Source organism: Lysobacter sp. Soil_C_59, from assembly GCF_057656415.1.
Genome location: NZ_JBDGKK010000001.1, coordinates 632030 through 741302 on the forward strand (window position 1 = coordinate 632030; position 109273 = coordinate 741302).

The window sequence follows — 109273 nt, forward strand, 5'->3', positions numbered from 1 at the left end:
GGACCGGCCCCGCCGGAGCTGCCGTTGCCGCGGCAACCTGCGTCGCCGCGCCGTCACCGACCGCAGGTGCTGCATCGTTGGAGAACGGACGGCTCACGAAGAGCGCAGCAACCGCCACCGAGGCCGCGAGCGCTCCACCGATCCAGCCGCGGCGGCTTGCGATCGGGCGACGGGCTCGCGACTGCGTCGCTGTAGTGGCCACCGCAGCCAGTGTCGGCTCCTGCGCGATTGCCTGGGCAACCCGATCGGCGAAGCTGCTGCCGGCGATCGCCGTGGCCTGGCCACGCAGTACATCGCCATAAAGCTGCCAGCGGCCGCAGGCCTGGCGCCATTCCGCGTCGTGGCCCAGCCGCTTCAATGCGAAGCGGGCGGCGTCGCCCTGCAGTTCGCCGTCGAACAGCGCGCAGAGGTTCTCGCGTTCGTCAGAGCCGCGTCCGTCAGTGCCTGGAGTATTCATCGCTTCGAAGCTTCCGCAGAGTCGTTGTCGAGCAGTGGCCGAAGTTCGGCATCGATCGCTTCGCGCGCACGGAAGATGCGCGAGCGGACGGTGCCGATGGGACAGCCCATCTTCTGCGCGATTTCCTCATAGCTCAGGCCGTCCATCTCGCGCATGGTGATGGCGGTCCGCAGTTCTTCCGGCAGGGCTTCGACCACGCGCATGAGCGTGCGTTCAATTTCCTGCCGCAACAGTTCATGTTCCGGTGTGTCGGTGTCGCGCAGGCGCGTGCCGGTGTCGAACTGCTCGGCATCGCCGGCGTCGATGTCGTCGGTCGGAGGCCTGCGGTTCTGTGCAACCAGGTAATTCTTTGCAGTGTTCACGGCGATCCGGTGCAACCACGTATAGAACTGGGCATCACCGCGGAAGTTCGGCAGCGCCCGGTAGGCGCGTATGAAGGTTTCCTGGGCAACGTCCTGGCATTCGCTCCAGTCGGGGATGTAGCGCCCGATCAGTGCGGTGATCCGATGCTGGTACTTGCGCACCAGCGCATCGAAGGCCGCACTGTCGCCGCGCTGGACACGCTCGACCAGCTCCTGGTCCAACTCCACGTCTTTGGGCAACACTAATTCGGCCATACCGCGCCGGCACTCCTGTGGGCTCGGCCATGGCCGAACAATGGGACAACCCTGTCGGGGGAAAGTTCAATCACGATCATTAATGGGGTCGGGCCCTTCAGGCCGCAAGCGCCATGGGTCAGGGGCCTGGCGGAAGCCGCGGTCACCGCCAAACAGTCACCTCACGCCATTGAAGCGCACGAGCGGCGACACTCCCGCTGACGCCGACATTTGACGCCGGGGAAACATCCTCGGGATGATAGCGGTCTCTCCATACCTGAACGAATGGTGCCGAATGATTGCTGGCCTTGACGGTCTTCGCTTCCAGCACTGGCAGACCGAGCTGCGTGCCGATGGTGTGCTGGTGCTGTCGTTCGACCGCGCCGGCGCGCCGGTCAACACCTTTGGCCAGGACGTCCTGATCGAACTGGACACGCTGATCGAGCGCCTGGCGCTGGATCCGCCCAAGGGCCTGGTACTGCGCTCGGCCAAGGCCTCGGGCTTCATCGCCGGCGCCGACATCAAGGAATTCCAGACCTTCGACGCCAAGGGCACGGTCGGCGATGCGATCCGTCGCGGCCAGCAGACCTTCCAGCGCCTGGCCGAACTGCCCTGCCCGACCGTCGCTGCGATCCACGGCTTCTGCATGGGCGGCGGCACCGAGATCGCCCTGGCCTGCCGCTACCGCGTCGCCAGCAACGACCCCTCCACGCGCATCGGCCTGCCGGAAGTGAAGCTGGGCATCTACCCCGGCTGGGGCGGCAGCGTTCGCCTGCCGCGCCTGATCGGTGCGCCCGCCGCGTTCGACATGATGCTGACCGGCCGCACGCTGTCGGCTTCGGCCGCGCGCGCCAACGGCCTGGTCGACAAGGTGACCGATGCATCCAGCCTGATCGACGTTGCCGCCGCTTATGCACTGCGCGGCAGCCAGCGCCCGTTCAAGCAGCGCGCGCTGGCGTGGGCGACCAACACCCTGCCCGCGCGCAAGCTGCTCGCACCGATGCTGACCAAGCAGGTCGCACGCAAGGCGCGCAAGGAGCATTACCCGGCACCGTATGCGTTGATCAACACCTGGGCCAACAGCGGCGGCGGCATCCAGAACCTGTTGTCGGCCGAACGCAAATCGGTGGTCAAGCTGGCTTCGACACCGACCGCACGCAACCTGATCCGCGTGTTCTTCCTGCAGGAGCGACTCAAGGGCCAGGGCGGCAAGGAACATGGCATCAGCAATGTCCATGTCGTCGGCGCCGGCGTGATGGGAGGCGACATCGCCGCGTGGTCGGCCTACAAGGGATTCAACGTCACCCTGCAGGATCGCGAGCAGCGCTTCATCGATGGCGCGTTGACGCGTGCGCAGACGCTGTTCGAGAAGAAGGTCAAGGACGAAGCCAAGCGCATGGACGTGGCCGCGCGCCTGAAGGGCGACCTTGCCGGCGACGGCGTCGGCAATGCCGACCTGGTGATCGAGGCGATCATCGAGAAGGCCGAGGCCAAGCGTGAGCTCTACGCCGAACTCGAGCCGCGCATGAAGTTCGACGCGCTGCTGACCACCAACACCTCGTCGATTCCGCTGACCGAACTGCGCGAGCACATCGGTCGCCCCGCGCACTTCGCCGGCCTGCACTACTTCAACCCGGTGGCGTTGATGCCGCTGGTGGAAATCATCCATCACGACCGTGTCGCACCGCAGACGCAGCAGCGCTTGGCGGCGTTCTGCAAGGCGATCGACAAGCTGCCGGTACCGGTGGCGGGAACGCCGGGCTTCCTGGTCAACCGCGTGCTGTTCCCGTACATGCTCGAGGCCGCGACCGCCTATGCCGAAGGCATCCCCGGTGCGGCGATCGACAAGGCCGCGGTGAAGTTCGGCATGCCGATGGGTCCGATCGAACTGATCGACACCGTCGGCCTCGACGTCGCTTCCGGCGTCGGCGGCGAACTGGCGCCGTTCCTCGGCCTGCCGATCCCCTCTTCGCTGGCGACGCCGCCGCAGCAGGGCAAGCGTGGCAAGAAGGACGGGCAAGGCCTGTACAAGTGGGAGAACGGCAAGGCGATCAAGCCGGCACTGCCCAAGGACTACCAGACCCCGTCGGACCTGGAGGACCGCCTGATCCTGCCGCTGCTCAACGAAGCGGTCGCGTGCCTGCACGACGGCGTGGTCAGCGATGCCGACCTGCTCGATGCCGGCGTGATCTTCGGTACCGGATTTGCACCGTTCCGCGGCGGCCCGATCCAGTACATCCGCGAAACCGGCGCCGATGCGCTGCTGACGCGACTGCAGCAGTTGCATGCGCGGTATGGCGATCGGTTCGCACCGCGCCCGGGCTGGGACAGTGGGGCGCTGCGTAGCTGATTGACGCGCAGGGCGACGTCCATGCATCCCCGCCTTCGCGGGGATGACGTGACAATGCTGATGAGCTGTGTGCCTGGGTCCCGGCGTTCGCCGGGACGACGGACGTCACATCGTGTGCGTCGCCCGCTCCGCGCTGAGCGACCCGGCCAGCAGCGCCTCGATCTTGCCCCTGACCGTCTCGCCCTCGGCCGTTTCGGCGAACTGCACGCCGATGCCGGCCGGACGATTGCCCTGCGCACCGACCGGCGTCACCCAGACCACCTTGCCGGCGACCGGCAGGCGCTCGTTGGACTCCGGCAGCGTCAGCAACAGGAACACCTCGTCGCCGAGGAAGTAGCGCTTGGGCGTGGCCACGAAGACACCGCCGCCCTTGAGGAACGGCATGTACGCGCTGTACAGCTGCGCCTTGTCCTTGATCGCGCAGGACAGGATGCCCTGGCGCGCGCCACCTGCTGAATTCATGCCGCTCATTACCTGCTCCCCCCTTCTGCCCGTCGCCCGTGGAGGGCGTGCCAGGCCAACAACAATTCGGTGACCGCCAGGTCCGCCCGCACCGTCGTGCGCAGCAGATCGCGGGTCCGGTTCGCCTGATCGAACCACGCAGCCAGACTGCGCGTTCGACCCGGGTCGGTCAAGCCGGCGGCGTCGGCCACGGCCAGGTCCGCGGCATGGCGCAACCGCACCGCCGCGTCGTCATCGCCAACCCAGCGCTGCGCGGTCTCGACCGCGCCCACGTCGCCGCGGGCGAGCTTGGCCAAGTCGCTGGCGACCTCCCTGCGCAGCTTCAGTCCGTCGTTGCCCAGCCACTCGTTGGCCAGGCCGGGGTGGCCGCGGGCGGCCTCCAGCGCTTCACGCGCGCTGGCGTCGGAATGTCCCTGCTGCTTCAGCCATGCCAGCGATTCGGCGGCCTGCGGCAGGCGGAACTCGTAGCGCTGGCAGCGGCTGCGGATGGTCGCCGGCAGGCGTGCCGGGTGCGCGCTCAGCAGCCACAGGTAGCGCCCGGGTACGGGCTCTTCCAGGGTCTTGAGCAAGGCATTGCAGGCGGCATGGTTTACCGCCTCGGCCGGGTCGATGATCACCACCTGCGCGCCGCCGTACTGCGGCGTCAGCGACAGCTTCTCCGACACCTGGCGGATCTGCTCGATGACGATCTCGGTGCGCAGTCGCGTGCCTTCCTTGTTCGGAACGAACGACACGAACTGGTAGTCGGGGTGCGTGCCCGCGGCGAGCAGGTGGCAACTGCGACAGTTGCCGCACGGCTCGCCGGCAGCAGCCGGCTGCTGGCACAGAAGGCGCTGGGCCAGGCGCTCGGCGACGGCGCGCTTGCCCAGCTGCGCCGGCCCGCAGAACAGCAGGCCATGGGCCAGTCGTCCGCTCGCCTGCGCCGCCAAGGCCTGGTCGTACACGCGCTGCTGCCACGGTGCGAAGGCACTCATGCCGAACCCTCGATGAAAGCGCGCAGGTGCGCGACGGCCTCGGCCGCGACCGCTTCGGCCGGCTGGGTGGCGTCGATCACGCGGAAACGCTCCGGCTGCGCCGACGCGCGGTCGAGATAGCCACTGCGAACGCGCTCGAAGAATTCTTCGCGCTCACCCTCGATGCGATCGCTGGCACCGCGCCCGCGTGCACGCTGCAGGCCAATCGACACCGGCACATCCAGCAGAAGCGTCAGCGCCGGCGCGATGCCAACGACGCGCCGCTCGAGTTCGGCGATGAACTGCACGTCGCCGCCGCGTGCGGAGCCCTGGTAGGCGTAGCTGGCATCGGTGAAGCGATCGCTGATGACCCAGGCGCCACGCTGCAACGCCGGGATGATGGTTTCGCGCACGTGCTGCGCACGCGCGGCGAACACCAGCAACAACTCGGTATCGGTGGTCGGCGGTTCGTGATGCGTGTCCAGCAGCAGGCCGCGGATCTGTTCGGCCAGTGGCGTACCACCGGGCTCGCGCGTGCTCACGACCTCCTCGCCGGTGGCGGCCAGCACTTCGCGCAGCGCCGCCAGCACGGTCGATTTGCCGGCGCCTTCGCCGCCTTCGAGCGTGATGAAACGCGACTGGCGCTGCAGGGGCGTGCCGTGGTTAGTCATTGCGCTTTCCCGGATTGCGCGGCGCGGTAATTCTTGAGGTAGGCACGTACGTTAGCCTGGTGCTCGGCGTAGGTGCGTGCAAACAGATGACGCCCGCTGCCGTCACCGACGGCCACGAAGAACAGCGCATCGCCGTCGGCCGGTCTGGCGACCGCCTCGAGTGCACCGATGCCCGGCATTGCGATCGGCGTCGGCGGCAGGCCGGCGATCAGGTAGGTGTTGTACGGATTGTCCGCGCGCAGATCGCTCTTGCGGATATTGCCGTCGTAGGTGCTGCCGATGCCGTAGATCACCGTCGGGTCGGTTTCCAGGCGCATGCCGAGCTTGAGCCGGCGCGCGAACAGCCCGGCGATCTGCGGCCGCTCCGAGGCAATGCCGGTTTCCTTCTCGACGATCGAGGCCAGCACCAGCATTTCGTCAGGCGTCTTGAGCACGTTGTCGGCACTGCGCTGTTGCCAGGCGGCATCGAGCGCCTTGTCCATGGCCGCATGCGCGCGCTTGAGCACGTCCAGGTCGCTGTCGCCACGCGTGTACAGATAGGTCTCGGGCAGGAAGCGGCCCTCGGGATGCTGGCCCGGCGCGCCCACGGCCTTCATCAGCGCGGCATTGTCGAGCTTGCCGGTTTCCAGCTTGAGCGGCTTGGCCTTGGCCAGCGCCGCGCGCAGTTCGCGGATGTTCCAGCCTTCGACGATCGTGAAGCGGTGGCGGATCACCCGGCCCTCGCGCATCGCCACCAGCAACGCGCGTGGAGACGTGCCCGGCTCGATCGCGTACTCGCCCACCTGCAGCTTGCCGGCGGCGCCGAGCTGCTTGGCCAGCGCCCGCCACTCCAGCAGGTCGCCTTCGCGCACGCCGGCTTCGCGCAGCTTGCGCACGACGGTCGGCAACGAATCGCCGCGTTCGACCATCACCGTCTCGCCCGGCTCCAGGCCTGACAACGGCGCGTCGGCGAAACCGGTGTAGCGCTGCCACGCCCAGAAACCGGCAGCGGCGGCGATCAGCAACAACAACAGCAGGAAGCCGGCGGAAATACGCCCAAAAGACCGACGCACATGTCTACGACTCACGAAACCTCCGTGGCGAAAGCGGGATGCTCGGCGGCCAGGCGGTGCTGCAGCGCGACCACCTGCGGATGCGGTTGCCAAGTGCGGGCGCCGAGCCGCGCCACCGGCAGGATACCGCGCACGCCATTGCACAGGAAAACCGCGTCGGCGGCTTCGACATCGGTCACAGCCAGGCGCGCCTCGCGCGCCGGCAGCGTCTCGAGCGCCCAGGCCCGGCATACCCCGGCGACGCCGCAGCGATCGACCTGCGGGGTCAGCCAGGCGCCCTGGCGGAGGATGAAGACATTGGCCGCCGTGGCGCAGACCACGTCGCCATCGCTGCTGCACACCAGGCCTTCGTGGATCGCCGTATCGTCCCACTCGCCGCGCGCGAGCACCTGCTCGAGGCGGTTGCAGTGCTTGATCCCCGCCAGCGCCGGCTGCAGCGCCAGGCGCGTATCGCACCAGCGCAGGTGCAGGCCGTCGGCCGGCGAAGACGGCAACGGATGGATCGAGAGCGTCCAATTGGGTACGCCGGCATGGGCCGGCGAATAACCGCGTCCGCCGCTGCCCCGCGTGACCACCAGCTTCAGCACCGCATCGCCGCCGTCGAGCAGTCGCGTTGCTTCGGCCAGCACGATGCGCTCGTCGGGAAGGGTGATGCGCAACATCGCCGCTCCGCGCTGCAGTCGCTGCCAGTGCGCAGGCCACCAGTGCATCTGGCCGTGGTGCGCGCGCACCGTCTCGAACAGGCCATCGCCATAGGCCAGGCCACGGTCGAGATCCGGCAGCGCCGGCACCGCATGGTCGCCGACGAAATAGCGCACCGTCGCCACGCTCATCCGGCCACTCCCAGGGCACGCAGCATGCCGCGCGCCTTGGCCCGGGTCTCGTCTAGTTCCCGCTGCGGATCGGAGTCGGCGACGATGCCGGCACCGGTGCGGAAGCGCAGCGTCGCCCCGCCCTCGGCGTCTGGCTCGAGTTCCGCGCTGCGGATCAGGATGTTGAGGTCGAGATCGCCGTCGCGATTGAGCCAGCCCATGGCGCCGGTGTAGGCACCGCGGCCGACGCCTTCGAGCTCGGCGATGATCTGCATGCAGCGCACTTTCGGACAACCGGTGATCGTGCCGCCGGGAAACACCGCGCGGATCACCTGCCCGGGCGTCGCATCCTGGCGCAGTCGTCCGCGCACGTTGCTGACGATGTGGTGGACGTGGGCATAGCTCTCCACCGTCATCAGCTCGTCGACCTCGACGCTGCCGGGCGTGCAGACCCGACCGAGGTCGTTGCGCTCCAGGTCGATCAGCATCACGTGCTCGGCGCGTTCCTTGGGATGGCCGACGAGTTCCTGGATGCGCGCGGCGTCGTCATCGCCGGCAAAGCGCGGACGCGTGCCGGCGATCGGACGCGTTTCGACGACGTCGCCGCGCACCGATACCAGCCGCTCCGGCGAGGCGCTGACCACGGCCCAGTCGGCCCCGGCGAAAACGCCGGCGAAAGGCGCGGGGTTGTTCTGTCGCAATCGCTCGAACAGCGCCGCAGGTTGCAGGGGTTGATCGAAACGCGCGACCCAGCCGCGAGAGAGATTGGCCTGGAACACATCGCCTGCAGCGAGATAGTCGAGCACGCGACGCACGCCGTCAGTGAAGCGCTCGGGCGCGTCTTCCTCGAGCGTGCCAGGCGTCTGCCACGGCGTGATGGCCGGGAGCTTCGCGGTCGCGTCGATGTCGGACAGCACTGCTGCGACCAGCTCGTCGTGTCCCACTTCCGTCACCAGCACGCATTCGCCGCTGGTGTGGTCGCGCAGCACCGCGGCCGGACAGCGCAGCGCCAGTGCCACCGGCAACTGGCCTTCGGCGCGTGGCAGCTTGAGCACCGGTTCGACCTGGGCGGCGGCCTCGTATCCGAAGAACAACGCCCAGCCGCCGCGGAACGGCCAGCGGGGCTCGTCGCGGGCAACGCGCAAAGATTGCCATTGCGTGTCGAGCGCGGCGAAGAAGTCGCCTTCGACTGGGGCGCCGGCGGAATCACGCGTGGTGCCGTCGGGCTCCAGTCGCAATGAGTCACCGCTGGCCACCAGCAGCAGGTCCCAGCGGCCCTGGGCAGTGCCGTGGGCGCTGGATTCCAGCAGCAGGGGGTAACGGTCGGGTGCCAGACGCTGCAGCGAAAGCAGGTCGAAGGAGGCAGGCAGGGAGCGGGTCAGCAGCATCCGCGTATTAGACCGCGTTTGGACCTCGTTTTTCGGCGGCCGGGCCTACCGTCATCCCCGCGCAGGCGGGGACCCAGCGACTTTCGCCCTTGCGGCGTTCGGGGAAACACAGTCACTGGGTTCCCGCCTGCGCGGGAATGACGACCAACGGGCGCGCTGAAACAACGATCCCCGCCGGAGCGGGGATCGTCAGGCAAGCGGTTGTCGAGGACACTCAGATCCGCTTGAACACCAGCGTGCCGTTGGTGCCGCCGAAACCGAAGCCGTTGGAAACCGCGACGTCGATCTGTGCCTGGCGGGCCACGTTGGGCACGTAGTCCAGGTCGCAGCCCTCGCCCGCTTCGTCCAGGTTGATGGTCGGCGGGATGATGCCGTGGTGCAGCGCCAGCACCGAGAAGATCGCCTCGACGCCACCGGCCGCGCCGAGCAGGTGGCCGGTCATCGACTTGGTCGAGCTGACCATCGTCTTGTAGGCGTGCTCGCCCAGCGCGCGCTTGATCGCCAGCGTCTCGGCGAGGTCACCCAGCGGCGTCGACGTGCCGTGCGCGTTGAGGTAACCGACTTCGTCCGCGTTGACGCCGGCGTCCTTCAGTGCGGCGACCATGCAGCGGGCCGGGCCTTCACCGTTCTCGCTGGGAGCGGTCATGTGGAAGGCGTCGGAGCTGGCGCCGAAACCGGACAGCTCGCAGTAGATGCGCGCACCGCGTGCCTTGGCGCGCTCGTACTCTTCCAGGATCAGGATGCCGGCGCCGTCACCGAGGACGAATCCGTCGCGGTCCTTGTCCCACGGACGCGAGGCGCGAGTCGGGTCGTCGTTGCGCGTCGACATCGCCTTCATCGAGCAGAAGCCGGCGACCGAGGTCGGCGAGGAGCCGCGCTCGGCGCCACCGGCGACCATCACGTCGGCGTCGCCGTACTGGATCATCCGCATCGCCATGCCGATCGAATGGTTGGCGGTGGCGCAGGCCGAAACGGCCGAGAAATTGGGGCCCTTGATGCCGGTCAACAGCGAGACCTGGCCGGGCAGCATGTTGATGATCGTGCTGGGCACGTAGAACGGCGAGACCTTGCGCGGGCCGCCTTCGTGGTACTTGATCGTCTGCTCTTCGATGCCGAGCAGGCCGCCGATGCCCGAGCCGATCAGCGCGCCGATGCGCTCGGCGTTGGACTCGTCGACGGTGATGCCGGCGTCCTGGATCGCCATCATCGAAGCGGCGACACCGTAATGGATGAACTCCTCCATCTTCTTCGCGTCCTTCGGGCTCACCCACTGGGTGACGTCGAAGTTGCGCACTTCACCGGCAATGCGGGTGGTGAAGGCCGAAGCGTCGAAATTCGTGATCGGGCCGATGCCGGAGCGACCGTTGACGATGCCGTCCCAGCTGCTGGCCAGGTCGTTGCCTAGCGGCGAAACGATGCCGAGGCCGGTGACCACGACGCGTCGGTTGAAGGCGCGATTGGACATGAAACACTCCGTCTACGAACACTACGCCGGCGCATGGACCGGCTCATAAGACACGGGGCCGCAATGCGGCCCCGGTCTGGTTTTGCAGGAAGCGGCGAGCCGAGGCCCCGCTCCCATCGGGCACAGTTACGACTTGACGTGAGCCTTCACGTAGTCGATGGCCTGCTGCACCGAGGTGATCTTCTCGGCCTCTTCGTCCGGAATCTCGCACTCGAACTCTTCTTCGAGCGCCATCACCAGCTCGACGGTGTCGAGCGAGTCCGCGCCGAGGTCGTCGACGAACGAAGCGTTGTTGGTGACTTCTTCTTCCTTGACGCCCAGCTGTTCGACCACGATTTTCTTGACGCGCTCTTCGATGCTGCTCATGGGTACTCACTCCTCCCGGACGGGATATTCGACGGAATAGTCTAAAGGAACATTGGTGGAATCGCAGGCGCTCGCGAGGATACGCGAAAGCCCTTTTGCTTCAAATGGTTACAAACGCAAGCAATGCCTCAGCGGCAAAGCTTCACGGCATGTACATGCCACCGTTGACGTGCAGGGTCTCGCCGGTGATGTAGGCCGCCGACGGGCCGGCCAGGAACGCCACCGCGCGGGCGATGTCGGCCGGCTCGCCGAAGCGCCCGAGGGCGATCTGCCCCAGCATCGCGCTCTTGGCGTCTTCGGGCAATGCCTTGGTCATGTCGGTGTCGATGAACCCGGGGGCCACGACATTGACGGTGATGCCGCGGCTGCCGATTTCCCGGGCCATCGACTTGCTGAAGGCGATGATGCCGGCCTTGGCCGCGGCGTAGTTGGCCTGGCCGGCATTGCCGGTCACGCCGATCACCGAGGCGATGTTGATGATGCGGCCCTTGCGCGCCTTCATCATCGCGCGCATCACCGCCTTGCTGGTGCGGAAGACGCTGGTGAGGTTGGTGTCGAGGATGGCCTGCCAGTCCTCGTCCTTCATCCGCATCAGCAGGTTGTCGCGGGTGATGCCGGCGTTGTTGACCAGGATCGAGATCGCGCCGAACTCCTTGGCGATGCCGTCGATCAGGGTGTCGATCGAGGCGGCGTCACTGACGTCGAGCACGCGGCCGTGGCCGCCGTGCGCCGCCAGGCGCTCGCCGATCGCCTTGGCGCCGGCCTCGGAGGTGGCGGTGCCGATGACGGTCGCGCCCTGCGCGGCCAGTTCGTCGGCGATGGCAGCACCGATGCCGCGGCTTGCGCCGGTGACCAGTGCGATCTCTCCGCTCAGCAGTTTCTCGCTCATGCCTTGTTCCATTCTTCGATTGCGGTTTCGAACTCGCCGGGCGTGCCGAGCGCGCGTCCGTCGAGCGTCTTGTCGATGCGCTTGACCAGGCCGGCCAGGACCTTGCCCGGGCCGCATTCGGCGACACGGGTGACGCCCTTCGCCGCCAGCGCCTGCACGCAGCCGGTCCACTGTACCGGCAGGTACAGCTGGCGCACGAGCGCGTCGCGGATGGCATCCACGCTCGCGTGGATACCGGCGTCGACGTTCTGCACCACCGGCAGCTTCGGCGCATGCCATGCCATGCCCGCCATGGCCTCGGCCAGGCGGTTGGCGGCTTCGCGCATCAGCGGCGTGTGCGAAGGCACGCTGACCGCAAGCTTCACCATCTTGCGCACGCCACGTTCGCCGAGCACGGCCATGGCCTTGTCGACGGCGTCGGCGTGGCCGCCGATGACGATCTGGCCGGGCGAGTTGTAGTTGGCCGGAACCACGACGCTGGTGCCCGACACGCTCGCGCAGACTTCCTGCACCAGCGCGTCGTCGGCGCCGAGCACGGCAGCCATCGCGCCGGTGCCGGCCGGGGCCGCTTCCTGCATCAGCTGGCCGCGCAGGCGCACCAGGTGGGCGGCATCCTTCAGCGACAGCGAACCGGCCGCGACCAGCGCGGTGTATTCACCCAGGCTGTGACCCGACAGCAACGCCGGCATGGCGCCGCCACGCTGCCGCCACAGACGCCACACCGCCGCGCCAGCGGCAAGAAGTGCCGGCTGCGTGTACTCGGTGCGGTTGAGCATTTCTTCCGGACCGCCCTGGCTGAGCGCCCAGAGGTCGACGCCAGCGCCATCGCTGGCTTCGGCGAACGCCTCGCGGATGATCGGGTGCAGTTCGCCCAGTTCGGCCAGCATGCCGAGCGACTGCGAACCCTGGCCCGGGAACACGAACGCCAGGGTCGAATCGGTGTGGGGGGTTGCGGTCACGCGTGAAGGCCTTGCGACAAAGAACGCGCATGATACGAGTGTTTGCTCTAGTACGTCTGTACGGGCCTGTATGTACTGAAGCATCCACCGGGCCTCGCACACCACAAACGAAAACGCCCCCGCTGGCTGCCAGCGGAGGCGTCGCGGATGCGCGAACGGCATCCGGTCGTGAAGCGCGTAACGATTCAGTAACGCAGCAGTGCCGAGCCCCAGGTAAAGCCGCCACCGAAGGCCTCGAGCAGCACCAGCTGGCCACGCTGGACGCGACCGGAGCGCACCGCCTCGTCCAGCGCCAGCGGCACCGAACCCGACGACGTGTTGCCGTGCTTGTCGACGGTGACGATCACGCGGTCCATCGGCATGTCCAGGCGCTTGGCCGTGGCTTCGATGATGCGCAGGTTGGCCTGGTGCGGAATCAGCCAGTCGATGTCATGGCGGTCCAGGCCATTGGCTTCGAGCGTTTCCTCGACCACCGAGTCCAGCGCCTTGACCGCGTGCTTGAAGACCTCGTTGCCGGTCATCAGCACCTTGACGCCGGCATTGGGCTCGTCCGGTTTGAAGCCGACCGAGACGCCCACCGGATTCCACAGCAGTTCCTTCTTGCCGCCGTCGGCGTGCATGTGGGTGCTGAGGATGCCCGTTTCGGTGTCGGCCTTGAGCACGACCGCACCGGCACCGTCGCCGAACAGCACGCAGGTGGAGCGATCGCTCCAGTCGAGCATGCGGGTCAGGGTTTCGGCACCGACGACGAGGACGTTCTTCGCCGCGCCGGAGCGGATGAACTTGTCGGCCACCGTCAGCGCGTAGATGAAGCCCGAGCAGGCGGCATTGACGTCGAACGCCGCGCAGCCGCCGGCACCGATGCGGTGCTGGAGCAGGCAGGCGGTCGAGGGGAAAATCAGGTCCGGCGTGGTCGTGCCGACCACGATCAGGTCGAGATCCTTCGCATCGACGCCGGCCGCTTCCAGTGCACGCACGGAGGCGTGGTAGGCCAGGTCGCTGGTGAATTCGCCTTCGGCGGCGACGTGACGCTCACGGATGCCCGTGCGCGCGGCAATCCATTCATCGCTCGTGTCGATGAACTTGGCCAGGTCGTCGTTGGTCAGCACCTTCTCGGGAAGGTAGCTGCCGGTTCCCGCGATGCGGGAATAAATCTGTTGCGTCATCGCCACTCCGCTGCACAGCCGTTGTCTGGGCTCCGACGGCCATGCCGACGGAGAGGCACCGCCGCGATGGCCGCTGAGCGCGCTGAACCCTTACGGTTCCGACAGTCCAGGCTGTGCGGCGGCCGCGCGAGCCAGGGGCTGCACGCGGCGCGACGGTGAGCGAAGAGCTTACTCTTCGTCAGCAACCTTGGACTTGGTGTCGATCACCTTCTTGCCGCGGTAGTAACCGTCAGCGGTGACGTGGTGACGCAGGTGGGTCTCGCCGGTGGTCGGGTCGGTCGCCAGCTGCTTTGCGGACAGCGCATCGTGCGAACGGCGCATGCCACGCTTGGACGGGGAAACGCGGGACTTCTGAACAGCCATGGTCTTGCTCCAAAAAAACTCAGTTCGATTGTTTCTTCAATGCCGACAGCGCAGCGAACGGGTTCACGCGCTCCGGCTCTTCGGCCTGCTCGGTCGCCGGCCAGTCGCGCTCCACCGCCTCCGTGCCGGGCATTATCGGCACGACCGGAACGGCGAGGATCAACTCGTCCTCGACCAGCTCGACGGTCCGCAGCTGGCCATCTTCCGGCACCAGCAACGGCTCGTATCCTTCCGGCAGCGCCGCCTCGTCCGCTTCATCACGGATCAGGCCAAGGCGCTGCACGATGTTCACCGGGTACAGGAACCGCTGCAGGCTGCGCTGACAGGTCAGCGGCAGCTCGGCATCGATTCGCAGTTCGACATAAGGCACCCGCAGCGCATCGGTGTCGAACTCGAGCGCAAAGCGAACCTCACCTTCGGTGTCGACCAGACTGTTCCGCAGCCGCGTCAGCGATGACAACGGCACACGGCCTTCCAGGCCGCGCCGTGTCGCCACCATGCGCCATGCATCAAGAATCCCGGGCAGGTCGGCTGACATAAGCTGCGGAATGTTAGAGGTCGCGACTACCTCTGTCAAACCTGAACTGGCCATCCGGCGAGCAGCGCCGCCCCGCTCGTCGGCGGCGATTGCGGGCGCCGCCGCCACGGCCTCAAACTGAGGCCCAATTCCGTTCAGTCGACCGCGCCCGTGACCATCGTCCTGCTCCTGCTGCTGTCCACCCTGGCGATCGCGGCCCTGTTCGCCTGGGGTCGCCCGGGGCGTCGCGAACGCGCGGTCCGCGAGGTCCTGGACGCCGCCGACGCCCTCGAGGAGCGCCTGCGCCTGGCCCGGGCCGAGATCGAGGCGGTGGCCGGCAACGGGGGCCACGACCCGGTCGGCGACGCCATGCGCGAGATGCTTCGCCAGCGGCTGTGGCTGCGGGACCATGGCCGCGATGCGAGCATCAGCCAGTTGGCCGAAGTTCGCAGCTCGATAGATGCAGCTCGCGACCGGATCGACCAGCAATTATCCCTGATCGAACGCGCCCGGTCGCCCTTGGCCTGAAGGTTTCTGCCGTGCCTGCCCTGCTGATCCTGGCGTCGACCTCGGTCTACCGCCGCGAACTGCTGTCGCGCCTGCGCCTGCCGTTCGACACCGCCCGACCCGACAGCGACGAGACCCCGCTGCCCGGGGAAGCGCCGGCTGCCCTCGCCCGCCGGCTGGCGCAGGCCAAGGCCGCCGCCGTTGCCGCGCTCCACCCCGACGCCTGGGTGATCGGCTCCGACCAGGTCGCCGAGTTCGACGGCCGGCCGCTGGGCAAGCCCGGCGGTCGCCAGGCGGCCATCGACCAGCTGACCGGCATGTCGGGCCGCAGCGTCCAGTTCCACACCGGCGTATGCGTGATGAAGGCGGGACAGGCGCCCTTGCAGGCGCTGGACCATACGGTCGTGAAGTTCCGCGACCTGGACGTCGCCCGGATCGCGCGCTACGTCGACGCCGAGCAACCCTTCGACTGCGCCGGGAGCTTCAAGTCCGAGGGCCTGGGCATCAGCCTGTTCGACGCCATCGACAACCGCGACCCGACCGCATTGATCGGCTTGCCACTGATCGCGACAGCACGGCTGCTGCGCGAAGCCGGATTCGAACTGCCCTGAGCGGTCGCCCCGCTCACTCGAGCGTGCTCACTCGAGCGCGCTCACTTGAGCTCGATCGGCCGCTCGGCCCAGGTCTCCTCACTGCCGTCGCGACCATGCAGGCGCAATCCGAGCCAGTGCCGGCCCGGCGCGAACGTGCCCGGCTTCAACGCCACGTCTGCGCTGAAGCCCACATTCGGATGCTGCGGGTCGCTTGATTGCGGCCACACGTTCCGCAGCCCCTGGAACACGCGCCCGTACTGCGCCTGGGCGACGACCTGGCCATCGAGGGTGACCTCGATGCCGGCCAGGCCGACTCCGTCCTTGAAGGCCCAGCCAGCGACGTTGAAGCGCTGGCCAACGCGGGCGTCGGCTACTGGCGCATCGACCCACGCCATCGCGGGCGTCGTGCAGTCACCGTGCAGCGGTCGGCCATCCATGGCGAAGAGGATGAAGCGCTGGCGACCGTGGTCGATATTCAACACTTCAGGCGGCGGCAACGGGCCAGCCATCGTGCACAGGTCGTGGTAACGCTGGAGCAGGTCGCGGTACTTGATCTCGGTCGCGCCCACCACGAGCAGCACCGGCTGCTCGCCCCAGTCGGCGCGGCCCGCGCTTTGCAGCCCCCAAAGCCGCAGCTGCGGAGCGCGGCCATGCTTGTGGTTGATCGGATGATCGAGCACGGCGATGCGCGCATCGCCCATGGCGAAGCCCAGTTCGGCACCGATCTTGAAGTTGTCGGCGACAACGCGCGTACCGGCCGGCATCGTCGCCAGGCGAGCACGTACCGCCTGCGCCAGCGGCTGCCAGCCGGAGAAGTTGCTCGGATACCACTTCTCCGCCGCATTGCGTTCGCGCAGGCCTGGATGCGACACGGCCAGGTAGTAGCCCAGATTGGCCACCAGACCCAGTCCGGCCAGCCACACCGTGGCCAATCGCCAGCCACGCGGCCACCGCCACAGCACCATCGGCAACAGCGGCAGCAGGGCCAGGTAACCGGGCAGCGGCCAGTGGAAACTGACACGCTCGGTATCGGCGAAAAAACCCAGGGCGAAAAAACCGAGTACGACGCCTGAGCCCAGCAAGGCGAAGTAACGCTCCGGCGCCGCCGCGCTCGACACCCCCCTGCGCGCAGCCACGGCCAGCGCGGCGAACAGCAATGGCGTCACCAGCAAGGCCTGGATCGCGATGAACCAGACCGCGTCGGCGTGGAAGGCCCACGGATGTCGATCGACCAGCTGGAAGCGCAAACCGGCATCGGCATTGTCGAGGTTCCAGGCCACCAGCGGCGCCCACGCCGATGCGCCGAATGCGATCGCCACCAGCACGCGTACGTCGCGCAACGCGCGTCGACCTTCCTTGAGCATCGCCAGGGCGACGAATCCCACGCCGATTACGGCGATGAAGCGGTAATGGCACAACGCACCCAAGGCCAGGCCGACGGCGAGTTCGAGCGCGACCTCGGGACTGACCTGGCGCAGCAGGCGCGCGCCGGCATCGACGCACAACAGCGTCGCCAGTGCCATCGCCGCATCCGGCAACGCCATCACGCCCAGGGTTCCGGCCAGTGGCAACAGCAACGTGAAACAACCGGCCAGCCAGCCGGCACGCGCACCGAACTCGCGCGCGGCTATGCGCACCATCAGGCATGGCACCAGCGCGGCGATCAGAACGAACGGCAGGCGCACCGCGAAGGTGTGGTTGCCGCCGACGAGGGTACCCAGGCGGGTCAACCATGCGGTCAGCCCGGGCAGGTCCGAATAGGCCGCGGCCAGGTGCTGGCCTTCCTGCCAGTAGAAGGCTTCATCGACGAACAGCGGCAGACGCGCGGCTACGACCAGCTTGATCGCCAGGACCGTGACCCACAGCACCCAGAACGTGCGCCGTGCCTGCTCTTCATCCCGCATCCGTTCGTGACCTCGCTACACTCTGGGAGAACATGTCGTCATGGAGCATGTCTTTGTGGACCATGTCGCGACCGGCCTGACCAGGACGGCCGACGAGCGAAGTGCCGGCGAACACCGCAGGCTGCAATATCCAACAGGAGCACACGCGCGATGGCGGTATCCCTTTCGACGGCGACCATGCTAACCGATGGCCTGCGAGGCTCCCTTGAACGCGCCCAGACGCAGGTCAATTCGCTGGTATTGGGCAAGCCGCACGAAGTCCGTCTGGCGTTCGTGGCACTGCTGGCCGGTGGCCACCTGCTGATCGAGGATCTGCCCGGCCTGGGCAAGACCACGCTCGCCCATGCACTGGCGGCGACGCTCGGCCTGGATTTCCAGCGCGTGCAGTTCACTTCCGACCTGTTGCCTGCAGACGTGGTTGGCGTGTCGGTGTTCGATCCGCAGGCGCGCCAGTTCCAGTTCCATCCCGGCCCGGTGTTCGCGCAGGTGCTGCTGGCCGACGAGATCAACCGCGCGCCACCGCGCACGCAGAGTGCGCTGCTGGAAGCGATGGCCGAATACCAGGTCACCGTCGACGGCACGACCCATGCGCTGCCGGAGCCGTTCTTCGTCATCGCCACCCAGAATCCGGTCGACCTGTCCGGTACGTATCCGTTGCCGGATTCGCAACTGGATCGCTTCCTCCTGCGCCTGAGCCTGGGCTATCCGGATGCGGATGCCGAGCGCCACCTGCTCGCCGGTGACGACCGCCGTGACCTGATCGCACGCGTGTTGCCGCTGCTCGGCAGCGAGGATGTCCTGGCCGCCCGACGTTCGGTGCAGCAGGTTCACGCCAGCGAGGCACTGGTCGCCTACGTGCAGGCACTGATGGCGCGAAGCCGACGACATCCTGGCGTGCGCGTGGGGCTGTCGCCACGCGCCGGCCTGGCACTGCTGCGCGCGGCCCGAGCCTACGCATTGCTGCTGGGACGCGCGCACGTGTTGCCCGAGGACGTGCAGGCGCTGTTTCCGGCCGTGGCCGCGCATCGCCTCGTCGCCGAAGTCGATGCCGGCAAGGACGCCGCGCTGGCAAAGGCGATCCTGCACGCGGTGCCGGTGGACTGAGGGATGGCGCGGCCGGACCGCCAGACGCCGGCGCGCCTGCGCTCGCGGCTGCATGCCTGGGCCATGGTCTGGACGCGTCCGCGCGATCCGGAAACGCTGCCGTGCGTGCTGCACCGTCGTCGCATCTATGTGCTGCCGACGCGTTTCGGACTGTTCTACGCAGTGTTGCTGTTCGTGATGCTGCTGGGCTCGCTCAACTACAACAACAACCCCGCGCTGCTGCTGGGACTGATGCTGGGCGGAGCCGGCCTGGCCAGTCTGGTGGCGGCGCAGATGCAACTGTCCGGCCTTGAACTGGTCGCGGCCGACGCCGAACCCGTGGCCGCCGGAACGCCGCTGACCGTTCGCCTGTATGCGCGCGCCGCGCCCGGTCGCGTGCGCCGCGGGCTGCGGCTGGACGACGACGGCTCGTTCGATGCCGCGCCGGGCATCCTCAATCTCGATCGCGGCAGCGGTGAGTCGCAACTGCTGCTGCCGACGCAACAGCGCGGATGGTTCGACCTGCCCAAGTTGCGCCTGTCGACGACGCGCCCTCTGGGACTGGCGCGCGCGTGGGCCTATGTCTGGCCAGAGTCGCCGCTGCTGGTTTATCCCACACCCGAAGCAAACGGCCCGCCTCTGCCGGCAGGACACGGCGACCGCGTCCAGGCACGCGTGCATCCGACCGGCGACGACGTCCATCACCTGCGCGGCTATCGCACTGGCGACGCACGACGAGCCATCGCCTGGAAGCCCTCGGCACGGCGCGACACGCTGCTGGTGCGCGAGTTCGAGCAACCCATCGGCGCCGAAGTCGTGCTCGACTGGCGCGAGATCGCCGGCATTGGCTACGAGGCGCGGATTGCCCGGCTGGCGCGCTGGATCGACGAAGCCGAGCGCGAAGGCCGGCGCTACCAGTTGCGCCTGCCCGGCCACGCTGCACTGGGGCCCGATCGCGGACCGCAACACCGGCACGCCTGCCTGCGCGCACTGGCGCTGATGCCCCATGGCTGATCCGGCAACGCCAGCGCTCGATCCGCGCAGTCGTCGCTGGGTGCTGCTCAGCGCCGGCGCCTGCCTGTTGCCGTTGCTGCTGCAGTTGCCGCTGCTGATCGCGGTGACCATCGCCCTCAGTGCCGTGGCCGTGGTCGCCATGTCCTGGCGCCAACCCCTGCACGGACTGGTCCGCCTGTTCCTGTCGGTGGCACTGATCGCGACCGTGCTGGCGATGAGCGATTTCTCGATCGGTCGAGATACCGGCTGCGCACTGCTGGCGGCGATGCTTGCAATCAAGCCGTCGGAGACGTTCGGCCTGCGCGATGCACGCAGCCTGCTCGGCTTCGCATTGTTCGCGCCGTTTGCGACCTTCCTGCTCGACCAGGGGCCGCTGTCGCTCGCCCTGGGCCTGGCCGCGACCGTGCTGGCGCTGGCGGCGCTGCAACTGTTGGCGGACGTCGAGTCGGGCGATGTTCGTCGCGACGTTTCACCGAGACAGCGCATGGCCGGCACCGCTCGCCTGCTCGCGCTAGGTCTGCCGCTCGCATTGGCGGCCTTCTGGCTGTTCCCGCGACTGGGCGCGCCGCTGTGGGGCATCCCCGAGCGTGCGATGGCAAGCACCGGCCTGTCGGACCAGATGAGCCCGGGCGACTGGATCGACCTCATGGGCGACGACCGCCCCGCCCTGCGCGCACGCTTCTTCGGACCGGTGCCTGCGCCATCGCAGATGTACTGGCGCGGGCCGGTGATGTGGGATTTCGACGGCCGCACCTGGAGGCAGCCGCGATGGATGCCTGGCTGGAGCGAAACCGCGGTCGAACCGGGCCCGCAGCGCTGGGACTACGAGATCGAGATGGAGCCGACCGATCGCCGGCAGCTCGTGGCCCTCGACCTGCTGATCTCGGCGCCCGGCGGCAGCGAGCTCGACCCCGACCACAACCTGCAGTCGCTGACCCAGCTGACGGGCGTGAGTCGATGGCGCATGCAGTCGGCACCGCCACGGCGCTACGAAGCGAACCTGTCGCCAGAGACGCGCAAGTACGCGCTGCAGCTGCCGCCAAACTTCAATCCGCGCACACTTGCACTGGCGCGGCAGTGGCGCCTGGAAGCCGGGCCGTCCGCCGATGGCGCGATCGTGACCCGCGCGCTCGACTGGATCCGGCGCGACTTCGCCTACACCCTGGAAACACCGCTGGCCGGACGCAACAGCGTCGATGAATTCCTGTTCGACCAGCGCGCCGGCTTCTGCCAGCACTTCAGCTCGTCGTTCGTCGTGCTGATGCGCGGCGCCGGCATTCCGGCGCGCGTGGTCACCGGCTACGCCGGCGGTTACCGCAACTCGGTCGGCGGCTATTGGCTGGTGCGGCGCTCCGATGCGCACGCCTGGGCCGAGGTCTGGTTGCGCGGTCGCGGCTGGGTGCGCGTGGATCCAACCGCCGCCGTCGCGCCCGAGCGCATCTACGACACGATCGACGACCGCCGCGCGGTTGCCGGCGGCCTGTTCGGCGGCCTCGCCGATGGACGCTCGCTGATCGATGTCGGCGACTGGATGCGCCGCGGCTGGAACGACTTCGTGCTCGGCTTCGACGCCAATCGCCAGCAACGCCTGCTGCGTCCATTCGGCATCGACCGCCTGGACGACCGCACCCTGGTGTTGCTGCTGATGCTGGCCGTGGCGGTGGGCCTGCTGTGGATGGTGTGGTTCAGTCGCCGCAACGAGCGCGAGCCCGACCCGGTGCTGCGCGCCTGGCACGCGCTGGCCCGTCGCTATCGCCACTTCGGCCTGGAACGTGCTGCGGACGAACCGGCCGGTCGCTGGGTCGAACGCGTTGCCGCTGCGCGGCCCGAACTGGCCGGCGAGTTGCGGATACTCAGCGACCGTTTCAGCGATTGGCGGTACGCTGACGGCGAGCCGGGGGGACGCTCGACCCGCGCCCTGACCCAGGCGCTGCGTGCGCATCGCCCGTCGCCCCGCAATGGCAACAATGGCTAATCTGAAGGACTCCTGGAGAACTTTGATGTGGAGCACGCCGATGAACCTTCGTATCGCCCTACTGGCCCTGGGCACGATGATGCTGGCCGCCTGCGTCACCGCACCGCAACCACTGCAGGGTGAGTTCAATCCGGTCACGCCGCGCGATGCGGCGGCGAGTGACATGACCGGCGCCCCGGTGCGCTGGGGCGGTCGCATCGTCAGCGTCGAACCGCAGCCCAATCGCACCTGCTTCGAGATGATCTCGACCTACCTGGGCGACAACGCCCGTCCGTACTGGGGCAGCGACGACACCGGCGGCCGCTTCATTGCCTGCCGCACCGGCTTCTACGACCCGGCGGTATTCGAGAAGAATCGCGAAGTCACCTTCATCGGCCGCGTCAGCGGCTACCAGAACCGCCAGATCGGCGGATACGACTACCGCTTCCCGCAGGTCGAGGCCGACGTGGTCTACCTGTGGCCGGTGCGCGAGACGGTCGACGTCGTCGGCTATCCGGCGGCACCGTGGCCGTGGTGGGGATGGTGGTAAGTCGGCAACCGCCGCGCGCTCAGCGCGAGGTTCCGAAGCGCCCCAGCGGCGCGCCGGCCAGCAGGTGCAGATGGATCTGGAACACCGTCTGCCCGCCATGGCCGTTGCAGTTCATCACGATCCGGTAGCCATCCTCGGCAAAGCCCTCGCGCTTGGCGTAGTCGGCCGCGGCCACCGCCAGGCGTCCGACGATGGCGGCCTGGTCGGGCTGCAGGTCGTTGAGCGTGGCGACATCGGTCTTGGGCACGAACAGCACGTGCACCGGCGCCTGCGGCGCGATGTCCCGGAACGCGATCAGGTGCTCGTCCTCGAAGACGATGTCGGCCGGGATTTCGCGCTTGATGATCTTGTGGAAGATGGTTTCGGACATGGCGGTCGGGCTGCTGTGGGTTGAGGGCGACTTTACCCCCGGCAAGTACCCGCTGGCATCAGTCCCGGTCCGTCATCTCGCTGCGGCTGCCGAACGCATGCGACAGCGTGCCACGGTCGACGTACTCCAGTTCGCCACCCAGCGGCACGCCATGGGCGAGCCGGCTCGGCCGGACCTTGTGCTGGCGCGCCAGCTGCGCGAGGTAGTGCGCGGTGGCTTCGCCTTCGACCGTCGGATTGGTGGCGATGATCAGCTCCTGCACCTCGCCCTCGGCCAGGCGCGCGGCGAGCGTGTCCAGGCCCAGTTCGCGCGGGCCGATGCCATCCAGCGGCGACAGGCGACCTTGCAGGACGAAGTACAGGCCGCGGTATCCGGTGGCCTGTTCGATCGCGAGGCGATCGGCGGGTGACTCAACCGCGCACAACTGGTGCGCATCGCGCGAAGCACTGGCGCAGGTCGCGCAGACCTCGCCCTCGGTGAAGTCGCGACAGCGCGCGCAATGACCGATGTGCTCGACGGCGGCGGAAAGCGCATCGGCCAGGCGCTGGCCGCCGGCGCGCTCGCGTTCGAGCACGTGGTAGGCCATGCGCTGCGCCGACTTCTGGCCGACGCCGGGCAACACGCGAAAGGCTTCGATGAGTTGTTCGAGAAGCGAGCTCAAGTCAGAACGGCATCTTCATGCCCGGCGGGATCGGCATGCCGGCGGTCGCGGCGGACATCTTCGACTGCGATTCGGCATTGACCTTGTTCACGGCGTCGTTGAACGCGGCGGCGATCAGGTCCTCGACCATCTCCTGGTCGCTCAGCACGCTCGGATCGATGCGGACCTTGCGGCACTCCATGCGGCCGGTGATGGTGACGCTGACCATGCCGCCGCCGGCGTTGCCGGTGACTTCCAGCTTGGCCAGTTCTTCCTGGGCGCGCTGCACGTTTTCCTGCATCTTCTGCGCCTGCTGCATCAGTTGGGCAATGTTTCCACGCATGGTTCTTTACTCATCTATTGGCAATGGAACCCCTGCATCAGGGGCAACGGCCATCGGCACGTGGCGATGGCGGTGGGGATCAGATCATTTTTCGTCGTAGGGCCGGATTGAATCGGGCACTACCTTGGCGCCGTGCTGGGAGATCAGGCGCTGCACGTCCGGATCGCCCATGAAGGTCGCTTCGGCGGCCGCCTGGCGTTCGTCGCGGCTGCGCTCGTTGCGCTGGTGCAGCGACTCGGCCGAACGGGCCTCGACGAAACGCACCTGCGGCGCTGCGCCAAGCGCCGGCGCCAGCGCTTCGGCCATCAGCTCGACCAGCGCATTGCTGCGCAGATGATCGTCGACAGGCGCCAGCGACAGGCTCAACACGCCTTCGGACCAGGAAACAAAACCGGCGTGCTCGGCAAGCATCCTGGCCGGTCCGCGCAGGCTGGTGGCGGCCACCATCGCGTGCCAGGCATCGGCGTCGGCGATGCCGGCGCCGTGGACGAAGGCGGGCTCGGCCGGCGGCGAAACCACCGCCGGCGCAGGCGCGGCAACGGGTGCCGGGCTGGCAATGGCAATCTGGGCCGGCGCAATGGCTGCCTCGACCGGTGCAGGTGCAGGTGCAGGTGCAGGTGCAGGACGCGCCGGCGCGGCAAATGCCGCTGGCTTCGGCTGCTCGGCGGCAAACGGGTTCGGAGGAGGCGTCCGTTCGCGCGGTGCCGCGGCGGCCGGCGCCGCGGTCGCGGCACTGCGAGGGGCCGCACTACGGGAAGCCTGCGCCGGTTGCGCCGACGGCGCCCGTGCGCCATCGCCGTCATCCGGACGGAAGGCCAGCATGCGCAGCACGCTCATTTCGAAACCGGCGCGCGGACTCGGCGCCAATGCCAGGTCGCGGCGGCCGTTGAGCGCCATCTGGTACCACAGCTGCACCACTTCAGGACGCAGCTGCGCGGCCAGCGTGTCAACATCGACGCCATCGGCCTCGACCTGCGCCTCGGGCACCAGCTGTCGAACCTGGATCCTGTGCAGCGCATCGCTGAAGGCTTCCAGCACGCTGCCCCAGTCCGGCGAGAATTCGGCCAGCACGGCCACTTCGGCCAGCAGCCGCTCGCCATCGCCTTCGGCGAGGGACGACAGCAGCGCGCCAACCCGGGTGCGGTCGACGGTACCGAGCATGGTCGCCACGCCGGCATCGCCCAGGGTGCTGCCGCCGGCGCTGGCGCCGGTATAGGCGATGGCCTGATCGAGCAGCGACAGACCATCGCGCAGGCTGCCATCGGCGGCCTTGGAGAGCTGGCGGATCGCGCCGGCCTCGGCGGCGATGCCCTCGGCCTCGAGGATCCGGGTCATCTGCCCGTTGATCTGCTGCTCGTCCAGGCGCTTGAGGTTGAACTGCAGGCAGCGCGACAGCACCGTCACCGGCAGTTTCTGCGGGTCGGTGGTGGCAAGCAGGAACTTCACGTGCCCCGGCGGCTCTTCCAGCGTCTTGAGCAGCGCGTTGAAGGCCGACTTGGACAGCATGTGCACTTCGTCGATCAGGTAGACCTTCACCCGACCGCGGCTGGGCATGTACTGGGCGTTGTCGATGACCTCGCGGACGTCGTCAACACCGGTGTTGCTGGCGGCGTCGATCTCGAGCAGGTCGATGAAACGGCCCGAATCGATATCGCGGCACGAGCCACACTCGCCGCAGGGCTCGGCAGAGGTCCCGCGCTCGCAGTTCAGCGACTTGGCGAAGATTCGCGCGATCGTCGTCTTGCCGACGCCGCGGGTGCCGGTGAACAGGAAGGCGTGATGGACGCGGCCGGAATCGAGCGCATTGGTCAGCGCACGGACCACGTGCTCCTGTCCGACCAGTTCGGCGAAGCGCTTCGGACGCCACTTACGGGCGAGGACGAGGTAGGACATGGCCACATTCTGCCATGCCCAGTCGCGCGCACCGCGACTGGCGCGGCGCCGGACCGTCGCGCTTGTCCCGGGGACCGGCGACGGCTAGAATCTGCGACCCCTGCAAAACGGCTGGATGCCGCGTTCAGGGGTTGGGAAGCCAAGGTGCGGAGAGGTGTCCGAGTGGTTGAAGGAGCACGCCTGGAAAGTGTGTAAGCGTCTAAACCGCGCTTCGGGGGTTCGAATCCCCCTCTCTCCGCCAGCTTCAACAGTGTGGGAAAAGCCCCGCCGCCAACGCGGGGCTTTTGATGAAAGTCTCTATGGTGGCCCCGTCGGCCCCTCGCGACGCTAGGTCGAAAACTCCGCCAGGGCCGGAAGGCAGCAACGGTATTGACTGATGCGGGTGCCGAGGTCAGCCGGCGGGGCCATCGCCTTTGCAGGCGCAGCCCCTGCCCTGTGCAACTTCAGGGCACCAGGCCCAGCGCGTCCGGTTCGCGCCCCGTCTTCCAGTGCCCGACGACCTGCCAGCGCGCGCTATCGAGCACCGCGATCTCGTCGCCGCCGCTGATCGCCACGTACACGCGCTTACCCGACGGATCGGCGATCACGCCGATCGGCAACGCCGCGCGGCCCAGCATCGTCTCGCTGTACTGCGCGCCTTTGCGCGACAGATCGACCGTATGGATGACACGCTTGTTCTCGACGTCGATCACCGACAGCGTCGCCGCGCGGGCATTGGTCGCCAGCGCATGGTGGCCGTCGGCGGTGAACACCACCCGGATCGGGTAGCCCGGGCTGGGCACGGTGGCGCGCACCGCCAGTGTCGCCGGGTCGTGCACGGTGACCGTCCCTGCCTCGCGGTTGCTGACCCAGACCTGGCCGCTGCGCGGATGCACGGCAACGCCTTCGGCGCCGGCGCCTGCTGCAACTTCATGAGTCTTGCGTCCGGCCTTGAGATCGACGCGACTGACGGTGCCCGCGTCGATCTTGGTGACGTAGGCGTTCGCGCCATCGGCGGACAGGGCCACCATGTGCCCCCTGCCCTCGCCCAGGTCGATCGCCGAGTCCACCACGGCCTTTTCGATATCGACTACGAGCAGCTTGCGCGAGCCTTCGGTGGTGACGACGGCCCGCTTGTTGCCCGGCACCAGGCGCATGCCATGGGGACGGGTGTTGTCGCCCAGATCGACGCTGCGCGCGGCGCCACCACCTGCCAGATCGAGCACGCTGAGACTGTTGCCCGGCGACTGCGAACCGTAGTTGCTGACCAGTGCGGTACGGCCATCGCTGCTGACGACGATCTCGTGCGGGCCCTGCCCGGTCGCGAACTCGCCGAGCTTGCGTCCGTCATCGGTGGACAGGCGCCAGACCGTGTCGGCCGATTTGTTGCCCACGAGCAGTTCGGCTGCAGCCGCCGCGGGGATCATCAACGCCAGGGACAACGAAATCACTACGGATCGAATCATTGCGATGGCTCCGTGACGTCTTGCAAAACGGCTACGACTGGTGCGGGTGCAGCCAGCCGGCGTCGCCGTCGACATAGCGCTCATGCTTCCAGATCGGCACGCGCGACTTGACCTCGTCGATCACGTACCGGCAGGCGGCGAAGGCCGCGTCGCGATGCGCGGCGCTGACGCCCACCCACACCGCCAGTTCACCGATCGCCAGGTCACCGACGCGGTGCACGCAGCGCGCATCGAGGATGTCGAACTTCGACAGTGCCTCGGTCAGCACGCGCTCGCCTTCGGCTTCGGCCAGTGCGGCGTAGGCCTCGTAACGCAGCCCGTTCACGGGCCGGCCGTCGTTGTGGTCGCGCACCCAGCCTTCGAAGCTGGCGAAGCCACCGACGCGGTCGTCGAGCAGTTTCGCGCGCTCGCTGGCGGTGTCGAATGGGGTATCGGAAAGGCTGAAATGCTTCGTCATGTCGTTACTGCAGTAGGGGCTCAGCCGCCGCTGACCGGCGGGATGAAGGCGATCTCGCTGCCGGCGCGGACCGGCTGGTCCCAGCGCGCGAACTCGCCATCGACGGCGACGCGCAGGCGCTCGCGCGGCAAGGCGAACCCGTGGCGAGCGCGCAACAGCTCGTAGAGCCCGCCCAGGTCGCCATCGGCGTCGACCGGTTCGCTGGCGACGCCGGCGGCGTCACGCAGGCTGGCGAAATACAGGACGGTGGCCAGGGCCATCAGGTTGCTCCAAAGTCGTGGCGGCCACCGCGCTTGCCCAGCACCCGTGCCGGGCCCAGCACGATCGCATGCGACAACGCCTTGCACATGTCGTACACCGTCAGCGCCGCCACGGTCGCGCCAGTCAGCGCTTCCATCTCCACGCCGGTGCGGTGGGTCGTGCGCACGGCGCATTCGATGCGCAGTGTCGTCGCGCCGTCCCAGTCGATGGCGATGCGGCAGCCGTCGATCGGCAACGGGTGGCAGAACGGGATCAGCTCATGCGTGCGCTTGACCGCCATCGTACCGGCGATGATCGCCGTGTCGACGATGCCACCCTTGGCGCTCTTCAGGCCCGAGGCGCGCAGCTGCGTCGCCACAGGTGCCGGAAAGCGCACCTTGCATTCGGCCCGCGCCTCGCGCGCGGTGACCGCCTTGGCGGAGACGTCGACCATGGCCGGACGGCCGTCCGGGTCTATGTGGGTGAGCTGCCTGGGACTGGATTTGCTGCTGGCTTTCATTCAACCGCCAATGAGATACATCTCGACATGCCGGCGCGAGGCACCACTGGCGCCACGCAGCTCGCTGTAACGATCGCCGCGGTTGGACCACAGCTCCGCCACGCGATCGCGCAGCGCCGACTCGCCCTGGGCCAGCGCCGGGCGCAGGTCGTGGCCGTCGCCGGCGAACAGGCAGGTGTAAAGCTTGCCGTCCGCCGAGACGCGGGCGCGATGGCAGTCGCCGCAGAACGGCTCGCTGACCGAACTGACGAATCCGACCTCGCCCTGGCCATCGGCGAACGCGTAACGCGAAGCCACCTCGCCACGGTAGTTCGCCTCCAGCGCGCGCAATGGCCAGCGCGCCGCGATGCGATCGCGCAACTCGGCCGAGGGCACCACGCGATCGCGCACCCAGCCGTTGCAGGTGCCCACGTCCATGTACTCGATGAAGCGCAGCACATGGCCACTGCCACGGAAGCGTTCGAGCAGCGGCAACACCTGGTCGTCGTTGATGCCACGCTCGACGACGCAGTTGAGCTTGATCGACGCAAACCCTGCCGCCTGCGCCGCCTCGATGCCCGCCAGCACGTCGGCGATGTCGCCGCGGCCACCGCTCATCTGGCTGAAACGCTGCGAGTCGATCGCATCCAGGCTGACGGTGATCCGGCCCAGTCCGGCATCGCGCAATGCCCGGGCCTGCGCGGCCAGCAGCGAACCGTTGGTGGTCAGCGCGATGTCTTCCAGGCCGTTGATGGCCGCGAGCCGCTCCACCAGCTGCGGCAACCGCTTGCGCAGCAGCGGTTCGCCACCGGTCAGGCGCAGCTTGTTGACGCCCAGCGCGACGCATCCGCGCACCAGCGTCTCGATCTCGTCGAAGGACAGGCGCGATGCCGAGTCGAAGCCGTAATCGTCCGGCACGCGATCGGCCGGCATGCAGTACGGACAACGGAAGTTGCAGGCCTCGATCACCGACAGTCGCAGGTCGTGCAGCGGTCGAGCGCGCAGATCCAGCGGCAGCGGCGAGGTGGCCGGCACGGCGCTCATCATGCCTCCACCTGCATGGCGGTCGGCTCGGCCAGTGCCACCACCTGGCCGGGATGGGCGACGCGGTAACCGCGCGCGGCGAGCACCTCGCCTTCCTCGCGATTGCCGTAGTGGTACAGCAGGCAGCGATCGAGCAATCCCGGCGGGTACTCGCGCTCGAGATCCTCGATGCCGCTGTGCGAGGGATTCCCCTGCAGCGCGCAATCGTGCGCGATCAGTTCGCCGGCGTCGGCGTAGCGCGCCAGCATCTCCGGGATCGGCCGGGTGTCGCCGGTCCACACCACGCTGCCGTGCAGGCGCAGGCCGTAGGCGGTCTCGGGCCAGTGATGGCGCGTGGGGAATACTTCCAGCCGCACGCCGTCGTGCCAGAACGAGCCACCGACGGGAATGACCTGGAAGGCATCCCAGAAATTCACCCCGCCCTCGGCCAGCGCATTGGGGTAGTCGCCGACGCGCTGGTGCAGCAGAGGCAGCACCGTTGCCGGCACGTACAGGCGGATCCGGCCGCGGCGATCCGGGTCGAAGTAACTCGACACGAACAGACGCTCGAAACCGGCGACATGGTCGAGGTGGGTATGGGTGATGTACAGCGCCTGCGGCGCATCGCCGTAGTAGGCCTGGTAAGCGGTCAGGCCTTCGCCGCCGCAGTCGATGGTCAGCCACGGCGCGCCATTGCGCTCGATGGTGGCCATGGCCGAGCCGAGCTCGACCGCCGACGCATTGCCGACTCCGTGCAGACGCAGCTGCCAGCTTGTGTTCGCCAGGGCCATGCTCAGTAGCCTCGGTCCCAGGCGCGATCGTAAGCCTCGCGCAGACGGCCAAAATCGCGCTCAACCTCTTCGGCGCTGCGGTTGCCGCGCAGCTTCAGCAGCGACCTCTTGAGGCGGGCGAGGTTGCGTTCGCGCCAGCCGGTGGCGGGAATGCGCATGCGGCCGCGGTCGAGGTCGATGATCCAGCCTCTACCGGTAGTGGTGAACAACAGGTTGTGGGCGTTGAGGTCGGCATGGTCGAGGCCGGCGCGGTGGGCGCGCGCGATCAACCGGCCGGCTTCTTCCCAGGGAGCGCCGTCGCCGGCGACCGCGGCCCGGTCAGCCAGGCTGCGCACGTCGTCCAGGCGCTCGAGCAGGATCGCGGCGCGGTAGAACATGCCGTCGCGGCGATAGCAGGCGGCGATCGGACGCGGTACCGGCACGCCCTTCTCGGCCATGGTGCGGGTCAGGCGGAACTCGGCGAAGCTGCGGGTACTGCCGGCGCCCTGCCACCAGTAGCGGTCGCGGCTCACGCGCGCGGCCATGCCGCCGCGCAGGTAGCGCCGCAACAACGCCGGGCCGAATGGCGCGTCGATGAACCAGGCGCCGCCGCGTCCACCGCTCTCGACCGGGCGCGCGCGCTGCTCCCAGAACGACGGCACGAACCACTCCGGGCTCGCTTGCCGCACCCGGTTGCGGTCGAACAGAATGGCTCCGAATCCGCTGTCGTCGCGGAACGGCGTCAACTCTTCGGTAGCATCGAACCCCGTCATTCCCCGGAGTCTAGCAATTCACGTGGCCAGCAATCTGCCTTCACGCACCGCATGCAGTTCGTCCCTGGCCTCTGTCGACGCGACAGTGAAGCACGAATCTGCCCGCGGCCCGAACCGGCCCGGCCTGCGGTTTGCCGCTTCGGCTGGGACGTCCGGCGCATGAAGGCCACCGCCCCCGCGTCGGTCTGCCTGCTGCGTCTGTCGGCATTGGGTGACGTAACCCATGTGGTGGCGCTGGTGCGCACCTTGCAGGCTGCCTGGCCGCAGGTGCGGCTGACCTGGGTCATCGGCAAGGGCGAACACCGCCTGCTGGCCGGCCTGCCCGGCGTCGACTTCGTCGAGTACGACAAGAAATCCGGCCTGGCCGGCATGCGCGCGCTGCACCGCGAACTGCGCCAGCGCCTGGGCGCGCAGCGCCGCTTCGACGTGTTGCTGCAGATGCAGGTCGCCGCACGCGCCAACCTGCTGTCGGCCTTCATCCCGGCGCGGCGAAGGATCGGTTACGACCGCTCGCGTTCGAAAGACCTGCACGGTTTGTTCGTCAACGAACGCATCCCCGATCGACCGGGCATCCATGTGCTCGACGCGATCGGCAGTTTCTGCGAACCGCTCGGCCTGCATCAGGACCGCGTGCGCTGGGACCTGCCGGTGCCAGACGAGGCGCGGCAATGGGCGCGCGAGCAATGGCCGCAGGACGGCAAGCCGACGATGCTGGTCTCACCCTGCTCCAGCCATGCCCTGCGCAACTGGCGCCCGGAGCGGCACGCCGCGCTGGCCGACCACGCCGTCGCGCGCGGCTGGCGGGTAGTCCTGTGCGGCGGACGCAGCGAACTGGAAAGACAGACCACCGATGCGATCCTGGCGGCGATGCAACAACCGGCGCTCGACCTCGTCGGCAAGGACACACTCAAGCAACTGCCTGCCTTGCTCGAACGCGGCCAGTTGCTGGTGACGCCCGACTCGGGCCCCATGCACATCGCCAACGCGATGGGCACCAAGGTGCTGGGCCTGCACGCGGCCAGCAACCCGGCGCGCAGCGGGCCCTACAGCGATCGCAGCTACTGTGCCGACCGCTACGACGATGCCGCGCGCAAGTACCTTGGCAAGCCGGCAGCGGAGTTGCGCTGGGGCACCAAGATCGAGCACGACGGCGTCATGGACCTGGTCACGGTCGACGATGCGATCGCCGCGTTCGAACGCTACTGCGCCGACCACCTGCCGCCGCACGCGGCCCATGCAAGCACGGAGACATCGTGATGGCCGCTGGTTCACCGTGGTCGCACCGCTGCTGCCGGAACTGATCCGCGCGGCCAGGCCGATGTTCACCCGCGGCAAGGAGCCGACCCAGATCCCGCAGCAGATCCGCGAACTGCAGGACGCGGTCGACCAGAACCATCAGGCGATCAAGACCCTCGCCGCCGAAATGGAAATGACCCTCACCGCGCTCAAGCAGGCGTCACTGGAACTGGAGCGCACCATCGTCGAACTGCGCCAGCGGCAGGCGCTGCAGGATCAACGCCTCATGCGCGTGCAGATCGCGGCGGCCGTGGCCGCCACGGTGGCGGCACTGTCGTTCGCGGTGGCCGCGTACGCGCTGGCCACCTGACTCGAGCAACCGGATTCGCGCAGGGACCGGTTTAGGGTGCAGCGCCGGTCTTGTAGTCCTCGTACGACTTCTCTTCGATGTACGACGAGCCCAGGGCGAGGTTGATGTCCTTCTTGATCCGCGCGCGCTCGTCGTTCTCGAAATAGACGCTGCGGGCCAGGCGCACGAACTCGTCGTCGAAGGCCTGCGCCTTCTCCTTGATGCGGATGTCGTCCTCGATCACCCACAGGCGTTCGTTGACCGCCTTCAGCTCGGCGCGCAGGCGGGCGATGTCCTTGCCGGCGGCCGGATGCGCCATCCAGGTCTTCTCGAGAGCCGACAGCTCGTTGCGGACGTTGGCCACCTTGGCGGGGTCGCTCATGCGCTCGGACTTGATCTGCAGGATCGAGATCTTGTCGAGCAGTTCGCCAAAGGACACCGGGACCAGGATTTCGGACATGACATCGCCGTTCGTTCAGGGGAGCAATAGTGTAGCCGGCCGCTCGCCGCACTCAGTGGTGCTTGCCGCCGGCGCGCAAGCCCCGTAGAATTCCCGGCTCGCTGCACCACCCGGAGAGGTGGCAGAGTGGTTGAATGTACCTGACTCGAAATCAGGCGTACGTTTATAGCGTACCGGGGGTTCGAATCCCCCCCTCTCCGCCAGTTTCACGCAAACGCCCCCTCGTGGGGCGTTTTGCGTTTTGGGGCGGTTGACTGGCAAATCCGGACCTTTGCGTCGCCGCCGCGCCAACCTGAAGGTTTCCTCCTTGCCTCGCGGCCGCTCCGCCACGATCATTCCGTTAACCGCCATCAAGCACCGAGACAGCGACCGGCATGATCGACGCATGATCGAATTCGGACACCTCACTCACGTCGGCCTGCGCCGCGAGCTCAACGAAGACACCTATTACGGTGACGGCGAGCTGGGACTGTGGCTGGTCGCCGACGGAATGGGCGGTCACGAATACGGCGAGGTCGCCAGCGCACTGGCACGCGAGACCATCGTCCGCGAGATCCGCGACGGCACGCCGCTGGCGCAGGCGATCCGCATCGCCGACGAAGAGATCATCCGAACCTCCAAGCGCCGCAACGACGCGTTGCCGATGGGCACGACCGTGGTCGCCGCGCGCATCGCCGGCAGCCGCTTCGAAGTGGCCTGGGTCGGTGACAGCCGCGTGTACCTGTGGCGCGAAGGACACCTGGCGCAGTTGTCGCAGGACCACAGCTACGTCCAGGAGCTGATCGCCACCGGTGCGATCACCCATGAACAGGCGCGCAGCCATCCCCACCGCAACGTCGTGACCCAGGCACTGGGCGTGACCGACCCGCGCAACCTGAATGTCGAAACCATGACCGGCGAGCTCAAGCCCGGCATGCAGCTGCTGCTGTGCAGCGACGGCCTGACAGAGGAAGTCGACGACCGCGGCATCGCACGCGTGCTGGCGCAGGACGACTGCAGTGCGCAGGAGTGCGTGGATTCCCTGGTGGCCGCCGCGCTCGATGGCGGCGGTTCCGACAACGTCACGGTGATCCTGGTCCGCCACCACTGAACTCGACCGGCATGACGCCGGGCGAGTGGGCGGACTCAGACGATCAGGCCGGTTCCAGCTCCGCTTCGGCCTCGGCGACCACGATGAACTGGTCCCAGACGCACTTGCCGGCCTTCTTGCGCAGCTTGTCCAGCCGGGCTTCGTGTGCCGCCAGTTCGTCCGCGGCCACCTGCACGCGCGGACGTGCCGCCGCCGGGTCGGTGCGGAAATTGACCACTTCGACCTGGGTGCCGGCGGCGTCGCTGGCAAAACCAATCTCCTCCTGGCCGGAGGTCAGCGCGAGGTAAACCTCGGCGAGGATCTGCGCGTCGAGCAGCGCGCCGTGCAACTGGCGGTGGGAGTTGTCCACGCCCAGCCGCTTGCACAATGCATCGAGCGAGTTGCGCTGGCCGGGGAACCGCTGCCGCGCCATCAGCAGGGTGTCCTCGACGTTGCAGCGTTCGCGCAGGCCGCCGTACTGCGAGCCCACCAGGCGCAGCTCGTTGTCGAGGAAGCCGACGTCGAAGGCGGCGTTGTGGATGATCAGCTCGGCGCCGTCGATGAAGGCGATGAACTCTTCGACCACGTCGGCGAACACCGGCTTGTCGGCGAGGAAGTCCAGGGTCAGCCCGGTGACTTCCTGCGCGCCCTGCTCGAAATCGCAGTCCGGCTTCAGGTAGACATGGAAGGTGCGGCCGCTGGGTCGGCGCTCGATGTATTCCACGCAGCCGATTTCGACCACGCGGTTGCCGCGCTCCCAGCTCAGGCCGGTGGTTTCGGTATCTAGGATGATCTGCCGCATCGGCGCCATTCTCACACGATCGCCGCTCGCCGGGACAGGCGACGCGACGCAATCCGCGCCGCCGGCGCGGGCACGGTCGGCATCGGCGGGGACGCCATCAGCGAGCCACGGCCGAACTGCCGCGCAGGCGCTGTGCCTGCAGGCGTGCGAGCACGTCGACTCGCTCGTTGTCGGGGTCGCCGGAATGGCCCTTCACCCACTTCCACTGGATCGTGTGGCGCTGCGCCGCCGCATGCAGGCGCTCCCACAGATCACGGTTCTTGACCGGGTCGCCGCCGGCGGTCTTCCAGCCGCGGCGGACCCAGTTTCCGATCCATTCGGTGATGCCCTGGCGCACGTATTGCGAGTCGGTGTGGAGGATGACCTCGCACGGCTCGCTGAGCGTTTCCAGCGCCATGATCGCCGCCATCAGCTCCATGCGGTTGTTGGTGGTATCGGCCTCGCCGCCGGCGACCTCGCGCTCGCGTCCGCGGAAGCGCAGCAGCGCGGCCCAGCCGCCGGGACCGGGATTGCCCAGGCAGGCGCCGTCGGTATGGATTTCGACCTGCTTGCGCGCGTCGGTATTGCTTGCGTCTGAATTCATCGCGGCATTATCGCCGCATTGCGCAGTCGCAGGGCACGGTTCGCCTGCGACTTGCGAACAACGCGGCCACCTACACCTGGCTCCAGCGCAGGTTGCGCAGTGGCGTCGGCGGAATCAGCGCATGCACGCGCTTGTTGACGGTCAACGCGATGCCGGCACGCAGGCGGTCGGCCGCACCGACGCCCACGTCGCCATGGGCAACGCGCCAGTGCGGCCCCAGCCATTGCAGGCTGACCGTATCGACGGCGAACCCGGTGCGTCGCAATGCCGACTGCCAGCCGCCGGGATCGCGCGCATGCAGGCCGGTGCGCGCCCAGCGCGCGCGGTAAGGACTCCAGGGATTGAGCGCGGCCAGCCACAGCGTGCCGCCGGGCATCAGCATCCGCGCGCACTCGTCCAGGACCAGGTCGATGGCAAAGCCATCATCGAGGGCGTGCTGGAGCAGGATCGCGCCGAAGGCCTCGCTGGCGAAGGGCAACGGCAACCGGCAGCGGACCCCGCCGTCGAAGCCGGCGCCATTGCGACGCAGGGCCAGGCCGCGGCCTTCGGCGATCTCCGGCGCGGTGGCCCCGCGGACCCCGAACCACGCCCAGGGGGTCGCCGGCGGTCGCGAGGCCAGCACCCGTGCCATCGCCGCTTCCTGCACCGCCAGCAGGCCCTGTCCGGCCTCGCTGCCGAACCAGGCCAGCGGCGCATGGGCCTGGTCTGGTTGACGGGGGTGGGAGGTGAGAGGCATGGTCTGGGCCGGTTCGGTCTGACGGATCGGGAAGTTCTGTCGGTCAGTCGATTGTGCGGCACGCCCGTGTCCCCCAGGCAAGCCCCGAGGATCATTGCGCATGCGCCTGCAGGCCCTGCCCGCCCTGAGCGACAACTACATCTGGGTCTGTGCCGCCGACGATGGCTCGCGCGCCCTGATCGTCGACCCCAGCGAAGCCGGGCCGGTCCTGGCCGCGGCCGACGCCGGACTGCAGCCGGCCGGCATCCTGCTGACCCACCACCACCACGACCACATCGGCGGGGTCCCGGCCCTGCTCCAGCGCTGGCCCCAGCTGCCGGTGATAGCCCCGGTGGATGACCGCATCGCCACGGCGACCCGCCGCGTCGGCGACGGCGACCGCTTCGAGCTGGCCGGCTGGGAATTCGAGGTCATGGCCCTGCCAGGGCACACGCTCAGTCACGTCGCCTACGTCGGCCACGACCTGCTGTTCTGCGGCGACACCCTGTTCAGCCTCGGCTGCGGACGACTGTTCGAAGGCACCCCGGAACAGATGCACCATTCCCTTTCGCGCCTGGCCGCCCTGCCCGGGCAGACCCGGCTGTGTTGCGGACATGAGTACACGCTCTCAAACGCGGCCTTTGCCCGCGTGGTAGAACCCGGAAACCCGGCGCTGACGCGTCGCACCGAGGATGCCCAGACGATGCGCCAGACCGGTCAACCGACCTTGCCCAGCACGATCGCCAGCGAACTGGCGGCCAACCCTTTCCTTCGCGTGGACAACGCCGAAGTCCGCGCCGCGCTGCAGCGCCAGACCGGCCAGGCCCCGGCCGACAGTGTCGAAGCATTCGCCGCATTGCGGCGCTGGAAGGACGGATTCGTCGCGTGACGTGCGCCCGCCCATGGCGCCGGCTGGCGACCGGCCTCTTCCTTGGTGGCGTCCTGGCGCTGCCGGCGCAGGCCCAGGACACCGCGAACCAGGCGCAGGACGCGACCAGGACCGTCGACCCGACCACCCGCAACGGCCGCGAGATCTACGAAGCGTTCCGCGCTGGCCTGGCAGAGCCCGAGTGCGAGGCCGGCGGCGTCTCCCCGCGCTGGCGCCAGCATTTCGCCACCGCCCCCAAGCGGCTCGCGGCCGACGACGACCTGTTGCCGCTGTTCGGCTACGTCGTCGACGCCCTGCGCCAGGCGCACCTGCCGACCGAGTTCGCGCTGATCCCGTTCGTCGAGAGCGGCTACCGGCCCGGCGCGCGCAGCCCGGCCGGCCCGGCCGGCTTATGGCAGATGATCGCCATCACCGCACGCAACCACGAAGTGCCGATGCGCAGCGGTTACGACGGCCGGCTGTCGCCAGTGGATTCGACTGCCGCCGCGGTGCGTTATCTCAAGACGCTGCATGGCATGTTCGCCGGCGACTGGCGGTTGGCGGTGATGGCCTACAACGCCGGCGAGTACCGGGTGATGGGCGCGCTCAAGCGCAGCGGCCAGGTCGCGCGCGATGCCAGGCCCGAACAGCTGGTCGGCCTGTCCGACATCACCCAGGCCTACGTGCGCAAGCTGCACGCCCTGTCCTGCCTGATGGAGCAGGCCGACGATCGCGAGGAATGGCTTCGCCAGCTCGACCGGCCCGTGCCGCGATTGCAGGCCGTGACGCTACCGGCCGAGATCAAGCGGCTCGACCAGTGGGCGGCCCGGACCGGCCAGGACAGCGATCAGCTCATCCGCCTGAATCCGGTCTACGCCGACGGCATCGGCACCCGCCCTGCCCGCCTGCTGGCGATCGCGGCACCGGCAGCACCGGTGGATGCGGTCGCGTCGACAGCGCCGTCGGCCGACAGCGCGTCGGTCGACAGCCCGCCATCCGCCGCTTCGCCAGGTCCTTCACGCAAGCACACCGTCAAGCGCGGCGAGAACGCCTCGACGATCGCCAGGCGCTACGACGTCCGTGTCGCCGACCTGATGCAGCGCAATGGCCTGGGCGCCCGCGCCGTGCTCAGGCCCGGCCAGCTGCTGATCATCGATGCGCAATACGGCCAGGGAAACCGCGTTCCGACCGAGGCCGGCTCCCCCTGACAGCGGCGCCGACCCTACGGCGCCGCATCGTCAAACCGCGTACGGCGCCCTCGGCAACCGCCCCCCGCAGGCGGCTACACTAGAGTCTTTGCTCGACCGCGCTACGCTCAGGCGCTGCGGTCATCATCATCAGAAAGGAACGGCTCATGGGTTTTCTGCAAGGCAAGCGTGCACTGATCACCGGCATCGCCAGCGAGCGCTCGATCGCGAGCGGCATCGCCGAGGCCATGCACCGCGAAGGCGCGCAGCTGGCGTTCACCTATCAGAACGAGAAGCTCAAGTCGCGCGTGGAGTCGGCCGCCGCCGAGTACGGCAGCAACATCGTCCTGCCGCTCGACGTCAGCGATGACGCACAGATCGCCGCCTGCTTCGAGCAGCTCGGCCAACAGTGGAGCGACGGCTTCGACATCCTCGTCCACGCGATCGCGTTTGCACCGCGCGAAGCCATTGCCGGCCAGTTCCTCGACGGCCTGACCCGCGAGAACTTCGCCATCGCCCACGACGTGTCGTCGTACTCGCTGTCTGCGCTGTCCAAGGCGGCACGTCCGCTGATGAAGGGCCGCAACGGTTCGATCCTGACGCTGAGTTACCTCGGCGCCGAGCGCGCTCTGGTCGGTTACAACCTGATGGGCGTGGCCAAGGCCAGCCTCGAAGCTTCGGTCCGCTACCTCGCCTGCAATCTCGGCCCGGAAGGCACCCGCGTCAACGCCATCTCCGCCGGTCCGATCAAGACGCTCGCAGCCGCCGGCATCGCCGGTTTCCGCAAGATCCTCGGCCACGTCGAGGAGAACGCACCGCTGCGCCGCACGGTCACCATCGAAGACGTCGGCAACGTCGCCGCCTTCCTGTGCTCGGACCTCGCCAGCGGCGTCACCGGCGAAGTCACCTACGTCGATGCCGGCTACAACATCCTGGGCATGACCGGGATCGGCAACGAGTAATTCGTCGCGGACCAGGCACAAAAAAAGCCCGGCATTGCCGGGCTTTTTTCTGTGCATCAGCCGCGAGGCGCAATCAGAGATTGCGCTCGACCACCGTCACCTTGACGCGCTTGCGCAGCTGCGAAACCAGCGCGCGTACGTCATCGCTGCCGCCGATGCGGGCAATCTGCTGCTGCAGCATCTCGCGCTGCTGCGCCGGCATCGACGCCACGTCGCCCGGCGTCACCTTGCTCACCGCGAACAGCACGATGCGACCATCACTCAGCTGCGCCTGGCCAGGGGAAACCTTGCCGGCGGCCGGAGCCGCAACGGCGAAGATCGCATCGGCCACGCTGGCCTCCGGGACCGGCGCACCGCGCGGAATACCCGGCAGGACCTGCGGCGGCGGCAACTGACGGGAAGCCGCAATGGCGTCCAGCGTCTCGCCACCCTTCAGACGCGCCACCAGCGCATCGGCGTCCTTGCGCGCGGCCTGCGCACTGCGATCGGCGCGCACCGCCGCGATCACCTGGTCGCGGACCTGCGCCAGCGGCAACGCCCGCTCCGGCGTGTGCGCGGTGACGCGAATCAGCACGCTGTGACCCGGCGCCAACTCGATCGGATCGCTGATCGTGCCGTCCTGGATCAGGTTGTCGGAGAACGCAGCACGGACCACCGCCGGGTTGGCGACGATGCCCTGCGCATTGGTACGCGAGAACGGACCGGCCTTCTGCAGCGGGATGTTCATCTCGCGCGCAGCCGGCGCCAGCGAGGACGGATTCTTCAGGGTCAGGTCGACCAGGCGGCTGCTGAACTCGCTGGCCACGCGCTCGCGATCGGCCTCGGCCTGCTCGCGGGCCAGCGCCTCACGCACCTGCTCGAAGCTTTCCTGCGCACCGCTCTTGAGTTCGCGCAGCTGGATCACGTGCCAACCGAACTCGCTCTTGACCGGCGCACTGATTTCGCCCGTCTTCATCGCGAACAAGGCGTTCTCGAACGGGCCGACCATCATGCCCTTGCTGACCCAGCCCAGATCGCCGCCAACGGCCTGCGAACCGGTGTCGTCGCTGTTGGCGCGGGCCAGCGCGGCGAAGTCGGCGCCAGGCGCCTTTGCCTGCGCGGCCAGCTGGGTCGCCTTCAGTTCTGCGGCCTTCTGCGCGGCAGCATCTGCACCCTCCGGCAAGCGCACGAGGATGTGCGAGGCCAGGCGCTGCTCGGCTTCGATGAAGCGGTTCTTTTCCTGCTCGTAGCGCTGGCGCAGCGTGGCGTCATCCGCCGGCGCCGGTGCCGGCAGCGTCGCACTGTTGATCTCGACGTACTCGATCGCCACTGATTCCGGCGCGCGGTACTGCGCGGCATGGCCGTCGTACCACTTCTGGATCTCCGCGGCGGTCACCGCACCGGTGTCGGCGACCGGAGCCGGAAGCGGCAACACACTGGCGTCGCGCTGCTCGCCCATCAGATGCAACAGGCGGTCCATCTCGGCGGCGGTGACGAAATTGCTGGCGGCCACGCCCATCGACATCATCGACTGCTGCAGGCCCTCGCGCACCTGCTGCTCGAACTGGCGCTCGTTCAGCGCCGGCACCTGCGACGCGAGCGCCAGCTTGTAACGCGTGTAATCAAACTTGCCATCGACCTGGAAGCCCGGGACTTCCTGGATCGACTTGCGCACCATCGCATCGCTGACGACCATGCCGTCGCGCTGCGCGGAGAGCTGCTGCACGCGGGCATCGATCAGGCCGTCGAGGATCGCGCGCTTGTTGTCGACGCTTTCGAAAGCACGCGCGTCGAACGCCTCGCCCTGCTGCGCGCGCTGCTGCTGGCGCGCCTGCTCGAAGGTCCTGCGAAACTCGTCGATGCCGATCGAGTCGTGCTGCCAGAACACCGACACCGGCCAGAACGACGGCGCCGACGGCCACCAGGTCGGCGGCACGTCGATCTTCGCCACCGAGTTGTCGGTGCGCTGGCCGAGGTACTGCTCGATACCGACGAAGGCGAAGGGAATGATCAGCAGGCCCAGGATCACGGTGGCGATCCAGCCCGAGGTCTTGTCGCGAAGTTTCTGCAGCATATCCGGCACGCGTCAGTCGTAAGCCGGACAGTTTAGCGTGCTTGGAGGCCTGCAAACGGGGCCGGCAGCGCGGGATTCCCGGGGCCACGGCAGGGCCGCAGGTCGGCCCGGGCACCCGGGCCCGGCACGGCGGCCAAAAAAAACGCGCCGTTGCCGGCGCGGTTCAAAAAAAGGGCGCCATGGGCGCTCCATACATGAAGAAAAAAGGGCGCCGTTGCCGGCGCCCTCGGTAAAACTGGCGGAGTGGACGGGACTCGAACCCGCGACCTCCGGCGTGACAGGCCAGCATTCTAACCGACTGAACTACCACTCCGCGCTTTGAAACTTGGCCCTTGCAGGCCCGGCTCCGGTTCCGCCAGAGACGGAAATCCATTGCCCTTACCCTTTGGAAAACAAAGGCGCCGTTGCCGGCGCCTTTGGCGAAACTGGCGGAGTGGACGGGACTCGAACCCGCGACCTCCGGCGTGACAGGCCAGCATTCTAACCGACTGAACTACCACTCCGCACTTTTGAAAACGTTCACAGCCTGGTGCTTATCTGGTGGGTGCTGAGGGTTTCGAACCCCCGACCCTCTCCGTGTAAAGGAGACGCTCTACCGCTGAGCTAAGCACCCGCGTGCGAGTCGCTTAGTTTACGGCATCCTTGAGCGCCTTGCCAGCCTTGAACGAAGGATTCTTCGAGGCCTTGATCTTGATCGTCTCGCCGGTCTTCGGATTGCGGCCCTGGCGGGCGGCGCGCTTGCGGACCTGGAACGTGCCGAAGCCGACCAGCGTCACCGTGTCGCCCTTCTTCAGCGCCTTGGTGACGACGCTGATCACGGCGTCGACGGCGTTGGCGGCATCGGTCTTGGACAGCTCTGCAGCTTCGGCGACGGCGCCAACAAACTCAGCCTTGTTCATTCGTTTTGACTCCCTGTGCGGATGTTGCCGCATGTTCTGATAATCGGGACATGCGCCCGATCGACTGGTGCCGCGCAGACGGTGAATTCGTCAGCCATCTGCGCGGACGCAGCCGTTATACCAGCGGCATTTTAGGGGTGCAAGCCTGAAAGCTAGCTGTGGCGCGGCTTCCAGCCATGCTCAATCAACGCGATCGACATGATCGGAACAAGTGCAACCGATCAGTGCTTGAGGTCTGCCTGCGTCACCGTGCCGGTGCCATCGCGCACCGGTACCTCACCCTGTCCCGATGCCGGCACGGGTGCCAGCGGGCGTTCCAGAGCGATGTCGAGCACTTCGTCGATCCACTTCACCGGAATGATCTTCATGCCCTGCGTCACCGCCTTGGGCAGGTCGACCAGATCCTTGCGGTTCTCGTCCGGAATGATCACGGTGTGGATGCCGCCGCGCAGCGCCGCCAGCAGCTTTTCCTTCAGTCCACCGATCGGCAGCACGCGGCCGCGCAAGGTGATCTCGCCGGTCATCGCCACGTCGGCCTTGACCGGGTTGCGGGTAAGCATCGATACCAGCGCGGTGGCCATCGCGATGCCGGCGCTGGGGCCGTCCTTGGGCGTGGCGCCTTCGGGCACGTGGACGTGGACGTCCTGCTTCTGCAGGAAATCCAGGTCGATGCCGAGCCGGTCGGTGCGCGCACGCACGACCGAGAGCGCGGCCGAAGCCGACTCCTTCATGACGTCGCCCAACTGGCCGGTCAGCAACAGCTGGCCCTTGCCCGGCACCAGCGTCGATTCGATCTGCAACAGATCGCCGCCCACTTCGGTCCAGGCCAGGCCGGTCACCAAGCCGATCTCGTTCTGCTCCTCGGCGCGACCGAAGTCGTAGCGACGCACGCCCAGGTACTTGTCGAGATTCTTCGAGGTGACGTTGACCGCCGTGGTCTTGGCCTTTTTCGCCTTCGGTCCGGCGAGCGCGATTTCCTTGACCACCTTGCGGCAGATCTTGGCGATCTCGCGCTCGAGGCTGCGCACGCCCGACTCGCGCGTGTAGTAACGCACGATGTCGCGCACGGAACCCTCGGCCACCTTCAGCTCTTCAGGCTTCAGGCCATTGGCCTTGATCTGCTTGGGCATCAGGTAACGCATGGCGATGTTGAGCTTTTCTTCCTCGGTGTAACCCGGGATGCGGATCACTTCCATGCGGTCGAGCAGCGGGCCGGGGATGTTGAGCGAGTTCGACGTCGCCACGAACATCACTTCCGACAGGTCGAGGTCGACTTCCAGGTAGTGGTCGTTGAACGCGTTGTTCTGTTCCGGATCGAGCACTTCCAGCAGCGCCGACGACGGATCGCCGCGGAAGTCCATCGACATCTTGTCGATCTCGTCGAGCACGAACAGCGGGTTCTTGCTGCCGATCTTGTTGAGGTTCTGCACGATGCGGCCGGGCATCGAACCGACGTAGGTGCGGCGATGGCCACGGATCTCGGCTTCGTCACGCACGCCGCCGAGCGACATGCGCACGAACTTGCGGTTGGTCGCCTTGGCGATCGACTGCCCCAGCGAGGTCTTGCCCACGCCCGGCGGGCCGACCAGGCACAGGATCGCGCCCTTCATGTGCTTCACGCGCGACTGCACCGCCAGGTATTCAAGGATGCGTTCCTTGACCTTCTCCAGGCCAAAGTGGTCGGCGTCGAGCACGTCCTGCGCGGCCTTGAGGTCCTTGCGGATCTTGCTGCGCTTCTTCCACGGCACGCCGAGCAGCCAGTCGAGATAGTTGCGCACGACGGCGGCTTCGGCCGACATCGGCGACATCTGCTTGAGCTTGTTGAGCTCGGCCTTGGCCTTGGTTTCCACCGGCTTGGGCATGCCGGCTTCGGCGATCTTGCGGGTCAGCTCGTCGATGTCGTTGGGCGCATCATCGATCTCGCCGAGCTCCTTCTGGATCGCCTTCATCTGCTCGTTGAGGTAGTACTCGCGCTGGCTCTTCTCCATCTGCGACTTGACGCGGCCGCGGATGCGCTTTTCCAGCTGCTGCACGTCGATCTCGCCGTCGACCAGGCCGACCAGCAGCTCGAGTCGCGTGCCGATGCCGTGCGTTTCCAGCAGCTTCTGCTTGTCGCCGATGCGCACGCCAAGGTGCGCGGCGATGGTGTCGCCCAGGCGACCGGGTTCGTCGATGCCCGACAGGGTCTGCATCAGTTCCGGCGGCAGCTTGCGATTGGTCTTGACGTACTGCTCGAACAGGCCCATCAGCGAACGCGCGATCGCTTCGATCTCGCGCTCTTCGCGATCGTTCTCCGGCTCGACGACTTCGGCCTGGCCGGTGAGCGCGCCACCCGCCTCGACAACGTCATGCACGTTGACGCGCGACACGCCCTCGACCAGCACCTTGATGGTGCCGTCGGGCAGCTTGAGCAGTTGCAGCACCTGCGCCAGCGTGCCGATCTGGTAGAGATCGGCGGCACCCGGGTCGTCGGTTTCGGCAGACTTCTGGGCGACCAGCAGGATGCGCTTGTCGGCTTCCATGGCCTGGTCCAGGGCATGGATGGACTTGTCACGACCGACGAAGAGCGGGATCACCATGTGCGGGAACACGACGACGTCGCGCAACGGCAGCACCGGCAGGCTCAGCGTCTCGCGTTCTGGTGAGTCGGACATGAGGGGGAACTCCGGAATAGGCGTGGACGGGCTCGGCGCCCGAGGGATCGGTGGGCTTCAAAAGCCCATGGCCACGGTTATGGGGGTCCGCGTGAAAGGATGCAAGCGGCGCGCAGGGAAAGCTGCGGGCCGGTCACAATTAATCCTTATTAATCAGGCAATTAGCACTGAATAAGCGCACATTGGCGCTGGCTCCCGGCCGGTCGGCCGGGAGGGGCCGGGCAACCCTCCTGCGGAGGGGCGAGCACTGCCCGACTGGTCAGTCTGCCGAGGCGACCTTGGGAGCGGCCGGCGGCGTCTGGTAGATCAGGTACGGCTCGGTCTTGTGGTCGATCACGGACTCGTCGACGACGACCTTGCTGACGTTCTCAAGCGACGGCAGCTCGTACATGGTGTCGAGCAATACCGACTCGACGATCGTCCGCAGGCCACGGGCACCGGTCTTGCGCTTGAGCGCCTTGCGGGCGATCGCGGCCAGGGCGTCCGGGCGGAACTCCAGTTCCACGCCTTCCATGTCGAACAGCTTCTTGAACTGCTTGGTGATCGCGTTCTTCGGCTCGGTCAGGATCTTGACCAGCGCCGGCTCGTCGAGCTCCTCGAGCGTGGCGACCACCGGCAGGCGGCCGACGAACTCGGGGATCAGGCCGAACTTGATCAGGTCTTCCGGCTCGACGTCGGCCAACAGCTTGCCGATGTCGGACTTGCGCTCGCTGCTCTTGACCTTGGCGCCGAAACCGATGCCACCGGCCTCGGTGCTGCGCTGCTGGATGATCTTGTCCAGGCCGGCGAATGCACCGCCGACGACGAACAGGATGTTGCGCGTGTCGACCTGCAGGAATTCCTGCTGCGGATGCTTGCGACCGCCCTGCGGCGGCACGCTGGCGACGGTGCCTTCGATCAGCTTGAGCAGCGCCTGCTGCACGCCTTCGCCGGACACGTCGCGGGTGATCGACGGGTTGTCGCTCTTGCGCGAGATCTTGTCGATCTCGTCGATGTAGACGATGCCCTGCTGCGCCTTCTCGACGTCGTAGTCGCACTTCTGCAGCAGCTTCTGGATGATGTTTTCCACGTCCTCGCCGACATAGCCGGCTTCGGTCAGCGTGGTCGCATCGGCGATCGTGAACGGCACGTTGAGCAGCCGCGCCAGCGTTTCGGCCAGCAGCGTCTTGCCCGAGCCGGTCGGACCGACCAGCAGGATGTTGGACTTGGCGAGCTCGACGTCGTCGTTCTTCTGACGGCTCTCGATGCGCTTGTAATGGTTGTACACGGCGACCGCGAGCGTGCGCTTGGCGCGAGTCTGGCCGATCACGTACTGGTCGAGCACCTCGAGGATCTCGCGCGGCTTGGGCAGGTGGCTGCGGGCCGACTGCGCCTTCTCCTCGAGTTCCTCGCGGATGATGTCGTTGCACAGCTCGACGCACTCATCGCAGATGAACACGCTCGGGCCCGCAATCAGCTTGCGGACCTCGTGCTGGCTCTTCCCGCAGAACGAGCAATACAGAATCTTGTTGCTGTCGCCGGTGCTGCGGCCCTGTCGGTCGTCGCTCATGCTTGTGCCCAAGTGTTGCTTTTGGTGGTGCTTTTGGTGGTGCTCGTGCCGGAACCCGTCCAAGGCTGGACGCGTTCAGGTGCTACGGCCCGAGAATAACACAGCGCTCCGGCCCGCTTCGCGGGCCGGCTCGTTGGCCTAAATGACTGCTGGATCAAGGACCTGGACGGACTCAGGGGGCTGTCTCAGCTGGTCTGGATCGAGTCTTCCGGGCGCCGTTCCAGCACCTGGTCAACCAGACCGTACTCGCGGGCGGCCTCGGCGCTCTTGAAGTTGTCGCGCTCGGTGTCGCGCGCGATGGTCTCAAGGGCCTGGCCGGTGTGCTTGGCGAGGATCTCGTTGAGGCGCTGGCGCAGGGTCAGGATCTCGCGGGCATGGATGTCGATGTCCGTGGCCTGGCCCTGGAAGCCGCCGAGCGGCTGGTGGATCATCACGCGCGAATTGGGCAGGGCGTAACGCTTGCCCTTGGCACCGGCCGCCAGCAGCAGCGCGCCCATCGAGGCGGCCTGGCCGACGCAGATGGTGCTCACGTCCGGCTTGATGTACTGCATGGTGTCGTAGATCGCCAGGCCGGCGGTGACGACGCCACCGGGCGAATTGATGTACAGGCTGATGTCCTTCTCGGGGTTCTCGGCCTCGAGGAACAGCATCTGCGCCACGATCACGTTGGCGACATGGTCGTCGACGCCGCCGACCAGGAAGATCACGCGCTCCTTGAGCAGGCGCGAATAGATGTCGTAGGCACGCTCGCCGCGGCTGGTCTGTTCGACCACCATCGGGACGAGATTCAAAGCTCGTGTCAGGTTGTCCATGGATTCAACGGCACCTTGGGTCTGGGATTGGGCGCTAACTGGAAGCGTAGTACGGTCAAATTGGGGCCAACCGGACCGGAGCGCAAGGGGCACGCACGCCATTGCCCGTCGACCACGACGGACCGCACCTTGGCGGTGCCGCCGTCGTGGCGCCGGGCGCAGCGGTTACTGGCGGATCGCCTCGTTGAACGAAAGCGGCTGCTCGTTGTGCTGGGCGCGCTCGGCGATCCAGTCGATCACCTGCTCTTCCATCACGCGGGCCTGCAGGCCCGACATCAGCTGGGCGTCATTGCGGTACAGCTCGATCACCTGCTGCGGTTCCTCGTAGGTCGAGGCGATCAGCTGCAGGGTCTCGGTGACGCGCTTGGGCTCCAGGCGCAGCTCGTTGCGGCGAGCGATCTCGCCGACGATCAGGCCGACCAGCACGCGCTTGCGCGCGGCGTCCATGAAGCCCATGTGGGCATCGGCCGGGATCTCGCCGATGGCACGGCCCTGGCGGCGGGCCTGCTCGATGGTCTGGCGGGCCATGTCGCGGGCCTCGCCTTCGACCAGCTTCGGCGGCATTTCGACGTGCGAGTAACCGGCAATCAGCTGCTCGCCGACTTCACGGCGCAGGCGGGTCATCAGCGCGCCCTTGAGCTCGCGCTCCAGGTTGCTGCGGATGTCGGCGCGGAACTGCTCGGCATCGCCGCTGCGCACGCCGAAGCTCTTGATGAAGGCAAAGTCGACCTCCGGCAGCACCGGCTCGGAAACCTTGGTCGCCTTGAGGTGGACCTGGACGGTGCGGCCGGCGAACTGCGGCACGCGCCATTCGGCCGGGAATTCGATCTCGGCAACCTTTTCGTCGCCAGCCTTGAGGCCGACCAGGGCCGACTCGATCGCCGGCAGCATGGAGGCCGAACCGATGATCGTGGCACCGCGCTCGACGCCCTCGGCGGGCAGGCGGTCGTCGCCGGCCTGCGACCAGGTCTCGATCTCGACGGCGTCGCCAGTGGCGGCTTCGCGCTCGACCGCGTTCCAGCTGCGACGCTGCATGCGCAGGTTCTCGATCATCGCGTCGATGTCGGCATCGCTGACTTCGGCGGTATGACGGATGACGTTGAGCTTGGCGACGTCGATGTCACCGAAATCCGGCACGACCTCGAAGGTGGCCACGTAGGCCAGCTCGGCGTCCGCGGCCGGGACGATCTGCGGGTTGCCCGCGATCTGCAGCGACTGCTCGCGCACCGCATTGGTGAAACCTTCACGCAGCAGGCCGTCAAGGACCTCGGCGCGGACCTGGGCGCCAAAGCGCTGCTCGATCACCTTTGCGGGGATCTTGCCGGGGCGGAAACCCTTGATCTTGGCGCCGCGCGAGATCTCGCGCAGGCGGCCGCCGACCACTGCTTCCAGGCGATCCGCCGGGAGGCTGAAAGTCATGCGACGTTCGAGGTTACCGAGCGATTCGACCGAAACTTGCATATCCACTCCTGCCACCGCGGCGACCAGCCGCGGCACGATGTTGATGATCCTGTCCGACCGCGGCCGCAGCGAAAACAAGCCCGCCGGCCAGCGGAACGGAATAGTTTCGCCGATTACGGGCCGCGCCGCCAGCGTGGGGACGGATTCAGGGAGTGGCCGGCTGAGGGGGCACTTCCCGGGGCCGAAACGGGGGGCCGGGACGTCAAAAGCTGACCCGTCGAGGTGACTACTCGCGAGCGCTCGCTCAACTGCAAATATCAGCCTGCCGGTACGGCAGGCTGGTGCGAAAGGCGGGACTCGAACCCGCACGCCTTGCGGCACTGGAACCTAAATCCAGGGCGTCTACCAATTCCGCCACTTTCGCGCTGCCAGCCCGGGGACGTGACCGTCGCGGCGGCATTCTAGGCCCGGCGCCAGAAAAGAAAAAAGCACCTGGGGTTGCCAGGTGCTTTTCCGGGATTGGTGGGCCGTCAAGGATTCGAACCTTGGACCTATTGATTAAGAGTCAACTGCTCTACCAACTGAGCTAACGGCCCGGAACAACTAGGTGCGAAATCATAACAACAAAAATCGATCTCGCCAACATCACGCAACAACAAAATGGGGTGGCTGAGGGGACTCGAACCCCCGACATCTGGAATCACAATCCAGTACTCTAACCAACTGAGCTACAGCCACCATAAAGCTTGTTTTCACGGTGTTTCTGACATGTGTGCCGGCACGGATGCCTGACCCACATGTTTGGCGCGCCCGGCGGGACTCGAACCCACAACCACCGGCTTAGAAGGCCGGTGCTCTATCCGGTTGAGCTACGGGCGCCAGCGTCGCATCTTAACTGACACTTCAACTGACACTCGGCAAAAGCTTCGGTCGAGCACTGGCGGATGGTCGGGGCAGAGGGATTCGAACCCACGACATCCAGCTCCCAAAGCTGGCGCTCTACCAGGCTGAGCTATACCCCGAGTCCCGGACTTTCGTTGCGCGCCAACGCCGCGAAAGGCCGGCTAGTTTGGGCGGACGACGCCTCCGTGTCAACGACGCGATGCCTCCAGGCGCCTCATGGCTGCGTGTATGCTCGCCCCGTTCACATTCCATCGATTCGAAACAAGGGGACACGCATGCGCAGCGGCAATCCGGCACTTAAGGACACGACGTTTCTGGACCTCGGCAGCGGCACGGTGGTACGCCGCGACGGCGATGCCATGACCCTGGTCGGCACGGTCAACAAGACCGGCCTGCTGTTGCTGCTGTGCGTGATCACGGCGACCTTCGCCTGGAGCCAGATCAGCTTTACCGCCGCCGGCCCCGTCGGCGCGGGCCCCTACCTGTGGGGCGGCGCGATCGGCGGCCTGGTGCTGGCCCTGGTCACCGCGTTCAAGAAGGAATGGTCGCCGGTGACGGCGCCGCTGTACGCGCTGGTCGAGGGCTTCTTCCTCGGCGCGATCTCGGCCATGTACAACCATCGCTTCGAGGGCATCGTGCTGCAGGCGGTGATGCTGACCATCGGCACGCTGTTCGCCCTGCTGTTCGCCTATCGCTCGGGACTGATCCGCGCAACCGAGAACTTCAAGCTCGGCGTGGCCGCGGCCACCGGCGGCATCGCCCTGCTCTACCTGGTGACGATGGGACTTGGCATGTTCGGCATCAACGTGCCCTACATCCACGAGTCCGGCCTGATCGGCATCGGCTTCAGCCTGTTCGTGGTGGTCATCGCCGCGATGAACCTGGTGCTGGATTTCGACTTCATCGAGACCGGCGTGGAACAGAACGCGCCGAAGTACATGGAGTGGTACGGCGCGTTCGGACTGATGGTCACGCTGGTGTGGCTGTACGTCGAGTTCCTGCGCCTGCTGTCGAAGCTGCAGTCGCGCGACTGAGTCCACTGCTTCGCAATGAAAAAGGGCGCGGGGATCCGCGCCCTTTTTTTTCAGCCGCCATCGGGACTGAGTTGCACGGCCGCTTTCTCGCGACGCGGCCACAGCATCGCGATCACCGTGATCGCGCCGAGCAGCCAGCTGTAGTGGACGCTGCCCGCGAGCGCCAGCGGCGATACCGCACCGAGCGATGCCGCCAGCAGGATCTGCGCGCCGTAGGGCAGCACGCCCTGCGTGACGCAGGCAAAGATGTCGAGCACGCTGGCCGCGCGCGCCGGCGGCACGCCGTGCTGCTGGGCGATGTCACGGGCAAGGCCGCCGCTGATCAGGATGGCGACGGTGTTGTTGGCGGTGAACACATCCGTCGTCGCCGACAGCGTGGCGATGCTGATTTCACCGGCGCGGCGGCTGCGGTGCCCACGGGCGAAGCGACCGATCACCTGCGCCAGCCAGGTCAGTCCGCCGGTGGCTTTCATCAGCGCGCCCAGGCCGCCGACCAGCAGCGACAACAGGGTGATCTCGACCATGCTCTCGAAGCCTTCCCAGATATGGGTGGCGTAGGAGGCGACACCGAACTCGTCGCTGAAGATTGCGCCGAACACACCGGCGATCACCAATCCCAGGCTCAGCACGATGATCACGTCGACACCGGCCAGCGCCAGCCCGAGCACGATCAGGTACGGCACGATCAGCCACGGCGACACCGGATCCAGCGGCTGCACCGGGGCCGTATCGGCCACCAGGCCCAGCACGATCACGGTGAGCACCGCCGCCGGCAGCGCCAGCTTGAGGTTCTCGCGGAACTTGTCGCGCATGCTGCAGCCCTGGGTGCGGCTGGCGACGATGGCGGTATCGGAGATGACCGACAGGTTGTCGCCAAACGTCGCACCACCGATCACCGCACCGAGCACCAGCGCGCGGTCCAGGCCGGACGCGTCGGACACGCCCAGCGCGATCGGCGCCACCGCGGCGATCGTGCCCATCGAGGTGCCCAGCGACAGCGAGATGAAGCCGGCGACGACGAACAGGCCCGGCAGCAGCAGTGCCGGATGCACGTGGCCGATGCCGAGCGCGACGATCGCGTCGACGGCCCCGATCGCCTTGGACACCTCGACGAAGCCACCGGCGAGCAGGAAGATCAGGCACATCAGCACCACGTTGTGGTCGCCCATGCCCGACAGCAGCGTCTCCAGCGGCTTGAGCCCGCGGCGCCAGGCGATGAACGCCGACAGCGCCAACGCCGGCAGGATCGCCACCGGCGCACGCAACTGATAGAAGCCCATCGCTTCGCCATGGGTCGTGTAGTACAGGCCCGCACCGAAGAACAGCGCCAGGAACAGCAGCAATGGTGCCAACGCCCAGGCGCTCGGGCGGACCGACTCGTTCATCTTTCTATCCGGATGGATTTATAAGCCTGCGGATTTTGCAGCGCAGCACGGGCACTGTCGAGTGCATGGGCGGAACGATGGCTGCGCGTGGGTGAGGATGGCGCGCAGGTGGTGGCGGGTATACGGCCAGCGAGCAACGTCCATGGATTCCCGCCTTCGCGGGAATGACGGGCTCCAGGGCAACGTCACCGGGTTCCCGCCTTCGCGGGAATGACGGTTCAGCCCAAACGCAAACGGGGCGCCGAAGCGCCCCGTCTGGAGTCGACACCGAAGCGGATCAGATCCGACCAGCGATCGCCTTGGCGAACGACATCGTGTTGCCGCTGCCACCCAGGTCCGGAGTCAGCGAGTCCTTGGCCTCGAGCGTGGCGATGATCGCCGCGCGCAGGCGGCTCGCCTTTTCCGGCTGGCCGAGGTGATCGAGCATCTGCGCCGCGCCGAGCAGCAGCGCGCACGGATTGGCCTTGCCCTGCCCTGCGATGTCGGGAGCGGTGCCGTGCACGGCCTCGAAGATCGCCGCATCGGTGCCGATGTTGGCGCCCGGTGCAAGGCCGAGACCACCGACCAGGCCCGCGCACAGATCGGAAATGATGTCGCCGAACAGGTTGGTGGTGACGATGATGTCGAACTGCTCCGGACGCATCACCAGCTGCATGCAGGTGTTGTCCACGATCATCTCGTTGCACTCGATGTCCGGGTACTCCGTCGCCACCGCACGCGCGGTCTTGAGGAACAGGCCCGACGTCGACTTGAGGATGTTGGCCTTGTGCACGACCGTGACCTTCTTGCGGCCGGTCTTGCGCGCCAGCTCGAAGGCGTAGCGCACGATGCGCTCGGAACCGCGACGCGTGACCTTCTGGGTCAGCATGGCGACTTCACCGTCTTCCGACACCGTCTGGCCTTCGCCAATGTAGGCGCCCTCGGTGTTCTCGCGCACCGTGATCAGGTCGACGCCGGTCGGGAAGCGCGACTTGGTGTTCGGGAACGACTTGGCCGGACGCACGTTGGCGTACAGGTCGAAGCGCTTGCGCAGCTCGACGTTGATCGAGCTGAAGCCCTCGCCGACCGGCGTGGTCAGCGGGCTCTTGAGCGCGATGCGGTTCTTGCGGATCGAATCCATCGTCGCCTGCGGCAGCAGCTCGCCGTGCTTCTCGAGCGCGACCAGGCCGGCGTCGGCGAATTCGTACTGCAGTCCGACATCCATCGTGTCGAGCACGTGCAGGGTGGCGTCCATGATTTCCGGGCCGATACCGTCGCCACGGATGACCGTGATGGTCTGCGTCATAGGGGATTTCTTCCAGGCTGATGGGCGCCCTGCGGAGGGTACGGCGCCGGATGGTTAGCCCCGGAATTATGCCGGAAGCCGCCCGGTCCTGCTGGACCGGGCGCCTGGGACTTTCGTCTGAACGGCTGTGACAGCGGTTTCAAGCAGGCCCGGAACGCATCCCGGGCCGTCGCCGACGAGCGGGCCGCCACTACCGGCACAGCCCGGACCAGGCCTCAGCCGTGGTCGTGGCCTTCGGGCGCCGAGGCCTCGCCCTGCTCCAGCCGGTCGAGGAAATCGACGGCGCGGCGCATGTGCGGGATCACGATCGAGCCGCCGACCACCAGGCCGACCGAGAACGCCTCGAACATCTCCTCGCGGTTGACCCCGGCCTCCTTGCACTGGGCGACGTGGTAGCTGATGCAGTCGTCGCAACGCAGCACCATGGAGGCGACCAGGCCCAGCAGCTCCTTGGTCTTCACGTCGAGAGCGCCGGCCTGGTAGGTCTGGGTGTCGAGCGCGAAGAAGCGCCGCACCACCTGGTTGGGCTCGGCCAGGATGCGCTCGTTCATGCGCTTGCGGAACGCGGTGAACTCGGCGACGCGGTCGCCCTCGGTCTCGTTGCCTGATCCGCTCATGCGCCACCTGCCAGCAAGGGTTCCAGGCCGCCGGCGCGGTGCAGGGCGATCATGTCGTCGTAGCCGCCGACATGGGTGTCGCCGATGAAGATCTGCGGCACGCTGGTGCGACGGGCACGGCTGAGCATCAGCTCGCGCTGGGCCGGGTCGAGATCGATCCGGACCTCGGTCCAGGTCTGGTTCTTGCTTTTCAGGAAATTCTTCGCCGCGATGCAATAGGGGCAGATCGCGGTGGTATAGATGGTGATCTCGGGCGCGTGGGAACTACCGGTTCCTGGCGCGGCGGACGCGGTGCTGCTCAAAACGGTCTCTCCTGCATGAACTCGCCGATGCGGCTGTGGTCGAATATGGGCCTGACCCGGGTTCATTTCCAGCCCATGCACGGAACACAGCCGTTGCGTGGATGGCCCCGGGACGCCCTGGCGGGCAAGTATCGATGCCCGGATTAACTGCCGATTCATCCGGGCGACAACGCCGCCCCGCATCCTGCGGACGCCGTTGTCGCCGTTGCCCTGGAATTCTGCCCCGAACCTTTCGAGGGATCACCTGCTTGCGTCGCATCGCCCTGCTAACCGCCGCCCTCACCCTTGCCGTCGCCAGCGTCTGCGCGCCGGCGCAGGAGTCCAACCTGCCCGACATCGGTTCGTCGGCCGGCGAACTGCTGACCCCGCGCCAGCAGGAGCAGTACGGCGCGATGATGCTGGCGCAGCTGCGACACTACGACTACCTGCTCGAAGATCCGCTGATCGACAGCTGGCTCGACACCCTGGGCACCCGCCTCGCCGCCAACAGCGACAGGCCGCGCCAGCCGTTCACCTTCTTCATGCTGCGCGAGCGCCAGATCAACGCCTTCGCCACGCTTGGCGGCTACGTCGGCGTCAACTCCGGGCTGGTGCTGGCGGCCGAGCGCGAGGACGAGGTCGCCGGCGTGCTCTCGCACGAAATCGCCCACGTCACCCAGCAGCACGTGTTGCGCGGCGCCGAACGCGCCCAGCGCGACCAGTTGCCGATCCTGCTGGCGATGCTCGGCGCGATCGTCGCCGCGCAGGCCGCCGGCGGAAACTCCGACGACGACGCCGCCCAGGCGGCGATGGCCAGCGCCATGGGCCTGATGCAGCAGCGCCAGATCGACTACACCCGTTCCAACGAGTCCGAGGCCGATCGCCTCGGCATCCAGACCCTGGCCCGCAGCAATTACGACCCGGAAGCGATGGCGGATTTCTTTGCCACGCTGCAGGCACGCTCGCGCAGCAACGGCGCCAACTACTGGGGCGAATCGCCGGACTGGCTGATGACCCACCCGGTCACGATCACCCGAATCACCGAAGCCAAGGAACGCGCGGCCAAGCTCAAGCGCGACAAGGGCGGCATCGCCGAAGTCTGCGTGCGCGACCCGGACGGCCCGCCGCAATGCCGCACCGACAGCACCGCCAAGCCGCAGTACTCGCTCGATGGCAGCAACAACCCGCTGCTGCCGCCAAACCTGGACGTCGGCGCGCAGCTCAACTCGGCCGCACAGAGCGGCGGCACCGGCCGCTTCGAGTTCGCCCGCGAGCGTCTGCGCGTACTCAGCGCCGACTCGCCGGGCGATGCCCTGCGCGAGTACGAACGCCTGGCCGGCGGCAAGAAATTCACCGATGCCCAGCGCTACGGCCAGGCCCTGGCGCGCCTGCGCGGTAACCAGGCCGGCGTCGCAGCGACGACCCTGGCCGAACTGCTGGTCGAGCACCCGGGCGACATGTGGCTGAACCTGGCGATGGGCCAGGCCGAGGCACGCAGCGGCAAGGCGGCGGCGGCCACGGCCCGTTTCGAGACGATGCTGCGGCAGACGCCGAACAACCGCGCCGTGGTGCTGACCTACGCCGACGTGCTCTCCGAGCGCAACACCGTCGAGGCCGGCAAGCGCGCGCAGGCCGTGCTTCGACCGCTGCTGGGCAGTTCCGGCAACGACGCGATCTTCCAGAGCACCTTCGCCCGCGCCTGCGAGATCGCCGGGGATCCGATCCGCGCCGGCGAGGCCTATGCCGAGGCGGCCTACCTGAATGGCCGTCCCGAACAGGCGCTGGTCCAGCTCAACACCCTCAAGCGCCGCGGCGACCTGGATTACTACGCCCGCGCCCGGATCGAGTCGCGCATCGCCGCGATCACCCCGACCGTGCTGGAACTCAAGCGCCAGGGCATCCGCGACGAGGACCTGCGGCGCCAGTAGCGACGGGCGGGAGCGGCCCTGGTGACCATGTCATGCCACCGTCACAAAACGGTAGTGTACTGACGCGGCTTCCCGAGACCCCTTTCCATCGGGACCCTTCCGTCTTTCCCCCCGGTGACCGTGTGCAGAAGCGCATCCTGATTGTCGAAGACGAACCCGCCATCCGCGACATGGTGTCCTTTGCCCTGCGCAAGGGCGAATACGAACCCGTCCACGCCGGCGACGCGCGCGAGGCCCAGGCGGCCATCGCCGACCGCGTGCCGGACCTGATCCTGCTCGACTGGATGCTGCCCGGCACCAGCGGCCTGGAACTGGCCCGGCGCTGGCGCAAGGAACAGCTCACCCGCGAAATCCCGATCATCATGCTGACCGCGCGTGGCGAGGAAAACGACCGCGTCGGCGGCCTCGAGGCCGGGGTCGACGATTACGTCGTGAAGCCCTTCTCGGCACGCGAGCTGCTGGCCCGCATCCGCGCCGTGCTGCGGCGCTCTCGCGAGGACGACGAGGACGGCAGTGTCGGCATCGGCCCGCTGCGCATCGACGGCGCCGCGCACCGCGTGTTCGCCGCCGCCGACGGCAGCGACCAGCCGGTGCAGATCGGCCCGACCGAATACCGCCTGCTGCACTTCTTCATGACCCACCCCGAGCGCGTCTATACCCGCACCCAGCTGCTCGACCATGTCTGGGGCGGCAGCGTCTACGTCGAAGAACGCACCGTCGACGTGCACATTCGGCGCTTGCGCAAGACACTCGAACCGCATCGCCTGGACGGCATGGTGCAGACCGTGCGCGGCGCCGGCTACCGCTTCTCCGCCTCGCTGGCGGCATGAAGCCGCGGCCGGTGCCGACCGACCGCCGCCCACCGCCGGGCCTTCATTCGCGACGCAGTGACCATTCGCAGGGCCGCACGCTGGCGGCCAGGCAGGCCGCTCGCTACGCTCAGGAAGTCGTACTCACCACAATGGATAGTTGATCGTCGGCCATGCCGCCCCGCGCCCGCTCCGCCTGGCTCCGCACCCTGGGCCAACTCGCCCTGATCCTGGCCATCGCCGCCGTGGTCGGCCTTGCCATCGGGCAACCGTGGCCGGTGATCACCTTCGCCGCGCTGGGCGTGGTCGCCTGGCACTACTGGCGCCTGCGCAGCGTGCTGGTGCGCCTGACCGCGCGCCAGCGCCTGACGCCGCCGCTCGGCGAAGGCATCTGGAACGAACTCGACCGGCTGCTCCATCGCAGCCAGGCGGAAATGCGCGGGCGCAAGAAGCGCCTGATCGACATGCTGCGCGCATACCGTGCCGCTGCAGCGGCGCTGCCCGACGCGATCGTCGTGGTCGAGCGCAACAGCCAGCGCATCCAGTGGTTCAACGAGGCCGCGATCGGCCTGCTGCAGCTGAAGTACCCGCGCGACATCGGCGGTCCGATCGTGCAGCGCCTGCAACCCCTGCAGCTGTCGCACTGGCTGGCCTCCGGACGCAACGCCGAGACGCTGGAAGTGGCTTCGCCGTGGAATCCGGCCGCCACGCTGAGCCTGCGCCTGATCCCCTACTCCGACGACCTGTGGCTGCTGGTCGCGCGCGATGTCAGCCGCCTGCTGCAACTGGAGCAGATGCGCCGCGATTTCGTCGCCAACGTCTCGCACGAACTGCGCACGCCGCTGACCGTGGTGCACGGCTACCTCGACATGCTCGACCCCGCCGAGCATCCGGACTGGGCGCCGATGCTGGCCGAGATGCAGCGCCAGTCGCAGCGCATGACCCAGCTGGTCGAAGACCTGCTGACGCTGTCGCGACTGGAATCGCAGGACAGCCTGCCGGCCGAGGAAACCGTGGCGATGGCGCCGATGCTGACGACGCTGCGGCGCGAAGCGGTCGCGCTGAGCCAGGGTCGCCATGAAATCCTGTTGGAGGATGCCGCCGCGGTAGACCTGTGGGGTTCCAACAAGGAGCTGCACAGCGCATTCTCCAACCTGGTCGGCAACGCGATCCGCTACACCCCGGCCGGTGGCACGATCCGGATCCGCTTCCGGCCCGAGGGCAAGGGCGCTGTGCTGGAAGTCGCCGACAGCGGCTACGGTATCCCGGCCGCGCACTTGCCGCGCATCACCGAACGCTTCTATCGCGTCTCCACCAGCCGTTCGCGCGAAAGCGGCGGCACCGGTCTGGGCCTGTCGATCGTCAAGCACGTGCTGAACCTGCACCAGGCACGGCTTGAGATCAGCAGCGAAGTCGGTCGCGGCAGTACGTTCTCCTGTCATTTCGGCGCCGATCGCGTGCGCCCGCGCGAAGACCTCGCGCTGTCCTTCGAGGCATTGCCATGAACGCCGCAGCAGTGACACCCGCAGTAGAGACGCCGCTCGAGATCGATCCGCTGCGCGACCCCGGCCTGTACTTCAACCGCGAGCTGTCGCAGCTGGACTTCAACTTCCGCGTGCTGGCCCAGGCGCAGGACACGACGGTACCGCTGCTGGAACGGTTGAAGTACCTGTGCATCTCCTGCACCAACCTCGACGAGTTCTTCGAGATCCGCGCAGGCACGCTGCGCCACGCCCAGGACCTGGGGATCGCCACCGGCGCCGACGGCCTGTCGCCGGCCACCGTGCTGGCGCGCATCCACGAACGCGCCGCGCAGCTGGTGCAGGCGCAGTACGAGTGCTGGAACCAGGTGCTGCGCCCGGCCCTGTGGGATGGCGGCGTGCGCGTACTCGGCCGCGATGCATGGGACGAGAACCAGGCGCGCTGGCTGCGCGACTATTTCCGTGACGAGATCATGCCGGTGCTGTCGCCGCTGGGCCTGGATCCGGCGCATCCGTTCCCGAAGATCCTCAACAAGTCGCTCAACATCGTCGTCGTGCTCAAGGGCAAGGATGCATTCGGACGCGAAGGCCACCTCGCCATCGTGCGCGCACCGCGCTCGCTGCCGCGCATCATCCAGATCCCCGAGGAAGTCGGCGGCGGGAAGCACGATTTCGTGTTCCTGTCGGCGGTGCTGTCGGCGTTCGTCGACGAGATGTTCCCGGGCATGCAGGTCAAGGGTGCCTACCAGTTCCGCGTCACCCGCAACTCCGAGCTGATCGTCGACGAAGACGAAGTCGAGAACCTGGCACTGGCGCTGCGCGACGAACTGGTCGGCCGCGGCTACCTGCGCGCGGTGCGCCTGGAGATCGCCGAGCAGTGCCCGGACGACATCGTGCGCACGCTGCTGGAGAATTTCGACCTGACCGAGAACGCCGTCTATCGCATCAACGGCCCGGTCAACCTCAACCGCGTGATCCAGGTCTATGACCTGGTGCAGCGTCCGGAACTGAAGTTCCCGCCGTTCCAGCCGCGGCAGCTGTCGGGCATCGAGGCGATGTTCGACAAGGTGGCCGAAGGCGACGTGCTCCTGCACCACCCGTTCGAGGCATTCACTCCGGTGCTCGAACTGCTGCGCCAGGCATCGGAAGACCCGAACGTGCTGGCGATCAAGCAAACGCTTTACCGCACCGGCAAGGACTCGATGATCGTCGACAGCCTGGTCCAGGCTGCGCGCAACGGCAAGGACGTCACCGTCGTGGTCGAGCTGCGCGCGCGTTTCGACGAGGAGGCCAACCTGGGCCTGGCCGATCGCCTGCAGGATGCCGGCGTGCAGGTCGTGTACGGCGTGGTCGGCTACAAGACCCACGCCAAGATGATGCTGATCGTGCGTCGTGAAGGCCGCAAGCTGCGCCGCTACGTGCACATGGGCACCGGCAACTATCACAGTGGCACCGCACGCGGTTACACCGACTTCGGCCTGATCACCGCCGACCCCGACATCGGCGCCGACGTCCACATGATCTTCCAGCAGTTGTCCGGGCTGGCGCCCACCATCAAGCTCAAGCGCCTGTTGCAATCGCCCTTCACCCTGCATGCCGGCGTGCTCAAGCGCATCGACCGCGAGACCCGCCACGCCAAGGCCGGCAAGCCGGCGCGGATCATCGCCAAGATGAACGCCCTCAACGAGCCGCAGGTAGTGCGGGCGTTGTACCTGGCCTCGCAGGCCGGCGTGCAGATCGACCTGATCGTGCGCGGTGCGTGCACCGTCCGCCCCGGCATGCCCGGCATCTCGGAGAACATCCGTGTGCGCTCGATCGTCGGCCGCTTCCTCGAGCACCATCGCGTGTACTGGTTCGCCAACGATGGTGCGCCGGACCTGTTCTGCTCCAGCGCCGACTGGCTGGAGCGCAACCTGCTGCGGCGGATCGAGGCCGGATTCCCGGTGCTCTCGCCCGACCTGGCCAAGCGTGTCTACAACGAGGCCCTTGAGAATTACCTCAATGACAACGTCAACGCCTGGGAGCTGCAGACCGACGGCGATTACGTGCGGGTGATACCGACCGAAGGCGCGCCCGCGCACTCGGCACAGGCCTGGCTGCTGTCCAAGATCTGTTCCTGAGCGAAGCCATCGGGCCGGGACCACCGGCCAAGGTGGACGCGGCAGTGCCTTAACAGGGATCATGTGCCGATGAGCGACGCCTTCCCCACCAGCAAACTGCCGCTCGCCGACGGCGATCTGCTGGCCGCCGTCGACATGGGCTCGAATAGTTTCCACATGGTGGTCGCGCGCTACGTGCTTGGCCAGCTGCGCATCGTCGACCGCCTGCGCGAGACCGTGCGCATGGCCGAAGGCCTGGACCGCCGCGGTGGCCTGTCGCCGGAAGTGCGCCAGCGCGCGCTCGACTGCCTGGCCCGTTTCGGCCAGCGCATCCGCGACATCCCGCCGCAGCGGGTTCGCGCGATCGCCACCAACACCGTCCGCCGCCTGGCCGTCCCGCAGGCGTTCCTGATGCCGGCCGAGGCCGCGCTCGGGCATGCGATCGAAGTGGTCGCCGGCCGCGAGGAGGCGCGCCTGATCTACCTTGGCGTCGCCCACGCGCAGCCGTCCAAGCCCGGCGAGCTGCGCCTGGTGATCGACATCGGCGGTGGCTCGACCGAATGCATCATCGGCTCGGGCTTCGAGGCAATCGAGCGCGAGAGCCTGCAGGTGGGCTGCATCGCCACCACCCGCCGCTTCTTCGAGAACGGCAAGCTGTCGAAGAAGAAGTGGCGCGATGCGCTGACCGAAGTCACCGCCGAGTTCCAGCAGTTCGCCGGTACCTACCGCGCACTGGGCTGGGACGAGGCGCTGGGATCGTCCGGCACCAACAAGGCCATCGGCGACATCTGCGCGGCGATGAAGCTGACCAAGGGCGCGGTCACCGCCGAAGCATTGCCGGTCCTGCGTGATCGCCTGCTGCAGGCCGACCGCATCGACGCGATCGAACTTCCCGGACTGTCGTCGGAGCGTCGCCCGGTGATCGCCGGCGGCGTGCTGATCCTCGAGGCCGCCTTCGATGCCCTCGGCCTCAAGCGCATGGCGGTCAGCAAGGCAGCCATGCGCGAGGGCGTGCTGTACGACATGCTCGGCCGCGGCGGCGTCGACGATCCGCGCGATGCAGCTGTTGCCGCGCTCATGCAGCGCTACGGCATCGACGACGGCCAGGCCCGTCGCGTGGAAGCCACCGCGCTGCGCATGTTCGACCAGATCGCCCAGGCGTGGCAGCTCGATGCCGATGACCGCCTGATGCTGCAACGCGCCTCGCGCCTGCACGAACTTGGCCTGGCGATCGCGCACAGCCAGTACCACGTGCACGGCGCCTACGTCGTCGAGAATTCCGACATCGCCGGCTTCTCGCGCCAGCAGCAGCAGTTCCTGGCGGCGCTGGTGCGCACCCATCGCCGCGGCATCCCCAAGTCGGCCTTCGACGCCCTGCCCGACCGTCTGCTCTCTTCTGCCCGTCGCCTCGCCGCGCTGCTTCGCCTCGCGGTGCTGCTGCACCGCGCGCACGAAGCCGATCCGATTCCGCAGCTCGATGCACGTGCGGACGGCAACACGCTGACCCTGGCCCTGTCCCGCCGCTGGATCGACATGCGCCCGCTGGTGCGCGCCGACCTCGAGGGCGAACCGCAGGACATGGCGGGGTTGGGCGTGGTGCTGAAGCTCGAAGCGGTTTGAAGCGACGGCAAGGGCAAGGTGGATCCCGGCGTTCGCCGGGGTGACGTGACGGGGCTGATTGCGTGACGGCCTGGGTCCCGGCGTTCGCCGGGACGACGGTAAGGCTACTTGTGTAATACCTCGCGCAGCTTCGCCGCCCGCACCAGCACCGGCGGCGGCGTGTGCTCTTCCGGAATCGAGAAGATGCCGATGCGCCGCAGGAACAGACCTGCCGCGCGCGTCGACGTCAGTGCCACGATCGGGATCGACAGGAACAGGCCCAGGATCACCGGTGCCATCCACGCCGCCAGCGACGGCGAGATCATGTAGGCCATCCAGCCCGCCACCACGCCCAGCACGGTCACGCCGGCGTAGTTGCGCACCAGGCCAGACAGCGGCAGCGTGCCGTCGTCGCGGCGCTGCGCGTCCCAGCCCGAATCCTTGCCTGCCAGCACTTCGGCGACGCCGCGCGACTGCACGTACATCGTCACCGGCGCCATCAGCGCCGCCAGCAAGGTTTCCAGCACCATGCTCAGGAAGGCACGGATCGCACCGCCACAGCCGCGCCGCGTGTCGCGATCGAAGAACAGCGTCAGGTAGCCCATGAACTTGGGCGCAAGCAGCACCGCCATGGTCAGGAAGAACACCCAGACGAAACGCTCGGGATCCTGCTCGCGCCAGTAGGCGGTTGGCGAGAAGCCCGGCAGCTTGAAGCTGTCCCACGCCAGGCCGGCCTTCTGCAGCGGGATCGCCAGGCCGATCAGCATCAGCATCGCCCACATCGGCGAGGTGAAGTAATGGCCGATGCCCATCATCAGGTGCCAGCGGCTGACCCAGTGCAGGCCCTTCGCAGGAAGCACCGCGCTGTGCTGCAGGTTGCCCTGGCACCAGCGGCGGTCGCGCACCAGCATGTCAGTCAGCGACGGCGGGCCTTCCTCGTAGCTGCCGCCCAGCCCCGGCACCATGTGCAGCGCCCAGCCACCGCGACGCAGCAACGCGGCCTCGACGAAGTCGTGGCTCAGCACCGTGCCGCGGAACGGCTTGATGCCAAACAGTTCCGGCAGGCCACCCTGGTCGGCGAATGCACGCGTGCGGATGATCGCGTTGTGGCCCCAGTAGTTGCTCTCGGCGCCATGCCACCAGGCGATGCCGTGGGCGATGACCGGCCCGTAGACGCGCCCGGCGAACTGCTGCATGCGCGCGAACAGGGTGTTGCCGTTGACGATCATCGGCAGTGTCTGGATCAGCGCGACATCGGGATAGCCTTCCATCGCGCCAGCGAGGCGGACGATGGTTTCTCCGGTCATCAGGCTGTCGGCGTCGAGGATCAGCATCTGCGGATAGGCGCCGCCGAAACGGCGCACCCACTCGGCGATGTTGCCGGCCTTGCGCTCGCGGTTGTCGGGGCGATGCCGGTAGAACAGATTGGCGTGGCCGCCGGTGCGCTCGCGCAGGCTGGCGAAGGCGCGCGCCTCGGCGCCGCGGATTTCGGCATCGGTGGTATCGCTGAGGACGAAGAAGTCGAAATTCGCCAGCTGCCCGGTAGCCTGCAGCGATTCGTAGATCGCCTGCAGACCTGCCAGCAGGCGTTCGGGCTCCTCGTTGTAGGTGGGCATCAGCAGCGCGGTGCGCGATGCCAGTGTCGGCAGTTCACCCTGGCGGGTGAGCCCGAGGCGTCCGCCGCGACGCGTCACGATCAGGATGAAACCGGCTACCGCGCTGACGAAGGCCTGCGCGATCCAGGCGAACAGCGCCACGAACAACAGCAGCAGCAAACCTTCGAGGACGTCGGTGCCGCTGCCGCGCAGCACCCACCAGATCTGGTAGGCGGCGACCAGGGTGAGCAGCGCTGCGCCGCCGATGACCAGCGTGCGTCGCCAGGCCATCGCGCCGGGCGTGGTCGGCAGGACCGGATTGACCAGTCGTCCCTCGCGCAGGGTCTGCACCGGCATCGGCAACAGCGCTTCGGCCGGCAGCCATTGCGCCGGTGCCGGAGCGCCGGTCGCGGCGCCAGTTTCGGGAGTGATAGTCACGCCGCTCACGCTGTCCACCGGTACAGCCAGGTCTCGCTGAGCGGACGGGAGGCATCACCCAGCACGGCGCGCAGTTCGATGCTGCGCTCGCTGCCGGGCTGCAGTTCGAAAGCCAGGCGCCATCCGCCGCCGCCCGCGTTGGCGTGCGCGGTGACGTTGGCGACCTTGCCCTTGCCCGCGGTGACATTGGCGCGAACGGGTGCGCCGTCGCTCATGCCGTCCAGCCGACCGCCGGCGAAGTCGATCACGAACTGTCGCGAGCCGCGTTGGGCCTCGGTGCCAGCGACGACCGCGCCGACGCGCGTGCGCGTGACCGTCGCCAGTTGCGGCAGCCAGGCGTGCTGGTCGCACCAGTGCATGCGGTAATCGAACCGGTGCTCCTTGCCGGCAGCCAGCGCCTGCTTCGGCCGCCAGAACGAAACGATGTTGTCGTGGAACTCGTCCGCGGTCGGCAATTCGAACAGGTGTACCGCGCCGGCACCCCACTCTCCCTGCGGCTCGATCCACAGGCTCGGGCGCTTCTCGTAGTGCGCCTCGCTGTCGGCATAGTCGGCGAATGCGCGCTTGCGCTGCATCAGGCCGAAGCCGCGCGGGTTGACGTCCTCGAAGGCGCTTTCCTGCAGCACCGACGGATTCTGCAGCGGGCGCCAGACCTGCTCGCCGCTGCCGTTGACCAGGCCCAGGCCGTCGGAGTCGTGCACCGCCGGGCGGTAATCGTCGATGCCGACGCGGTCGTTGGAATCAAACTGGAACATGCTGGTAAGCGGCGCGATGCCGACCTGGTCCAGGGCCACGCGCGGAAACAGCCGCACGGAAACGTCGAAGACCGTCTCCACGCCTGGACGGATCACGAATCGGTAGGCACCTGCGACGCTGGGGCTGTCCAGCAGCGCATGCACGATCGCGTGATCGGCGCCGCTCGCCGGCCGTTCCAGCCAGAAAGCGCGGAACACCGGGAACTCCTCGCCCGCCGGCGCGCCGGTCTTGAGCGCCAGGCCGCGTGCCGACAAACCGTAAGCCTGGCCCTTGGCCACGGCACGGAAGTAGCTCGCGCCGAGGAAGGCGCAAACCTCGTCGAAGTATTCGGGACGGTTGAGCGGGTAATGCAGGCGGAATCCCGCATAGCCCAGGTCGTTCTCCTTCGGCGCGGCGGTGCCGTCGAAGGTGAACTGCGCAGGCCGGTAGACCACCGGCGTGGCGACACCGCCGGCAACGTCGTAGATGTCCACGCGGTCACGGAAGAAGAAGCCGCGATGGAAGAACTGTGCCTGGAACGGCAGCTTGTCGCCACGCCACAGTGCCTGCGCCGGGTTGAAGCGGATGCTGCGGTACTGGTCGTAGCCGATCTTCTCCAGCGATGCCGGCAGCTGCTTGCTCTGGGGCACGAAGGGCTTGGCCGCCAGAGCGCGCGCAAGCGCAGCAACCGTCTCGGCGTCGAAGGGCGTCGCGGCCGCCGGCGCCGCAAAGGCGCGCGCAGGCGCGCCGGAGAGCAGCGACATCAGGGGCCAGGACAATCCTGCCAGCAGCACTTCGCGTCGTTGCACACGCTCTCCTTGGTTACGGGGACAGTTAACCATTCATTTTAGGTGTTCATTTGTTAACGCCGCCGCGACGTACGGCGCATCCGGTGGTATTTCGGCAGCGGCGAGGCCAGGTAACCGTTTTCATCGCCTTCGTCATCGCTGCGTCACCGTCCTGCCATCCCGGTTTCACCGCGCACCTCCAACCTTGCGCAAACCGGGAGCCGCGCATGCGCTACGCGATCGTCAGCGAGACCTACCCGCCGGAGATCAACGGCGTCGCACTGACCGTGCAGGGTCTGGAACAGGGCCTGCGCGCCCGGGGCCATGACGTCCATGTGGTGCGGCCGAGGCAGGGCGAGGACGATACTGCGACGATCCACGAATTGCTGGTCCCCGGCGCACCGCTGCCGCGCTACCCGGGCCTGCGGATCGGTTTTCCCGCCACGCGCAGGCTGCTCGAAGCCTGGCAGGCGATGCGCCCGGACGCGATCTACGTTGCCACCGAGGGACCACTGGGCTGGTCGGCGCTGCGCGCGGCCCGGCGCCTGGACATCCCCGCCGCAACCGGCTTCCACACCCGTTTCGACGAATACATGCGCGACTACGGCGTCGCCTTCCTCGCACAGACCGCCCTGCGCTGGATGCGGCGCTTCCACAACAGCGCCGATGCCACCCTGGTGCCGACGCATGAGCTGGTCGACTTCCTGCAAGGCAAGCGTTTCGACAACGTGGTGCGACTGCCGCGCGCCGTCGATACCGCGCTGTTCGATCCGCAGCGACGCGACTTCGGCCTGCGCGCGCGGTGGGGTCTGGGTGACGACGGTTTCGCCGCGATCTACATCGGGCGCATCGCCGCGGAGAAGAACCTCGACCTGGCGGTGCGTGCGTTCCGCTCCCTGCAACGCGCGCGACCCGCAGCGCGCTTCGTCTGGATCGGTGACGGCCCGGCGCGGGCGAAGCTCGAGCAGGACAATCCGGATTTCATCTTCTGCGGCGTGCAACGCGGCGCGGAGCTGGCGCGGCACTTCGCCAGCGGCGATCTGTTCGTCTTCCCCAGCCTCAGCGAGACCTTCGGCAACGTCACCCTGGAAGCCCTCGCCAGCGGCGTGCCGACGGTGGCCTTCGACTACGGCGCCGCACGCGAGTACCTGCGCGACGGCGTGCACGGCGCGGCGATCGCCAATGGCGACGAAGCCGGCTTCATCGCCGCGTGCACGCGCATCGCCGGCGACGATCTCAGCCGCGGTGCGATGCGGATGGCGACCCGCCAGGCCGTCGCGAGCCTGCGTCCGGAACAGGTCGCCACCGATTTCGACGCCTTGCTGCAGGACCTGGTGCTGGCGCGCCGCAGCGCCGGCAACGCACCGCTGCCCTCCACCCCGCCATCCTCGCCGTCGGAACAGGAGGCGTCATGAACCGCCACTCCCTTCATCGGATGCTGCACCGCCCCTCGCTGCACAAGCGCCTGCTCGATGGCGACTCGGGCTGGTGCCTGCGCGCCAATCGCTGGGGCGAAGGCGGCCGTTCGCGCTCGTACTTCGCACTGGTCAGCCGCCTCGGCGACGGCGTGTTCTGGTACGCGCTGATGGCCGCGCTGATCGTCGTCGACGGACTCGATGGCCTGGCCGCATCGGCGCACCTGGCCGCGACCGGCGTGATCGCGCTGACGCTCTACAAGCTGCTCAAGCGCTGGACGCGACGGCCGCGTCCGTTTGCGTCCGACCAGCGCATCCATGCCTGGGTCGCGCCGCTGGACGAGTTCAGCTTCCCGTCCGGGCACACGTTGCATGCCGTCGCCTTCAGCCTGGTGGCGATGGCGCACTACCCGATGCTGGCCTGGGTGCTGGTGCCATTCACCGCCAGCGTCGCCGCTTCGCGCGTGGTGCTGGGCTTGCACTACCCCAGCGACGTGCTGGCGGCGACGGCCATCGGCACGTCGCTGGCGGGGTTCTCGTTGTGGCTGGTGCCCGGAGTGTCGCTGTTCGGTTGAGGCACTCACGCCGCGACGGCGCGGACCACCTTTGCCCGGGCGACGCTCGGAAAGTACTGGCTGGCCCAGTCGCGGTCGTTGGCCACCTGCGCCTGCGCGCGGCTGGCCTCCAGCGCGGCGAAGTCGAGCGTGGCCACCGCCCAGTGCTGGTCACCGCGGGTCTGCACGATCATGCCGTCGTGCGGCAGGCCGACGTCCATAGGGGCGATCAATGCCGCCTCGCCGGTGTTGGTGTCCAGCGCCGGGCTCCATGGCGCATCCCCGGCCGTCACCGACTGGGCGACGAAGCAGCGGTTCTCCAGCGCTCGCGCCAGGCAGCCCACGCGAACGCGGGTCGCACCGGCCTGGGTGTCGGTGCAACTGGGCACGACCAGCAGGCGCGCACCTGCTTCGCACTGGGCGCGCACCGGCAGCGGGAACTCGCTGTCGTAGCAGACGGACACGGCACTGCGCACCGGTCCGGTCTCGAACACCTTCAGCTCGTCACCGGATTCGATCACGCCGGCCGATTTCTCGAAGCCGGTCAGGCGCAGCTTGTCCTGCCAGACGTGGCTGCCATCGGGCGCGAAGGTATAGCTGCGATTGCGGTAGCGGCCGCGGCCCAGGTCGAGCAGGAAGGTGCCGGCGACCACATGCATGTGCCGTTCCCGCGCCAGGCGCGAGAACAGCTCCAGCCACGGACGATGCCAGGCCTGCAGGGCCGCCAGCGAGGCATGCAGGTCGCCGCGCGTGGCCTCGTCGAACATCGCGCCCAGTTCCAGTGCCAGGTACTCCGGCAGCACCGCCATCTGCGCACCCTGCTGGCGTGCTTCGTCGAGCCAGCGCGCCTGTTTTCCGGCGAAGGCGGCGAAGTCGTCCGGGGCGCCAACGCTGTACTTGGCGACGGCCACCTTGAGCGTGCCCTCGCTCTTCATACCCTCGATCATCGTGTCCGCTCCAGCGGTCGCAGCCAGAACGTCAGCGAGTGGTCGGCGACCGCGCCGCCGACCTCGCGCCAGGTCAGGTGCGCCCGCAGTTCCGGGCGCGGCCGGTAGCCGCGCTTGTTCCAGAAGGCCTCGTTGCCACGATGGAAGGCCGGACGTCGCGGATGCCCGGGCTCGCGATCGACCGCGCAGAACGCGGTCCATGCGTAGTCGCCGTAGCTGCGTGCATGGGCCTCGCGCTCATCGAAGAAGCGATGGCCGATGCCGCGTCCGCGGTACTGCGGCAGCAGCACCGATTCGCCGCAATAGAACACCTCCTGCGGATCGACCGAGACGCCGTCGAACGCGTCCAGGAAGGTCCTGGATTCGGCCGCCAGCGGCATCCCGGTCGAGGCGCCGACCACCTGGTCGCCGTCGAATGCCAGCGCCACGATGCTGCGCGGCGACTGCAGGTAGGTCTGCAGGTACTGCGCTTCGTAATCGGCATCGCCGTCGTACAGGTACGGCCAGTCGCGGAACACGGTGATGCGCAGGCGGGCCAGGTCGTCCAGCCAGGGCGAGATCGCCGCGCCGCTGTAGCAGCGCACATCGAGTGCCGAAGGCGTTTCAGGGGCTTTGGCATCCATCACGTACATCTTGAGATCCCTGTCGCGGTTGGAGGTGGAGGGGTCGGATCGGCGGGACGCTCGGGCAGTGCGGTCAGGCAGGTTCATGACGAGCAGCCGCATCTCGGGCGAGATCACGCGGCGCCGGTCGCGATCCGGCCAATTGATACCAGTCCACCCGGCGGGTGACCACCATGATCGCGGCCAGGACCAGGAACAGCAGTCCGGCGCCGAGCACCAGGGCGTTGTCCTCCGACACCAGCAGGCCATACAGCGCAGCATAGAGCGTGGCCAGCATGGCGGCGAAACCCAGGCCGCGGCCAACGCTGCGCAGCACCGCGACCAGGTAGAACCCGATCAGGCCGATGCAGGCGACGCTGGCGACCAGGTAGGCGATGGCGAAGTCGATGTGCTCGCTGAGGCTGACCAGCAGCAGGAAGAAGATCGCCAGCGCCAGGCCGACCAGGCCGTACTGGATCGGGTGGATCGGCAACTGCTTGATCAGCTCGAAGAGGAAGAACCCGACGAAGGTCAGCAGCACGAACAGCAGGCCGTACTTGGTCGCCCGATCGGCCTTGCTGTAGATGTTGACCGGATCGATCAGCGACACGCCGACCGCATCGATGCCGCCCATGTCGGAGATACCGCCGCGCAGGTCCGGCAGGAGCTGCCCCTGCTGGTACTGGCGCTGGGCATTGGTCGCGACCGAGGCGATCTCCCAGTCGGCCTTGAAGCCGGAAGCATCGAGCTCGTGGCGAGGCGAGCTGCCGCCGAAGCTGGGGTGCTGCCAACTCGACTGCAGGCCGAAGCGGTTGCTCTTGCCCAGCGGCACCAGCGCCAGCGATTCGGTGCCGCCCAGGACCAGGTCCAGTTCGGTGTCGAGTTTGAGCACCTCACCTGCCTGCGGCGCGGCCAGGCGCACATGCAGGCCCGAACCACCGCGGCTGCCCAGGCCTTCCTCCACGGCCAGGCTGCGGCCGTTGATGCGCAACTGCGGCGTTGCGCGCAGACCGCGCACGTCGGCGATGCCATAGCTCAGCCAGGGCTTGCCGATCCTGCGCGGAACAGCCTCCGGCGCCGGAATCAGCGCCTCGAAGTGTGCCTTGGCCTTGCCGTGCCACTCGTACACCCGCACTTCGTGCAGGCCGCGCTTGCGCGTGCTCGGACGCATCGGTCCGCGCACGTCGAGCGTCGTCGGAAAGAAGGTCCAGTGGCGGGTCACTTCGCGCTGGACCTTGTGGACCACGTTGTACTTGTCGGCCTCCTCGACCTCGACGGTCTCGGTATAGGGCACCACCAGCACCGGGCCGGCGAACGACTGGGCGCCGGCGTAACTGCGGGCGATATCGGCGACCGCCTGCGCGCGGTAGTTCTGTCGCTCATCGATCACGCCGCCGATCATCAGCAGCGGAATCAGGATCGCGATGGTCATCGCGACGACCATGACGATCTTGAAAGCAAGGCGCATGTGCAACTCCTGTCCGGGTAATGGCGACAGGATCGGAGGCGAACGCGTGGCGACGATGGCGCCACGGTGAAGCGAGGGTGAAGTCCCCGCTCTCAGCCAGGCAGCGACAGGCGGGCGACGGCACCGCCGCCTTCACGGTTCCGCAGACTCGCCTCGCCGCCGTGCAGGGTGGCCACTTCGGCGACGAAGCACAGGCCCAGGCCGCTGCTGCGACTGCCGTTGCCAGGGCGCGGCAGCGAGTAGAAGCGTTCGAACACTCGGTCGCGGGCGTAGTCCGGAATGCCGGCGCCGCGGTCGCGGACCTCGAGGACCTGGTGCTCGCCTTCGCGCTGCAGGCCCAGCTCGATGCGGCTGCCGGCCGGGGCGAAATCGGCCGCGTTCTCGATCAGGTTGATCAGCGCCTGGCGCAGCAGGAACGGATCGCCGTCGATGGTCGGCAGGTCGGCTGGAAGATCGACGTCCATTGCGACCTGCGAACGTGCAAGCCGGGTCGTGCATTGCGCGATCGCCTCTTCGGCCAGTACCGCCAGCGCCACCGGCTCGGGTTGCTCCAGGCGCTGGCGATGCTCGACCGCGGCCAGTGCCAGCATCTTGTCGATCATCTGCGCCAGCCGGTCGCTCTGGCTGCGGATGGCGGCCGCGAAGCGGATCCGGTCGGTTTCCTCGAGCGGGCCTTCGAGCAGTTCGGCGCTGCCGCGGATCGCCGCCAGCGGGCTCTTCATCTCGTGCGTCAGGGTGTGCACGTACTGCTCGACGTACTGCTTGCCTTCCAGGCGCACGCGCATCGTCTCCAGCGCCTGGCCGAGATCGCCGAACTCACCCGCGGCATGCGGCAAGGTGACGCGCTCGCCGGCGGTGACGCCGTTGGCGTACTTCCGCAACTCGCTCAGCTGGCGCGACAACCACCACGCTGCGACCAGGCCCACCAGCAGCGACACGCCCAGCAGCACGGCGCCCCAGCGCATCACCACGCCCTGGCTGCGTTCGATGAACGGTGCGATCGCGCTGTTGGGCTTGGCCACCGTCAGCACGCCGACGACCTTGCCCTGGCCATCGCGGATCGGCGCGGCCACGTGCATCACCGTCGAATCCGGATCGGCGTATGCGCTGCGGCTTGAACGCGCGCCGTACTTGCCTCGCAGCGTCAGGTAGACGTCGTTCCAGCGTGAGTAGTCGGCACCGACGTCGCGACCGCTGCTGTCGAACACGACGATGCCACGGGCGTCGGTGACATAGATGCGGTATTGCGAGGATCGCTTGCCGAAGCCCCAGATCCTGGCGCCGTAGTCGCGTCGCGCCATCGCCCTTACCCGGCGGGCAAACGTGCCGTCGTCGATGCGGCCGGCGATGAAGTCGTCGCTGGCGAGCTCGGCGAGCACGTTGGCGGTGTCGACCAGGGTGTCTTCCATCGCCTGGCGTACACCGGGCTTGACCTCGGCGACGAACACCTGCGCCAACAGCAAACCCGCCAGCGCGACGATCAGGAAATAGCCGAGGAAGATGCGCAGGCCGATCTTCATTCGCGCGGTGCCTGACGAGGATCTGCTTCGCGCGGATCTGCGTCGCTCCTGTCCACCTCGAGCGAGTAGCCCAGGCCCCGGTGCGTGCGGATCGGATCGATGTCGGGCGCGACGTCGCGCAGTTTCGCCCGCAGCGTCTTGATGTGCGTGTCGACGGTGCGATCGCCGCTGTCGAGGGCGTTGCCCCAGACCCGATCCATCAACTGCGCCCGCGACAACACGGCGCCGGGGCGCTGCAGCAACGCGGCCAGCAGCCCGTACTCATAACGCGTGAGGTCGAGCAGCTGGCGGCGGAAGGTGATGCGCTTGCCCTCGACATCGTGGACGAAACCGGCGGCGGCAGGCGCCTCGTGGTGCAGGCGGCGCAGGACCACGCGCACGCGCGCCACCAGCTCGCGCGGCGAGAAGGGCTTGGTCACGTAGTCGTCGCCACCTATTTCCAGGCCGAGGATGCGTTCGGCCTCGGCGTTGTGCGCGGTCAGGAAGATCACCGGCAGGTCGCGCCCGCGGCGCAGCTCGCGGCACAGCGCGAAGCCGCCGATGTCGGGCAGGCCCACGTCCAGCACCGCCAGGTCGAAGGCCTGGCCGCGCGCCAGCGCCAGCGCGTCGCGCCCGGTGAGGCAATGCGACGCCTCGAAACCGTCCGCGCGCAGGGCGTGCAGGACGATGTCGGCGATGGCGGGTTCGTCTTCTACCAGCAGGATGTGCATGGGTGGCAATCGGGGTCCGAAAGTGCAGCCGGAGCGTGTCCGGGCAAGCGTAGCAGCCCGCCAACCAAGCCCGGAACGAGCGGTGCGTGTAGATTGTGCGGGTCCCCGCTCCCCCATCCCCCATGAATTACCGTCACGCGTTCCACGCCGGCAACCATGCCGACGTGCTCAAGCACATCGCGCTGCTGGCGATCTGCGACGCCCTGGTCGCCAAGCCGGCGCCGGTGTTCGCACTCGACACCCATGCCGGCCGTGGCCTGTACGCGCTCGACAGCAATTCGGCGCAGCGCACCGGCGAGGCCGAAGGTGGCATCGGCCGGTTGATCGCCGAGGCGCCCAAGCACCCTGCCATTGCGCGCTACCTGGCCGCGATCCGCGCCTGCCGCCACGAACATGGGCAGGCCAGCTATCCGGGCTCGCCCTGGCTGCTGGCGCATGCCTTGCGCGAACAGGACCGGATTGCCGCCTGTGAACTGCTGCCGGAGGAAGCCGGCCAGCTCAAGTCCGTGTTCGAGCGCGATCCGCGCGTTGCCGTGCATGCCCGCGACGGCTATGCCGCGATGAAGGCACTGTTGCCGGCGCGCATCGGCGAAACCCGCTACAACCGCGGCCTGGTCCTGATCGACCCGCCCTACGAAGCGCAGCTCGAGGAATTCGACACCGCCATCGGGGCGCTGCGCGAAGGCATCAGCCGCTGGCCGCAGGGGACGTTCGCCCTGTGGTATCCGATCAAGCTGCGCCGTGCACTGCAGCCGTTCTACCGGCGCGCCGCGGCGATCCCGGCCAAGTCGTCGTTCGTGGCCGAACTGCTGGTCCGCGCCGACGACTCGCCGCTGCGCATGAACGGCAGCGGCCTGCTGATCCTCAACCCGCCCTGGCAACTGGACCAGTCGCTGGCGGGTGTGCTGCCGCTGCTGTCCAAGGAGCTCGGCGAAGGGCCGGGCGCGGCCAGCCGGCTGGAGTGGCTGGTGCGGGCGGCGTAGGGCGGCGACGTCAGAATGGGTCCCGGCGGTTGCCGGGACGACGGTGACGAGGCTGGAAGCGTGACAGCCTGGGTCCCGGCGTTCGCCGGGACGACGGGACGTCAATCCATTTTTATGTCGGGCTCGAAGAAGCTCCAGCGCACTTCCGGGAAGCTCTGCTTGAGCGCCCGCTCGACCGTGTTGATCTGCTCGGTCAGGGCCGCGACGCTGTGCTCCTCGCGCATGTGCGCCTGCACCGAGACCAGCACCTCGTTGCCCAGCTGCAGCGTGATCAGGCTGATCACCTGCTGGATCTCCGGACGCGCATCGAGGAACTCGCGCATCTGCTGCTGACGCGCCGGGTCCACACTCTGCCCGATCAGCATCGCCTTGACCTCGATCGCGACGAACACCGCGACCACGATCAACAGCGCGCCAATCGTGATTGTGCCGATCGCATCCCACAACGGGTTGCCGGTGACCGCTGCCAGCAGCACCGCGACCAGTGCGAACACCAGGCCGAACAGCGCCGCCAGGTCCTCGCCGAAGATCACCACCAGTTCGGCCTGGCGACTCTCGCGGAACCACTGCCACAGGTTGCGGCCACCACGCGCCTTGTTGACCTCGACCAGGCACGCGCGCATCGACACCGCCTCGGCGATGATGCCGAAGGTGAGCACGCCCGCTGCCCAGTACCAGTGCTTGATCGGCTCGGGGTGCTGGAGTTTGTGGATGCCCTCGTACAGAGAGAACATGCCGCCGACGGTGAACAGCATCACCGCCACCAGGAACGACCAGAAATAGATCGCCTTGCCATAGCCGAGCGGGTATTCCGGCGAAGGCGGCTTGCGCGCCTGGCGCATGCCGAGCAACAGCAGCAGCTGGTTGCCGCAGTCGGCCAGCGAATGCACCGTCTCGGCCAGCATCGCGCTGGATCCGGTGAAGAACGCAGCCACGCCCTTGGCGACCGCGATCGCGAAATTGGCACCCAGCGCGAACAGGATCGCGCGGGTCGAATCACCACCACCTGCCATGTGCCTTCCTTAGTGTCTGGGTCGCCGGAGTGCGGAACTTTGGTGCGAAACCTGAACCGCGCGAGTCTAGCATCGGCACATGGCCGGCCAGCGCGGGCCGTGATCGCCCACCGGTCAGTCGGCGAGTTCGCGCTGGGTCTTCTTCGGCAGTTTCTCGCGGACCAGCTCATAGCTGCGGCGGACCAGGTCGCGCAGCTCCCTGGCGGGAACCCGCTTGGGCTGCTCCATGTAGACCCAGTGCGCCCGGGCAAGGTACGGGGCGGGGATGAAGCCCGGCCGCTCGGTCAGTTCCAGGAACCTCTCATCCTCGACCTTGAAGCTCATGCTGCCGGCCTTGGGCCCGCGCAGGCAGATCACGCAGAACATCTTGCCGGCGACCGAGAAGACCAGGTCGTCCTCCCATTTCACCGACTCCTCGACCCCCGGCCACGGTGCCAGCCAGGTCCGCAACGTCTCTTCGTTCATGTGTTCCTTCCCTGCCCCCGCCCCGCCGGCCGGCCGATGAACGGCCCCCGCCCGGAGGGCGTCTTGTGAAGATTGTGAATACGCCTCTGCGGGGAAGTGTGCCAATATCCGCCCATGGCCGCGCGCGAACGACTCCCGCCTTGGCACGAAAGAATGCGCCTTCCCAACGGGCGCGAAGTGCTGATACGCCCGATTCGGCCCGAAGACGCCGAACCGATCCGTGCGAGCTTCTCCCTGCTAGAGCCCGAAGAGGTCCGCCAGCGCTTTCTGTATGCGCTCAAGGAGCTGACCACGGACATGGCAGACCGGATGACGCGCATCAACCCCAAGACTGAATTCGCACTGGTCGCGGCCGAGCCGTTGCCGCCGGGCGAAGCCCTGGTCGGCGCAGTGGCGCGCATCGCCATCGACGAGAACGGCAAGGATGCGGAGTTCGCGATCCTGGTCAGCCATTACGTGGCTGGCATGGGCCTGGGCCGGTACCTGATGACGCGCCTGGTGAAGTGGGCCCGCGGCAAGAAGCTCGACCGTGTGTACGGGGATGTGTTCGAGCACAACCAGGCGATGCTTTCGCTGGCCGAGTCACTGGGCTTCCAGCGCGAGTTCCAGCAGGACGCACCCGGCCTGATCCGGGTCGCACTGGACCTGAAGGCACGCAAAGCCTGACCTGTCCGCAAGGACGGCGTGGTCGCGTTCAAATCTTTGCTCGGGGGGCCTAGCGGCAAGGTGCTGCCGCGCGTCCATGGAAGGACCCTACCTTCCGGACCTGCCATGACCGTCAACGAAGAACGCCTCAACCAGTTCCTGGGCCACGCCGTGGGTGACCTCGGCGCAGCGATGAGCGCCACGCTGATGCTGGTCGGCGACCAGCTCGGCCTGTACCGCGCCCTGGCGAAGCGACCCATGACCTCGGTGCAACTGGCATCGGAAACCGACACAAACGAGCGCTACGTGCGCGAATGGCTCGGCAACCAGGCCGCAGGTGGGTATGTCGAGTACGACGCCGCCGCCGACACCTATTCGTTGAGCCCGGAGCAGGCGCTGTGCCTGGCCGATCCGGGCGGACCGGTCGACCTGCCCGGTGCGTACTCGCTGGTCGAAGCGACGTTCCATGCGCTGGAGCGCACCAAGGACAATTTCCGCACTGGCAAGGGCATGGAATGGGGCGAGCACCATCCGTGCCTGTTCCACGGCACCGAACGTTTCTTCCGCGCCGGTTACAACGCCAACCTGATCACCAGCTGGCTGCCGGCGCTCGACGGCGTGCTCGAGAAACTCAAGGCCGGCGGCAAGGCCGCGGACGTCGGTTGCGGGCACGGCGCGAGCACGACGCTGATGGCGCAGGCATTTCCGAAATCGAGTTTCATCGGCTACGACTACCACGCCGGCTCGATAGAAGTGGCCAGTGAACGCGCCCGCCAGGCGCGTGTCGACAATGCCTACTTCGAAGTGGCTGACGCCACCAGCTACAGCGGCAATCATTTCGACCTGATCGCGTTCTTCGATTGCCTGCACGACATGGCCGACCCGGTCGGCGCGGCGCGTCATGCACTGCACGCGCTCAAGCCCGACGGCACCTGCCTGCTGGTCGAGCCCTTCGCCGGCGACAGCGTCGAGGAGAACCTCAACCCGGTCGGTCGGGTCTACTACGGTGCGTCTTCGCAGATCTGCGTGCCGGTATCGCTGGCGCGCAACGGACCGGCGCTGGGCGCGCAGGCCGGAGAGGCGCGCTTGCGCGCCGTGCTGGAGGAAGCCGGGTTCAAGCGCTTCCGCCGGGCCACGCAGACACCGTTCAACCTGGTGCTGGAAGCACGCCCCTGACAACCTGTAGGAGCGAGCTTGCTCGCGACCAGACCGTGAAGTCACTTGAACGTCTGGTCGCGAGCAAGCTCGCTCCTACGGAAGGGGTCAGACGATCGTCAGGGTGACGTCGATGTTGCCGCGGGTCGCGTTCGAGTACGGGCAGACCTGGTGGGCCTTTTCAACCAGCGCTTCTGCCTGCTCGCGCGACAGGCCCGGCAGCGAGATCTTCAGCTCGGCCTGGATGCCGAACGCCTGGCCGACCGGGCCGATGCCGACGCTGCCTTCGATGCTGGCGTCTGCCGGGAAGGCGATCTTCTCGCGCGAGGCGACGACCTTCAGTGCGCCGATGAAGCAGGCCGAGTAACCGGCAGCGAACAGCTGCTCCGGGTTGGTGCCTTCGCCGCCAGCGCCACCGAGTTCGCGCGGCGTGGTGAGCTTGACGTCGAGCACGTTGTCGGAAGAGACGGCGCGACCATCGCGGCCACCGGTGACGTTGGCGTGGGCGGTGTAGAGGACTTTGTCGAGGGACATGGGATGACTCCTTTGGGGGGCTTGCGGGATGTGCCGTTGCCGGCGGTGGGTTGTAACTAGCGCGATAGTTGATCGTGCACTATGTATATGTCGGATCCATGGGCGCTCATGCGTTCTTCGCCAGGCTCCCGCGCAGGGACTCGAGCTGGTGCTTGAGCGACACCATTTCGTCGATCGAGCACTCCGCCGCGCAGACCAGGTCGGCCGGGACAGTCCGGGCCTTGGCCTTGAGCGCGCGCCCTTCCGCGGTCAACGCGATGATGACCTGGCGCTCGTCGTCGAGCGCGCGGGTACGGGTGATCAGACCGGCGCCCTGCATCCGCTTGAGCAGCGGCGTCAGCGTGGCCGAATCCAGGAACAGGCGTTCACCTATTTCGCTGACGGTGATCCCGTCGCGCTCCCACAACACCAGCATCGCCAGGTACTGCGGGTAGGTCAGTCCGAGCGGGCCGAGCAGCTTGCGGTAGACCTTGTTCAGCGCCAGCCCGGTCGAGTACAGGGCAAAGCACAGCTGCTCGTCGAGCGTCTGCGGCGCCTTGGTCCTGGATGGTCTGGTGGCTGCGGTCTTCATGCTTCGCACTTTATATAGCGCGCTATCTACTTGCAAGCGATTATTGTCGCCTTTCCTGGAACACTGCGGTGCAGGCCGGGCCTCCCGGGTCCTCCCCGCCCCACTCACGTAAAATGCAGCCTCTTTGCGCTGGCGGCGATGGCTGCCGGCGCTGCACTCGTTTTCCCGATCGCGAGAACCGGAAGAGATCCCCCTGATGCCGAAGTCCGATTTCCCCACTCCGCCCTTGCCCAAGGCCGGACAGCAGCGCGCCTGGTGGCGCGCGCCGGCATCGCCTTCCGCGCTGGCCTTCCACATTGCCTCGGCAGCGCGCGCGCACGCAGGCCCCGTGCTGGCGGTGGCTCGCGACAACCAGACCGCGCACCAGCTCGAGTCCGACCTGCAGACGCTGCTGGCCGGACAGACCGAAGTGCCGGTGCTGGCATTCCCTGACTGGGAGACCCTGCCCTACGACATCTTCAGCCCGCACCCGGACATCGTCAGCCAGCGCTTGTCGGCGCTGCATCGCCTGCCGACGCTCAAGCGCGGGATCGTAGTGGTACCCGTGCAGACCCTGCTGCAGCGGCTGGCACCGCTCAAGCACATCGTCGGCGGCAGCTTCGACGTGAAGCTGGGCCAGCGCCTGGACCTGGACGCGGAGAAGCGCCGGCTCGAATCGGCGGGTTATCGCCACGTGCCGCAGGTGCTGGATCCGGGCGACTTCGCGGTGCGCGGTGGCCTGCTCGATGTCTATCCGATGGGTGCCGAGCAGCCGTTCCGCGTCGAACTGCTCGATGACGAGATCGACACGATCCGCGCATTCGATCCTGAGTCTCAGCGTTCGCTCGACAAGATCGACGCGGTGCACCTGCTGCCGGGCCGCGAAGTCCCGCTCGATGACGCCTCGCTCAAGCGCGCGCTTGACGCCCTGCGCGACCGCTTCGATCTCGACACCCGACGCAGCGCGCTCTACCAGGATCTCAAGGCCGGCCTCACGCCGCCGGGCATCGAGTACTACCTGCCGCTGTTCTTCGACAAGACCGCGACGCTGTTCGATTACCTCGGCGACGACATGCTGCCGGTGATCGGCGACGGCGCCTTCGAGGCCGCCGAGCAGTTCTGGACCAACACCGGCGAGCGCTACGAGCAGCGTCGCCACGACCTGGAACGCCCGCTGCTGCCGCCGGACTCGCTGTACCTGGCGCCGAATGCGCTGCGCGAGCGCCTCAACGAAGGCAACCGCGTCGAAGTCTGCGGCGAAGGCCATCCGCAGCGCGATCGCGCGCAGGCACTGGGTGACCAGCCGGCGCCGGCATTACCGATCGCCGCACGTGACCATGCGCCCGCCGATGCGCTCAAATCCTTCCTCGGCAGCTATCCCGGGCGCGTGCTGATCGCGGCCGATTCGGCCGGCCGGCGCGAGGCGCTGCTGGAACTGTTGCAGGCCGCGGACCTCAGGCCCGATGTCGTGACGGGCTGGCCGGCATTCGCTGCCCCGGCGCAGAGCCGGTTCGCGATCGCGGTCGCGCCGTTCGATGACGGCTTCGCTATCAGTGACCCGGCGATCGCGGTGCTGACCGAGCGCCAGCTGTTCCCCGAACGCGCCAGCCAGCCGCGACGTCGTCGCCGCGTCGGCCGCGAACCCGAAGCGATCATCCGCGACCTGGGCGAACTCAGCGAAGGCGCGCCGATCGTCCACGAGGACCACGGCGTCGGCCGCTACCGCGGATTGATCACGCTCGAAGCCGGCGGCCTGCCGGGCGAGTACCTGGAGATCGAATACGCCAAGGGCGACCGGTTGTACGTGCCGGTTGCGCAACTGCACCTGATCAACCGCTACTCGGGTGCCTCCGACGAAACCGCGCCCTTGCATTCGCTCGGTGGCGAGCAGTGGACCAAGGCCAAGCGCAAGGCCGCCGAAAAGGTCCGCGACGTCGCCGCCGAACTGCTCGAGATCCAGGCCAAGCGCCAGGCCCGCGCCGGCCTCGCGATCGACATCGACCGCAGCATGTACGAGCCGTTCGCGGCCGCGTTCCCGTTCGAGGAAACCCCCGACCAGCATTCGGCGATCGAAGCGGTGATCCGCGACCTGGGCTCGAGCCAGCCGATGGACCGCGTGATCTGCGGCGACGTCGGCTTCGGCAAGACCGAGGTCGCGGTGCGTGCCGCCTTCGTCGCCGCTGCCGCCGGCAAGCAGGTCGCGGTGCTGGTGCCGACCACGCTGCTGGCCGAACAGCATTACCGCACCATGCGCGACCGCTTCGCCGACTGGCCGCTCAAGGTCGAAGTGCTGTCGCGCTTCAAGACCGCCAAGGAGATCAAGGCCGAGCTGGAGAAGGTGGCCGAGGGCAAGATTGACGTGGTCGTCGGCACCCACCGCCTGCTGCAGCCGGACGTGCGCTTCAAGGACCTCGGCGCCGTCATCGTCGACGAGGAGCAGCGTTTCGGCGTGCGCCAGAAGGAAGCGCTGAAGGCACTGCGCGCCAACGTCCACCTGCTGACGATGACCGCCACACCCATTCCGCGCACGCTCAACATGGCCATGGCCGGCCTGCGCGACCTGTCGATCATCGCCACCCCGCCCGCGCATCGCCTGGCGGTGCAGACGTTCGTGGTGCCGTGGGATGACGCGCAGTTGCGCGAGGCATTCCAGCGCGAGCTGTCGCGTGGCGGCCAGGTGTACTTCCTGCACAACGACGTCGAGAGCATCGGCCGCATGCAGCGCCAGCTGGAGGAACTGGTGCCGGAGGCGCGCATCGGCGTCGCCCACGGCCAGATGCCCGAGCGCGAACTGGAACGGGTGATGCTCGACTTCCACAAGCAGCGCTTCAACGTGCTGCTGTCGACGACGATCATCGAATCGGGCATCGACATCCCCAACGCCAACACCATCATCATGAACCGCGCCGACAAGTTCGGCCTGGCGCAGCTGCACCAGCTGCGCGGGCGCGTCGGCCGTTCGCACCACCGTGCCTACGCTTACCTCGTAGTGCCCGACAAGAAGTCCATCACCGCCGATGCGCGCAAGCGCCTGGATGCGATCGCGGCGATGGACGAGCTCGGTGCCGGCTTCACCCTGGCCACGCACGACCTCGAGATCCGCGGTGCCGGCGAACTGCTGGGCGAAGAACAGAGCGGGCAGATGGCCGAGGTCGGTTTCAGCCTCTACACCGAGCTGCTCGAACGCGCGGTGCGTTCGATCAAGCGCGGCGAGCTGCCCGATGTAGACGGCAGCCACGCCCGCGGCGCCGACGTCGAACTGCACGTGCCGGCACTGATCCCGGACGACTACCTGCCCGACGTACACACCCGCCTGACCTTGTACAAGCGCATCAGCGGCGCACGCGACGCCGACGAGCTGCGCGAACTGCAGGTGGAGATGATCGACCGCTTCGGCCTGCTGCCCGACGCGGCCAAGCATCTGTTCGCCATTGCCGAGCTCAAGCAGCGTGCGACCACGCTGGGCATCCGCAAGCTCGACCTGGGCGAGAAGGGCGGTCGCGTGCAGTTCGTCGAGAAGCCCAACGTCGACCCGATGGCGATCATCAAGCTCATCCAGGGCCAGCCAAAGCTTTACCGGATGGAGGGGCCGGACAAGCTGCGCATGACCCTGGAACTGCCCGATGCGCAGTCGCGGCTGCTGGCGGCGCGCGGAATCGTGACGGCATTGCAGCCGGCCTGACACGCCGCAGACGCAGACAGGGTTGCGCGGAAGACGCTATCGTTGCGCCGCAACCCTGCCGCGGAATGCTCGATGAAGCTCACCCTGCCCTTCCTGCTTGCCCTCGCCCTCCTCGCCGGTTGCGTGACCCGACCGCCGCCGGCGACCACCTTCATCCTGGTGCGGCATGCCGAGAAGGTGCCCGATGGCTCGAAGGACCCGGAGCTGACACCGGCCGGACTGGCCCGCGCCGACGCGCTGGCGGTGCGGCTGGCCGACGCACCGCTCGATGCCGTCTATTCCACAGGCTTCCGCCGGACGCAGCAGACCGCGGCACCGACTGCGCGCGGACATCACCTCACGGTGATCACGTATGACGCCAAGGAATCCGCAGCCGACTTCTCGGCCCGGCTCAAGCGCGAACACAGCGGGCAAAGCGTGCTCGTGGTCGGCCACAGCAACACCATTCCCGGCATCGCATCGGCGCTGTGCAGCTGCGCGGTGGCGGAGATGAGCGAGACCGAGTACGACCGGCTGACGAAGGTGAGCATCACCGCCGATGGCAAGGCGACGCTCGAGGAAGAGAAGCAGTAGGGCGACGTCCATGGATCCCCGCCTTCGCGGGGATGACGGTGCTACAGCTGCGATTCCACCGGCAGCCAGCCGATCACGCGCGCAATCGCGCGCCTGCCGACGCCTGTAGCCGGTTCATGCGTCCACTCGCGTGGAGGCTGCGCCGAGCCGTCGCGCCAGCGCAGTTCGCCGTCGTCGAGCCACAGCTTGTAGCTGTTGGAGGCACTGGTCTTGGCCGCGAAGGTCCGCTGCAGATCTCCGCTGAGCTGGCGGTCGCTGAAGAGGATGCCCATCTCGGTATTGAGGTTGATCGAGCGCGGGTCGAGATTGAACGAGCCGACGAAACCGACGTTGCCATCGGCCACGAATGCCTTGGTGTGCAGGCTGGCATCGCTGGAACCGAAACCACTGCCACCACTGCCACTGCCCCGCCCACCGCCGCCGCCACGTGCCATCAGCTCGAACAGGTCGACGCCGCCTTCGAGCAGCGGCAATCGATACGGCGCATAACCGCCATGGACCGCGGCGACATCGGTGGCGGCCAGTGAATTGGTCAGGACTCCGACGTGGACGCCGCGCTTGCGCATGCCCACCAGTGCGGCCACGCCCTGGTCGCCGGGCACGAAGTACGGGGAAATGATGAACAACTCACGGCGCGCGGCCATCGCCGCCGGCACCAGCACGTCGGCCAGCCAGCCCTTGCGTGGCGCGCCCTCGGCCTTTGCCGGCGGATCGGAGTAAACGTGTGCGTCGCGGGTCCAGCGCGGCAGTTTCTCGCCTCGCAGCACTGCCGCGATCGTCGGCGACTGGCGCAGCTTGGCCAGGTAGGGATGGGCGTTGCGCGACTTGTATTCGAGGTCGACGATCCGCCGCAGCCTTTGCAGTGACACCTCGTCGCTGTCGACCAGGGCCGACAGCGGAATGGCCGACGGGCTGTTCCAGAAGGCGTCGAAGATGGCGGCGGTTTCCTGCACCGGCGGTCCGACCACGGCCAGGTCGGCATCCATGAAGTTGGATTGCGACGAGGCGCCGAAGTACTCGTCGCCGATGTTGCGGCCACCGACCACCGCGATCCGGCCGTCGACGATCCACGCCTTGTTGTGCATGCGACGGTTGAGGCTGAAGCCGCGCAGGAGCATCTCCACGCCGCGCATGAAACTCGAGGCGCGTCCGCGCGACGGGTTGAACATCCGCACTTCGACCTTCTCGTGCTGATCCAGTGCGGCCAGCACCGAGTCCTTCTTGTGCGAGTTGAGATCGTCCAGCAGCAGGCGCACGCGGACGCCGCGGTCGGCCGCCCTCAGGACTTCGTGGACGATCAGGTTTCCGGTCAGGTCCGGTTTCCAGATGTAGTACTGGAGGTCGAGGCTGCGGCCGGCGGCGCGTGCGCTGACTGCGCGCACGGCAAATGCGTCGAGGTTGTCGTTGATCAGCGACAGCCCGGCCTCGCCCGGGTGCGCCTGCGTCATCGGCGCGATCGCCCGGTCGATCGGTGTCTCGACCCGCTCGGCCGCGATGGCCTGCGACGGTGCGCCGCGCGCGTAATGGGCAAACCGGCCGTAGCTGAAGACCGATACCGCCGAGGCAATGAGCAGCACGGCGACGGTGATACCCACCCAGCGGAGCTTCCTGGTCATGATGTTCCCGGTAGTGACTCGGATGGGAAGGCGCGGGCCGATTCTAGCCATGGCGCCTGCACGACCACTTCACATCGGCGCTTACAATCGAGGCCATGAGCAGACTGACAAGATCGCTTGCCCGCACCGCGCTTGCCTGCACCGCGATGATCCTCCTGGCCGCCTGCGCCAGCCCGGTGCGCGACGCCATCCAGGTATCGGGCAACCAGGAGTTCACGCTGCGACCGGGCGAGCGGGCGGCCCTGCCCGGACAGTCATCACTGCGTTACATCGAAGTGGCGAACGACTCGCGCTGCCCGCCAACGGTGCAGTGCGTGTGGGCCGGCGACGCGGAGGTGAAGCTGGTGTTCGAACAGGCCGGCAAGGCTGCCGACGTCGTGCTGCACGGCGCGAACCCCGCGCCGCAACCGATGGGGCCCTGGTCGCTCACGCTGGTCGGGCTGGAGCGCGGCACCGCGCCGGCTGCCACGCTGCGGCTGGGCAACAACGAAGGCGGCGGAGGCTAGCGTTCGCTGGCCGTAACGGCCTGTTTCATCAAACGCTACGCAGCCGCCAGCGATGGCATGCCAAGCTGCGTCGCATCAGTCACGACGAGGACCCGACATGACCACGATCGTCTCACCGCGCGTACACGACCTCGGCGGATTCCAGGTGCGGCGCGCCGTGCCCAGCATCCAGGCCCGATCGGTCGGCCCGTTCGTGTTCGTCGACCACATGGGCCCGGCGGTGTTCGAACCGGGACGCGGCATCGACGTGCGCCCGCATCCGCACATCGGCCTGGCGACGGTGACCTTCCTGTGGTCGGGAACGATCACGCACCGCGACACGCTCGGCAGCTACCAGGACATCAATCCTGGCGACGTGAACTGGATGACGGCCGGACGCGGCATCGCCCACTCCGAGCGCACGCCGGCGACCTTGCGCGAGCACGAGCATCCGCTGCACGGCATGCAGACCTGGGTGGCACTGCCGCGCTCGGACGAGGAAGCCAACCCGGGCTTCTTCCACCACCCGGCGGCCACGCTGCCGCAGCAGCGCCGCAATGGCAGCTGGCTGCGCGTCGTCGCCGGTCGCGGTTATGGCGAGGAGTCGCCGGTGAAGGTCTACAACGGAACCCTGTACGTCGCCATCGACCTGGATGCCGATGCCGAGCTGGCGCTCGATGACGGCCATGCCGAGCGGGCCCTGTACGTGCTGGAGGGCGACGCCCAGCTCGACGGCGCCGACATCCCGGAGATGCACCTGGTCGTGCTCGACCCCGGCACCCGGCCCAAGCTGCGGGCGCGGACCCCGCTCAAGGCCATGCTGCTGGGCGGAGAGCCCCTGGATGGCCACCGCCACCTGTGGTGGAACTTCGTCTCCAGCTCGAAGGAGCGGATCGAGCAGGCCAAGCTGGACTGGCAGGAGGGGCGGTTCGGCAAGGTCCCGGGCGACGACGAGTACATCCCCCTGCCGGAGCGCTGAGGCCTCCTGGGAGCCCTCGCCGCCCCATTCGGCTCCCTCCGGGCCGGACCGCCCCCCGGTCCGGCCGGATCCATAAGCCAGGCCACCCGCCTATTAAGCAACGTTATTTGTCAAGTGCCGTTTTCTGGACTATGTTCGGTCCAGATCGGGCAACTTGATCACGATTTGGTCAAACCGGTCTGGCTTTAGGGGTTAGGGGCTGTTAGGCAATTGACCACAGGGGGTTAGTCGTGAAGACGACGGCATGGCGTATGTCGGCCTTGCCCGTGCTCGCCGGGCTCATGTTCGCGGCGAACGCACAGGCACAGGACCAGGGGACGTGTCCGCAGCTGCCCGCAAGCTCGGGGCTGGTCTGGGAATACAAGGGAAGCGGTGGTTCCGACTTCTGTCGCGCACTGCGTGAGGACGGCTCGGAAGCGTTCGGACTGTATATCTCGTCGAAGTCGCCGTTCTCGCCCAAGCGCGGCAATCGCGCCGAAGCCGGAATGATCGATGGGCAGAGCATGTACTGGTACAAGGGCGAGGTCGCGATCAAGCCCGACATGCAGGTACGTGAAACGCTGATCGAGCTGCCGGACGGTCGCACCGCGCACATCTGGCTGCAGGCCAGCGATGGACAGCTTGGCAATTCGATCATGCTGGCGCAGTCGATCCGGTTCCCGGCAACACGTCTGAGCAGCAAGTAAGCAATTGCGAATGCCGCGGCATTGCCGCGGCTCGCGGGCGCGCACGTGCACCGCCGCAAGTACCAACAGGCGAGTCCGCCTGCTGGCGAGCTGGCGTGCCTGCCAGCACATGGATTCCGATCATCTGGCGCCGGCATGGCTGCATGCCGCATCGGCCAACATCACTCCGGCTCTACAGCATCCTCCTAAGATGGGCCGGCCCCGCCCCAACGGCTGGGTGCAGACTGCATCAGCACCGCCCGGGCGGAAGGTTGGCAGTACGACCCGGGCTTCCGTCACTTCGCAAGGAAGGAACTGGAGGCAGCATGATCAAGCGTCTCGGGGCAGAGTTCATCGGCACGTTCTGGCTGGTACTGGGCGGTTGCGGCAGCGCGGTGCTGGCGGCCAATTTCGGCGGCGATGGCAATCCACTGGGCATCGGCTTCGTCGGTGTGTCGCTCGCGTTCGGCCTGACGGTGCTGACCGGTGCCTACGCGCTCGGCCACATCTCCGGCGGTCACTTCAATCCGGCGGTGAGCTTCGGCCTGTGGGCCGGCGGTCGCTTCCCGGCGCGCGATCTTCTTCCCTACATCATTGCGCAGGTGCTCGGCGGCCTGTTCGCCGGTTTCATCCTCTGGCACATCGCCAGCGGCACGGCCACGTTCGCGGTCGATCCCAATGCGGCCGGTGCGTTCGCCAGCAACGGTTACGGTTCGCATTCGCCCGGCGGTTATTCGATCGCCGCGGCGTTCCTGTGCGAGATCGTGATGACGGCTATGTTCCTGGTGGTGATCCTCGGCGCGACGCACCCGCGTGCGCCTGCGGGCTTCGGGCCGCTGGCGATCGGCCTGGCCTTGACCCTGATCCATCTGATCAGCATCCCGGTCACCAACACGTCGGTGAACCCGGCGCGTTCGACGGGTGTGGCGGTGTTCGCCGGTGCAGCAGCGATCTCGCAGTTGTGGCTGTTCTGGGTTGCTCCGATCGCTGGCGGACTTCTCGGCGGCGTGATCTATCGCTGGCTGGGGGATGATGATCTGCGTTGAGCATCTGCGTAAGGAAAGGGCCGCATTGCGGCCCTTTTTTTTGCGCGGTTTGTCAGTGGAGGGAGGAGGCGGGGTGTATTCCGCGAACCTCCGCTTCGCTCCGTTTATTGTTCGCGAAATACACCCCACCCCCTCCTTCCGGAAGCTTCTACTGTTTTATTGACTTGGACTGTTGGCCAGAGCGCATTGCGCGCGTGGCGTAACTGAAAGGGTCGGACTCGAGCTGCGCCGGCCCGGGGCGGTGTCCGTGCCCTCGCTCGGTTGCGAGTTTGGTCACGGACGCCCGCGGGAGGATGAGGTGGTTTGCAAATGCGAGAAGCAACGTCCTTGGGTTCCCGCCTTCGCGGGAATGACGGGCCAAGGGCAACGTCGCTGGGTCCCCGCCTTCGCGGGGATGACGGGTTGCTATCGAAGACCGGGCAATGAAATGCCGGAGCGTCGTTCGACGGGCCGGGGATTGATCCGCAGCGGGACATGGATGTCCCGCGCCCCGCATCAGACAGGATGTCTGACTAAGGGGCGGAGCAATCCCCGGCCCGGCGGACGACGCCGCTCCGCAGACGCAAGCCCGAATCGCCAACGAGCGGCAGTCTGCTAGAACCTGCCTTCCTGGAAGTCCACGAAGGCCTGCATGATCTGCTCCTTCGTGTTCATCACGAACGGACCGTAGCGCGCCACCGGCTCACGCAGCGGACGCCCGGCCACCAGGATCACGCGCACGCCCTTGAGGCCTGCCCTGAGCTTGAACACGCGACCGCCGTTGAGCACCGCCAACTGCTGCGTCGACAACGGCCGCGCATCGTCGCCATCGCCGATCGTGCCCTCGCCTTCGAAGGCATAGGCGAACGCGTTGTGGCCGTCGGGCAACTCGTACTGCCAGGACGTTCCGGCAGCCAGCTCGATGTCGAGGTAAACCGGATCGGTCGCAGGCTGCTGGATGGGACCTGCGACATCGCCGATGCGACCGGCGATCAGCTTCACGTTGACGCCCGGCGCCGGCTGCAACTGCGGGATGCGATCGGGAGCGAATTCCTGGTACTGCGGATCCGCCATCTTCCCGCTCGCCGGCAGGTTCACCCACAGCTGGAAACCGCGCATGCGGCCTTCGTGCTGCTCGGGCATTTCCGAATGCACCAGACCACGACCGGCGGTCATCCACTGCACGCTGCCAGGCACCAGCACACCCTCGTTGCCGTGGTTGTCCTTGTGGCGCATGCGTCCGTCGAGCATGTAGGTGACGGTTTCGAAACCGCGATGCGGATGATCGGGGAAACCGGCCAGGTAATCCTCGGGCTTGTCGGTGCCGAACTCGTCGAGCATCAGGAACGGATCGAGCATGTCCAGCTGCGGCGTGCCGATGACGCGGGTCAGGCGCACGCCGGCGCCGTCGGAGGCCGGCATGCCGCGGATGACGCGACCGATGCGGGCGAAGTCCTGGCTGGTGTCGGGGTGGCTCATGGCGTGCTCCGGATTACTGGTTGACTGCCCGTCAATGTCGGGTGCGCGCCGCGGAGCCGCCAGCATCGCCGATGGAACGATCCATTACAGCGCGCGGACGGCGGCCCGGGCTCAGGCGCGCCGGCTGATCACGTAGACCGTTGCCGGCGGCACGTTGAGCAGGACGAACTCGCCGCGCTCGACTTCCAGCCCAAGCTCCTCGGCCACCTCCGCGGCAACCGGCGACTGCGGACCGTAGGTGAACTGGAGGAAGCGGCCGCCCTCGCGCAGGCAGTCGAACGAGGCCTGCAGGATCTCGAGCTGGGTGTTGCGCGGCATGCCCAGGAATCCCAGGCCCGACACGATCGCGTCGGCCGGTCCGTCGGCCAGATAACCGTCGCTTGTGGCGAGGTGGACGAGGTCGCGGGCGTCGCCGAGCACGATGCGCACCTGCGGGAATCGCGTGCGCAGGTGCGCGTGCAGTTCCTCGTTGAGCTCCAGCACCATCAGCTCGCGACCGAGGATGCCGCGCGCAAGCAGCGCGCGCGTGATCGCCCCGGTACCGCCGCCCAGCTCGATCACGCGACGCGCACCGTCGGGCAAGGCGGTGACCATCGCCGCGGCCAGGTCGCGGCCCGACGGCGTCACCGCCGCCGTGCGCGCGGGATTGCGCAGCCACTGCCGGAAGAACGTCCACGAACCTTTCGGGAGCGTCAGCCGGCGCATGGGCTTGCCTCAGGCGAGCCGCCGCAGGCGCCAGCAGCGGTGGATGCGGGCGTCGCGCTCGAAGTCGGGCGGGATCGTCTGCGCGCTGATGTCGACGCATTCGGCGAACTGCTCGATCGCCGCCTGGTCCAGGCGGAACCGACGGAAGTTGTTGGAGAAGTACAGCACGCCTCCGTCGGCCAGGCGCTCCACCGCCGCGCGCAGCAGGCGCACGTGTTCGGCCTGCACGTCGAAGTCGTCTGCGCGCTTGGAGTTGGAGAACGTCGGCGGGTCGCAGAAGATCAGGTCGTACTGCTGCGTGTCGGCTTCCAGCCAGGTCAGCGCGTCGGCCTGGACCAGGCGGTGGCGCGTGCCGCCGACATTGTTCTCGCGCAGGTTGTCTGCGCACCACTCCAGGTAGGTTGCCGACAGATCCACGGTGGTGGTGCTGCGCGCGCGGCCGACCGCCGCATGCACGGTGGCCGCGCCGGTGTAACCGAACAGGTTGAGGAAGCGCGTGTCCTCGGCTTCGGCGCCGATGCGCAGGCGCATCGGCCGGTGGTCGAGGAACAGGCCGGTGTCGAGGTAGTCGAACAGGTTCACGCGCAGGCGCGCATCGCCTTCGCGCACCGTCACCAGTTCGCCACGCGAATCGAACTGCCCGTACTTGCTGCCGCCCTTGCCGCGGGCACGGGTCTTCAGGGCCACGTTCTCGCGCGGCACGGCGAACACCTCGCGCGCCGCCGCCAGCAGTTCGTTCAGGCGCTTGCGCTGTACCGCTTCCGGGATGTCGGCCGGTGCGGCGTATTCCTGCACGTGCAGGAAGGTGCGCGGCGTGGCTTCGTCGGTGACGTAGACGTCGATCGCCGCCGAGTACTCCGGCAGGTCGGCGTCGTAGGCGCGATAGCAGCTGACGTGCTCGCGCTCGCGCCAGGACTTGAGCTTGCGGATGTTCTTGCGCAGGCGGTTGGCGACCATCTGCGCGCCTTCCGACAAGGTCGGCGCCGGCTCGTCAGCCGCGCGTTCGCGCTGCGGCGGTGCCACCGGGTCGCAGACGATCAGGGTGCATTCGATCGCGCCGTTGAACAGCTGGTACTTCTTGCCGGCGCGCAGGCCGGTGGCGCGCGCCAGTTCGGCGTCGCCGCACAGGAGGCTGGCACGCCAGGTCGGCACGGTGCGCTTGAGGGCGTCGCCGAGGCCGCGGTAGAGGGCGGCGTCGGCGGCGAGGCGGGCGTCGTAGGGCGGGTTGCAGACGACCAGGCCTGCACCGTCATCCCCGCGAAGGCGGGGATCCATGGACGTTGCACTTTCATCGGGCGCAGGCAGCAACGCCACCGGGTCCCCGCCTTCGCGGGGATGACGGGTAGCGGGTGCTTCGAGCGAACGGATGTCGCCCACGCGCCAGTCGATCACACCGGCCAGGCCGGCCAGCACCGCGTTGTCCTGCGCGGCACGGATCGCATGCGGATCCAGGTCGCTGCCGAAGAACACCGGGCGCAATGCATTCATGCCGGCGGCTTCGCGCGAACGCGCCGCGTCCACCAGCTGCTGCCACGACGACGCATCGAAGCCAAGCCAGCGCGTGGGCATGCCGTTGCCATGTCGCTGCAGGCCCGGTGCGACGTCGGCGGCCATCAGCGCGCCTTCGATCAGCAACGTGCCACTGCCGCACATCGGGTCGAGCAGCGCGCCGCCGCCCGCGTAAATCTTCGGCCACTGCCCGCGCATCAGCACCGCGGCGGCGAGGTTTTCCTTCAGCGGTGCTTCGCCCTGCTTGCTGCGCCAGCCGCGGCGGTGCATCGGGCCACCGCCGAGGTCGATCGAGACGATCGCGCGGCCCTTGCGCACGACCAGGTTCAAGCGCAGGTCGGGCGCTTCGACGTCGACGTCGGGGCGCGAACCGGTGCGCGCGCGCATCACGTCGACCACGGCGTCCTTGACGCGCTGCGCGGCGTAGCGCGCATGCGTGATCGCATCGCCCGACACGTGCGCATCGACCGCGACCGTATCGCCCTGGGCCAGGTGCTGCGGCCAGTCGATCGCGGCGGCTCCGGCGTACAGCGCGTGTTCGTCGGGGCAGTCGAATTCGGCGATCGGCCACAGCACGCGGCTGGCCAGGCGCGACCACAGCACCGCACGCTGCGCATCGAGCGCACTGCCTTCGACATTGGCACCGGCCATGGCCGCGGTGGCGCGCGTGCAGCCCAGTGCGACCAGTTCGTCGGCGAGCAGGTATTCCAGGCCCTTGCCGCAGCTTGCGAAGAATTTCATGGCTTACAGCACCGACAGCAGGGAAGCGAAGGCATCGGCGCTGGCCTCGACATGGTCGGACAGGCGATGGCCGTCGTTGACCAGCAGCAGGCGCGAACCGCGCTCGCGCGCCCATTCGACGACGGCGCTGGCCGGGATCAGGTCATCGTGCCAGCCGTGGATGATCGAGGTCGGCACGGGAGCGGCTTCAAGGCGCGGCGCCGGGCCCATCTTGATGGGCGGCGCCATCAGGAACAGGCCGGCGGTCGGCACCTGCAGCGACACCAGTCCGGAGATGTAGGCACCCAGGCTCGAGCCGGCCAGCACCAGCGGGCCGCGCGCGGCGGCAGCGCGCGCCAGTTCGAGCAGCCGCTGCAGGCGGCTGTGCACGTCGCCCAGCTCGCTGATGTCGCGGCGTGCATCCAGGTCGGTGAAGTCGGGGCGCTCATGGCTCCAGCCCAGGCGAGCGGCGACGTCCGCCAGTGCGGTCACCTTGGTGGCGTCGGGCCCGCTTTCGAAACCGTGGGAAAGGATGCAATGTCCGCGCGTGCTGCTCATGAAAATCCTGGTCAATCCTGGAGTGCGACGACGGCGTCGCCGAGTTGGATGGTGCCGCCGTCGAGAATGCGCGCGCACAGCCCGCCATGGCCGCGCATCGCGTTGTAGCCACCGGCGCCGAGCGCGGCTTCCATGCGCGAGCACGGATCGCAGTCGTCGGTGCCTTCCAGCACCACGTCGCCAATGCGGAAGCGGCGTCCCTTGAGCGCGACCAGCGGCAGCCCGGAGACGACGAGGTTGCGGCGCAGCGTCGCCGGCGCCACGGCTTCATGGCCGGACAGCGCCGCGATCACCGGCAGGTGCTCGGCCTGGATGAGGGTGATGCCGCGCTTGCCGCTGCCGCCGCTGTAGCGGTCGCCGACCAGGCCTGCGCCGGTCTGGGCGATCACCTGCGTGACCGCGTCCATCGCGACGTCGCGCTGCGGGCGCAGGCCGATCCATTCGACCCGGCCCTGGCGCGGCAGCATGGCCATCAGTTTGCCGAGCTCGGAGTCGGCGGGAGGAAGCTTCATGGCGGGGATCCGTGCAGTCTGGGCAATCTGCGCTGTTCGAACCGGCGCCTGGGAGGCGGGTCGTCGGGGGCCGGCGGCCATCAAGGCCGGGCGGGGGCGAATGGTAGCATCCGGCCCCATGTCGCCCGACCCTACGGCTCCGCCCATCGCCTTCCATCCCCTGCCCTACCAGGACCGGCTGGAGGCGAGGACGCTCGACCAGATCGACCTGGCGGTGATCCATTGCACCGAGCTGCCGGACCTGGCGATGGCGCGCCGCTTCGGCGAGGAAGTGCTCTACGAGGGCTCGCAGACCGGCAACAGCGGCCACTACTACATCGACCGCGATGGCAGCCTGCACCAGTACGTCGCCCTGGATCGGATCGCCCACCACGTGCGCGGCTACAACCCGCGCGCCATCGGCATCGAGCTGGTCAACCGCGGCCGCTACCCGGACTGGCTGGCGGCCGATCATCAGGCAATGGGCGAGCGCTACACGCCCGAGCAGATCGAGGCGCTGGTGTCGCTGCTGCGGCACCTGCAACGCACGCTGCCATCGCTGCGGCATGTCGCCGGGCACGAGGACCTGGATACCACCACGGTCGCCGCCAGCGACGATCCCTCGGTGCAGGTGCAGCGCAAGCTCGACCCGGGGCCGCAGTTCCCGTGGGCGCTGGTGATGGCGGCGGTGGATCTGGAACGGATCCCTTGACCGTCATCCCGGCGAACGCCGGGATCCAGGCTGTCACGCGAACCCGTTCACGGTGCCCCGTCGAGGTTTCGGGCCTGGATCCCGGCGTGCGCCGGGATGACGGTGTTCGGGTGGGATGACGGGTCCGAAAGGGATGCAGAGCCCATCTCGTATACTTCCGACCCGCGTCCCACGAGTTTTCCGCGCATGACCTCACCCGCTTCCGAGCAAGTCGTTCCCGAGCTGGTCGAGCTGCTCTCGCTGGAACGACTGGAAGACAACCTGTTCCGCGGCCAGAGCCGCGACATCGGCACCAAGTACGTCTTCGGTGGCCAGGTCGTCGGCCAGGCCCTGTCGGCGGCGCAGGCGACGATGTCCGAGCCGCGCGGCGCGCACTCGCTGCACGCCTACTTCCTGCGCGCCGGTGATGTGTCGGCGCCGATCGTCTACCAGATCGACCGCACCCGCGACGGTGGCAGTTTCTCCGTGCGCCGGATCACCGCGATCCAGCACGGCGAAGTGATCTTCTTCATGGCCGCCTCGTTCCAGCAGCACGAGGACGCCGTCGAGCACCAGCTGACCATGCCCGAGGTGCCCAAGCCGGAGGACATCGACCCGGCGCCGCCGGTGCCCGAGCACGTGATGGCGACGCTGCCGACCAAGGTCCAGCGCTGGCTGTCGCGACAGGGACCGTTCGAGTTCCGCCACGTCTACCCGCGCGACGAGCTCAACCCGCCCAAGCGACCGCCGTATCAACAGGTCTGGTTCCGCCTGAGCGAGCGCGTCGGCGACGCCCCGGAACTGCACCGCGCCCTGCTCGCCTACGCCTCCGATTTCCACCTGCTCGGCACCGCGACGTTCCCGCACGGCATCAGCTACTACCAGCCGAACGTGCAGATGGCCTCGCTCGACCATGCGATGTGGTTCCACCGACCGTTCCGTGCCGACGAATGGCTGCTGTATTCGATCGACAGCCCGAGCGTGCAGAGCAGCCGTGGCCTCGCCCGCGGGCAGATCTTCGACCGCGACGGCCGCCTGGTCGCCAGCACCGCGCAGGAAGGCCTGATCCGCGTCGTTCGCGATGCGGCCGCGGCCGCGCAGGTTCCGGCGAAGGAATGACCGCGCGATGAGACAGGTATTCAGCAGCCAGCGCCTGGAAAACGTCGAGCAGGTCGCGCAGATGATGCGCGACGCCGACATCGAGGTGCGCATCACCAACGGCCGCTCGTACAAGGGCGGCCGGCGCGGCACTTTCAGCTACAGCGAACCCGGTGGCCCGAAGCCGGCGGTGTGGGTGGTGCGCTCGGAGGACCAGGTGCGCGCCCGCGAGATCCTGCGCGACGCCGGCCTGCTGGAGTCCACGCGCGAGAGCTTCCGCGGCCCCAGCTTCCGCTTCGAGCCCGAGACCCAGGGCAAGTCACCGCAACAGTCACGCATGCTGCGGATCAAGCTGGTGCTGATGGCGGGCATCGTGATCATCGGCGGCCTGGTGATCCGGCACGCGGTCAACCTGGACATCGCCAACGAAGCGCTCAAGGAGCATCCGCTCGATGGCTCCACCGCAGCCATCCCGCAGCCGCTGGCGGCGGCGGTGCTGACGCAGGAATTGCCGAAGGCGCGGCTGGACGTGCTGTGCCTGGCCGTCGATGGCAAGGACGCACCGGCAACGCTGGTCAGCGCGATGCAGCAGCCCGGCCGCCAGGTGGTGCCGGCGTCGCAATGCGTGCGCAATGCCAACGACGAGGTCGGCAGCCAGCAACGTGCCACCGGCGCGCCGGCACTCATCATCGACGTGCATGCGTTCCGCCCGCAGAAACGCGATGCCGCCAACGACGACGCCATCACCGGCGTGGTCGAGTACACCGCCTATCACCACCGCATGTCGGCCTCGTACAAGACACTGGAAGTGGCCCAGGTCGGCGGCACCGGCTGGAAGGTCGTGCGCACGATCAAGCACGTGTCGATGTAGGCCGGCGACAGCCAAAAAAAACCCGTGCCGCGGAGACACGGCACGGGTAGTCGGGATTTGCAGGACAGCCAGCACGTTGTTGTGCAGGCATCGACAGCGTCCGCGCGGGAAAGTTCAGTGGCGCGGCGAGTGCCTGAGATCGTCGCGGGTCAGGTAGCCGTCGCGGTCCTCGTCCATGAACGCGAACCCCTTGCTCAGGCGCGGCATGTTCTCGCTGACTTCCAGCTTGCTCAGCTTGCCGTCGTGATTGAGGTCGGCGGCGGCGAAGCGCTCCTCGGCCTGCTTGGCCCGCTCGGCCTCGCGCTGCGGACGCATCTTCTCGTGATAGCTGCGAAGTTCGCTGCGGACGACGTAGCCGTCACGGTTGCCGTCGACCTGGTCGAAGCTCTTGGTGAGCCACGACAGCGACGAAGCCTCGGTCTTGCTGATGCGGCCGTCGCCATCCTTGTCGGCGTCGATCAGACCGCCCATGCCTCGATGGCCCTCGCCATGGCCCTTGCCGCCGCGGTGGGGACGCTCGGAACGATCGAGCTTGCCGTCCTTGTTGACGTCGAGCTGGTCGAACTTCGCCGCCAGGCGCGGGCTGGCCGCGGCCTCGTTGCGATCGACCACGCCGTCGTTGTTGACGTCGAGCTTCGGGCGCGCCGCATGCGTGCTGTCGCTGGCCTGGGTCGCGGCCAGCGCGGTGCCGGCGGTGACGATCGCGGCGATGGCGACGGCAAGCAGAGCGGGAAGGGAATTGCGCTGGCTCGGATTGTGCTGACTCATTGGTAACGCTCCTGCGGGTGGCGTCGGTTGGCGCCGATGACCAGATCAACGCCCGGCTGCCGTTGCGGTTGACAGCTGGCGGGCCGCGTTCAGTCGCGCGACAGCGTTTTCCTCACGCGCCACGGCGCTATGCTGGCGCCATGGGCACCGAACCGCAGGACAGCGACGATCTCCGCCTGTTCCATACCGGCGAGCACGCCTGTGGCTACTGGCCCGAGCGCGTCGCCCGCGACCTCGTGCTCGACCCGCGCGACCCGCGCCTGCGGCAGTGGTACCCGCACGCGCTGGGATGGGGTTTCCGCCGCTCCGGTGACATCGTCTACCGCCCGCATTGCGCCGGTTGCCGGGCCTGCGTGGCGGTGCGCATCCCGGTCGACCGCTTCGTCCCCGACCGCAGCCAGCGCCGCTGCCTGGCCCGCAACGCCGGCGTCGAGATGCGCGTGCTGCCGACCCAGCGCACCGCCGAGCAACTTTCGCTGTACCGCCGCTACCTGGCTGCCCGGCACGCCGGCGGCGGCATGGACGGCCACGGCGCGACCGAGTTCGACCAGTTCCTGATCGGCAGCTGGAGCGAAGGCCGCTTCCTGGAGCTGCGCGAGGCGTCCACGCACGGCCCCGGCAAGCTGCTGGCGGTGGCGGTGACCGACGTGACCGAAGCGGCGCTGTCGGCGGTCTACACCTTCTACGATCCGGACCTGGCCGATCGCGGCCTGGGCACGCTGGCGATCCTGCGCCAGCTGGAATGGGCCCGGCGCGAGCGCCGTCGCCACCTCTACCTGGGTTACTGGATCCAGGGCCACGCGAAGATGGACTACAAGCGCCGCTTCCGTCCGCTGGAAGCATTCGATGGCCGCGACTGGCACGACCTGCCGCTGGCCTGATCCTGTCATTGCCGCTGCGCGCCGGCATGACATCATCGCGCGATGAACAGACTCTCCCTTCCCCTCATTGGCGCCGCCCTTTCGCTGCTTTGCGCGTGCACGCAGGTCAACATCAAGGGCGATCCCGAAGCATGGGCCCGATCGATGAACACCGGCACGACCCTGCGCGTGGCGACGTACAACACCTCGCTCTATGACGACCAGGACGGTGGACTGATCCACCGCCTGCAGGCCGGCGACCCCGGCGCGCGCAAGATCGCCGCGGTGCTGCAGCGCGTGCGCCCCGACCTGGTGCTGCTCAACGAGTTCGACTACGACGCCCAGGGCGCGGCGGCCGACCTGTTCCAGCGCGACTACCTCAGTGTCGCCCAGCCCGGCGGTGGCGAACCGCTCAAGTACCCGTATCGCTACCTGGCCCCGGTCAACACCGGCGTGCCCAGCGGCCTCGACCTGGATGGCAACGGCGAAGCTGGCGGCACCGGTCGCAACCGCGGCAACGACGCCTGGGGATACGGCCTGCACCCGGGCCAGTACGGCATGCTGGTGCTGTCACGCCACCCGATCGACGCCGGCCAGGTGCGCACGTTCCAGTTGCTGAAATGGAGCGCCATGCCGGGCGCATCGCAACCGCGTGATCCGGCCAACGGCAAGCCGTGGTACCCGGCATCGATCTGGTCGCAGCTGCGCCTGTCGTCGAAGTCGCATTGGGACGTGCCGGTGCGTACGCCGGCCGGCGTCGTGCACTTCCTGGTCTCGCATCCGACGCCGCCGGTGTTCGACGGCCCCGAGGATCGCAACGGCGTGCGCAACGCCGACGAGATCCGCCTGTGGCGCGAATACCTGTCATCGCCCAACGCCGCCTGGCTGTGCGACGACCAGGGTCGTTGTGGCGGCCTGCCCGATGATGCCCGTTTCGTCATCGCTGGCGACCTCAACAACGACCCGAGCGACGGCGATGGCCACCACGAGGCAATCGTCGAATTGCTCGAGCACGCGCGCGTGGCGCGGTACGCGACGCCGCGCAGCGAGGGCGCGGTCGAAGTCGGCGCGCGCTACGCCCAGGCCGGCATCGTCCGCCACGGCTCACCCGCCCACGCCACCGGCGATTTCGGGCCGAAGGCCGGGACGATGCGACTGGATTACGTGCTGCCCTCGGTGGGCTTCAGCGTTGAAGGGAGCGGTGTGTTCTGGCCGGCCGCGGCGCAGCCGGAAGCGGCCATTGCCGATGGCAGCGACCATCACCTGGTGTGGGTGGATGTGGGGATGGAGCCGCGCTGAGCCTGGCGGGCAATGGCAAGGTCAAGATGGGTCCCGGCGTTCGCCGGGACGACGGTGACTATGCCTTTGGCGGCAGCTTGGCCATCACCGGCGTGACCGGGTCGACCATCGGCTTCGGAATCTCCAACGGTGCGTGCACGGTCTGCGCGGATGCCAACGCCGTCGGCGGCACTGCCACCGCTTCGGCATCGGCAGGCGCAGCAACGACCCGCGGCCCGAATCCGAATACACCATCGCTGCGCGCCGACACGATCATCCGCACCATGTTGGCCGGCACCATCAGTTCCACCGCGATCGCATTGCCCTCGGCCGTGCGCCCCTCGATCGTCATCTCGATCAGCGCACCGCCGGTGTCGATCGAGTTGCACAGCACGTGCGGCCCACTGGCGCCGTCGTGCATGTACGGACGGATCGCCTCACCAAGCGCCTCCAGCGCCTGCGGGTAGAAGAACACGGCATAACCCTGGGTTTCGTCGAGCATGGTCGCGGCTCCTCGGGAATGATGCGTTCAGCGCAGTTCGATATTGAGCGCGGCAGCCGACCGCCGTGCGCGCTCGCGTGCCGTATCGATATCCTCGGCCAGCGCCAGCGTGACCGCGACACGGCGATGGCCCTCCACGCGCGGCTTGCCGAACAGGCGCAGCTGCGTGTCGGCCTGCGCCAGCGCCGCATCGACGCCGTCGAAGACCGGCACGCCGTGACCCTGCGCCAGCACCGCGCACGATGCCGCCGGGCCGTACTCGCGGATCGAAGGCACCGGCAATCCGAGGATCGCCCGTGCATGCAGGGCAAACTCGCTCAAGTCCTGCGAAGCCAGCGTGACAAGACCAGTGTCGTGCGGCCTGGGTGAGACTTCGCTGAACCAGACATCGTCACCCTTGACGAACAACTCCACGCCGAACACGCCCCAGCCGCCCAGATCGTCGGTGATCGTGCGGGCGATGCCCTGCGCGCGCGCCAGCGCCTTGGTCGACATCGGCTGCGGCTGCCAGCTCTCGCGATAATCGCCATCGCGCTGCAGGTGCCCGATCGGCGCGCAGAAAGTAGTACCGCCGACATGCCGCACCGTCAGCAGCGTGATCTCGTAATCGAAGTCGACGAAGCCTTCCACGATCACGCGACCGGCACCGGCACGGCCGCCGGTCTGCGCGTAGTCCCAGGCCTTGTCGATGCTGTCGTTGTCACGCACCAGGCTCTGTCCCTTGCCCGACGACGACATCACCGGCTTGACCACGCAAGGCAGGCCGATCGTCTCGACCGCTGCGCGGTAGTCCTCCAGCGTGTCGACGAACTTGTATGGCGAGGTCGGCAAGCCCAGCGTCTCGGCGGCGAGGCGGCGGATGCCTTCGCGGTCCATGGTCAGGCGCGCAGCGCGCGCAGTCGGGATGACCCGCGTCTGCGTGCCGCGTTCGCCGAATTCGCGTTCCAGGTCGACCAGGGTCTGCGTGTGGATCGCCTCGATCTCCGGGACGATCAGGTGCGGACGCTCGAGTGCGATCAGCGCGCGAATAGCGCCGCCGTCGAGCATGTCCAGCACGTGGCTGCGGTGCGCCACCTGCATGGCCGGTGCGTCGGCATAACGGTCGGCCGCGATCACCTCCACGCCGAAGCGCTGCAACTCGATCGCCACTTCCTTGCCGAGCTCGCCCGAACCGAGCAGGAGCACGCGCAATGCGTGCGGGGACAGAGGCGTGCCGAGGGTGATCATGTGGGGTCCGGGCGGAGGGCTGGCGATCAGTTTATGGGGATGAGGGCAAAAGGTCTTCAGGCTCTTGCCCCAGGATGCCCGCCCGAGCATGCCCGCCGGAGCGGGCCAGCCCACGCCGGCGCGCGTTCTGGCGGCCCTCAGGCCAACGGATGTGCACGCTGCGAAACACGACGGTTCCACAAACGTTCGCAATTTGTCGTCGCCACCTTTGTCGCGTCGCAAATCGCATGCCATCCTGTGCCGATGTCCGGCCCCGCCCCTGCCTCCGCAGCCGCGCAACGAATCGCCCTCGCGCTCGCCTGCGGGATCGCCTGCGTGATCGCCGTCGCCGGCTGCGCCGACGATGGGCCCGAGCCTGTCGAGGAAGGCCGCGGCACGCACCTTGCAGGCGTGATGATCGACCCGCAGCTGGACGAGATCAGCGGCATCGCCGCATCGCGCCGCCATCGCGACGTGTTGTGGATGCTCGACGACGGTGGCAACCCGGAGCGCCTGTTCGCGGTCAGCACCGGCGGCACGCGACTGGCCACGCTGCGCGTGGAGGGCGTGACCAAGACCGACTGGGAGGACCTGGCGTCCTTCGAGCTCGACGGCCGCAACTATCTGCTGATCGCCGATACCGGCGACAACGGCGGCCTGCGCCGCAGCCTGCAACTGCATATCGTCGAGGAACCGGCGCGGATCGAAAATGCGCGCCTGCGTCCGGCGTGGTCGATCGCCTTTCGCTGGCCCGATGGCGCGCGCGATTGCGAAGCGGTGGCGGTGGATGCGGAGAATCGCCAGGTGCTATTGATTTCGAAACGTCGGCAGCCGCCCGAGTTGTTCTCGCTGCCACTGCACCCGCGCGGGACGGCGCTGCAGACCGCGCAAAAGCTCGGCACCCTGGCCGGCGTGCCGCAGGCCGACGCCAATGCACTGCGCCGCAATCCGCAGCGCGCGCGCCTGGACAGCCAGGTGACTGCGGCTGACGTGTCGCCTGATGGCCGCACGCTCGCGGTGATGACCTATCGCTGGCTGCTGCTGTACCCGCGCCATGCCCGCGAGGACTGGGGCCAGGCGGTGGCGCGCGCGCCGAAGTTCGAACCACTGCCGTGGCTGCCGCAGGCCGAGGCGCTGGCGTGGAGCCGCGACGGCAAGCATCTTTATGCGACAGGCGAGTTCATCCCGGCGCCGTTGTATCGGATCACTCCGGGCTGACCAGACCGTTTGTTGACCAGCCCGTTGTTGACCAGCCCGTTTAACGATGAGGACCCCATCATGAGCCAACGCTGGACCTACGAAGTCATCGAGATCGTGCCCAGGATGCTGGGCCCAGCCGTCAGCGAGCGCCTGCAGGAAGAACTCAACCGCCTCGGCGAGCAGGGCTGGGAACTGGTGTCGGTGACGGCAGTTACGCCGTTCGACCACCTGCGCGCGGTGCTGAAGCGGCCGGTCTAAGGCCGCCAATCGGGGCTGAAGCCGCGCCCGCAGGCTGCGAGCATGGCAACCACCGCCGCGGGCCGCTAACCTGACGTCCATGCGCGGCCAGCCCCGAATCCTGATCAACACGCCGGAGATCGAACTCTGGCCGGGCGGGCTGTTGCGCGCTCGCAGCAACTTCGATGCGCGTGCCCTCGCCCGCGCCCGCCATGTCCTGCGCCGCAAGCGCGATGGCCAGTACCTCGCCGTCGACCTGCCCGAAGGCCTGCTGGCACTGGTGCCGCACCTGCGCCGGGAACCCGGGCTGGACGCCGCGCTCGACGCAATCGATGCCCCGCCCGCGCACCTGCGCGCCGGCATCGAACACGTCCGCGAACTGCCGCTGGACCGCCTCGAAGAGCGACTGCACGCGCTCGGGCTGGACGGCGAATACGGCGAGCGCACCGGCCTGGAGCTGGTCGCCGAACCGGACTGGCTCGCCTTCGCCGGATTCGACCGCTACCGCCGGCCGTTGTGGCTGCATGTGGAGGCCGCGCGCGCCTGGTCGCACCTGCACGATGCGGCACTGCGCGACGGCGTCGTACTCGAAGCGATCTCCGGCTACCGCAGCCACGACTACCAGCTGGGCATCTTCGAGCGCAAGCTCGCGCGCGGACTGGGCGTCGAGGAGATCCTCACCGTCAATGCCGCGCCCGGCTACAGCGAGCATCACTCCGGCCTCGCCCTGGACATCGGCGCACCGGGCGAACCTCCGGCCGAAGAGTCGTTCGAAGGCACCGCCGCGTTTGCCTGGCTGCGCGACAACGCAGAAGGGTTCGGCTTCGTGATGAGTTACCCGCGCGACAATCCGCACGGGATCGTCTACGAGCCCTGGCACTGGCGTTACCAGGGCTGACGCCGCGGCTATTCCTTGTCGAGGGTGATGCGCACGCCCTTCGCAGTCTGCTGGGTGATGGTCAGGTCGAAGTTGGCATCGCCCAGGTGCTTCTTGATCAGCACGTCCTCGCCATCGTCCACCTCTATCCGATAGCTGTTGCCAAGCTTGGCGCGCAGCTGGTCGCGGATCAGTCGGGCGACATGGTTCTCGTTGGCGTCCTTGGGAATGGCGACGGAGACATCGACCGCCGCATCCTTCAAGGGAGCGATATGGAAAACCACGACGCCATCGCTGTCGGCATCGCTGCTGACCTGGATGCGCCACTTGTTGGACGGGCTGGCGATGGCCATCGTCGATGCGAACAACAGCACCGACGCCGAAACCAGCATCCACCGCTTTGGAGCACCCTGTTGCCGGGATTGCATGCCACACCTCCCTGATCGGTCTGTAGGACCCGATCTTCCCGCAACCGATGTCAAGACGGCCTTGATGCGGGCGGTCAGTCCTGCGAGCGGTTGGTCGGAGTCCGCGCCTGGCCACCAAGGTCGGCGATCTTCCACAGATAAAGGCTGGCGTAGGTCCGGTAGGGGCCCCATCGCTCGCCGAGGGCGGCGAGCTCCTTCGGGGTCGGCATTTCCTCGAGCGCGTCGACGAGCTGGGCGCCCTTGCGGATGCCCAGGTCGTCGACCGGCAACACGTCGGGGCGACCAAGGCGAAACATCAGCATCATCTCCACCGTCCAGCGACCGATGCCGCGCACCGGCACCAGGGCGTCGATGATGGACTGGTTGTCCATGGTGCTCATGCGGCGCAGGTCGGGTATCTCGCCACGCGCCTCGCGCGCGGCGAGGTCGCGCAGCGCCAGTGACTTGTTGCCGGAAACACCGCAGGCACGCAGCGCGACATCGTCGATGCGGCCCAGGGTGTCGCAATGGAAACGCGTGCTGTCGATCGCCGCTTCGACGCGACCGACGATCGTTGCCGCGGCCTTGCCGCTGAGCTGCTGGTACAGGATCGCCCGGGCCAGGGCATCGACCGGATCGAAGGATCTGCGCCAGCGCGGATCCGGCGCCAGCGGACCGATCCTGCGCATCCAGCGGGCCAGCTTGCGGTCGCGCTTGAGCAGGTGCGCGTGCGCCGCATCTGTGTCGAATCCGCGCGAATGACGTGGCATTTCAGCGCCTCATGGCATCGGCCGCATACAGCAGCCACGCCACGATCATCAGCGTGCCGCCGAACGGCGCCAGTGCCGTCGATGCGCCAATGACGACCGCCGCAGCCAGGCTGCCGGAGAACAGCAGCGTGCCAAGCAGCAACGTCGAAAGCGCCGCGAGCGCGAGTTTGCGGCGCAGGTGCGGCGCCAATGCAACCAGCGCGATGCCGTGGCCGAACGCGAACAGCGCAGCGGAATACAGACGATGCTGCGCGCCCGCGTCGACGGCGTGCGCCGCGTAGGCCGACAAGGCGACCGCAACGGACGCCAGGACCGCACCTGAGGCGGTCAGCAGACGGGTGGGAAGCGTCGAAGCATTGGCGTTCATTCGTGTCGGTCGCTGGGGTGCCGCATCACGATATCAGCCGCGTGGCGTGCCCCAAAACAAAACGCGCCGCGGAAATCCGCGGCGCGTTCTGGTTTACAGCAGTTGCGAGCGAGGCGCGTCTTACTTGACGGCCCAGAACACGTCGTACTCGCCGTCTTCGGTGAAGCCGGCAGCGACGCCCGCCTTCCACGACTCGTACGGACGCTCGACGGTCTCGTAACCGTGGGTCAGCGCCCAACCGCGCAGGGCATCACGCACCTTCGCCAGGTTGGCCATATGGCCCTTGAACGACGGCACCATCGCGACCTTCGCCGGCTCGTTGAACACGGCCACGACCGGACCTTCGATCTTGACGTCGAGCTTGGTCGACGCGCTGGCTTCGTCACCGATCTTGCGGACCGGCTGGGCAACGTCGAAGGAGTAGATGTCGGAACCGAACTCGTTGGTGACGATGCGGACCGGACCGGCCGGCTCGAGGCCGTTGGCGGCCATCACCTTCTTGATCCACTCCATGTTGCTGTTGATCTGGCCCAGCACCTTGTCGTTGTTGCGCTCGACGGCGGCGGTCACGACCAGCAGGTTCTCGGCCGGACGATCGAACAGCTTCGGCGCCTTGGCCGGATCGTCCTTGCTCAGCTCGGCGTAGTCGTAGTTCGGCACGGCGGCGAGCATGTTGCTCAGGCGGCCCAGGCCCATCTTCATGTCTTCGCCGACGTTGCTGCTGACGTACAGGCCAGCGTAGCGACCGATCAGGTTCCAGCCGTAATCGACATCGTAGGTCTGGGTGATCTCGACGTTACGGCCACCGCGGCCGGTCGGCTTGAGGGTGAAGGCGGTGCGCTTGTTGTTGCCCGGCTCGATGTCGGTCAGGGCATAGGCAACCTTCTTGCCCGGAACGCTCTCGGTGATCTCCCAGCTGCCCTGGCGCAGACCCTTCTCCTTGGAGTCGTAGTCCATGCGGGCGCCGACGCCCGAAACCGGGCCGGAGAACTTCAGCTGCATCTTCGGATCGCGCAGGACCAGCGGGTTCCAGTCCTTGAAGCGGCGCAGGCTGTTAAGGGTGTCGAAAACAATCGTAACTTTGCGGTTGGTTTCAACCGAGTGCTGCAAATGACGGCTTGCCGGCAGCGCGATACCTACGATGAGGAACAGCGCGGCGACAATCGCCAAGGAAATCAAAATCTCGATCAGACGGGTCATTCAGGTTTCTCCGAGGGCCGGCACCCGGTCGGACCGGGACACAGACCCGCAATCGTATCAAGGAAGCTGCGGGCGGTGTAGGCGCCAATTCGCGGAAGTGACGGCGGCAGGGGCACCAGCCCCTGCCTGAGGGGCCGCCTGCCCCGGGGGCCGGAGCCCCACCCATTGCCCGCGAAGCCGGCCTTCAGACCAGCTGCAGCTCGAAGGCCTTGAGCACGGCGCGGGTGCGGTCACGCACGCCCAGCTTGGACAGGATGTTGGAAACGTGGTTCTTGATCGTGCCCTCGGCCACGCCCAGCGAATTGGCGATCTCCTTGTTGGAGAAACCGCCGGCCATCAGGCGCAGGATCTCGGTCTCGCGTTCGGTCAGCGGATCGGGACGGTCGAGGCTGACGAAGTCGTTGCGCATGTGCTCCAGCCCGGACAACAGGCGCTGGGTCACCGCCGGCTGCATCAGCGAGCCGCCGTCGGCCACCGCCTGGATCGCGCTGACCAGCTGCTCCAGCGACACGTCCTTGAGCAGGTAACCCTTGGCACCGGCCTTGAGCCCGGCCAGCACCAGCTGGTCGTCGTCGAAGGTGGTCAGGATGATCGTCGGCGGCAGGCTGTTGGTGCGTGCCAATGCCTGCAGCGCCTCCAGTCCCGACATCACCGGCATGCGCATGTCCATCAGGACCACGTCGGGCTTGATCTGCGGAATCATTTCCACCGCATGACGGCCGTCGCCGGCTTCGCCCACCACTTCGATGCCTTCGGCCAGAGACAACAGGGAACGCACACCCTGCCGTACAAGCGTCTGGTCGTCGACTATCAACACACGGATCATGCGATGGCTCCTTCGCAGGCAGCGGCAGCAGCCGCCGAGGCCGGCAGCGTCAGATGCAGGCAGAAGCCTGCTTCCGGCCGGGTTTCGATTCTAAGGTCGCCGCCGTGTTGCTGCAGCCGTTCGCGCATGCCGCGAAGGCCGTTGCCGGCGACGAAAGTGTCCGCACCATGACCATCGTCGCGCGCGCTCATCACGATGCAATCGCTGCGGCGGCCGGCGTTGATCCACAGATTGCGGGCGCCGGCGTGGCGCACCGCGTTGGTGATGATCTCCTGCGTGCAGCGCAGCATGACATGGGCGCGCTCGGGATCGTCCAGGGTCAGCGGCGCCTCGATGTCCATGTGGATGTCGAGCGAGGGCACGTTCTCGGCCAGCGGTAGCAAGGCCGCGCCCAGGTCGATGGCACCGCCTTCACGCAGTTGGCTGACCGCTTCGCGCACGTCGGTCAACAGCAACCGCGCCAGGGTATGGGCCTGCTGCACGTGCTCCTTGACCCGGCCCTCGGACAGGTGCCCGGCCACTTCCAGGTTCAGGCTCAGCGCAGTCAGGTGGTGGCCGAGCAGGTCGTGCAGCTCGCGCGAGATGCGGGTGCGCTCGTTGACGCGCACGCTTTCGCCCAGCAGGGCGCGGGTGGCGCGCAGCTCGGCGTTGAGGCGGCGCTGCTCCTCGCGCGCCTCGGCCTGCTGGCGGGCGACCAGGGCGGTGACGAACACCAGGCTGGAAAAGCCCATGTACGCCAGCGACTGCAGCACGGCCAGGATCGGCGGGAAGTCGAGGGCGCCGACGAACACCGGGATGATCGCGACGTTGCCGCAGATCAGCCAGACCAGGCCGAACCGCACCGGCATCAGCCATGGCAGCAGGCCGGCGACGACCATCAGCAGGATGCTGCCCAGGCCGGTGCCGGAGAAATAGCCGACCCCGATCGCGCAGGCGGTCAGGACCAGCAGCAGGCCATGGTCGACCACGCCCGGACGGCGCTGGCCAAGCTGGCGGGTGATCCACCAGTAGACCGCGCCGAAGGTGAGGTAGACCGAGAGCCAGCGCAGCACCTGCAGGGTCGGCGGGCCTTCGGCATCGGGCGCCAGCAGGGTCGGGTCGAGCCAGACGTTGAGCAGCCAGAGTCCTACCGCGCCCCAGGTGAACAGGCCCGCGTAGCGCAGTAGTCGAGTGTGATTCAGGCGGGCAAGCATGTCGGCATGCTAACTGCATCAAGGGCCTGGGGAGCCGTCCGAAAGTCATGCTGGAGCAACATGTTGTAGCAAGCGGGGCGAAAATAGGGGCAGCCCCGGCGGCAATCCGCCCGGCGGGACGGCCGGCCGACCCGACGTCCAGTGCCTGCCCTCCCGTTCGCCCTGCATTTCGCGCCGCCGGTCGCCCATGCGTGACGGCCATGCGATAATCGCCCGGCCGGACGTGCCATGCGCCCGGTTTACGAAATACTGGAGCCCGGAATGTCGATCGTCGTCCGCGACGTGCGTGAGCACGAGCTGGATTCCGTCCTTGCACTGAACAATGCCGCCGGCCCCGCGATCCTGCCGCTGGATGCGGCCCGACTGCGTCATTTCTTCGAAACCGCCGAATATTTCCGCGTCGCCGAGCGCGACGGTGCCCTGGCTGGATTCCTGATCGGAATGGGCAGCCACAGCGAACACGACAGCAGCAACTTCCGCTGGTTCCGCGAGCGCTATCCCGATTTCTTCTATATCGACCGCATCGTCGTCGCCAGCCGCCGTCGCGGCGGTGGCGTCGGCCGCGCGTTCTATGCAGATGCCCAGAGCTATGCCGAGATGCGCTATCCGCAGATGGCGTGCGAAGTGTTCCTGGAAGGCAGCAACGACCCCGCCCTGCTGTTCCATGGCAGCTTTGGATTCCACGAGGTCGGACAACACATGATGACCGAGGCGGATGTACGCGCCGCGATGCTGATGAAACCGCTGTGCAGCTATGCCTGGGTGCGCGACACCTACGGCGATGCGCTGCCGCAGGTGCCCTGGATCATCCAGGCACGCGGCCCGCGCAACCACGGTGGCCCCAAGGCCGCCGATGCGCTGATGCAGCGACCCACGGGAACCGGCCTGTGAGCGCGGCGATGGACTTTGAACCGGCCGGCGAACTCAAGATCGGCCAGGTCGGAATCGCCAATCTCCGCATCCGCACCCTCGACGTCGACCGCCTCGTCAGCGAGATGCGCGACCGCGTCCAGCGCGCGCCCAAGCTGTTCGCGCGCGCCGCGGTGGTGCTCGATTTCGGCGGCCTCACCCGCACGCCGGACCAGGCCACCACCACCGCGCTGATCAAGGGCCTGCGCGACGCCGGCGTGCTGCCGGTCGCCATCGCCTACGGCACCAGCGAGATCGAACAACTGTCCGAAGCACTGGGGCTGCCGCTGCTGGCGAAGTTCCGCGCGTCGTACGAACGCGACGAAGCCGCGGCTGCCGCCGCACCCGCGCCGCAGTCGGCACCGCCGCCGCGGCGCGAGCCGGAACTGGCTGCCGCGACCAAGGCCAGCCCTGCCGCCGCATCGGCATCGCCGGGCATGATCCAGTCCAAGCCGGTGCGCTCGGGCCAGCAGATCTACGCCGAGAACCGCGACCTGACCGTTCTCACAACGGTGGGCGCAGGCGCCGAAGTCATTGCCGACGGCTCGGTGCATATTTACGGACCATTGCGTGGTCGCGCGCTCGCAGGCGCGCAGGGCAACGAGCAGGCACGGATATTCTGTCGCGAATTCCACGCCGAGCTGGTTGCCATCGCCGGGCACTACAAGGTATTGGAAGAGATTCCCAAGGACCTGCGCGGCAAGGCCGTGCAGGTGTGGCTCGAAGACCAACAACTAAAAATCGCGGCACTTGACTGATGCCGCATCAACGGAGGATTTAACTTGGCCGAAATCATCGTAGTCACCTCGGGCAAGGGCGGCGTTGGCAAAACCACGACCAGCGCCAGCCTTGCCTGCGGCCTCGCCCGTCGAGGCCACAAGGTTGGCGTCATCGACTTCGACGTCGGCCTGCGTAACCTCGACCTGATCATGGGTTGCGAACGTCGCGTGGTTTACGACTTCGTCAATGTCGTCAACGGCGAGGCGACGCTGAGGCAGGCACTGATCAAGGACAAGCGCTTCGACAACATGTTCGTGCTGGCTGCCTCGCAGACCCGCGACAAGGACGCGCTGACCAGGGAAGGCGTGCAGAAGGTCCTCGACGACATGATCGCCGACGGCTTCGACTACATCGTCTGCGACTCCCCGGCCGGCATCGAGAAGGGCGCCTACCTGGCGATGTACTTCGCCGACCAGGCCCTGGTCGTGGTCAACCCGGAAGTGTCCTCGGTGCGCGACTCCGACCGCATCCTCGGCCTGCTCTCGTCCAAGACCCGCCGCGCCGAGAACGGCGAGCGCGTCAAGGAACACCTGCTGCTGACCCGCTACAGCCCCAAGCGCGTGGAAACCGGCGAGATGCTCAGCGTCGGCGACGTCGAGGAGATCCTCGGCCTGAAGACGATCGGCGTGATCCCCGAGTCCCCGGACGTGCTCAACGCCTCCAACAAGGGTGAGCCGGTGATCCTGGAGACCGAGTCCGACGCCGCACAGGCCTACGACGACGCCGTCGCGCGCCTGCTGGGCGACACCCGCCCGATGCGTTTCACCACTGCGGAGAAGAAGGGCTTCTTCAGCAAGATCTTCGGAGGTTGAGGATGGGCCTTTTCGATTTCCTGCTGGCCAAGAAGCAGACCGCGTCGATCGCCAAGGATCGCCTTCGCATCATCGTCGCGCACGAGCGCGCCGGTCGCGGCGGCACCAGCCCGGACTACTTGCCGATGCTGCAGCGCGAGCTGCTGGAAGTCATCCGCAAGTACATCAACGTCGACGCCGATGCGGTCAAGGTCGACCTGATCGGCGACGGCGACAACAAGGTCCTGGACATCTCGGTGGCGTTGCCGGAAAACCCGGCGCAGGCCTGACGCT

At 67.6% G+C, this 109273-nt stretch carries 109 protein-coding genes, 10 tRNA genes and 1 other RNA gene (1 of these 120 only partly in view); 45 read left to right on the top strand and 75 right to left on the bottom strand.

Translation table 11 applies throughout. From position 1 onward, the window contains the following. Together AC3A3Q_RS02720 and rpoE are read right to left on the bottom strand one after the other, a co-directional pair. On the bottom strand, window positions 1-457 hold the start of the coding sequence (locus tag AC3A3Q_RS02720) for a sigma-E factor negative regulatory protein (protein WP_487584776.1). The gene continues 458 nt to the left of window position 1, outside the view; the window shows 457 of its 915 coding nt (coding positions 1-457); it begins with the start codon at window positions 455-457; its stop codon lies beyond the left edge, outside the window. After that, window positions 454-1074 (bottom strand): RNA polymerase sigma factor RpoE, encoded by a 621-nt coding sequence (gene rpoE, locus AC3A3Q_RS02725; RefSeq protein WP_487584777.1) that lies wholly within the window; start codon window positions 1072-1074, stop codon window positions 454-456. The genes AC3A3Q_RS02720 and rpoE overlap by 4 nt, the downstream gene beginning before the upstream one ends. A 274-nt stretch (window positions 1075-1348) precedes the next feature. Here rpoE and AC3A3Q_RS02730 point away from each other — a divergent pair, with 274 nt between their 5' ends. Next, on the top strand, window positions 1349-3403 hold the full coding sequence (locus AC3A3Q_RS02730; RefSeq protein ID WP_487584778.1) for a 3-hydroxyacyl-CoA dehydrogenase NAD-binding domain-containing protein: 2055 nt from the start codon (window positions 1349-1351) through the stop codon (window positions 3401-3403). Between the two features lie 105 nt (window positions 3404-3508). Here AC3A3Q_RS02730 and AC3A3Q_RS02735 read toward each other — a convergent pair whose 3' ends face one another. From AC3A3Q_RS02735 to AC3A3Q_RS02795, 13 genes are all read right to left on the bottom strand, one after another. Next, entirely contained in the window at window positions 3509-3865 is a 357-nt protein-coding gene (locus tag AC3A3Q_RS02735; RefSeq protein ID WP_487584779.1) for a PilZ domain-containing protein, read from the bottom strand. A gap of 8 nt (window positions 3866-3873) precedes the next feature. Continuing rightward, on the bottom strand, window positions 3874-4839 hold the full coding sequence (locus AC3A3Q_RS02740; RefSeq protein WP_487584780.1) for a DNA polymerase III subunit delta': 966 nt from the start codon (window positions 4837-4839) through the stop codon (window positions 3874-3876). Continuing rightward, window positions 4836-5489: a dTMP kinase gene (gene tmk / locus AC3A3Q_RS02745; protein ID WP_487584781.1), complete on the bottom strand. Its 654-nt coding sequence runs from the start codon at window positions 5487-5489 to the stop codon at window positions 4836-4838. The genes AC3A3Q_RS02740 and tmk overlap by 4 nt, the downstream gene beginning before the upstream one ends. Beyond that, on the bottom strand, window positions 5486-6541 hold the full coding sequence (gene mltG / locus AC3A3Q_RS02750) for an endolytic transglycosylase MltG (protein ID WP_487584782.1): 1056 nt from the start codon (window positions 6539-6541) through the stop codon (window positions 5486-5488). Before mltG ends, tmk begins: the two co-directional genes overlap by 4 nt. An 11-nt stretch (window positions 6542-6552) precedes the next feature. Next, window positions 6553-7374, bottom strand: coding sequence for an aminodeoxychorismate lyase (gene pabC, locus AC3A3Q_RS02755; protein WP_487584783.1), 822 nt, complete (start codon window positions 7372-7374; stop codon window positions 6553-6555). Then, window positions 7371-8741: an aminodeoxychorismate synthase component I gene (locus tag AC3A3Q_RS02760; RefSeq protein WP_487584784.1), complete on the bottom strand. Its 1371-nt coding sequence runs from the start codon at window positions 8739-8741 to the stop codon at window positions 7371-7373. The genes pabC and AC3A3Q_RS02760 overlap by 4 nt, the downstream gene beginning before the upstream one ends. A gap of 214 nt (window positions 8742-8955) precedes the next feature. Beyond that, window positions 8956-10206 (bottom strand): beta-ketoacyl-ACP synthase II, encoded by a 1251-nt coding sequence (fabF, locus tag AC3A3Q_RS02765; protein ID WP_487584785.1) that lies wholly within the window; start codon window positions 10204-10206, stop codon window positions 8956-8958. Between the two features lie 126 nt (window positions 10207-10332). Beyond that, window positions 10333-10572, bottom strand: a complete 240-nt coding sequence (gene acpP, locus AC3A3Q_RS02770; protein WP_031373652.1) for an acyl carrier protein — start codon at window positions 10570-10572, stop codon at window positions 10333-10335. 142 nt (window positions 10573-10714) lie between these two features. Next, window positions 10715-11461 (bottom strand): 3-oxoacyl-ACP reductase FabG, encoded by a 747-nt coding sequence (gene fabG / locus AC3A3Q_RS02775; protein ID WP_487584786.1) that lies wholly within the window; start codon window positions 11459-11461, stop codon window positions 10715-10717. After that, on the bottom strand, window positions 11458-12420 hold the full coding sequence (fabD, locus tag AC3A3Q_RS02780; protein ID WP_487584787.1) for an ACP S-malonyltransferase: 963 nt from the start codon (window positions 12418-12420) through the stop codon (window positions 11458-11460). The genes fabG and fabD overlap by 4 nt, the downstream gene beginning before the upstream one ends. 185 nt (window positions 12421-12605) lie before the next feature. Continuing rightward, window positions 12606-13586 (bottom strand): beta-ketoacyl-ACP synthase III, encoded by a 981-nt coding sequence (locus tag AC3A3Q_RS02785; RefSeq protein ID WP_386703654.1) that lies wholly within the window; start codon window positions 13584-13586, stop codon window positions 12606-12608. Window positions 13587-13754: 168 nt separating this feature from the next. Beyond that, on the bottom strand, window positions 13755-13949 hold the full coding sequence (gene rpmF, locus AC3A3Q_RS02790; protein ID WP_115842959.1) for a 50S ribosomal protein L32: 195 nt from the start codon (window positions 13947-13949) through the stop codon (window positions 13755-13757). A 19-nt stretch (window positions 13950-13968) separates the two neighbouring features. Next, window positions 13969-14487, bottom strand: coding sequence for a YceD family protein (locus AC3A3Q_RS02795; RefSeq protein WP_386703883.1), 519 nt, complete (start codon window positions 14485-14487; stop codon window positions 13969-13971). A gap of 150 nt (window positions 14488-14637) precedes the next feature. Here AC3A3Q_RS02795 and AC3A3Q_RS02800 point away from each other — a divergent pair, with 150 nt between their 5' ends. Together AC3A3Q_RS02800 and AC3A3Q_RS02805 are read left to right on the top strand one after the other, a co-directional pair. After that, complete coding sequence (locus AC3A3Q_RS02800) at window positions 14638-14994, top strand: hypothetical protein (protein ID WP_487584788.1); 357 nt, start codon at window positions 14638-14640, stop codon at window positions 14992-14994. Window positions 14995-15014: 20 nt separating this feature from the next. Then, a complete protein-coding gene (locus tag AC3A3Q_RS02805; RefSeq protein ID WP_487584916.1) occupies window positions 15015-15584 on the top strand; it encodes a Maf family protein in 570 nt (189 codons plus the stop codon). Between the two features lie 41 nt (window positions 15585-15625). Here AC3A3Q_RS02805 and AC3A3Q_RS02810 read toward each other — a convergent pair whose 3' ends face one another. Continuing rightward, window positions 15626-17470 (bottom strand): ArnT family glycosyltransferase, encoded by a 1845-nt coding sequence (locus AC3A3Q_RS02810; RefSeq protein WP_487584789.1) that lies wholly within the window; start codon window positions 17468-17470, stop codon window positions 15626-15628. Window positions 17471-17620: 150 nt separating this feature from the next. Here AC3A3Q_RS02810 and AC3A3Q_RS02815 point away from each other — a divergent pair, with 150 nt between their 5' ends. The 4 genes from AC3A3Q_RS02815 (at window position 17621) to AC3A3Q_RS02830 (ending at window position 22071) form a co-directional block, all read left to right on the top strand. After that, complete coding sequence (locus tag AC3A3Q_RS02815; RefSeq protein WP_487584790.1) at window positions 17621-18574, top strand: AAA family ATPase; 954 nt, start codon at window positions 17621-17623, stop codon at window positions 18572-18574. Between the two features lie 63 nt (window positions 18575-18637). Then, window positions 18638-19567, top strand: coding sequence for a DUF58 domain-containing protein (locus AC3A3Q_RS02820; RefSeq protein ID WP_487584917.1), 930 nt, complete (start codon window positions 18638-18640; stop codon window positions 19565-19567). Further along, on the top strand, window positions 19560-21542 hold the full coding sequence (locus AC3A3Q_RS02825; protein ID WP_487584791.1) for a transglutaminase TgpA family protein: 1983 nt from the start codon (window positions 19560-19562) through the stop codon (window positions 21540-21542). The genes AC3A3Q_RS02820 and AC3A3Q_RS02825 overlap by 8 nt, the downstream gene beginning before the upstream one ends. A gap of 40 nt (window positions 21543-21582) precedes the next feature. Then, entirely contained in the window at window positions 21583-22071 is a 489-nt protein-coding gene (locus AC3A3Q_RS02830) for a Slp family lipoprotein (RefSeq protein WP_487584792.1), read from the top strand. A gap of 19 nt (window positions 22072-22090) precedes the next feature. On the opposite strand, the gene AC3A3Q_RS02835 is transcribed toward AC3A3Q_RS02830, so the two are convergent. The 4 genes from AC3A3Q_RS02835 to dnaX all read right to left on the bottom strand — a co-directional run bounded on the left by AC3A3Q_RS02835 (window position 22091) and on the right by dnaX (window position 25317). Next, the gene (locus tag AC3A3Q_RS02835) at window positions 22091-22441 is read right to left on the bottom strand and encodes a histidine triad nucleotide-binding protein (RefSeq protein ID WP_386703662.1); all 351 of its coding nucleotides are present in this window, start codon (window positions 22439-22441) and stop codon (window positions 22091-22093) included. 58 nt (window positions 22442-22499) lie between these two features. Continuing rightward, complete coding sequence (gene recR / locus AC3A3Q_RS02840) at window positions 22500-23102, bottom strand: recombination mediator RecR (protein ID WP_200604582.1); 603 nt, start codon at window positions 23100-23102, stop codon at window positions 22500-22502. Between the two features lies 1 nt (window position 23103). Next, window positions 23104-23424, bottom strand: coding sequence for a YbaB/EbfC family nucleoid-associated protein (locus AC3A3Q_RS02845; protein ID WP_158733669.1), 321 nt, complete (start codon window positions 23422-23424; stop codon window positions 23104-23106). A gap of 84 nt (window positions 23425-23508) precedes the next feature. Beyond that, window positions 23509-25317, bottom strand: coding sequence for a DNA polymerase III subunit gamma/tau (dnaX, locus tag AC3A3Q_RS02850; protein WP_487584793.1), 1809 nt, complete (start codon window positions 25315-25317; stop codon window positions 23509-23511). A 148-nt stretch (window positions 25318-25465) separates the two neighbouring features. Between dnaX and AC3A3Q_RS02855 the strand changes: the two genes are divergently transcribed. Together AC3A3Q_RS02855 and ffs are read left to right on the top strand one after the other, a co-directional pair. Beyond that, window positions 25466-25558: transfer RNA gene (locus AC3A3Q_RS02855), tRNA-Ser, on the top strand. 67 nt (window positions 25559-25625) lie between these two features. Beyond that, an RNA gene (ffs, locus tag AC3A3Q_RS02860) (signal recognition particle sRNA small type) lies at window positions 25626-25722 on the top strand. 38 nt (window positions 25723-25760) lie between these two features. Here ffs and AC3A3Q_RS02865 read toward each other — a convergent pair. Genes AC3A3Q_RS02865 through AC3A3Q_RS02895 form a run of 7 tightly spaced genes read right to left on the bottom strand, consistent with a single transcriptional unit; the run spans window position 25761 to window position 30524 of the window. Further along, window positions 25761-26762, bottom strand: a complete 1002-nt coding sequence (locus tag AC3A3Q_RS02865) for a YncE family protein (protein ID WP_487584794.1) — start codon at window positions 26760-26762, stop codon at window positions 25761-25763. Between the two features lie 31 nt (window positions 26763-26793). Further along, complete coding sequence (locus AC3A3Q_RS02870) at window positions 26794-27219, bottom strand: molybdenum cofactor biosynthesis protein MoaE (protein WP_487584795.1); 426 nt, start codon at window positions 27217-27219, stop codon at window positions 26794-26796. Between the two features lie 20 nt (window positions 27220-27239). Beyond that, the gene (gene moaD / locus AC3A3Q_RS02875; protein ID WP_487584918.1) at window positions 27240-27482 is read right to left on the bottom strand and encodes a molybdopterin converting factor subunit 1; all 243 of its coding nucleotides are present in this window, start codon (window positions 27480-27482) and stop codon (window positions 27240-27242) included. After that, window positions 27479-27979, bottom strand: a complete 501-nt coding sequence (gene moaC / locus AC3A3Q_RS02880; RefSeq protein ID WP_487584796.1) for a cyclic pyranopterin monophosphate synthase MoaC — start codon at window positions 27977-27979, stop codon at window positions 27479-27481. Before moaC ends, moaD begins: the two co-directional genes overlap by 4 nt. Then, a complete protein-coding gene (moaA, locus tag AC3A3Q_RS02885; protein WP_487584797.1) occupies window positions 27980-29002 on the bottom strand; it encodes a GTP 3',8-cyclase MoaA in 1023 nt (340 codons plus the stop codon). After that, a complete protein-coding gene (locus AC3A3Q_RS02890; RefSeq protein WP_487584798.1) occupies window positions 29002-29772 on the bottom strand; it encodes an MBL fold metallo-hydrolase in 771 nt (256 codons plus the stop codon). Before AC3A3Q_RS02890 ends, moaA begins: the two co-directional genes overlap by 1 nt. A gap of 2 nt (window positions 29773-29774) precedes the next feature. After that, the gene (locus AC3A3Q_RS02895) at window positions 29775-30524 is read right to left on the bottom strand and encodes a 3-deoxy-D-manno-octulosonic acid kinase (protein ID WP_200604575.1); all 750 of its coding nucleotides are present in this window, start codon (window positions 30522-30524) and stop codon (window positions 29775-29777) included. Between the two features lie 159 nt (window positions 30525-30683). Between AC3A3Q_RS02895 and AC3A3Q_RS02900 the strand changes: the two genes are divergently transcribed. Together AC3A3Q_RS02900 and AC3A3Q_RS02905 are read left to right on the top strand one after the other, a co-directional pair. After that, window positions 30684-31781 (top strand): glycosyltransferase family 9 protein, encoded by a 1098-nt coding sequence (locus tag AC3A3Q_RS02900; RefSeq protein WP_487584799.1) that lies wholly within the window; start codon window positions 30684-30686, stop codon window positions 31779-31781. Further along, complete coding sequence (locus tag AC3A3Q_RS02905; protein WP_487584800.1) at window positions 31759-32130, top strand: hypothetical protein; 372 nt, start codon at window positions 31759-31761, stop codon at window positions 32128-32130. The genes AC3A3Q_RS02900 and AC3A3Q_RS02905 overlap by 23 nt, the downstream gene beginning before the upstream one ends. A 31-nt stretch (window positions 32131-32161) precedes the next feature. Here the strand turns inward: AC3A3Q_RS02905 and AC3A3Q_RS02910 are convergent, their stop codons facing one another. Then, window positions 32162-32569: a DUF6165 family protein gene (locus AC3A3Q_RS02910; protein ID WP_487584801.1), complete on the bottom strand. Its 408-nt coding sequence runs from the start codon at window positions 32567-32569 to the stop codon at window positions 32162-32164. 112 nt (window positions 32570-32681) lie between these two features. Here AC3A3Q_RS02910 and AC3A3Q_RS02915 point away from each other — a divergent pair. Both AC3A3Q_RS02915 and AC3A3Q_RS02920 read left to right on the top strand, forming a co-directional pair. After that, window positions 32682-32772: transfer RNA gene (locus AC3A3Q_RS02915), tRNA-Ser, on the top strand. 182 nt (window positions 32773-32954) lie between these two features. Next, complete coding sequence (locus AC3A3Q_RS02920; protein WP_158733659.1) at window positions 32955-33659, top strand: PP2C family protein-serine/threonine phosphatase; 705 nt, start codon at window positions 32955-32957, stop codon at window positions 33657-33659. Window positions 33660-33702: 43 nt separating this feature from the next. Here the strand turns inward: AC3A3Q_RS02920 and dnaQ are convergent, their stop codons facing one another. The 3 genes from dnaQ to AC3A3Q_RS02935 form a co-directional block, all read right to left on the bottom strand. Then, the gene (gene dnaQ, locus AC3A3Q_RS02925) at window positions 33703-34440 is read right to left on the bottom strand and encodes a DNA polymerase III subunit epsilon (RefSeq protein WP_487584802.1); all 738 of its coding nucleotides are present in this window, start codon (window positions 34438-34440) and stop codon (window positions 33703-33705) included. A gap of 97 nt (window positions 34441-34537) precedes the next feature. Continuing rightward, window positions 34538-35023, bottom strand: coding sequence for a ribonuclease HI (gene rnhA / locus AC3A3Q_RS02930; RefSeq protein ID WP_487584803.1), 486 nt, complete (start codon window positions 35021-35023; stop codon window positions 34538-34540). Between the two features lie 70 nt (window positions 35024-35093). Next, window positions 35094-35759, bottom strand: a complete 666-nt coding sequence (locus tag AC3A3Q_RS02935) for a hypothetical protein (protein WP_487584804.1) — start codon at window positions 35757-35759, stop codon at window positions 35094-35096. A gap of 100 nt (window positions 35760-35859) precedes the next feature. Here AC3A3Q_RS02935 and gloB point away from each other — a divergent pair, with 100 nt between their 5' ends. The 3 genes from gloB (at window position 35860) to AC3A3Q_RS02950 (ending at window position 38755) form a co-directional block, all read left to right on the top strand. After that, window positions 35860-36627, top strand: coding sequence for a hydroxyacylglutathione hydrolase (gene gloB, locus AC3A3Q_RS02940; protein ID WP_487584805.1), 768 nt, complete (start codon window positions 35860-35862; stop codon window positions 36625-36627). Then, on the top strand, window positions 36624-37814 hold the full coding sequence (locus AC3A3Q_RS02945; RefSeq protein ID WP_487584806.1) for a lytic transglycosylase domain-containing protein: 1191 nt from the start codon (window positions 36624-36626) through the stop codon (window positions 37812-37814). Before gloB ends, AC3A3Q_RS02945 begins: the two co-directional genes overlap by 4 nt. Before the next feature lie 146 nt (window positions 37815-37960). After that, window positions 37961-38755 carry an enoyl-ACP reductase FabI gene (locus AC3A3Q_RS02950; RefSeq protein ID WP_200604567.1) on the top strand — a complete coding sequence of 265 codons (795 nt, stop codon included), beginning with the start codon at window positions 37961-37963 and terminating at the stop codon, window positions 38753-38755. A gap of 73 nt (window positions 38756-38828) precedes the next feature. Here the strand turns inward: AC3A3Q_RS02950 and AC3A3Q_RS02955 are convergent, their stop codons facing one another. The 14 genes from AC3A3Q_RS02955 to AC3A3Q_RS03020 all read right to left on the bottom strand — a co-directional run bounded on the left by AC3A3Q_RS02955 (window position 38829) and on the right by AC3A3Q_RS03020 (window position 49145). Continuing rightward, window positions 38829-40808, bottom strand: a complete 1980-nt coding sequence (locus AC3A3Q_RS02955; RefSeq protein ID WP_487584807.1) for a peptidyl-prolyl cis-trans isomerase — start codon at window positions 40806-40808, stop codon at window positions 38829-38831. Between the two features lie 236 nt (window positions 40809-41044). Further along, window positions 41045-41121, bottom strand: a tRNA-Asp gene (locus AC3A3Q_RS02960). 113 nt (window positions 41122-41234) lie between these two features. Next, window positions 41235-41311, bottom strand: a tRNA-Asp gene (locus AC3A3Q_RS02965). A gap of 35 nt (window positions 41312-41346) precedes the next feature. Next, a tRNA-Val gene (locus AC3A3Q_RS02970) sits at window positions 41347-41421 on the bottom strand. Between the two features lie 13 nt (window positions 41422-41434). Beyond that, on the bottom strand, window positions 41435-41707 hold the full coding sequence (locus AC3A3Q_RS02975) for an HU family DNA-binding protein (RefSeq protein ID WP_158734067.1): 273 nt from the start codon (window positions 41705-41707) through the stop codon (window positions 41435-41437). A gap of 221 nt (window positions 41708-41928) precedes the next feature. Then, complete coding sequence (gene lon, locus AC3A3Q_RS02980) at window positions 41929-44361, bottom strand: endopeptidase La (RefSeq protein WP_487584808.1); 2433 nt, start codon at window positions 44359-44361, stop codon at window positions 41929-41931. Between the two features lie 259 nt (window positions 44362-44620). Then, window positions 44621-45910: an ATP-dependent Clp protease ATP-binding subunit ClpX gene (clpX, locus tag AC3A3Q_RS02985; protein ID WP_158734065.1), complete on the bottom strand. Its 1290-nt coding sequence runs from the start codon at window positions 45908-45910 to the stop codon at window positions 44621-44623. Between the two features lie 185 nt (window positions 45911-46095). Beyond that, window positions 46096-46722: an ATP-dependent Clp endopeptidase proteolytic subunit ClpP gene (gene clpP, locus AC3A3Q_RS02990; RefSeq protein ID WP_200604564.1), complete on the bottom strand. Its 627-nt coding sequence runs from the start codon at window positions 46720-46722 to the stop codon at window positions 46096-46098. A 165-nt stretch (window positions 46723-46887) separates the two neighbouring features. Beyond that, entirely contained in the window at window positions 46888-48183 is a 1296-nt protein-coding gene (tig, locus tag AC3A3Q_RS02995; RefSeq protein ID WP_487584809.1) for a trigger factor, read from the bottom strand. 279 nt (window positions 48184-48462) lie between these two features. After that, window positions 48463-48547, bottom strand: a tRNA-Leu gene (locus AC3A3Q_RS03000). A gap of 96 nt (window positions 48548-48643) precedes the next feature. Continuing rightward, a tRNA-Lys gene (locus tag AC3A3Q_RS03005) sits at window positions 48644-48719 on the bottom strand. Window positions 48720-48784: 65 nt separating this feature from the next. Then, window positions 48785-48861, bottom strand: a tRNA-His gene (locus AC3A3Q_RS03010). Window positions 48862-48925: 64 nt separating this feature from the next. Then, a tRNA-Arg gene (locus tag AC3A3Q_RS03015) sits at window positions 48926-49002 on the bottom strand. A gap of 66 nt (window positions 49003-49068) precedes the next feature. Continuing rightward, window positions 49069-49145 (bottom strand) — tRNA-Pro (locus tag AC3A3Q_RS03020). Between the two features lie 156 nt (window positions 49146-49301). On the opposite strand from AC3A3Q_RS03020, the gene AC3A3Q_RS03025 reads away from it, so the two are divergent. Continuing rightward, complete coding sequence (locus tag AC3A3Q_RS03025) at window positions 49302-50060, top strand: Bax inhibitor-1/YccA family protein (protein WP_487584810.1); 759 nt, start codon at window positions 49302-49304, stop codon at window positions 50058-50060. Between the two features lie 50 nt (window positions 50061-50110). Here the strand turns inward: AC3A3Q_RS03025 and AC3A3Q_RS03030 are convergent, their stop codons facing one another. The 4 genes from AC3A3Q_RS03030 to grxC form a co-directional block, all read right to left on the bottom strand. After that, complete coding sequence (locus tag AC3A3Q_RS03030) at window positions 50111-51445, bottom strand: Na+/H+ antiporter NhaC family protein (RefSeq protein WP_487584811.1); 1335 nt, start codon at window positions 51443-51445, stop codon at window positions 50111-50113. A 277-nt stretch (window positions 51446-51722) separates the two neighbouring features. After that, window positions 51723-52730 (bottom strand): isocitrate dehydrogenase, encoded by a 1008-nt coding sequence (locus tag AC3A3Q_RS03035; protein ID WP_487584812.1) that lies wholly within the window; start codon window positions 52728-52730, stop codon window positions 51723-51725. 215 nt (window positions 52731-52945) lie between these two features. Next, a complete protein-coding gene (locus tag AC3A3Q_RS03040; RefSeq protein WP_200604559.1) occupies window positions 52946-53347 on the bottom strand; it encodes a carboxymuconolactone decarboxylase family protein in 402 nt (133 codons plus the stop codon). Continuing rightward, window positions 53344-53649 (bottom strand): glutaredoxin 3, encoded by a 306-nt coding sequence (grxC, locus tag AC3A3Q_RS03045; protein WP_487584813.1) that lies wholly within the window; start codon window positions 53647-53649, stop codon window positions 53344-53346. Before grxC ends, AC3A3Q_RS03040 begins: the two co-directional genes overlap by 4 nt. A 248-nt stretch (window positions 53650-53897) precedes the next feature. Between grxC and AC3A3Q_RS03050 the strand changes: the two genes are divergently transcribed. From AC3A3Q_RS03050 to ppx, 5 genes are all read left to right on the top strand, one after another. Next, entirely contained in the window at window positions 53898-55556 is a 1659-nt protein-coding gene (locus AC3A3Q_RS03050; protein WP_487584814.1) for a M48 family metalloprotease, read from the top strand. Window positions 55557-55678: 122 nt separating this feature from the next. Continuing rightward, entirely contained in the window at window positions 55679-56386 is a 708-nt protein-coding gene (gene phoB / locus AC3A3Q_RS03055) for a phosphate regulon transcriptional regulator PhoB (protein ID WP_158734057.1), read from the top strand. 152 nt (window positions 56387-56538) lie between these two features. Beyond that, the gene (phoR, locus tag AC3A3Q_RS03060; RefSeq protein ID WP_487584815.1) at window positions 56539-57870 is read left to right on the top strand and encodes a phosphate regulon sensor histidine kinase PhoR; all 1332 of its coding nucleotides are present in this window, start codon (window positions 56539-56541) and stop codon (window positions 57868-57870) included. After that, entirely contained in the window at window positions 57867-59966 is a 2100-nt protein-coding gene (gene ppk1, locus AC3A3Q_RS03065) for a polyphosphate kinase 1 (protein WP_487584816.1), read from the top strand. The genes phoR and ppk1 overlap by 4 nt, the downstream gene beginning before the upstream one ends. Before the next feature lie 69 nt (window positions 59967-60035). Continuing rightward, a complete protein-coding gene (ppx, locus tag AC3A3Q_RS03070; protein ID WP_487584817.1) occupies window positions 60036-61565 on the top strand; it encodes an exopolyphosphatase in 1530 nt (509 codons plus the stop codon). A 104-nt stretch (window positions 61566-61669) separates the two neighbouring features. On the opposite strand, the gene mdoH is transcribed toward ppx, so the two are convergent. Both mdoH and AC3A3Q_RS03080 read right to left on the bottom strand, forming a co-directional pair. Continuing rightward, entirely contained in the window at window positions 61670-63577 is a 1908-nt protein-coding gene (gene mdoH, locus AC3A3Q_RS03075) for a glucans biosynthesis glucosyltransferase MdoH (protein ID WP_487584818.1), read from the bottom strand. Window positions 63578-63582: 5 nt separating this feature from the next. Beyond that, window positions 63583-65121: an OpgD/OpgG family glucan biosynthesis protein gene (locus AC3A3Q_RS03080; protein ID WP_487584819.1), complete on the bottom strand. Its 1539-nt coding sequence runs from the start codon at window positions 65119-65121 to the stop codon at window positions 63583-63585. Window positions 65122-65327: 206 nt separating this feature from the next. Between AC3A3Q_RS03080 and AC3A3Q_RS03085 the strand changes: the two genes are divergently transcribed. Together AC3A3Q_RS03085 and AC3A3Q_RS03090 are read left to right on the top strand one after the other, a co-directional pair. Beyond that, window positions 65328-66515: a glycosyltransferase family 4 protein gene (locus AC3A3Q_RS03085; RefSeq protein WP_487584820.1), complete on the top strand. Its 1188-nt coding sequence runs from the start codon at window positions 65328-65330 to the stop codon at window positions 66513-66515. A gap of 20 nt (window positions 66516-66535) precedes the next feature. Next, window positions 66536-67090 carry a phosphatase PAP2 family protein gene (locus AC3A3Q_RS03090; protein WP_487584919.1) on the top strand — a complete coding sequence of 185 codons (555 nt, stop codon included), beginning with the start codon at window positions 66536-66538 and terminating at the stop codon, window positions 67088-67090. A gap of 5 nt (window positions 67091-67095) precedes the next feature. On the opposite strand, the gene AC3A3Q_RS03095 is transcribed toward AC3A3Q_RS03090, so the two are convergent. The 5 genes from AC3A3Q_RS03095 to creB form a co-directional block, all read right to left on the bottom strand. Then, on the bottom strand, window positions 67096-68016 hold the full coding sequence (locus tag AC3A3Q_RS03095; protein WP_487584821.1) for a carbon-nitrogen hydrolase family protein: 921 nt from the start codon (window positions 68014-68016) through the stop codon (window positions 67096-67098). Continuing rightward, a complete protein-coding gene (locus tag AC3A3Q_RS03100; RefSeq protein WP_487584822.1) occupies window positions 68013-68639 on the bottom strand; it encodes a GNAT family N-acetyltransferase in 627 nt (208 codons plus the stop codon). The genes AC3A3Q_RS03095 and AC3A3Q_RS03100 overlap by 4 nt, the downstream gene beginning before the upstream one ends. 73 nt (window positions 68640-68712) lie before the next feature. Beyond that, window positions 68713-70086: a cell envelope integrity protein CreD gene (gene creD, locus AC3A3Q_RS03105; protein WP_487584823.1), complete on the bottom strand. Its 1374-nt coding sequence runs from the start codon at window positions 70084-70086 to the stop codon at window positions 68713-68715. 92 nt (window positions 70087-70178) lie between these two features. Next, a complete protein-coding gene (gene creC / locus AC3A3Q_RS03110; protein WP_487584824.1) occupies window positions 70179-71606 on the bottom strand; it encodes a two-component system sensor histidine kinase CreC in 1428 nt (475 codons plus the stop codon). Further along, on the bottom strand, window positions 71603-72316 hold the full coding sequence (creB, locus tag AC3A3Q_RS03115) for a two-component system response regulator CreB (RefSeq protein WP_487584825.1): 714 nt from the start codon (window positions 72314-72316) through the stop codon (window positions 71603-71605). The genes creC and creB overlap by 4 nt, the downstream gene beginning before the upstream one ends. A 122-nt stretch (window positions 72317-72438) precedes the next feature. On the opposite strand from creB, the gene AC3A3Q_RS03120 reads away from it, so the two are divergent. Beyond that, the gene (locus AC3A3Q_RS03120) at window positions 72439-73299 is read left to right on the top strand and encodes a 23S rRNA (adenine(2030)-N(6))-methyltransferase RlmJ (RefSeq protein ID WP_487584826.1); all 861 of its coding nucleotides are present in this window, start codon (window positions 72439-72441) and stop codon (window positions 73297-73299) included. Window positions 73300-73400: 101 nt separating this feature from the next. Here AC3A3Q_RS03120 and AC3A3Q_RS03125 read toward each other — a convergent pair whose 3' ends face one another. Together AC3A3Q_RS03125 and AC3A3Q_RS03130 are read right to left on the bottom strand one after the other, a co-directional pair. Next, window positions 73401-74312: a cation diffusion facilitator family transporter gene (locus AC3A3Q_RS03125; protein WP_487584827.1), complete on the bottom strand. Its 912-nt coding sequence runs from the start codon at window positions 74310-74312 to the stop codon at window positions 73401-73403. A 114-nt stretch (window positions 74313-74426) separates the two neighbouring features. Further along, complete coding sequence (locus AC3A3Q_RS03130) at window positions 74427-74777, bottom strand: MmcQ/YjbR family DNA-binding protein (protein WP_487584828.1); 351 nt, start codon at window positions 74775-74777, stop codon at window positions 74427-74429. Window positions 74778-74891: 114 nt separating this feature from the next. On the opposite strand from AC3A3Q_RS03130, the gene AC3A3Q_RS03135 reads away from it, so the two are divergent. After that, on the top strand, window positions 74892-75443 hold the full coding sequence (locus AC3A3Q_RS03135) for a GNAT family N-acetyltransferase (RefSeq protein WP_200604539.1): 552 nt from the start codon (window positions 74892-74894) through the stop codon (window positions 75441-75443). 105 nt (window positions 75444-75548) lie between these two features. Beyond that, window positions 75549-76598, top strand: coding sequence for a class I SAM-dependent methyltransferase (locus AC3A3Q_RS03140; RefSeq protein WP_487584829.1), 1050 nt, complete (start codon window positions 75549-75551; stop codon window positions 76596-76598). An 87-nt stretch (window positions 76599-76685) separates the two neighbouring features. On the opposite strand, the gene AC3A3Q_RS03145 is transcribed toward AC3A3Q_RS03140, so the two are convergent. Further along, window positions 76686-77111 carry an organic hydroperoxide resistance protein gene (locus AC3A3Q_RS03145; RefSeq protein WP_487584830.1) on the bottom strand — a complete coding sequence of 142 codons (426 nt, stop codon included), beginning with the start codon at window positions 77109-77111 and terminating at the stop codon, window positions 76686-76688. Window positions 77112-77217: 106 nt separating this feature from the next. Beyond that, the gene (locus AC3A3Q_RS03150; RefSeq protein ID WP_487584831.1) at window positions 77218-77682 is read right to left on the bottom strand and encodes a MarR family winged helix-turn-helix transcriptional regulator; all 465 of its coding nucleotides are present in this window, start codon (window positions 77680-77682) and stop codon (window positions 77218-77220) included. A gap of 196 nt (window positions 77683-77878) precedes the next feature. Between AC3A3Q_RS03150 and mfd the strand changes: the two genes are divergently transcribed. Next, a complete protein-coding gene (gene mfd, locus AC3A3Q_RS03155) occupies window positions 77879-81343 on the top strand; it encodes a transcription-repair coupling factor (protein WP_487584832.1) in 3465 nt (1154 codons plus the stop codon). Window positions 81344-81415: 72 nt separating this feature from the next. Beyond that, window positions 81416-81916, top strand: a complete 501-nt coding sequence (locus AC3A3Q_RS03160) for a histidine phosphatase family protein (protein ID WP_487584833.1) — start codon at window positions 81416-81418, stop codon at window positions 81914-81916. 41 nt (window positions 81917-81957) lie between these two features. On the opposite strand, the gene AC3A3Q_RS03165 is transcribed toward AC3A3Q_RS03160, so the two are convergent. After that, entirely contained in the window at window positions 81958-83532 is a 1575-nt protein-coding gene (locus tag AC3A3Q_RS03165) for a phospholipase D family protein (RefSeq protein WP_487584834.1), read from the bottom strand. A gap of 95 nt (window positions 83533-83627) precedes the next feature. On the opposite strand from AC3A3Q_RS03165, the gene AC3A3Q_RS03170 reads away from it, so the two are divergent. The 4 genes from AC3A3Q_RS03170 (at window position 83628) to aqpZ (ending at window position 86707) form a co-directional block, all read left to right on the top strand. Continuing rightward, entirely contained in the window at window positions 83628-84038 is a 411-nt protein-coding gene (locus AC3A3Q_RS03170) for a hypothetical protein (protein ID WP_487584835.1), read from the top strand. A gap of 97 nt (window positions 84039-84135) precedes the next feature. Continuing rightward, window positions 84136-84996 (top strand): pirin family protein, encoded by an 861-nt coding sequence (locus tag AC3A3Q_RS03175; protein ID WP_487584836.1) that lies wholly within the window; start codon window positions 84136-84138, stop codon window positions 84994-84996. Window positions 84997-85226: 230 nt separating this feature from the next. Beyond that, entirely contained in the window at window positions 85227-85682 is a 456-nt protein-coding gene (locus AC3A3Q_RS03180; protein WP_487584837.1) for a hypothetical protein, read from the top strand. 305 nt (window positions 85683-85987) lie between these two features. Continuing rightward, on the top strand, window positions 85988-86707 hold the full coding sequence (gene aqpZ / locus AC3A3Q_RS03185; RefSeq protein WP_487584838.1) for an aquaporin Z: 720 nt from the start codon (window positions 85988-85990) through the stop codon (window positions 86705-86707). A gap of 594 nt (window positions 86708-87301) precedes the next feature. Here the strand turns inward: aqpZ and AC3A3Q_RS03190 are convergent. The 5 genes from AC3A3Q_RS03190 to AC3A3Q_RS03210 all read right to left on the bottom strand — a co-directional run bounded on the left by AC3A3Q_RS03190 (window position 87302) and on the right by AC3A3Q_RS03210 (window position 92169). Continuing rightward, window positions 87302-88165, bottom strand: coding sequence for a pirin family protein (locus tag AC3A3Q_RS03190; RefSeq protein ID WP_487584839.1), 864 nt, complete (start codon window positions 88163-88165; stop codon window positions 87302-87304). 111 nt (window positions 88166-88276) lie between these two features. Next, window positions 88277-88870 (bottom strand): class I SAM-dependent methyltransferase, encoded by a 594-nt coding sequence (locus AC3A3Q_RS03195; protein WP_487584840.1) that lies wholly within the window; start codon window positions 88868-88870, stop codon window positions 88277-88279. Window positions 88871-88879: 9 nt separating this feature from the next. Beyond that, window positions 88880-91120, bottom strand: coding sequence for a bifunctional 23S rRNA (guanine(2069)-N(7))-methyltransferase RlmK/23S rRNA (guanine(2445)-N(2))-methyltransferase RlmL (gene rlmKL / locus AC3A3Q_RS03200; protein ID WP_487584841.1), 2241 nt, complete (start codon window positions 91118-91120; stop codon window positions 88880-88882). A gap of 3 nt (window positions 91121-91123) precedes the next feature. Next, window positions 91124-91657, bottom strand: a complete 534-nt coding sequence (locus AC3A3Q_RS03205; RefSeq protein ID WP_487584842.1) for a hypothetical protein — start codon at window positions 91655-91657, stop codon at window positions 91124-91126. Window positions 91658-91668: 11 nt separating this feature from the next. Continuing rightward, window positions 91669-92169, bottom strand: coding sequence for an MOSC domain-containing protein (locus tag AC3A3Q_RS03210; protein WP_487584843.1), 501 nt, complete (start codon window positions 92167-92169; stop codon window positions 91669-91671). 118 nt (window positions 92170-92287) lie between these two features. On the opposite strand from AC3A3Q_RS03210, the gene AC3A3Q_RS03215 reads away from it, so the two are divergent. The 3 genes from AC3A3Q_RS03215 to AC3A3Q_RS03225 all read left to right on the top strand — a co-directional run bounded on the left by AC3A3Q_RS03215 (window position 92288) and on the right by AC3A3Q_RS03225 (window position 94808). Continuing rightward, the gene (locus tag AC3A3Q_RS03215) at window positions 92288-92860 is read left to right on the top strand and encodes an N-acetylmuramoyl-L-alanine amidase (RefSeq protein WP_487584844.1); all 573 of its coding nucleotides are present in this window, start codon (window positions 92288-92290) and stop codon (window positions 92858-92860) included. Between the two features lie 186 nt (window positions 92861-93046). After that, window positions 93047-93958 carry an acyl-CoA thioesterase II gene (tesB, locus tag AC3A3Q_RS03220; RefSeq protein ID WP_200604522.1) on the top strand — a complete coding sequence of 304 codons (912 nt, stop codon included), beginning with the start codon at window positions 93047-93049 and terminating at the stop codon, window positions 93956-93958. A 7-nt stretch (window positions 93959-93965) separates the two neighbouring features. Next, complete coding sequence (locus tag AC3A3Q_RS03225; RefSeq protein ID WP_487584845.1) at window positions 93966-94808, top strand: hypothetical protein; 843 nt, start codon at window positions 93966-93968, stop codon at window positions 94806-94808. 114 nt (window positions 94809-94922) lie between these two features. Here the strand turns inward: AC3A3Q_RS03225 and AC3A3Q_RS03230 are convergent, their stop codons facing one another. After that, a complete protein-coding gene (locus AC3A3Q_RS03230) occupies window positions 94923-95576 on the bottom strand; it encodes a hypothetical protein (RefSeq protein ID WP_487584846.1) in 654 nt (217 codons plus the stop codon). A gap of 140 nt (window positions 95577-95716) precedes the next feature. Between AC3A3Q_RS03230 and AC3A3Q_RS03235 the strand changes: the two genes are divergently transcribed. Continuing rightward, window positions 95717-96457 (top strand): arginyltransferase, encoded by a 741-nt coding sequence (locus tag AC3A3Q_RS03235; RefSeq protein WP_487584847.1) that lies wholly within the window; start codon window positions 95717-95719, stop codon window positions 96455-96457. 42 nt (window positions 96458-96499) lie between these two features. Further along, window positions 96500-97735, top strand: coding sequence for an endonuclease/exonuclease/phosphatase family protein (locus AC3A3Q_RS03240; protein ID WP_487584848.1), 1236 nt, complete (start codon window positions 96500-96502; stop codon window positions 97733-97735). 58 nt (window positions 97736-97793) lie between these two features. On the opposite strand, the gene AC3A3Q_RS03245 is transcribed toward AC3A3Q_RS03240, so the two are convergent. Next, entirely contained in the window at window positions 97794-98216 is a 423-nt protein-coding gene (locus AC3A3Q_RS03245; RefSeq protein ID WP_487584849.1) for a hypothetical protein, read from the bottom strand. A gap of 27 nt (window positions 98217-98243) precedes the next feature. Further along, a complete protein-coding gene (gene purT / locus AC3A3Q_RS03250; RefSeq protein WP_487584850.1) occupies window positions 98244-99443 on the bottom strand; it encodes a formate-dependent phosphoribosylglycinamide formyltransferase in 1200 nt (399 codons plus the stop codon). 243 nt (window positions 99444-99686) lie between these two features. Here purT and AC3A3Q_RS03255 point away from each other — a divergent pair, with 243 nt between their 5' ends. The 3 genes from AC3A3Q_RS03255 to AC3A3Q_RS03265 all read left to right on the top strand — a co-directional run bounded on the left by AC3A3Q_RS03255 (window position 99687) and on the right by AC3A3Q_RS03265 (window position 101757). Then, complete coding sequence (locus AC3A3Q_RS03255) at window positions 99687-100640, top strand: hypothetical protein (RefSeq protein WP_487584851.1); 954 nt, start codon at window positions 99687-99689, stop codon at window positions 100638-100640. Between the two features lie 60 nt (window positions 100641-100700). Beyond that, a complete protein-coding gene (locus AC3A3Q_RS03260) occupies window positions 100701-100880 on the top strand; it encodes a DUF4177 domain-containing protein (protein ID WP_158734146.1) in 180 nt (59 codons plus the stop codon). A 79-nt stretch (window positions 100881-100959) separates the two neighbouring features. After that, a complete protein-coding gene (locus AC3A3Q_RS03265; protein ID WP_487584852.1) occupies window positions 100960-101757 on the top strand; it encodes a M15 family metallopeptidase in 798 nt (265 codons plus the stop codon). A gap of 8 nt (window positions 101758-101765) precedes the next feature. Here AC3A3Q_RS03265 and AC3A3Q_RS03270 read toward each other — a convergent pair whose 3' ends face one another. The 6 genes from AC3A3Q_RS03270 to AC3A3Q_RS03295 all read right to left on the bottom strand — a co-directional run bounded on the left by AC3A3Q_RS03270 (window position 101766) and on the right by AC3A3Q_RS03295 (window position 106499). Then, window positions 101766-102128, bottom strand: a complete 363-nt coding sequence (locus AC3A3Q_RS03270) for a hypothetical protein (protein ID WP_487584853.1) — start codon at window positions 102126-102128, stop codon at window positions 101766-101768. 110 nt (window positions 102129-102238) lie between these two features. Beyond that, the gene (locus AC3A3Q_RS03275; protein WP_487584854.1) at window positions 102239-102913 is read right to left on the bottom strand and encodes a DNA-3-methyladenine glycosylase family protein; all 675 of its coding nucleotides are present in this window, start codon (window positions 102911-102913) and stop codon (window positions 102239-102241) included. Window position 102914: 1 nt separating this feature from the next. Beyond that, window positions 102915-103280: a DUF423 domain-containing protein gene (locus tag AC3A3Q_RS03280; protein ID WP_487584855.1), complete on the bottom strand. Its 366-nt coding sequence runs from the start codon at window positions 103278-103280 to the stop codon at window positions 102915-102917. A gap of 120 nt (window positions 103281-103400) precedes the next feature. Next, window positions 103401-104480: a polyketide cyclase gene (locus AC3A3Q_RS03285; RefSeq protein WP_487584856.1), complete on the bottom strand. Its 1080-nt coding sequence runs from the start codon at window positions 104478-104480 to the stop codon at window positions 103401-103403. A 184-nt stretch (window positions 104481-104664) separates the two neighbouring features. Next, the gene (locus tag AC3A3Q_RS03290) at window positions 104665-105306 is read right to left on the bottom strand and encodes a response regulator (protein WP_487584857.1); all 642 of its coding nucleotides are present in this window, start codon (window positions 105304-105306) and stop codon (window positions 104665-104667) included. Continuing rightward, window positions 105303-106499: a sensor histidine kinase gene (locus AC3A3Q_RS03295; protein ID WP_487584858.1), complete on the bottom strand. Its 1197-nt coding sequence runs from the start codon at window positions 106497-106499 to the stop codon at window positions 105303-105305. Before AC3A3Q_RS03295 ends, AC3A3Q_RS03290 begins: the two co-directional genes overlap by 4 nt. Window positions 106500-106760: 261 nt before the next feature. Between AC3A3Q_RS03295 and AC3A3Q_RS03300 the strand changes: the two genes are divergently transcribed. From AC3A3Q_RS03300 to minE, 4 genes are read left to right on the top strand one after another with little or no spacing between them, the layout of a single operon-like run. After that, window positions 106761-107390 carry a GNAT family N-acetyltransferase gene (locus AC3A3Q_RS03300; protein WP_487584859.1) on the top strand — a complete coding sequence of 210 codons (630 nt, stop codon included), beginning with the start codon at window positions 106761-106763 and terminating at the stop codon, window positions 107388-107390. Between the two features lie 8 nt (window positions 107391-107398). Then, window positions 107399-108166 (top strand): septum site-determining protein MinC, encoded by a 768-nt coding sequence (minC, locus tag AC3A3Q_RS03305; RefSeq protein ID WP_487584860.1) that lies wholly within the window; start codon window positions 107399-107401, stop codon window positions 108164-108166. Window positions 108167-108190: 24 nt separating this feature from the next. Further along, on the top strand, window positions 108191-109000 hold the full coding sequence (gene minD / locus AC3A3Q_RS03310) for a septum site-determining protein MinD (RefSeq protein WP_487584861.1): 810 nt from the start codon (window positions 108191-108193) through the stop codon (window positions 108998-109000). Window positions 109001-109002: 2 nt separating this feature from the next. Further along, entirely contained in the window at window positions 109003-109269 is a 267-nt protein-coding gene (gene minE, locus AC3A3Q_RS03315; protein ID WP_158734134.1) for a cell division topological specificity factor MinE, read from the top strand. Window positions 109270-109273 lie beyond the last annotated feature (4 nt).

Bases quoted from the DNA above. Each gene is read 5' to 3' on its own strand.
- AC3A3Q_RS03240 (WP_487584848.1), top strand. From the start codon at position 96,500: ATGAACAGACTCTCCCTTCCCCTCATTGGCGCCGCCCTTTCGCTGCTT.
- AC3A3Q_RS02785 (WP_386703654.1), bottom strand. From the start codon at position 13,586: ATGACGCAACAGATTTATTCCCGCATCGCGGGAACCGGCAGCTACCTT.
- AC3A3Q_RS02955 (WP_487584807.1), bottom strand. From the start codon at position 40,808: ATGCTGCAGAAACTTCGCGACAAGACCTCGGGCTGGATCGCCACCGTG.
- tmk (WP_487584781.1), bottom strand. From the start codon at position 5,489: ATGACTAACCACGGCACGCCCCTGCAGCGCCAGTCGCGTTTCATCACG.
- fabF (WP_487584785.1), bottom strand. From the start codon at position 10,206: ATGTCCAATCGCGCCTTCAACCGACGCGTCGTGGTCACCGGCCTCGGC.
- tig (WP_487584809.1), bottom strand. From the start codon at position 48,183: ATGCAAGTTTCGGTCGAATCGCTCGGTAACCTCGAACGTCGCATGACT.
- AC3A3Q_RS02835 (WP_386703662.1), bottom strand. From the start codon at position 22,441: ATGTCCGAAACCATCTTCCACAAGATCATCAAGCGCGAAATCCCGGCC.
- gloB (WP_487584805.1), top strand. From the start codon at position 35,860: ATGCGCCTGCAGGCCCTGCCCGCCCTGAGCGACAACTACATCTGGGTC.
- AC3A3Q_RS03195 (WP_487584840.1), bottom strand. From the start codon at position 88,870: ATGCGCCGGCTGACGCTCCCGAAAGGTTCGTGGACGTTCTTCCGGCAG.
- AC3A3Q_RS02825 (WP_487584791.1), top strand. From the start codon at position 19,560: ATGGCTGATCCGGCAACGCCAGCGCTCGATCCGCGCAGTCGTCGCTGG.
- AC3A3Q_RS02845 (WP_158733669.1), bottom strand. From the start codon at position 23,424: ATGCGTGGAAACATTGCCCAACTGATGCAGCAGGCGCAGAAGATGCAG.
- rpoE (WP_487584777.1), bottom strand. From the start codon at position 1,074: ATGGCCGAATTAGTGTTGCCCAAAGACGTGGAGTTGGACCAGGAGCTG.
- AC3A3Q_RS03270 (WP_487584853.1), bottom strand. From the start codon at position 102,128: ATGCTGGTTTCGGCGTCGGTGCTGTTGTTCGCATCGACGATGGCCATC.
- dnaX (WP_487584793.1), bottom strand. From the start codon at position 25,317: ATGTCCTACCTCGTCCTCGCCCGTAAGTGGCGTCCGAAGCGCTTCGCC.
- clpP (WP_200604564.1), bottom strand. From the start codon at position 46,722: ATGGACAACCTGACACGAGCTTTGAATCTCGTCCCGATGGTGGTCGAA.
- AC3A3Q_RS03040 (WP_200604559.1), bottom strand. From the start codon at position 53,347: ATGAGCGGATCAGGCAACGAGACCGAGGGCGACCGCGTCGCCGAGTTC.
- AC3A3Q_RS02950 (WP_200604567.1), top strand. From the start codon at position 37,961: ATGGGTTTTCTGCAAGGCAAGCGTGCACTGATCACCGGCATCGCCAGC.
- AC3A3Q_RS03260 (WP_158734146.1), top strand. From the start codon at position 100,701: ATGAGCCAACGCTGGACCTACGAAGTCATCGAGATCGTGCCCAGGATG.
- AC3A3Q_RS02900 (WP_487584799.1), top strand. From the start codon at position 30,684: ATGAAGGCCACCGCCCCCGCGTCGGTCTGCCTGCTGCGTCTGTCGGCA.
- AC3A3Q_RS02890 (WP_487584798.1), bottom strand. From the start codon at position 29,772: ATGGCCCTGGCGAACACAAGCTGGCAGCTGCGTCTGCACGGAGTCGGC.
- ppx (WP_487584817.1), top strand. From the start codon at position 60,036: ATGAGCGACGCCTTCCCCACCAGCAAACTGCCGCTCGCCGACGGCGAT.
- clpX (WP_158734065.1), bottom strand. From the start codon at position 45,910: ATGAGCGACGACCGACAGGGCCGCAGCACCGGCGACAGCAACAAGATT.
- creB (WP_487584825.1), bottom strand. From the start codon at position 72,316: ATGCACATCCTGCTGGTAGAAGACGAACCCGCCATCGCCGACATCGTC.
- AC3A3Q_RS03245 (WP_487584849.1), bottom strand. From the start codon at position 98,216: ATGCTCGACGAAACCCAGGGTTATGCCGTGTTCTTCTACCCGCAGGCG.
- AC3A3Q_RS03230 (WP_487584846.1), bottom strand. From the start codon at position 95,576: ATGAGTCAGCACAATCCGAGCCAGCGCAATTCCCTTCCCGCTCTGCTT.
- AC3A3Q_RS03255 (WP_487584851.1), top strand. From the start codon at position 99,687: ATGTCCGGCCCCGCCCCTGCCTCCGCAGCCGCGCAACGAATCGCCCTC.
- AC3A3Q_RS03275 (WP_487584854.1), bottom strand. From the start codon at position 102,913: ATGCCACGTCATTCGCGCGGATTCGACACAGATGCGGCGCACGCGCAC.
- AC3A3Q_RS03165 (WP_487584834.1), bottom strand. From the start codon at position 83,532: ATGACCAGGAAGCTCCGCTGGGTGGGTATCACCGTCGCCGTGCTGCTC.
- tesB (WP_200604522.1), top strand. From the start codon at position 93,047: ATGACCTCACCCGCTTCCGAGCAAGTCGTTCCCGAGCTGGTCGAGCTG.
- AC3A3Q_RS02910 (WP_487584801.1), bottom strand. From the start codon at position 32,569: ATGTCCGAAATCCTGGTCCCGGTGTCCTTTGGCGAACTGCTCGACAAG.
- AC3A3Q_RS03190 (WP_487584839.1), bottom strand. From the start codon at position 88,165: ATGAGCCACCCCGACACCAGCCAGGACTTCGCCCGCATCGGTCGCGTC.
- AC3A3Q_RS02810 (WP_487584789.1), bottom strand. From the start codon at position 17,470: ATGCGGGATGAAGAGCAGGCACGGCGCACGTTCTGGGTGCTGTGGGTC.
- AC3A3Q_RS03100 (WP_487584822.1), bottom strand. From the start codon at position 68,639: ATGGATGCCAAAGCCCCTGAAACGCCTTCGGCACTCGATGTGCGCTGC.
- purT (WP_487584850.1), bottom strand. From the start codon at position 99,443: ATGATCACCCTCGGCACGCCTCTGTCCCCGCACGCATTGCGCGTGCTC.
- rpmF (WP_115842959.1), bottom strand. From the start codon at position 13,949: ATGGCTGTTCAGAAGTCCCGCGTTTCCCCGTCCAAGCGTGGCATGCGC.
- moaC (WP_487584796.1), bottom strand. From the start codon at position 27,979: ATGAAAGCCAGCAGCAAATCCAGTCCCAGGCAGCTCACCCACATAGAC.
- minC (WP_487584860.1), top strand. From the start codon at position 107,399: ATGGACTTTGAACCGGCCGGCGAACTCAAGATCGGCCAGGTCGGAATC.
- aqpZ (WP_487584838.1), top strand. From the start codon at position 85,988: ATGATCAAGCGTCTCGGGGCAGAGTTCATCGGCACGTTCTGGCTGGTA.
- AC3A3Q_RS03265 (WP_487584852.1), top strand. From the start codon at position 100,960: ATGCGCGGCCAGCCCCGAATCCTGATCAACACGCCGGAGATCGAACTC.
- AC3A3Q_RS02760 (WP_487584784.1), bottom strand. From the start codon at position 8,741: ATGCTGCTGACCCGCTCCCTGCCTGCCTCCTTCGACCTGCTTTCGCTG.
- AC3A3Q_RS03035 (WP_487584812.1), bottom strand. From the start codon at position 52,730: ATGACGCAGACCATCACGGTCATCCGTGGCGACGGTATCGGCCCGGAA.
- AC3A3Q_RS02815 (WP_487584790.1), top strand. From the start codon at position 17,621: ATGGCGGTATCCCTTTCGACGGCGACCATGCTAACCGATGGCCTGCGA.
- phoR (WP_487584815.1), top strand. From the start codon at position 56,539: ATGCCGCCCCGCGCCCGCTCCGCCTGGCTCCGCACCCTGGGCCAACTC.
- AC3A3Q_RS03095 (WP_487584821.1), bottom strand. From the start codon at position 68,016: ATGATCGAGGGTATGAAGAGCGAGGGCACGCTCAAGGTGGCCGTCGCC.
- AC3A3Q_RS03295 (WP_487584858.1), bottom strand. From the start codon at position 106,499: ATGCTTGCCCGCCTGAATCACACTCGACTACTGCGCTACGCGGGCCTG.
- AC3A3Q_RS03280 (WP_487584855.1), bottom strand. From the start codon at position 103,280: ATGAACGCCAATGCTTCGACGCTTCCCACCCGTCTGCTGACCGCCTCA.
- AC3A3Q_RS02730 (WP_487584778.1), top strand. From the start codon at position 1,349: ATGATTGCTGGCCTTGACGGTCTTCGCTTCCAGCACTGGCAGACCGAG.
- AC3A3Q_RS03225 (WP_487584845.1), top strand. From the start codon at position 93,966: ATGAGACAGGTATTCAGCAGCCAGCGCCTGGAAAACGTCGAGCAGGTC.
- lon (WP_487584808.1), bottom strand. From the start codon at position 44,361: ATGTCCGACTCACCAGAACGCGAGACGCTGAGCCTGCCGGTGCTGCCG.
- AC3A3Q_RS03205 (WP_487584842.1), bottom strand. From the start codon at position 91,657: ATGAGCAGCACGCGCGGACATTGCATCCTTTCCCACGGTTTCGAAAGC.
- AC3A3Q_RS03140 (WP_487584829.1), top strand. From the start codon at position 75,549: ATGACCGTCAACGAAGAACGCCTCAACCAGTTCCTGGGCCACGCCGTG.
- AC3A3Q_RS02740 (WP_487584780.1), bottom strand. From the start codon at position 4,839: ATGAGTGCCTTCGCACCGTGGCAGCAGCGCGTGTACGACCAGGCCTTG.
- AC3A3Q_RS03210 (WP_487584843.1), bottom strand. From the start codon at position 92,169: ATGAAGCTTCCTCCCGCCGACTCCGAGCTCGGCAAACTGATGGCCATG.
- AC3A3Q_RS03085 (WP_487584820.1), top strand. From the start codon at position 65,328: ATGCGCTACGCGATCGTCAGCGAGACCTACCCGCCGGAGATCAACGGC.
- AC3A3Q_RS03135 (WP_200604539.1), top strand. From the start codon at position 74,892: ATGGCCGCGCGCGAACGACTCCCGCCTTGGCACGAAAGAATGCGCCTT.
- AC3A3Q_RS02795 (WP_386703883.1), bottom strand. From the start codon at position 14,487: ATGTCAGCCGACCTGCCCGGGATTCTTGATGCATGGCGCATGGTGGCG.
- rlmKL (WP_487584841.1), bottom strand. From the start codon at position 91,120: ATGAAATTCTTCGCAAGCTGCGGCAAGGGCCTGGAATACCTGCTCGCC.
- AC3A3Q_RS03285 (WP_487584856.1), bottom strand. From the start codon at position 104,480: ATGACCCGTCTGATCGAGATTTTGATTTCCTTGGCGATTGTCGCCGCG.
- fabG (WP_487584786.1), bottom strand. From the start codon at position 11,461: ATGAGCGAGAAACTGCTGAGCGGAGAGATCGCACTGGTCACCGGCGCA.
- AC3A3Q_RS03125 (WP_487584827.1), bottom strand. From the start codon at position 74,312: ATGGCAGGTGGTGGTGATTCGACCCGCGCGATCCTGTTCGCGCTGGGT.
- AC3A3Q_RS03235 (WP_487584847.1), top strand. From the start codon at position 95,717: ATGGGCACCGAACCGCAGGACAGCGACGATCTCCGCCTGTTCCATACC.
- AC3A3Q_RS03215 (WP_487584844.1), top strand. From the start codon at position 92,288: ATGTCGCCCGACCCTACGGCTCCGCCCATCGCCTTCCATCCCCTGCCC.
- AC3A3Q_RS02935 (WP_487584804.1), bottom strand. From the start codon at position 35,759: ATGCCTCTCACCTCCCACCCCCGTCAACCAGACCAGGCCCATGCGCCG.
- AC3A3Q_RS03300 (WP_487584859.1), top strand. From the start codon at position 106,761: ATGTCGATCGTCGTCCGCGACGTGCGTGAGCACGAGCTGGATTCCGTC.
- AC3A3Q_RS03120 (WP_487584826.1), top strand. From the start codon at position 72,439: ATGAATTACCGTCACGCGTTCCACGCCGGCAACCATGCCGACGTGCTC.
- AC3A3Q_RS02830 (WP_487584792.1), top strand. From the start codon at position 21,583: ATGAACCTTCGTATCGCCCTACTGGCCCTGGGCACGATGATGCTGGCC.
- minE (WP_158734134.1), top strand. From the start codon at position 109,003: ATGGGCCTTTTCGATTTCCTGCTGGCCAAGAAGCAGACCGCGTCGATC.
- creC (WP_487584824.1), bottom strand. From the start codon at position 71,606: ATGAAGATCGGCCTGCGCATCTTCCTCGGCTATTTCCTGATCGTCGCG.
- AC3A3Q_RS03160 (WP_487584833.1), top strand. From the start codon at position 81,416: ATGAAGCTCACCCTGCCCTTCCTGCTTGCCCTCGCCCTCCTCGCCGGT.
- acpP (WP_031373652.1), bottom strand. From the start codon at position 10,572: ATGAGCAGCATCGAAGAGCGCGTCAAGAAAATCGTGGTCGAACAGCTG.
- AC3A3Q_RS03145 (WP_487584830.1), bottom strand. From the start codon at position 77,111: ATGTCCCTCGACAAAGTCCTCTACACCGCCCACGCCAACGTCACCGGT.
- creD (WP_487584823.1), bottom strand. From the start codon at position 70,086: ATGCGCCTTGCTTTCAAGATCGTCATGGTCGTCGCGATGACCATCGCG.
- rnhA (WP_487584803.1), bottom strand. From the start codon at position 35,023: ATGAATTCAGACGCAAGCAATACCGACGCGCGCAAGCAGGTCGAAATC.
- pabC (WP_487584783.1), bottom strand. From the start codon at position 7,374: ATGAGCGTGGCGACGGTGCGCTATTTCGTCGGCGACCATGCGGTGCCG.
- moaA (WP_487584797.1), bottom strand. From the start codon at position 29,002: ATGAGCGCCGTGCCGGCCACCTCGCCGCTGCCGCTGGATCTGCGCGCT.
- AC3A3Q_RS03130 (WP_487584828.1), bottom strand. From the start codon at position 74,777: ATGAACGAAGAGACGTTGCGGACCTGGCTGGCACCGTGGCCGGGGGTC.
- AC3A3Q_RS02865 (WP_487584794.1), bottom strand. From the start codon at position 26,762: ATGATTCGATCCGTAGTGATTTCGTTGTCCCTGGCGTTGATGATCCCC.
- AC3A3Q_RS03150 (WP_487584831.1), bottom strand. From the start codon at position 77,682: ATGAAGACCGCAGCCACCAGACCATCCAGGACCAAGGCGCCGCAGACG.
- dnaQ (WP_487584802.1), bottom strand. From the start codon at position 34,440: ATGCGGCAGATCATCCTAGATACCGAAACCACCGGCCTGAGCTGGGAG.
- AC3A3Q_RS02820 (WP_487584917.1), top strand. From the start codon at position 18,638: ATGGTCTGGACGCGTCCGCGCGATCCGGAAACGCTGCCGTGCGTGCTG.
- AC3A3Q_RS03090 (WP_487584919.1), top strand. From the start codon at position 66,536: ATGCTGCACCGCCCCTCGCTGCACAAGCGCCTGCTCGATGGCGACTCG.
- AC3A3Q_RS02895 (WP_200604575.1), bottom strand. From the start codon at position 30,524: ATGACGGGGTTCGATGCTACCGAAGAGTTGACGCCGTTCCGCGACGAC.
- AC3A3Q_RS03175 (WP_487584836.1), top strand. From the start codon at position 84,136: ATGACCACGATCGTCTCACCGCGCGTACACGACCTCGGCGGATTCCAG.
- ppk1 (WP_487584816.1), top strand. From the start codon at position 57,867: ATGAACGCCGCAGCAGTGACACCCGCAGTAGAGACGCCGCTCGAGATC.
- AC3A3Q_RS03025 (WP_487584810.1), top strand. From the start codon at position 49,302: ATGCGCAGCGGCAATCCGGCACTTAAGGACACGACGTTTCTGGACCTC.
- mfd (WP_487584832.1), top strand. From the start codon at position 77,879: ATGCCGAAGTCCGATTTCCCCACTCCGCCCTTGCCCAAGGCCGGACAG.
- AC3A3Q_RS02870 (WP_487584795.1), bottom strand. From the start codon at position 27,219: ATGACGAAGCATTTCAGCCTTTCCGATACCCCATTCGACACCGCCAGC.
- AC3A3Q_RS03170 (WP_487584835.1), top strand. From the start codon at position 83,628: ATGAGCAGACTGACAAGATCGCTTGCCCGCACCGCGCTTGCCTGCACC.
- AC3A3Q_RS02905 (WP_487584800.1), top strand. From the start codon at position 31,759: ATGCAAGCACGGAGACATCGTGATGGCCGCTGGTTCACCGTGGTCGCA.
- AC3A3Q_RS02735 (WP_487584779.1), bottom strand. From the start codon at position 3,865: ATGAATTCAGCAGGTGGCGCGCGCCAGGGCATCCTGTCCTGCGCGATC.
- AC3A3Q_RS03290 (WP_487584857.1), bottom strand. From the start codon at position 105,306: ATGATCCGTGTGTTGATAGTCGACGACCAGACGCTTGTACGGCAGGGT.
- AC3A3Q_RS02920 (WP_158733659.1), top strand. From the start codon at position 32,955: ATGATCGAATTCGGACACCTCACTCACGTCGGCCTGCGCCGCGAGCTC.
- AC3A3Q_RS03030 (WP_487584811.1), bottom strand. From the start codon at position 51,445: ATGAACGAGTCGGTCCGCCCGAGCGCCTGGGCGTTGGCACCATTGCTG.
- AC3A3Q_RS02975 (WP_158734067.1), bottom strand. From the start codon at position 41,707: ATGAACAAGGCTGAGTTTGTTGGCGCCGTCGCCGAAGCTGCAGAGCTG.